Raw genomic sequence first — 110851 nt, forward strand, 5'->3', positions numbered from 1 at the left:
CGCGTAGGGCGGCGGCGCGCTCGAACTCCATCGCGTCCGAGGCCTCTTGCATCTGCGCGGCCAGTTCCTCCTGGATCCGGGTCGAGCGTCCGGACAGGAACCGCTCGGCGTCACGCACGCTTTCGGCATAGTCGGCCTGCGAAATCATGCCCACGCACGGCCCCGAGCAGCGCTTGATCTGGTAGAGCAGGCAGGGCCGGGTGCGACTGTCGAACATCGAATCCGAGCAGTTCCGGAGCAGAAAGGCCTTCTGCAATTGGTTCAGCGTGCGGTTCACCGCGCCCGCGCTGGCGAAGGGGCCGAAATAGGCGCCCTTTTCCTTCTTGGCCCCGCGATGCTTCTTGATCTGCGGAAACGGGTGATCCTTGGCCACCAGAATGTTGGGAAAGCTTTTGTCGTCGCGCAGCAGGACGTTGTACTTGGGCTTGAGCTGCTTGATCAGGTTCTGCTCAAGCAGCAGCGCCTCGGTCTCGGTCCGGGTGGTCAGGAACATCATCGACGCGGTCGAGGCGATCATGCGCTCGATCCGGCCGGAATGTCCCGGGCGGGTGTAGTTCGACACCCGCGCCCGCAGGTTGCGCGCCTTACCGACATACAGAACCCGGCTGTCCGCATCCAGCATCCGGTACACGCCAGGCGAACTGTCCAGCGTCTTCACGTATTTCTGGATGCAGGCATAGCCGGTCGGCTGAGGCTGGGATTGAGGGGCGCTGTCGGCGGTCATGAGAGAGAGATACGATTCTCTGACCGTGGCTGCAATCTTGCGCGCCTCAGATCAAGAGAAAACAAATCCACGATTCTTGTGGATAACTGTGCGGACAACTTTCCCTGCACTGTGATTTTTCCTTGAATCCTTGTGTTTTCACTGCGTTGCACAATAAATAGGCACAATTTCAACACATTGATTATAAAAGATATTTTTATTCTCGTTTTACAAGTGTATGAAAAAAAAGACATTTTTGTAACGAACCTGTAACAGGATCGAGAGCGGTGCAAAACTTGCAGGGGCAATACCTATTCAAGGCCCACTACATCAGGCGTTTGCCAGCCCAGATGCTGGCCGCCATCAACGCACAAAAGCTGGCCCGTGACCGCATGTGCGTCCAGAAAATACCCAAGGGCCGCGTTGATATCCGACGGGTTTGCACCGCGTTCCAGGACCGTGTTTTCGCGTTGCGTCTTGAAGTGCTGGGGGCTTTGCCGATGTCCCTGCAGGGTTGGACCCGGCCCAATGGCATTGACGCGAATGGCCGGCGTCAGTGCCTGGGCCGCCGTCCGGGTCAATGCCCATAGCCCCATCTTGGCGATGGTGTAGGACATGAACTCAGGCGTCAGTTTGCGCACCCGCATGTCGACCATATTCACGATCAAGCCGGTCGCGACGGGTTCGTCATTCTCATCCATCTCGGGTTCCAGACCCTGGCTTGCCATGGCCTGCGTCAGCACGAAGGGCGCGCGCAGGTTGCTGTCCATGTGGCGATCCCAGCTTTGCCGGGTGGCAGTGCGGATGTTGTCGTATTCGAAGATCGACGCATTGTTGACCAGACAGGTGATCGGACCGCCCAGCGCCTCGGCCGCGCGCGGCAAAAGGGTCTGCACCTGATCCTCGTCCAGCAGATCGGCCTGCAGCGCCACGGCATTGCGGCCCATCGACTGGATCTCGGACACGGTCTCGGCAGCGGCAGCGCCCGAGGTTGCGTGATGCACGGCAACGTCCATGCCACGTTTCGCCAGGTACAACGCCATGGCCCGCCCCAGTCGAATGCCGGCGCCGGTCACCAGTGCTCGGGTCATGTAGGGGCTCCTTTCAGTCAGATCAGGCCAACAGGATCACGACGTATGTGACGTAAAGCAGCGTCAAGATGAACCCCCAGACCCGGGTGATGTCTTGCTTGAAGAAGACGAACGGGATCAGCAGCAGGGACGAGCCCAGCATGACCCAAAGATCGAATTGCAGGAATTCGGGGTCCACGGGGATGCGCCCGAACAGCGTGGCGATACCGACAATGCCCAGAAGGTTGAACATGTTCGAACCGATGACGTTGCCCAGAGCAACATCGGCCTGCCGGCGCAACGCGGCCATGACGGTGGTCGCAAGTTCGGGAAGCGAGGTTCCGACCGCGACCAGCGTCAGCCCGATCACCGTTTCACTGACCCCGTAGGTCCGCGCAATGATGGTCGCGTTGTCGACCAGAAGGTGCGCGCCCATCGGCAGGCCAATCAGCCCCAGCACCAGATACAGCGACACCTTCCAGTACGGCATGTCCGGGTCGGCCTCTTCCAGCGTTTCCAGGTCCTGCTCTTCCGAGCAGGAGTTGCGATGCGCGTGCGCTTCTCGGAAGGCGTTGAGCAGGATCAGAGCCAATCCCGCCAGCAGGATTGCCCCGCTGAACAGGTTGAATTCCCCGCAAAAGGCCAAACCGATGAACAGAACCGAGGCCAGCAACATGAAGATGTAGTTTCTGCGCGTGTTGCATTCGCTGCTGTGGATCGTGGCCAGCAAGGCCGGCAAACCCAAGACCAGCAGGATGTTGGCCGTGTTCGAACCGACGACATTGCCCAACGCGATACCGGGCGCATTTTCCTCGATGGCCTTGATGGCAATCAGAAGCTCGGGTGCCGAGGTGCCGAAGGCCACGATCGTCAGGCTGACGATTAGGGCGGGAACACCCAGACGCAGGCTGAGATTCACCGCACCCCGCACCAGCGCGTCACCGGCCAACAGCAGGATCAACAAGCCAAGACCGGAAAGCAGCCAGGCCGTCATCGACGCCCTCCTTGCTCACATTTGCAGGGGCCCTTGCCGATCCGGAATCGACCGCAGCGCGGACATTTCGCGGAGTTCAATCGCTGTTGGCCGGGAAAGCGCAGCTTTCCGAACATCGCCAGGACCCCCATGGCAACCAGAAACAGAATGACGACCTTGACGATCACGTCACATACCAAAGCGCGCGTAGGCCGCGCGCTCCTCGAGCAGGGAAATGGCGTCCTGCGCCATGTCCGTTCCGAAACGCGACCAGATCGGTCGGCGCAACCCGTAGCGCCGGAATTTGACCTTGTCGCCAAACACTTCCTGCATCCTTGGCTTCAGATGCGCGATGCCGTCGATCAGCCCAAGTTCATGCGCACGCCGCGCCAGCCAGATTTCACCGGTAAACAGATCGGCGGCCTCGTCCAAGCGACTGCCGCGCCGAGCTTTCACATAGGCAATGAAATTCTGGTGGATGTCCTCCAAAAGCCCCTTGAGACGCGCGACATCCTCTTCTTTCTCCGGAGAGAACGGGTCCAGCATCGATTTGGATTTCCCGGCGGTGTGCACGCGCCGCTCGATCCCCTGACGGGCCAGAAAAACATGGGCTCCGAACCCCGAGGAGATGACCCCGATCGACCCCAGAACCGAGCTGTCATCCGCCCAGATCTCGTCCGCCGAAGCCGCAAGCCAATAACCACCCGAGGCCGCCACGTCCTCGACAAAGGCATGGACTGGCACCTTGAACTCGTCGGCCAACCGTCGGATCCGCGCACCGATCAGCGAGCTTTGCACCGGCGATCCGCCCGGCGAATTGATCTCGAGCGCGACGGCGGCAGGTTTTCCCTTGCGGAAGGCTTTTTCCAGAACCGGTGCCAAAGAGGCATCGTTCAGCGAGGCTCGGCCAGCCATTCCAATGGCTCCGGACAGGCGAACGACAGCCACGGTTGGCTGCTTGTTGAGAAACGGCAGGCTGAGTTTCATGGGTGCCGATGTAGAGTGCGCCCGCCCCTTAAACAAGGGACCCCACCTGCCATGAACGTGACGTGAACCAAAATCCTGTTCAGCCACGGCAAAAATGCAACGCCCTAGCTGCGGATGCGCCACCCGGTTTTGAAGATCCAACCGATGACCGCCAGGCAGAAGCCGGTAAAGGCCAGGATCGCCAGAAGGCTAAGCAGAATGGGCACGTCCGAAAGCCCGTAAAACGACCAGCGAAAGCCCGAGATCAAATAGACCACCGGGTTGAACAACGAGATCGTCTGCCACACCGGCGGCAGCATCGAAATCGAGTAGAACGTGCCGCCCAGAAAGATCAGAGGCGTCACAACCAGCTGCGGTACCAACGACATCTGTTCGAAATTGCTGGCCCAGATCCCGATGATGAAGCCCAGCAGGGAAAAGCTGAGGCAGGACAGGATCAGAAAGGCGGCCATCGCGAAGGGGTGCTCGATGCGGATGTCCACGAAGAACGTGGCGGTGGTCAGGATCACCAATCCCACGAACAACGCCTTGGTCGCGGCGGCGCCCACATAGCCGATCACGATCTCGATGAAATTCACCGGAGCCGAGAGCAGTTCGTAGATCGTGCCCAGGAACTTGGGGAAATAGATGCCAAAGGACGCGTTCGAGATCGACAGCATCACCACCGACAGCATGATCAGCCCCGGCACGATGAAGGCACCGTAGGAGACGCCCTCGACCTCCTGGATACGGCTGCCTATGGCGGTGCCGAACACCACGAAGTACAGCGAGGTCGACAGAACCGGTGACAGGAAGCTCTGCGCGAGGGTACGGAAGAACCGGGCCATTTCGAACCGGTAGATGGCGGCGATGGCGGACCAGTTCATGCGGCATCTCCGGACACGAGGTTGACGAAAATCTCTTCCAGGCTCGATTGCCGGGTCTGCACGTCGCGCAACACCAGCCCCGCCTCGGCCACGTCATTCAGCAAAGTGGTGATGCCAGTGCGATCGGCATTGGTGTCGTAGGTATAGATCAGCGCATCGCCCTGCCCATTCAGCACCAGATTGTGGTGGGCCAAACTGCCGGGAATGTCCGAGATCTTGCGGGTCAGCATGACCTCGATCTGCTTCTTGCCCATCTGCGCCATCAAGGTGTTTTTGTCCTGCACCAGCATCAGTTCGCCCTTGTCGATCACACCGATCCGGTCGGCGATGGCTTCGGCCTCTTCGATGTAGTGGGTGGTCAGGATGATGGTGACACCGGCAGCCTTCAACTCGTCGACGATGGCCCACATGTCCTTGCGCAGTTCGACATCCACGCCGGCGGTGGGTTCATCCAGAAACAGCACCCGCGGCTCGTGCGCCAGCGCCTTGGCGATCAGAACCCGCCGCTTCATGCCGCCTGACAGTTCCTTGATCGCGTTCTTGCGCTTGTCCCACAGCGACAACTTGCGCAGGATCTCTTCGATCCGGGCACTGTCCTGCCCATAGCCGAACAGACCGCGCGAAAACCGTACGGTGTTCCAGACCTTCTCGAACGGCTCCAGCGCAATTTCCTGCGGCACGAGGCCAATCATGCGCCGGGCTGCACGAAAGTCCGTGAGGATGTCGTGCCCCCCTACGGTGACAGTCCCAGACGTGGGCGTGGTAATCCCGCAAACCGTCGAGATCAGGGTTGTCTTTCCCGCTCCGTTCGGGCCGAGCAGGGCCAGGATCTCGCCCTCTTCAATGTCCAGCGATACGCCTTTCAGCGCTTCGAACCCGCCGGCATAGGTTTTGCGCAGATCCTTGATCGAAAGAATTGTCGTCATGCGTTTTCCCAGTTCTGGCCGGGACAGTATCGCGGCAGAGGATTGCCGAACAGACCAAATCCGCACAGTCCTCTGCGCGCAAACGCAGGTTTCACTCGCGCCCGGTCAGGCGGCCCAGCCAGCCTTTCTTTTCCCCCTCGGGGTTGCCTTCGCTGTCCTCTTCCGGCGCTGCAGGGCCTTCGAAATGCTGCTGAAGGTTCGAGAAGAACTGGTCAGCCATCTTTTTGGCAAAGCCGTCGATCAACCGGCTGCCAAGCTGCGCCAGCTTACCGCCAACCTTGGCATCCACGTCATAGGCCAGAAGCGTTCCACCGCTGTCACTGGAGCTGAACGTGACACTGGCGCTGCCCTTTGCAAAACCCGCGGCCCCGCCTTTGCCCTCACCCGCGATGGTCAGGCTTTGACCCTCAACCATATCGGACATCGTGACGGTGCCTTTGAACGTGGCCTTTACTGGCCCCACCTTCTGCACCACGGTCGCCTCGTAACCGTCCGTCGGATTGCCCGAGACCTCTTGCGCACCGGGTACGCAGGCTTTCAGCACCTCGGGGTCCAGAAGGGCCGCATAGACATCGGACGGCGCCGCCTGAATTTCACGTGTGTCACTCATTTGCATGGGACCACCCCCCTTTTTTGAAATGCCTGATATTCGACCAAAGACCTATCCACGAACTGCCGTTGCGGCAACCGTGTTCCACACATTATCCGCCGCCCCCGGAATCCTGGGCCCGCATGTCGGCAATCCGTTTCTGCACCAGTTCCAGATGCAGACGGGCATCATACTGCCCTTGCCTGTAGGCCGCTGGCAGCCGTAGGTCCGCCAGCTTTTCGTCCAGCACCTGCAACTGTCCCTGCATCCGCACGAGGTCTTCCGCGGAAGGGTTGTCGGCCAGGTCCTGTTCGATCAGACGAATTTCCGGGTAGTGCTGCCAAACACGCCATCGTTGGAAATAGGCGTAGATGCGCGGCAACAACCGGACCAGTGGAAGGACGATGAAAAAGAACGGCAGGAACAGAAGGAAAACCCGATTGACCTGCGCCGCCACCCAATAAGGCAACCAATCATGCCACGTGGATGGCCCTTCAAGTATCAGCTGCCGCGCAGTGTTGTTGAGGGGCAATGCGGTCCCTTCGATCCCCGGAAAGGCCCCGGGGTCATTGATGATGCCCTGAGCCTCGTGCAGGGCGATCGCCGCCATCGTCAGCCGGTTGACCAACGCCGGATGCAGTCCCGGCCGCACGACCAGTCGCGCCTCGAGAGCGATCAGATCTACCGGGCGCGGCGGTAGAACCGGGTTCAGCGACATGCCTCCGGTCGGTACGGTCACCACAGTGGCATAGGACAAACGACGTGAAATCGCCTCGACATGTTCAAGGTTCAGCACCTTCAGTCCCGGCACCTCGTAGGCGGCCAGCAGGTAGGGGGCTTCGATCGGGGCGACAAAGACGGCGATGTCCAACGTTCCGTCCAACAAGGCGTCGGCCGCCTGGTCATAGGGCAGTGCAACATGCACGTTATCCTCTTGGGCCAGCCCGACCGCGCGCTCGAAGTCGCGGAATGCGTCCGCGGTGCCGGACCCGGGCGCACCGCTGTTGATGCTCAACCCACGCCATAACGCGGGATTGGGCGGAATCCACGCATCCTCGCGCGCCATGAAAATCATCGGCTCGAAAAACACGGTCCCGATGGCCTGCGCCCGATCCGGGTCAACTTCGATGCCGCCCTGCAAGAAGGCCACATCCACAGCCCCGTCTTCCAGGAGACGCGCATTTTCGACCGACCCTGCGGTTTCGACGATCTCGAGCCGAATGTCATCCTCGGCAAGGACATCGGAATAGTCCTGCGCCACTTCGATATAGGCGCCACCCGCCGGTCCGGCTGCCATGCGCAGGTCGCCGGGCGGGTGCAGCAGAAGGATGATTGCCACCAGAACCGCCAAGACCATGGCGGCACTGATCGTGATCCAAAGACGCATCCTACCCCTCGCTGATCCACCCCGGACAGCACGCTACGCCGCTGGCCCCAAGCTGACAAGTATTCCGATGTGTTTGTTGGTTTTTCCCGTTCCGGATCAGACCGATGCCAGACGCCGCGTCGCTGCCGGTCGGTCTTGCATTCCGGCTGGGCCCCGGCCAGCATCGCCGCGAGGGAGTGCTGCTCATGCTGAACGGAATCCGTGTTGTCGAAATCGAGGGTCTCGGCCCCGGCCCGTTCGCCGCCATGCTGCTGGCGGATCTGGGGGCCGACGTCGTGACCATCCACCGCAAGGGGGGCGCCGTCACACCCGGCATGCCGGACCGATCCGTGCTGGACCGGGGCAAGCGCTCGATCGCGCTCGACCTCAAGGACCCCGACGACCTCGAAACCGCTCGGCGCCTGATCGCAACCGCCGATGCTTTGATCGAGGGCTTCCGCCCCGGCGTGATGGAGAAGCTGGGTCTGGGGCCCGAAGCCTGCCACGCCCTGAACCCGGCGCTGGTCTATGGCCGGATGACCGGCTGGGGCCAGGACAGCCCGCTTGCCGATACCGCAGGACATGATCTGAACTACATCGCCCTGTCCGGAGCGCTTTGGTACGCCTCACCACCCGGCATCGAGCCGATGACCCCCGCCACGCTGGTCGGCGATATCGGCGGCGGCGCGATGTATCTGGTCACCGGCATTCTGGCCGGGCTGCTGAACGCGCGCGCAACCGGCACGGGCACGGTGGTCGACGCCGCCATCTACGACGGCTCGGCCCACATGATGAACCTGCTGATGAGCCTGCGCCAGACAGGCAACCTGTCCAACACGCGCGGCAAGAGCCTGCTGGACGGCCCGCACTGGAGCCGTACATACGCCTGCGCGGATGGCGGCTTTGTTTCGGTCCAATGCCTCGAACCGAAATTCTATGCCCAATTCCTGGAAATCCTGGGCCTGTCCCAAGACCCGGCGTTCCAGCAACAATACGACAGCACGCTCTGGCCAGATTTGACCCTGCACCTGGCGGAAGTCTTCGCAACCAAGCCGCGCGACCATTGGGCCAAACTGTTCGAAGGATCAGACGCCTGCGTCGCCCCGGTGCTCAGCCCCGACGAGGCCGCAACCCATCCGATGAACACCGCCCGCCAAACCTGGCGAGAAACAGACGGCGCACTGCAGGCCGCGGCCGCCCCGCGCTTCTCCACCCATCAATGGCAGCCGAGACCCAGCCCGACCCGCGGCCAACACACGACCGATATTCTGATCGAACTCCAAGGCTCCAAAAAGACCTGACGCACCCTTCATCTGGCCAACGGCCAAGAGGGGGCTGGCCCCCTCGCACGCCGCCTACCCGCCGCGGACCGTGTCGATCATCAACCGCACATTTTCCGGGTCGGCATCCGGCGTGATCCCGTGACCCAGATTGAAGATATGCGGCCCCTTGGAAAAGGCGCGCAGGATGCGGCGGGTCTCATCCACCAGCGCCTGTCCACCGGTGACCATGTGAGACGAGGCCAGGTTGCCTTGCACGCAGCCATCCACCTGCACATGTTCGGCGGCCCATTCCGGCGCAACCGAGTTGTCCAGCGCCACGCAATCGACACCGGTGGCCTTCGCGAAACCGACATAGCCCTCGCCCGCCTCGCGCGGGAAACCGATGACCGGAATGCCCGGGTGGCGTTCCTTGAGCGCCTGAGTGATGATCCGGCACGGCTCGACCGCGTATTTGTTGAAAGCCTCGCCTTTCAGCGATCCAGCCCAGCTGTCGAAGATCTTGACCACCTCGGCCCCCGCTTCGATCTGAGCCGACAGATATTCGATCGTGGCCGCAGTGATCCGGTCCAGCAACGCCTCGAACAGCGCGGTGTTTTCCTCACGCAGGGCGTGGGCGGGGCCCTGATCAGGGGTGCCACGCCCGGCGATCATATAGGTCGCAACGGTCCACGGGGCGCCGGCAAAGCCAATCAGAGTCGTCTCGGACGGCAACTCGCGCGACAGGATGCGCACGGTTTCATAGACGGGTGACAGTGTCTCGTGAATCGCATCAACTGGTTTCAGTGCATCGAAATCCGATTGCTGCGTGATCGTTGACAGGCGCGGCCCTTCGCCGGTGACGAACCAAAGATCGACGCCCAGCGCCTGCGGCACCAGCAGGATGTCGGCAAAAAGGATCGCGGCATCGAACCCATAGCGGCGGATCGGCTGCAGCGTCACCTCCGCCGCCAGATCGGGGGTGTAGCACAGCGACAGGAAATCGCCCGCCTGTTCCCGCGTCGCGCGGTATTCCGGCAGATAGCGTCCGGCCTGTCGCATCATCCAGATCGGCGGCGTGTCCAGTACCTCGCCCGCCAGCGCCCGCAGCAGTTTTTTGTTCTCGGCCATGTCAGCCCCCACTATTCCGGTTCGCGCAACGGGTCCGCCTTCAGCGGCAAAATGTCAAGCGCGGCCCCCATTGTCAGGGCAATGTGACGCGACTAAAGCTGTGCCCATGACTTTGAACCTGCCCACCCCCGCATCGCCGCTGAAGATCGGCACCCGTGGTTCGCCGCTGGCGCTGGCCCAGGCCCATGAAACCCGTCAGCGGCTGTGTGATGCTTTTGACCTGCCGGAACAGGCGCTCGAGATCGTGGTGATCAAGACCACCGGCGACAACCGAGCCATGATCGACGCGGACCGCCCGTTGAAAGAGATTGGCAACAAGGGCCTGTTCACCAAGGAAATCGAAGAAGCGATGCTGGGTGGGGACATCGACATCGCCGTGCACTCGACGAAGGACATGCCCGTCGAACAGCCGCAGGGGCTGGTGCTGGACACGTTCCTGCCGCGCGAGGACGTGCGCGATGCCTTCATCTCGCCCCGCCTCAACTCGATCCATGACCTGCCCGAAGGCGCGGTCGTCGGCACCTCGTCGCTGCGGCGGCGGGCACAATTGCTGCACCGCCGGCCCGATCTGAACGTGGTCGAGTTCCGGGGCAACGTACAGACCCGACTGAAGAAGCTGGCCGATGGTGTGGCCGAATGCACGTTCCTAGCCATGGCCGGCATCCGCCGCCTGAACATACGGGACGTGCCTGCCACCGCGATCTCGCCCGACGACATGCTGCCGGCCATCGCGCAAGGCACGATCGGCATCGAACGCCGCGCGGACGACCACAGGGCCGCCGAGATGCTGGAGGCCATTCATCACTCTGAAACGGCCTGTCGTTTGGCGGCCGAGCGCACGTTGCTGGCCGCGCTGGATGGGTCTTGCGAAACTCCGATTGCCGGTCTGGCCGAACTTGCCGATGGGCAGTTGCGCCTACGCGGCGAAGTTCTGCGCCCGGACGGATCGGATGCCATCAGTGAGAGCGAGACCGGTTCGACGGAGGACGCAGCGGAAATGGGCCGGACCATGGCGGCAAAACTGCTGCACCGTGCCGGGCCCGGATTCTTCGAGTGGAGAAATATGTAAAAAAGTTTCTGCGAATGTGAACTGCTTCACTGTCGCCCCGGTTGAAATCGGGCATCAATGTGTCATCCCGATTGGGAATGTGGATCAGTCTCGAATGTATCGAAGTTTTAGTTCGTGATTTTGTAGATAGTATTCGAGGGGGCGAGACTGAGAACCCTGTCCGATCGAAACGGGTCGTGCTTTTGAAAAAAGGCGCGGCCCGTTTTGACTCTGCGGCCCGCAATGGGTCCCTGTCATCCGGGAAACCGGTGCACGTTGCCATGATGACTGAACATCGCCTGGCCCGAGCGGATGTCGAACCGGAAATCAGCCGACCGTCCCGGCAAGGCCGCATAGAACGCGCGCAGGCCCGGTTCGACCAAGCCCGCTTGGGCGCTGCAGGCTTCGCTCAACCGCTGTATTTCGTCGTGAGCCCGCCGTGCACGTATCGCAATGATCAGATCCTGATGCATCTCCTGCAGCTTCCGGAAATCCGCGCTATGGGCCAACGCGCTGTCACCGACCAATGCAAAAATCGGCTCCAGTTCGGTCTTGCCTTTCAGATGAACAAGCCCTGCTTCGAGCATCGCGAGATCGGCGCCAGCGGCCTTTGAGACTGAGCTTGAGATCAGGATGTCATATTCGACCTGGCGGCAACTCTGCTCGATTCGAGCGGCGACGTTGACCACATCTCCGATCACCGTGTAGTTGAATCGCCGCCGCGAGCCGATGTTGCCGACACAGGCCATTCCCGTGGCGCATCCTGTCGCCAATGCGATCGGAGGATGCCCGCGCATCGTGTCCGATGCGTTGAATTCGGCCAGAGCTCGCCGCATCTGCAGCGCAGCCTGCGCCGCCAGAAGCGGGTGCCGCTCCACCGGAACCGGCGCGTTCCAGAACGCCATGACCGCATCCCCGATGAATTTGTCGATGGTGCCTTTTTCGTGCAGGATCCGGTCTCCGATGACCGAGAACAGTTCATTGAGCAGCGCAACCAGGTCCGTGGCCGACACCCGCTCGGACAACGGTGTAAACCCGCGAATGTCCGAGAACATGACCGTGATTTCCTGCGTTTCACCACCCAGTTGCAGTTCGTGCCCGGTTGCGTCCATCTCGTCCAGGATCTCTGGCGCGACATAGTGCGAGAAGATCCGCCGGATCACCCGCTTTTCCCGCTCGGTCGATATGAACAGATAACCGGACAACAGCCCGAAATTGGCCATCCCGCCGGCAAGCGGGAAGGTTGCATCGAACAGCACGGACTGGTTCTGAAACGCCAACCAACTGACCCCGACAACCACGGCCGCCGCGATGCCGCCTGCCATGAACGAGGCAACGGCCCCGAAACTGGACATGACGACCGTGACGACGACTCCAAGGATGATGAAAGCCAGAAGTTCGAGGGCGGCGGTGACATCCGACCGGGTCAGCATGTCGCCCAGCAGCGCCTGCTCGATGACTTGGGCGTGGATGGAGACGCCTGGAACGGACTCTCCCAACGCAGTCTGATGCATGTCGAACAGACCTGCCGCCGACGTTCCGATCAATACGATCCGACCTTCGATCTGGCTGCGCAGAACCGGATCATCTGCGGATTGCAGTATGTCATTGGCCGACAGGTAGAGCCCGGGATCATCCGGTCTGTACCTGACCCAGACCTCTCCGTTTTCCGTTGTGGGCAGGACCAGACCCGCCAATTCGACCGAAAGCACGATGCCGGCCTCGCCCTGAGCCCCTTCGATGAAGATCACCGGCTCGCCCGTCGCGACCCTCAGAGCCTCCAGCCCAAGTCCGGGCAGAACACCGCTTGGCCCCTGCCACAACACCGGAACCCGACGCACCACGCCCGTGCCGCCCAAAGGTGAAACATTCACACCGCCGATCCCGGTTGCATCCCGGTCCAGCGGTGGCGCCAGCGGAGTCCAGTGGGGCACGGACACCAGCCCGGCGGCCGGGTTTTCGCCGATCTCCACGATCCCGGCCTTCGGGGCAATGTCCTGATCCCCTCCGGTCAATCGCGCCGCCACACCCATCACGACGGGCCAGTTCGAAACCTCGGCCCCGAACAAGATGTCATTGTCCAGCTGGGCGGCTTCCTTTTTGGCGCTGAGAATGTCAGCTAGGGCCGGATCACTCAGCAGCCGCGACGGTGAGTACCGATCGGGCTCGGCGAACAACATGTCAAAAGCGATTGAAGCGGCGCCATACTCGCCCAAACGCTCGACCATCTGCGTCAACAGGGTCCGGGGCCAGGGCCATTGGCCCCAATTCTCGAGCGACGTTTCGTCGATATCGACGACCCGGACCGGCAAATCGGGATCGAAGGCGCGCGGGGACAACCGCTGCAACACGTCGAAAAAGATCAGCCGGGACATGCGGACCGGATAAGGGTCCAGTACCCGCAGCAGACAACCAAACAGGATCAGACCCAAGCCCACCAGCCGAAAAGCACGGCGCCGTCCAGCTTTCTCGTGCTGCCTGACGCTCACGTCAACCTCTGCTCGCCGGCAACGACATGGACAACGCTCTAGCCATCGCCGCCGGACCCAAAGACACCGCCGCCAGCATCCCGCCGATCATCGACAGTTTCGGGCCGGTCGCCCGGCCTGTCGAACTGCCCAACCGGATCCGGTTGTTCGGGCGGCGCGGCAACCGCTGCCTTGACCTGCCTCTGCGGTGGTGCGGACCGGCGCGGTTCGGGCGCGTCCGATTTTGCGCGCGGCGCAGGTTGGGATTCACCCGAGCAACCTTCGACATCCACCTGCAAAGGCGGTTTGAGGTCTTTCTGCGACTGAATGAAAGGAAAACCGCTGACCACGGCCTTGTCATACATCGCCTGATCGACCGGTCGCCCGACCGCACCGCGCTGGCTGGTTGCATACAAGCTGCAAATCCGGCCAGTCGATCGGCAAGAGCCGCCGAGGCCACACATCTGAACCGTGCCGTGCAGCACGAGCATCGCGCTTTGGTTTCCCGGCGCGATCCACATGTCAAATACCGTGCCCCGCACCGCCATGGTGGCCGTCGGCGTCTTGATGGAGTAGGCGCGTTTCCTGCTTTTGCCTGAGATGAACCGGAAGCTTCCGCCCAGCGCCTCGACCGCAAAGCTCTTGGCCTTGCGGTTGCCGCGCAACATCTTCACGTCCAGAACCATCCGTGCATTGGGACCAACCGCGATCTTCGTGTCATCCACAAAGACAAGCTGAACCACGCCATTCGCATCCGTGACGATCGAGTCGCCGGACAACACCTCCATCCCATTACGCAGGGGCAGCGTTTTGCCGCCACGGGTCACGTCCGCCCCCTGTTTCACGCTGATTACGGTTCCGATATTTGCCCAACTGAGGGCAGGAACGCAAAGAACGAAAAAACCAACCAGAACAATCTTCAACCAAGCCAAAATGCCAGCCCTTCCCCCAAAGGTTACTGTCGAGCGCGGATGCGCTCACTGCCCGGCCAGCCTCTGAAACTGTTTTTTGGATCAATCAAAATGAATTAAATCTTAGCAAATATGCATCCATTGGCATGTAATTGGCAAGTTTTCTGTTCTTATGCCTGTTCGGCGGAGAAGCTGAGCCGCCGAGTTTAGTCAAAATAAACGGCCTTTTCTGCAGGTCAAACCACCTGACACTGGTGATCCAAAAGAGCGCGCTCCAACGCCAAAGGCAGGCAACCTCTCCAATTGGTTCAGCCGTTTGCGACACCCATCATTTTGCAGATGCAGTTCCCCACCGCACCTGGCTCGCCATAATTTTTGTGTCCGATTACGTACTCTGACCGCGCGTGCATTCTCAGGCCAACCGACGTTGGGACAGCGAAACCAAATCGAAGCAGAACGCGAATCCACGCCTAGTTCTTGAAAATCCAACAGCAAGACATGGTGACCACGCCTTAGCCCAAGCGGGTGCAGACCTAAGCGATTCCAAGCGTTTTCAAGGGCTTCGCCCAATCCGGCAAAAATTTCCGGTGGCGCAGGAATTGGCCTTGTATTTCCGTCGCTTGCACGGCTATACCCGTCGGCGGAGACGTGGCCGAGTGGTCGAAGGCGCTCCCCTGCTAAGGGAGTAGGCGGGAAACCGTCTCGAGGGTTCGAATCCCTTCGTCTCCGCCATTACCCATTGATACGGCTAAGATAGTGAAGGGCTTGCTTGCAAGTTCTACACTTTTGCTGCGCGCCTTCGCCGGTGCTCCGCCAGCTTCAAGCACCGTTTGGCTGGTGATCCGGCCATGCAGGCGGCACCGGAAACGTCAAAACCTGTCAAACCGTCGTCTTCGGCCAGCGCGGCGCGCAATCGTCCGATCAGGTCAGGCCCGGGGCGCACGGCTGCACCCTTGGATCGGCAAGATAGGCAAACCGAGATGTGATGTGTTGATTGTCGGTTCATTTCGCCCTCCGCGAAATCGCGGGCCGGACAGGGAACCAGTCATGTCAGCGGCGTAAGCCGAAAATGCCATCTTGGCCTCCTTCCGAGACACCCCGCCCGGGTTGAGTTGCGTTTGATGATGGCAGGTCTCCTGACTCGCGGTGTATGGCTTGCCCCGCCTTCCCAGACCTATCGGCCCAGTGGCATCCGGGGGTCGCACACCGCCTACAGTTGCGGGGGCAGTCACGGAATTGGCGTCAGAACGGCGCCGCACCGTATTCCCTTTTACCCGACCGCCAAAACGATCGGGAACCATCAGCGCCAATCTCATCAATGAATCGGGCTGCACTGTCAACGACGTTCTGAGCGGCTGCGTGATCGAGGAATCCAAGCGCCCGTTCAGCACCAGCTGAGCGATAGGCCGTGCAGCGAACTACGGTGTTTCAACCAAGTGGATTCGGATAGCCCGGAAGGTCCGGAGATGCAGCGGCGCAAGCGGGTAGATTGCAAAACCTTTGTGAGCGACCTCGCCTTTTCCCTTTGAATGCAGTAGCCTGTCGTTGGCAAGCGTACGAAATTTACGCGCGGAAAAATCATTGATTTATCCTGTGATTGATTCAAAAATACGAATTCGACACAACTTTAGCTTTACCTCCGTTGTTGTCGCTGTCGCCCGTTTCGTCGGGCCCTTCCGGCTGCTGGAGTGAGTGCTGGCGGTCGGAAGGCATTTCACGAAGATCAGCGTTGGGAGGACGCGGTGCCCGGACTTAACGTACGATCCCTCCCTCGAAAGTTCGCACCGGCTTTTGCCCATGACGTCATTGCGTCAGCACGCTTTGTTCACGGTCCCGGGGATCAGCAGAAATCCTGTCTGCCAGCCACGTCATTGGCGACAGACTTTTTTGGAACGGGAATTACCAGACCGGGGTATGCTCGAATGACTGCATAGACGTGAGAGCGCGAAAAAGAGGCCACCTATTCCACATGTATCGACAAACCCAAGAGGAGAAGAAAGTGATTAACAAAGTCATGATGATTTCAGGCGCGACGTGTTTCGCACTACTATCGGCCTGTGACGATACGAGCACGTCAAGTGCATCCGCCGAACTGACGCCCGCTCAACAGGCGTGTCTGCGAGACGTGGCCAAAACAACAAACAATTCGCAGGTGGTCGTGCTCTCATCCGCGTTCAGCGAGGCTGGAACACAAGTCACCGTTGGGGTTGGAGAGGATCGGGCTCCGTGGAATTGTATTGCCTACAGTGATGGCGCGACAGCCGGTATTGAGTTCCTGGGCGACGAAGGCGCGTTGTGACCGGTTTGATGCGTAGCCGAAATCGGCTGCGCAGCGCTGGCTTGATACTCTGAGGTCCGGCATGGTCTGCAGAATAACCATCATCGCGTTTGCGACCCTTTACCTGTTGGCGTTGTTTGCGTTCCTGACCGGTACCTTTGGCTGGTTCGGACAGGAACGAGACCCGTTGTCCGGCGTGTTCCTTTTGCCGCTGGGACTGCCCTGGGTACTTGCCGTGGACTTTTTCTCAGAGTCGGCCAAACCGTGGCTCGCGGCAACTGCACCGGTGCTCAACCTGTTGGCACTGGTTTTGATATGCAGATGGGCACGCGGTTTGCGCCAGGAATGAAGGCGGAACTCTTTCCCGCAAAATTGGAGGAAAACATGGGAAAAGTGATCTTGGGGCTTGTGATCGGGCTCATCCTCGGCGTGGTTGGAGCGATGACCTTGGGCGGCGGGGCCGCGATGGGTGTCGGCGTTGCGACAGGCTTGTCCGCCGGTGTGTGCACCACATTGAAGGGAGCCCAGGCCGAGAACCTGATCACCGCCGAGCAAGCAGATCAGATCCTCAATCGCGTGAATTCCGAAATGGCGTCATTGCAAGGAATTGAAACGACTGACGAGATCGTCGGCAGCGCACAGGCATGCGACGAGTTTCTGGCAGAGTTGCGGGAAGCGCAGTGAGGTTTCTGCTCACCGGAAACATAACATTTACGATAGACCGACAGAGGACCTGCTTATGAAACGCAGTTTTTTGAACCTTCTAACTCCCGCCCTTGCGATCAGCGGAACAGCCGCCCTGGCCATGTCAGACGCCGACGACGCGTGTATCGACCATCTGCGGCAGGTCGGTGGACCGGACGGCCAATCCGGCACGATCGAAAGCTCACAGTTCTCGGAAGCCGGCACGCTCGTCATGCTGCGTGACGCGGGCGGAACACTTTGGCGCTGCATTGCGTACAAGGACGGAAGCATTGGCGAGATGTCGGTTGTCGAGGCGATGGACGATGGTGGCGGAGCCATGGACGGCGCTGCCGGGTCGACAGGTAGCCAGCGCGTAAAATTCGATGCCGGGTCCACCGGCGCCGAGCTCGTCGGCCAACTCGCGCCAGGGGAATCGCAGCAATACGTTCTTGGCGCGAAGAACGAACAGTTTCTTTACGTCCGCGTTGCTCCGCGAAATGGCTCTTTGGACTACGTCATTCGCAACCCCGATGGGTCGGAACTGTTGGGATTAATGTCTGCGGACAAGGAGTATCGCGGACAGCTGTGGCAATCCGGCGATCATGTTGTCGAGGTCATCAACCGCGGCAACTCTGCCGTCGACTACAACGTCATTTTTGGAATTGAGTAGGTGATCGACCTGAAACCCTGAACCGCATTTCCAAAACAATCAGGAAGAACAGATGAAATCCAAGATCCTATTGGTGATCGGCGCGGTCAGTGCCTCTGTGCTTGCAGGATGCGACGAAAGTGGCGGATCAGTGGACGCAAGTGCACCGGTTGTGGGCAGCTCCAGCGATCTTTCGTCATTTGAAGGGGCAAGAGCAGGTCAGGCTGAAATGGGCATTCAAAGTCTCGGGTTTGAACTCATCCGAAGCGAAGGGCTGACCTCGTACTGGTTCAACAAGGAGACCGGTGCTTGTGCTCGGATCACGACATCTGAGGGAAGATACTCGGACGTAGCGATGCTGCCGTCAGGTGACTGCTGACACGCATTCATCAATCCCAAATCTGCAAAAAGGAGCTTCAACTTGCATTTCGATCTGGCACATGCGGCAGTTATCGTTGTCGCCTTGATCATCACCAACCTGGCGTTGAAATCGGCCGGCGTGATCAACGAAGAAAACAAACACCAATGGAACTGGAAAGCTTTTCTGGCCTACTTCGTGGTCATATTTATCATCAATCTGGTGTGGCCGATCTAAGGCTTCAGGGCGGCAAGCCAACCGCCGATCTGACCTGGTTACCGTGAACGCGCCTCTCGGCGGGACTGCCGGCAGGAAAAGCGTGAGCATCGCTGGCTGAAAACAGAAAGGAATACGCATGCGGTTTTTGACGTCCCTCATATTCATCGGTGTTCTGGCAACCGCGGCGAATTCTGACGTCACCAGTCGAAACGGTGGCCCAAGCAACAGCCAGATGCTTTCTAAGGGCAGCGACGGAGGCGTCGATGGCATCGCTTTCTTTCGCCCAGTCCTAAGCGGGGTTTTGTATCGCTCTGGCTTCAAGGGCGGCGACAAGGGTCGAACGGGTCTGAGTGACGCTCAGCGCGAAACACTTTGCGATGAAGGGTTTTCAACCGGGTTTTACGCGGATTTCGGCAAGAACACCGAATACGGCCGCACCAGCTGTGGGAACGGAGCCTTTGACTATCAGAGCGCCAGATCGTCCCGACCTAGCACTGTCATGGCCACCATACACGAGGTGATTGAGAATCCTGGAAAGGGTCCTGTCCTGGTGCACTGTATGTGGGGCGTTCATTCCTCAGGCGCGTTGTCGGCAATGGCACTTGTTCAGTTTTGCGGTTGGACGGAAGAAAGGGCCAAGGAGTATTGGAATGATGCCCGAAACGGGGCCCCATGTTCGGGCGGGTGTGACCAGTGGATTGACTCCAAATTCTCCAACTTCAGTGTCGACCCCAGTTTGAAGATCTCCGCCGAACAACAGGCCGCGATTTGCCCCAAATGATATCGGGAGGACTAACTAAATGAGGTTCAATCTTCTGGGGTTACTGGCTTTAATTGCACCCACTGCCTCGTGGGCGAGCGACGATGTTCGCGGAGAGGCCACGACATTTTTTAGCCCCAATGGTGTTACGGAACGCTGCATTCGGATCGAAAAAGTCCCAATGGGCGAGTACAAGAACAGCGATCTTGAGGAAGAAACTGCCTATTGCGAGATCGATTTCTATGCACCCGAAATCGCTATTTGTCCAAAAACCTGGAGCACCAGCCCAGGAATGGCCGTCTACGATATTTCGGAAGGACCCTACGTGCGGAACCGCTCTGAGTTCGAGAGAAACGCTTGCAAAGAGGGCAAGTCGGCAAAAGAACTGGCCAAGGGCAGAGTGGCCAAATTCAAATCCACCATGAACCAGAAGGGTACAAGCGGAACGTTTTCCACCTCGTCGCTGCTCTACTACCATTTCTCAAGGTATTTCGACGCGACGGTGAAAGTTCCGGTGGCGGTCTGGCGCAGCATGGACGCTCAGGCGCATCTTACCGAGGTTGCAGAGCCCGGCCTTGCGATTTCCGGTGGATCTCATGGCGGGCGCATGAACCATGAAGGCTGGCGGGTCTTCGTGGCTGCGGATGCCGACCCGAACTCGTACCAACCGACGGATGATCTGTTCACCGCGGATCGAACGCAGATTTACGGTGTCCTGCTAGATAGCCCCGGTCATCGCTACGGCTCGGAAATCAACGGCACCCGCAAGTCCGGTTGGGGCAAAGGCCAAAATCGCGATTTTCAGGAAACACCCGCTTTCCTGGCCTTGCGGTCTTCAAAACCGTTGCCCGAGGCCATTGCAGAGGGTGTCAGGGAAGGCCGAAAAGACCGGCAGATCAACAAGGACCTCGGACCCGATGTCAGCGACCAGCAGATGGCATTCTGGATGCAGGAGCTTACCGAGATTGTACTGCTCGACTTCATCTTCAGCCAGCAGGACCGTGTTGGAAATATTGATTTCACACCCTACTGGTATTGGGTCGAAGACGGAAAACTGAAGAACAAGAAAACGAAACACCATCAGCCGAATGATGGAGACGTTCCCGCCGATGCGATATTGATCCGACGCAGCAATCTGAACGACAACGATGCCGGTGGGCGAGTCGAATATGCCAACTTCGCGAAATCCACTCAGATGCTGGAGAAAATGCGGCATTTCTCTCCAAACACGTACCGGCGCCTGGTTGCGTTGAACAGCGACCTTCAAACGCAAGGCCCGGTTTACGGCTGGTTGTCACAAAGCTTTGGGCTGTCGGACCGTCAGATTGCGCAGGTCGTCAAAAACACCGCGCTGGCAACATCCATCCTCAAGAGCAATTGTGCCAAAGGCGATCTGGTGTTTGACTTGGACCCTGTCGCTTTCTTTTTGAACAAAATTACCGAGGCGGAGGGCCTGGACTGCAATGATCCGTAAGCGTTCGATCACTGTCGCGGCGTTCGTTTGGACGGTCGTGCTCGCCTGCAAAGCGGCCGCTTTGGACGTGATCGTCATATCGGATCTGAACGGCAGCTATGGCTCGGTCAGATACGATGCGCGCATCGAAAAGGCGATCAAACGGATAATTGAGATTGATCCCGATCTGGTGATTTCGACGGGCGACATGGTCGCCGGGCAACGCATCCCAAACCTTTCAGACAAGCAGGTCAGAGAGATGTGGAAAGCGTTTCACAAGGCGGTATCCGACCCGCTGGAGGCTGCCGGAATTCCATTCGCCGTCACGCCGGGAAACCATGATGCCTCGGCCTATCGCGGGTTTGAGCGCGAGAGAAAAATATACGCCGAGGAATGGGGCCCCAGAAAACCAGACGTCAACTTCCTGATGTCGGATGACTATCCGTTCTTCTACGCGTTTGAAATGCAGGGGATAACCTTTGCGTCCTTGGATGCCACGACCCTTGGACCACTATCCGGGGATCAGCAGGACCAACTTGAGCAACTTGGGGCTGGTGGAGACCCGATTGTCACGTTCAGCCACCTCCCGCTGTGGCCGTTTGCGATCCAGCGCGAACGCGAAATCATCGGTGACCCGGCGCTTGAAAAAATCTATCTGCAAAGCGGCGTCGTTCTGCACCTGTCTGGCCACCATCATGCCTTCTACCCTGGCTGGAAAGACGGCGTGGCCTATGTCTCGCAAGCTTGCTTGGGTGGTGGCCCGCGGCGGCTAATCGGTGATCGCGCCAGGTCACCTCACAGTTTCACGCATGTCACCCTCCAGCCGAACGGAGAGTTTGGGATAGCAGTATATCGAGGGCCGGATTTCGAAAGGTCTGTCGACTTCAAGTCGCTCCCGACAGAGATCAGATCCCCGAATGCGGTGTTGAAACGTTTAGACCTTGTGAAATGACTAGAAGCTGAGTTTCAACTCGACTTTTTCGGGGACCAAATCGTTTATCATCTCTTCGATGCGGGCCTCGGAAAGCCCACCCGAGGTAATGAAAAGCAACGAAATTCGGGATTTTCCGGGAACATGGTGTTTTCTGATCAGCTTCCAGCCGGCATCTGCGGCCATGGCTTCAATGGCGCTGCTGACGTTCAATGAGTGCTCTTCGTCCGAAGCCTTAAGCGATATTTCAACGCCCTTGTTTCGCCCTCCGAGCCAAATGAAACACCAACAGACAACCGCCACCAATGTGGCCATCAGCGGCAGGCCCAACCCGACCGCAAGCCCAAGAACGGTTACGACGATCAATTCGACAGTGTCTATCGGATCATCCAAATTGGAGCGAAATCTGAGCAATGCGCCGATGCCGAAGATAACGAACCCGATCATGGACCCGTGCTGGACGACCAGGAATCCCACCGCCATGCCGATCAGCGCATAGAGGAAGAAGAGCCTGGGCATGACGATGTCGCCGACACTTCTACGGGCTTTACGCCGCACCGGATGATAGACGATCAAGCCGGCCAGAATGATCGTGACCAGCACATCAAGAGAAAAGAAATACAGTTCCTGTTTGCCGCGAAACTGGATCCATCTGCGTTCGATCAGAATTTCCGATTCCGATGCCCCGGCAAGCATCGTTGCCGGGTCGATTTGCGACATCGCCGCAGCGGGCAACAGCAGCATCAACAACACAGTCACAAACGGGAAAATCGTATTCAAATCGTCGTCCTTCCTGCTTGTGCCCAGACAGTACACGTCATCACGCGCAAATCGCGCCCCTTACAAGTCAATCCCAACAAGGAGGATCAGGTAAAGAGTTCAAAGCGCATTCTTCCGACATCGCAGATAAGTTGTGATACGAATGCGATAGAGGGGTGTGTCACACACACGAGAAAATCGAAGGGCAGAAAGCACGTGTTTCCGTCAAAGCCTGAAGTTTCACGGCGCTTCTGCAAATTTGGAAGATCCGCTCTTGCGGCCAGCTTCCTAGCGGCAGCGTTTTTGCCTTGGTCTGGCTCTGCCTATGCAAAAAGTGCTGATCTGGTTCTGGTCGATAGATTCAAGGTGGCGGATAAATCAAAAGGATTTTCCGAACCTTCCGGTTTGTCGCTGTCCAACGCTGAAGGCTTCCTGTGGTCTGTAAGCGACGCTGAGCCCAAACTGCACCTCCTTGGAATCGACGGAGTATTGGGAAACTCCTTCCAGTTGCCGTCTTTGGCCGGATCAGATTTGGAGGGCGTCGCGTCGCGAAGAGATGGGTCGGTTTTGCTCCTTCAGGAAACCGATCGATCGATATTGGTCGTTCAACCAACCGACCCTATCCAACTGACAAGGGTCCCACTTGCCTCCCTCAAGGGGTACCCGGCCGCTGCCGAACTGCTTGTCGGCAACCCACTGAACAAGGGGCCTGAGGGCATCACCGTCGATCCGGACACTGGGCGAGTATTCGTTGTCATTGAAGGACAACCGCGTCTGTTGCTGGTCGTCTCACCGGACCTGACTGAAATTCAGGAAGTCATCCCTTTGGATCGTGGATCTGGTTTTCTCTCGGATCGCGTGAATGACGATGAACTGGATGTAAGCGGTTTGGCTTGGTCCGTGTCAGGTGTGCTGTGGATTCTCAGCGACAAGGGACGCCAGATCTTTTTGTACGATCCAGAGACGAGAAAAGCAGATACGATCGAACTGACGTATATGAAAAACGGAGACCGAAAGGTCGTAAAGCACCCCGAAGGGATCGCCTTGGATGAGGCCAAAGGGCTTCTCTACATCCTCACAGACGATGGCGATAAGTCGCGCCTGTACGTTTTCAATATCCCTGAGTTTTGATCGCTATTGTACGGAACTCACACAGAAGGGATGACTTAGCCAAGCAAGCCCGCATTGGGTCCAACTTCCTTGATCCGCACCACTCAGAACTGCTCGTTCAGGTCCGCTCCCAGGCCACGTTCTTGGCCGTAGGAGCGTCCCGAGTAAAAAACTGCCGTCAGTTTGGCCAGTTCAGTCGTCTTTCGAAGCGACTAGAAATCAAGGTTTTCCACGCTCAGCGCGTTTTTCTGGATGAACTCACGGCGCGGCTCGACCACATCGCCCATCAGCTTGGTGAACAAGTCATCGGCCTCGACCATGTCATCGACACGCACCTGCAGCAGTGTCCGCGCATCCGGATCCAGCGTAGTTTCCCACAACTGATCGGGGTTCATCTCGCCCAAGCCCTTGTAGCGCTGGAGCGACAGGCCTTTTTCGCCCTCTTCCAAGATGGCGCGCAGCAGATCCAGCGGGCCGTGGATGACCTGCGACCGGTCGCGGCGGACCAATGTGGCCGGCAGGTTGTAGACGTCCTGCAGGCTTTGGGTAAAGCTGCCTGTCTTGCGCGCTTCGCCGGAACGCAGCATCGGACCGTCCAGCGTGCGGACTTCCTCGACGCCGCGCAGGATGCGCGCCAGTCGGATACCGTGGTCCTGCGTAATCCGGCCCTGCCAGCCGCGCTCGTATTCCAGCGCAATCAGGTCCAGCCGCGCCGCGACCTTGTCGGCCACACCCTGCAGGTCGGCATCCACCGCCCCGGGCACAAACGCCCCGGCAACGGCGGCCTGTTCAAGGATGTGCCGCGGGTAATGCGTCGGGAAGGCATCCAACACGCGCTTGAGCTGACGCGCCTCGTCCACCACACGGGTCAGATCCTGACCCACGATCTCTTCACCCGAGCCCAACTTGAGCACGGCGCCCTCGACACCCTGGTTGATCAGATAGTCGTCAAGCGCCGCCTGATCCTTCAGGTAAACCTCTGACTTTCCTCGTGAAACCTTGTACAGCGGCGGCTGCGCGATGTAGAGATATCCACCCTCGATCAACTCGGGCATCTGGCGGTAGAAGAACGTCAGCAACAGGGTCCGGATATGTGCACCGTCCACGTCAGCATCGGTCATGATGACGATCTTGTGGTAGCGCAGCTTCGAGATATCGAACTCGTCCCGGCCGATACCGGTGCCAAGCGCCATCACAAGGTTGCCGATTTCCTGGCTGGACAGCATTCGGTCGAACCGCGCACGTTCGACGTTCAGAATCTTGCCGCGCAAAGGCAGAACCGCCTGCGTCAGACGATCGCGACCGGTCTGCGCCGATCCACCGGCCGAGTCCCCCTCGACCAGGAAAACTTCGCTTTTGGCCGGGTCCTTCTCAGAGCAATCCTTGAGCTTGCCGGCCAGATAGTTGACGTCCATCGCCGTCTTGCGTCGGGTCAGTTCGCGGGCTTTCCTCGCCGCTTCGCGCGCCAAGGCGGCCTCGATGATCTTGCCGACGATGGTTTTGGCCTCGTTGGGGTTCTCCTCGAACCACTCGGCCAGTTTCTCGTTCATCAACCCTTCGACAGCCGGTCGCACTTCCGAGCTGACAAGCTTGTCCTTGGTCTGGCTGGAAAACTTCGGGTCAGGTACTTTGACGGACAGCACGCAGGTCAGGCCTTCGCGCGCATCATCGCCGGTGAAGCTGACCTTTTCCTTTTTCGCGATCCCGCTGGACTGTGCGTAGTTGTTGATCGTGCGGGTCAGCGCTCCACGGAAGCCAGCGACATGCGTGCCGCCATCCCGCTGGGGGATGTTGTTGGTAAATGGCAGGACGGTTTCGTGATAGCTGTCGTTCCACCACATCGCGATCTCGACCCCGATATCGTCGCGCTCGCCCTTGATATAGATGGGCTCGGGCATGGCCGGAGTTTTCGACCGATCGAGGTATTTCACGAATTCCTTGACGCCGCCCTCGTAGAACAGTTCGGTCTCAAGCCGCTCGGCCGGCCGCTCGTCAATCAAGATGATCCGAACGCCCGAGTTCAGGAAGGCCAGTTCGCGCAACCGCTTCTCCAGCGTCTCGAACGAATACTCCAGGTTCGAAAACGTATTGGTCGAAGCCAGAAACCGCACCTCGGTCCCGGTCCGGTCGCCGCATTCGCCGACCACTTTCAGATGCTCCGAGGTTTCTCCGCCTTCAAACCGGGCGAAATGCTCTTTGCCGTTGCGCCAGATGCGCAGCTCCAGCCAATCGGACAGAGCGTTCACCACCGAAACGCCCACGCCGTGCAGACCGCCCGACACCTTGTACGAGTTCGAGTCGAATTTCCCGCCGGCGTGCAGTTGGGTCATGATGACCTCGGCCGCTGAGACACCTTCTTCGGGGTGGATGTCCACCGGAATCCCGCGGCCATTGTCGCTGACCGAGACGCTGGAATCTGCGTGAATCTTGACAGTCACATGGTCGGCGTGACCGGCCAGAGCCTCGTCAATGCCGTTGTCCACGACCTCGTACACCATGTGGTGCAGACCGGACCCGTCGTCGGTGTCGCCGATATACATTCCGGGGCGTTTGCGGACAGCCTCCAACCCCTTGAGAACCTTGATGGAATCTGCGCCGTATTCCTGATTTGCCTGTGCGTCTTCGGACATGCCGTCAGTACCTATATTATTTTGGTAAGTTATACGTTCTCTGGTGGGGAATGTCACGTCATCCCCCCAGATTTTGTGCCGGTTCTTTCGGGCGCAGGCCGAGCTGATCGGCCGACCTCAGACGGTCACAATCTATCCAGATCGGCGGCAATATCAGCAGCGATTTGGCGGGCATCGACATCGCCGCGCTCGGCCGACAGGCGCAGGCCCAACAAGTCGGACTGGTAGCGCGCCGCCAGCCGTTCGGGATCATGGTCAGCGCCGATCTGCCCCTGCGCCTGCGCTTGTCGGAACAGATCGGCGAAGCAGGTTTTCATCCGTGACAGATGGGCTGCAGCAAGTTGCGCCAAGTTATGATTCTTTGCGCTCAACTCGGCATAGGTCTTGGCCAGCATGCAGGCCTTTGCGGGCGCGTTCGCGGCCTCGACAACCAAACGCGGCTGGGCCTTCAGCGCACCCAGCGGCCCCAGTTCCCGGGCCAGGGCTTCAAGCCGGGCAACGCCTTCATCCGCATAGCGTTCCAGCGTCAGGGCATACAAGGCGTCCTTTGACCCGAAGGCGGCGTAAAAGCTGCCTGGCTTCAACTTCAGCGCACGCTCGAGATCCTTCAGGGACGTGCCCGCCCAACCCTGACGCCAGAACAGGTCTCGGGCCTGCGCGATCAGCGCGTCACGGTCATAGGCAGGTTTGCGGGGCATGTAATCACCAATTCTTGAACGATTACTCAAATATATACTTGAGCGATCACTCAATAAAGCCTATTTCGGATTTAGCCGCCAGAAAAGGAGACCCGAAATGGCCGATTTTCCCTCGCATGACCTGAACACCGCCCCCGAAGGCTCGAAACCCCTGCTCGAGAAGTCGCAGGCCGCGTTTGGCCGCCTGCCGGGCCTGCACAAGGTCATGGCCGAAAGCCCGCAGCACCTTGAGGCTTACCAGGTCCTGCACCACCTGTTCCTGCAGACCGATTTCGACAATGACGAAAAAACCGTCGTCTGGCAGACCATCAACGTGGAAAACGAATGCCACTATTGCGTTCCGGCCCATACCGGCATCGCCAAGATGATGAAGGTTTCGGATGAGATCACCGAAGCGCTACGCAATGAAACCCCACTGCCCTCGCCCAAGCTCGAAGCACTGCGGACGTTCACGATGCAGGTGATGAACCAGCGCGGCAACGTCACCGACGCGCAGTTGCAGGCGTTTTTCGACGCGGGCTATTCGCACCGCGCCGTTCTGGACGTGATCCTGGGCCTGGCACAGAAAACCATGTCGAACTACGTCAACCACATGGCCCAGACGCCGGTGGACGAGGTGATGCGTCCCTTCCTGTGGGAACGCAAAGCCAGCGAGCCGGCCTGATCCGCTCAGTCGGGGGTGACGGTCGAGCCGTCACCCGCGTCATTGACCACGAAAGACTGCGCCCGGTCGCCCAGTTCGGCGAACAACTCGGGGCCTGTTCCGGTCATCCAAGCCTGCGCCCCCAGCGCGCAGATTTCGTCATACAGCGCTGCCCGCCGGTCCGCGTCCAGATGGGCCGCCACCTCGTCCAGCAACAGGATCGGCGGCGCTCCAACCTGCGCGGCCAGCGCCCGCGCGTTGGACAGAATCAACGACACCAGCAGCGCCTTCTGCTCTCCGGTCGAACATTCACTGGCCGCAACGCCTTTTGCGGCAAAAACCCCGTACAGATCCGACCGGTGCGGCCCCACCAATGTGCGCCCCGCCGACAGGTCGCGGAACCGGCTTTCGGCCAGCGCCTCGAACAGATCCTGCGCGCTTTCGGGCATGTCCCCTTCGGACTGAACAAGTTCCAGTTCCGCCGAGGGAAATGCGGTCTCGGCTTGCTCCTGCGCCGCACGCAACTGCGCCAGAGCACCCAGCCGCGCAGTATGAATGCGATGCCCGGTTTCGGCCATCTGGGCCTCGAGCGCGGCGTACCAAGGCGCATCGCGCACCTGCTCTTTCAACAGGCGGTTCCGTTCGCGCATGGCCTTTTCGTAGGTCAAGGCGGCCTCGGCATGGCTTGGGTCGAAACTCAGCGTCACCCGGTCCAGAAACCGCCGCCGGCCTTCGGCGCCTTCGATCCAAAGCCGGTCCATCGCGGGCATCAGCCAGACGACCCGCGCCAGCTTGCCCAGATCGATCTGGCTGGCTGCCTTTCCGTCGATCCGAACCTGCCGCGCTGCACCGGCTTCCGACCAGGTTTCGATCTCGGATCGGCGGCCCTGAACGTCCAGCAACCCGCTCAGCTTCCATCCCAGCGCCTCGGGCCGACGCGTCATCTCGGCGGCACTGGCCCGGCGCATGCCGCGGCCGGGTGAAAACAGGGATACCGCCTCGAGAATATTGGTCTTGCCGGCCCCATTCGGCCCGTACAAGGCCACCGGCCGCCCGTCCAGCGCCATGCGCGCCAGCTTGTGCGACCGAAAATGCGAGACCGTCAATTCGGTCAGGGCCAAAGCCATGACCCCTCCCTTCATCCTTGCACAAACACGCGCGCCGGACGCATCCCGCGCCCGCGCGATCAGACGCGCATCGGCATCACGACATAGACCGCGCTCTGGTCATTGCCTTCGCGCATCAGGGTCGGATCACCCGCCGAGTTGAACAGGAACACCGCGTTCTCGCGGTCCACCTGGCTTGCGATTTCCAGCAGGTACTTGGCGTTGAACCCGATTTCCAACCGTTCGTCGCCATAGGCCACGGCCAGCTCCTCCTCGGCCGCGCCGCTGTCGGGCGCATTCACCGACAGGACCAGCTTGTCGCCGTCCAACTGCAGCTTTACCGCACGGGACCGCTCGGACGACACGGTTGCCACCCGGTCGACAGCCTGGGCGAACTCGGCCGCGTCCACTTCCATCTTACGGGTGTTGTTCTGTGGAATCACGCGGGTGTAGTCGGGGAAAGTCCCATCGATCACCTTCGAGGTCAGCGTGATGTCGGGTGTGGCAAAGCGCACCTTGGTTTCGCTGACCGATACCGCGATGTCCATGTCGTCATCTTCCAGCAGCTTGCGCAACTCGCCCACCGTTTTGCGCGGAACGATCACGCCAGGCATATCGGCGGCGCCGTCGGGGCAATCCGCGTCGATCCGCGCCAGGCGATGCCCGTCCGTGGCCACGCAGCGCAACACCTTGCCGCCCTCGGGGCCATCCGTCACGTGCATGTAGACGCCGTTCAGGTAATACCGGGTCTCTTCCGTCGAGATGGCGAATTTCGACTTGTCGAACAGCCGCCGCAGCAGAGCCGCCGAAGCGGTGAAGTTCGACTGGTATTCCGAGGACGCCATCACCGGGAAATCCTCTTTCGGCAGGGTCGCCAGCGAGAAGTTCGACCGCCCCGCCTCGACCGTCAGCCGGCCAGCCGCGCTGTCGGCGGTCAGCGTGACCAGCGCGCCATCGGGCAGCTTGCGCACGATCTCGTGCAGGGTCGTTGCCGCAACCGTGGTTGCGCCCGCCTTTTCGACCTGCGCGGGGGCCTTGTCGACCACCTCGATATCCAGATCGGTCGCGCGGAACAGAACCTGATCGCCCTCGGCCTCGATCAGCACATTGGCCAGGATTGGAATCGTGTTGCGGCGTTCCACAACGGATTGGGCCTGCGAAACGGCCTTGAGCAGCGTGCCGCGTTCGATGCTGATCTTCATACCCTCAATTCCTCTGATTTGAGTGCTTACATGGGCGGGACTGGCAAGTTAGCGGTTCAGCCCTGAGGCACAAGGATTTTTTACCGATTTCTGGGTTGGAACGCGCAAACCGTCAAGGTCCCGAGCGGCCCTGTGCCCCAGTTCCGCGGAAATCGTGGAAAAATGCGCACAGAAAAACCGCCCCCGCGCAGGGCCAGGGCGGTTTTCCGAATTGCAGGAGCTCAGGCTTCGAGCGCCCGGCGCAGCATTTCCACATCTTCGGCGATCTGACCGTCGGTCAGCTTCAGCTCTTCGATGCGTTTGACGCCGTGCATGACGGTGGTGTGGTCGCGCCCGCCAAAGCGGCGGCCGATCTCGGGCAGCGACCGGCTGGTCAGCTGCTTGCACAGATACATCGCCACCTGACGCGGGCGGGCATAGGACCGCAGGCGTTTCGGACCGATGATGTCGGACAGGCGGATGTTGTAATAGTCGGAAACCTTGCGCTGGATCTCTTCGACGGTGATCTTGCGCTCGGAGGCGCGCAGCACATCGGCCAGACAGTCCTGCGTCAGCTCCATGTCGATCTCGCGGCCGACCAGCGAGGCAAAGGCGAACAGCCGGGTCAGCGCCCCTTCCAGAACGCGTACGTTGGTCGAGATGCGATGGGCCAGGAATTCCAGTACACCATCGGCGATCTTCAGGTCGGGATAGGTCTTGGCGTATTGCTGCACCTTGTTTTGCAGAATGCCCAGGCGCAGCTCGTAGTCGGTCGGGTGCAGGTCAACCACCAGTCCGCATTGCAGACGCGACTTGACCCGTTCTTCCAGATCCTTGATTTCACCCGGCGCGCGGTCGGCCGAGATGATGATCTGTTTGTTTTGATCCACCAGCGCGTTGAAGGTGTGAAAGAATTCTTCCTGCGTCGAATCCTTGCCGGCGATGAACTGCACGTCATCGACCATCAGCACGTCGACCGAGCGGAACAGGTGTTTGAAATCCATCATCCGGCGTTCACGCAGGGCCTGCACGAAGCGGTACATGAACTGTTCGGCCGACAGGTAGAGCACGTTGAGCTCGGGGCGTTTGGTCTTCAGCTCCCAGGCGATGGCGTGCATCAGGTGCGTTTTACCGAGGCCGACACCACCGTACAGAACCAGCGGGTTGAAAGTGACGGGTCCGCCTTCGGACACACGGCGCGCGGCGGCATGGGCCAGTTCGTTGGGCTTGCCGACGACGAAGGTGTCGAAGGTAAAACGTGCATCCAATGGCGCGGCCTGCAGCGACTCGAGCGCTTCATTGGTTCCGTTGCCTTCCGGCGCCAGCTCGATACTGACCGGCTCGGGCTGGTCTTCGACCGGCTGGACCGCGGCGGCGGGACGCGCCGGTGAGTTGGCGGCCACCCGGAAGGCCAGGCGCTGAACCGACTCTCCGGCCGTGTTCAGCTCGTACAGAATGAGGTCTGCAAAATTTTGACTGACGTAGTTCCCCATGAAGTTGGTCGGAACCGAAAATACGGCCACGCCTCCCTTCAATTCCTGAAATTCCAGTGGTTCAATCCAAGTCGTAAAATTGTTCCGGCCCACGGCCTTCAGCAATTTGTTACGCAGTTGTCCCCATTTTTCTTGTGTCATCCAGCGCCTCACGCATCCCAATATTTTTGACCTAATCGGCCTTATGATTGTGACCGGTATCCCGGTTCTTTTGCGTTCACTCGCGCACAGATATTCTGTCGCCGAAACCCCAAGAATCGGCGGGAATATCAGTGGTCACGACGCTTGCCTGTTTGACGACGACCAAAAAGTACGGCCGCCCAAACCGCGGTTTGCGCCACGCAGTTCCAGTTTTCGACAGGGCCAAGATCATCGGAGCAGCCGAGATCCGCAGCAGATCGTCAAACCGGTTGGCACCGGTTGCCGACATTCGCCCCTGGATCATTCTGATGCCCGTCAGTCCGATCGCAGGAACAGCCTGTCCCCCCAAGCGAGTGAATCGCTGAAACTGTCGTAGCAAGAGGCAGTGGGGCCGGGCAACGAAACTCTGATATTGACTCGGGTCTTTGGGCGAAAGAATCTCTCGGTTTCGTGAAGGCGCGGCATTCTGGCAACAACGCAAAAGGCGCCGCACGGGGCGACGCCTTCGAAACCAGAATGAACCAGCAAATGTTGACGCTAGGTCAACCCAGCGCTTTGACGCGCGCCGACAGGCGCGACATCTTGCGGGCTGCGGTGTTCTTGTGGAACACGCCTTTGGTGACGCCGCGCATCAGCTCGGGCTGGGCCGCGCGCAGAGCGGCGGTTGCCGCGTCCTTGTCGCCGGATGCGATAGCTTCTTCGACCTTGCGCAGGAAGGTGCGGATGCGCGAACGACGTGCTTTGTTGATTGCATAACGCTTCTCGTTCTGACGAGCGCGTTTCTTTGCCTGGGGCGAGTTTGCCATGTGTCTCTGACCTTTGTTCGGTACGTTTGTCTAGGGTTGCACGTCACGGAATTACCCGCACCGGATCAGAAATCACGAGTGTGAATCGGGCCAAGCGGGCCGCACGCGCATGTATGGTGGCGGTCAATAGCCAAGTTTTCAGACTTTGCCAAGCCGATTCTTGGCCTTGTTGCCCGCCATGAAAAAAGGCAGGCAACGCCCGCCTGATCCTGCAGTCTTGTCGGCGCCGGTTATTTGTCGCGGAACTGGGCCGCGCGCTTTTCAAGGAATGCGGCCATGCCTTCCTTCTGGTCTTCGGTCGCGAACATCGAGTGGAACACGCGCCGCTCGAACAGCATGCCCTCGCTCAGCGGAACCTCGTAGCTGCGGTTGACCGCCTCTTTCGCGGCCATTGCGGTCAGCAGCGATTTCTCGGCAATCTTCTGGGCTGCGCCGGTCGCCTCTTCGATCAGCTTCTTGGCCGGCACCACGCGCGACACGAGGCCCGCGCGCTCGGCCTCTTCGGCATCCATGAAACGGCCGGTCAGGTTCATGTCCATCGCCTTGGACTTGCCCACGAACCGCGTCAGGCGCTGGCTGCCGCCCATCCCGGCGATGACGCCCAGATTGATTTCCGGCTGGCCGAATTTGGCGGTGTCTGCGGCGATGATGAAATCGCACATCATGGCCAGTTCGCACCCGCCGCCCAGCGCATATCCCGCCACCGCCGCGATGATCGGCTTGCGGATCGCGGTGATCCGGTCGTTGGCGTCGGCGAACAGGTTGGTGGTGTAGACATCGACAAAGCTCATCTCGGACATCTCCTTGATGTCCGCGCCCGCGGCGAATGCCTTCTCCGATCCGGTGATGACGATGCAGCGCACCTTGTCATTGGTGTCCGCGTCCTCGAGCGCCTCGCACAGCTCACCCAGAAGCTGAGTGTTCAGCGCGTTCAACGCATCGGGTCTGTCGAGCTTGATTAGGGCGACGTGGTCTTCGATTTCGACGATGATCGTCTCAAAAGCCATGAGGTCTGAGCTTTCGGTTGTTCCGTTCAGGTCCAATTCCTTACCACGCGGAAAACTCGGATCAAGCTATCTTTGGCATTGCGCGCAATAGAAGGTTGAGCGTCCCGACTGGGTGATTCTGCGGATCTCGGCCCCGCAGCCCTCGGTCCGGCAGGGCTGGCCCTCGCGCCCGTAGACGTCGAAACTGTGCTGAAAATATCCAAGCTCTCCATCAGCTTGCCGGAAATCACGCAGCGAGGATCCACCGGCCTCGATGGCCTCGGTCAGCACCGTCCGGATCACCGGAACCAGGGCTCCGACACGCCCGGCCGAGATCTGACCCGCCTTGCGACGTGGCGACACTCTGGCGCGGTAGAGCGCCTCGCAGACATAGATGTTGCCCAGCCCGGCAACGATTCTCTGATCCAGCAGCGCCGTCTTGACCGGTGTGGCCCGGCCGCGGAAGGCGTCGATCAGATAGGTCTCGTTGAAATCGTTACCCAACGGCTCCGGCCCCAGAACGGCCAGCAGCTTGTGCTGCTCGGCGGTTGCCGTGGGCAGCAGGTCCATCGCCCCGAACCGGCGCGGGTCATTGAAAGTGATGCGCGCGCCGTTGGCCATGTGGAACACCACGTGGTCATGCTTCTGCGGCATCGGGTGACAATGCACGAACTGGCCCAGCGGATCGCCCGACACAGTCATGCGGCCCGACATGCCCAGATGAATCAACAGGGTCTCGCCGCCGCTCAGATCGGCAAGGATGTATTTCGACCGTCGCCGCAGACGTTCGACCCGCTGACCGGTCAACCGTTCGGCCATCCGCTCGGGAAAGGGCCAGCGCAGATCGGGGCGGTTCACGTCCGCCCTTTCGACCACCACGCCTTCCATCGCCGGGGCAAGGCCGCGTCTTACTGTCTCGACCTCGGGCAATTCGGGCATTAGACGGCTCCTATTCCAAAGGGCCGCATTGTGCCCCGGTTTCCAGGCCCTATAACAGAGACGAAATTCGACGAACGGCAAGGCTTATGTCCGACAACAGCGACAAGACCACTCATTTCGGTTTCGAAACCGTCCCCGAGGCCGAAAAGGCCGGGCGTGTGCAGGGCGTATTCAACTCGGTCGCGTCGAAATACGACGTGATGAACGACGTGATGTCGATGGGCATCCACCGGGTCTGGAAAGACGCGATGATGGACTGGCTGGCGCCACGCCCCGGCCAGCGCCTGCTGGACGTGGCGGGCGGTACGGGCGACATCTCGTTCCGCTTCCTCAAGCGGGCGGGCCACGGCCATGCCACCGTTCTGGATCTGACCGAGCCGATGCTGATCGAGGGCCGCAAGCGCGCCGAGGCCGCGCAGATGGCCGACAGCCTGGACTGGGTGGTGGGCGACGCGATGGCCCTGCCGTTCGAGGACAACACGTTCGACGTCTACACCATCTCCTTCGGCATCCGGAACGTGACCCGCCCGCAAGAGGCCCTGAACGAGGCCTACCGTGTGCTCAAACCCGGCGGGCGGCTGATGGTGCTGGAGTTCAGCCAACTGCCCAATGACGGGCTGCAAAAGCTCTATGACCTCTACAGCTTCAACGTGATACCACGAATGGGCAAGCTGATCGCAAACGACTATGACAGCTATCAATACCTGGTCGAATCGATCCGCAATTTCCCCGATCAGGATACCTTTCTGGGCATGGTGCGCGCCGCCGGGTTCGAGAACGCGAAATACCGCAACCTCAGCATGGGCATCGCCGCCCTGCATTCCGGCTGGAAGATCTGACGCATGCGCGGCCCCCACAACATCATCCGCCTGATCCGCACGGGCGCCACGCTGGAGCGCACCGGCGCCATGAACGTGGTGCTGGACGCGTTCGAGGCCCCGCGCGCGTTGCGGATCCTTGCCCACACCTTAGGCAAACCGTTCCAATGGCTGGGCTACAAGGGCGACCCGTCCATGCCGCCGGCGACCCGGGCGCTGACCGCCCTGGGCCCGGCCTACATCAAGTTCGGTCAGGTCCTGTCCACGCGCCCCGATGTCGTGGGCGAAGAGCTGGCAGAACAGCTCCGGGTCTTGCAGGACAAGCTGCCCCCCTTCCCACGCGACGTGGCCATGGCCGAGGTGGAAAAGGAGCTGGGCCAACCTCTGGATGAGATGTTCTCGGAATTCAGCGAACCGATCGCGGCCGCCTCGATCGCGCAGGTCCACAAGGCGAAATTGGCCAGCACCGGCGAGGATGTGGCCGTCAAGGTCCTGCGCCCCGGCATCGAACGCGCGTTCCGCAAGGATGTGGATGCGTTCTATTTCGCCGCCCGGATCGTCCAGCTTTTCGCCCCCGGTGCGCGCCGACTGCGCCCGATGGAAGTGATCGAGCATTTCGACGGCGTCGTCCGCGGCGAACTGGATCTCAGGCTCGAAAGTTCGGCAGCCTCGGAATTTGCCGCCAACACGCAGAATGACGAAGGCTTCTGGCTGCCGCCCGTGGTCTGGTCCCTGTCCGCGCGCCGGGTCATGACGCTCAGCTGGGCAGACGGCATCCCCTTGGGCGACAACGCCGCGCTGGACGCGGCCAATCACGACCGCCGCGATCTGGCCGAGCGGGTGCTGCGCCTGTTCCTGCTGCACGCCCTGCGCGACGGCTTCTTCCACGCCGACATGCACCAGGGCAACCTCAAGGTCGCCGCGAACGGCGACATCATCGCCTATGACTTCGGCATCATGGGCCATATCGACGAATACACCCGCCGCGTCTATGCCGAGATTCTCTTCGGCTTCATCCGCCGTGACTACAAGCGCGTGGCCGAGGTGCATTTCGAGGCTGGCTACGTCCCGGCTGACCAGGACGTCGATGAATTCGCCCGCGCCCTGCGCGCGGTGGGCGAGCCGATCTTCGGCATGGATGCCACCCATATCTCGATGGGCCGCCTGCTGAACTACCTGTTCGAGGTGACCGAACGCTTCGGCATGGAGACCCGCACCGAACTGATCCTGCTGCAACGCACGATGGTGGTGGTCGAAGGCGTCGCCCGCTCGCTCGACCCGCATATGAACATCTGGGAGGTCGCCCGCCCCGTGGTCGAAGACTATATCAAGCAGTCCATCGGCCCCCGCGCCGCCCTGCGTGATTTTGGAAAAACAGCGCTGGTTCTTGCGCGGTTCGGGCCCCGCCTGCCTGATCTGGTCGAAAATGCCCTGATCGCCCAGACCCGCAAGGATGATCCATCCGGCTCAGATTTCTGGCCCAAGGCCATTCCCGCCGCAATCGGGGCCGCCGCCGGGGCAGTGGCCGTCCTGATCCTTTCGGGCCTGGGCTGAAAGGCGCCCACGCTTCATCTGGCAGAAAATATCCTCGGGGGGAATCGCGCTTTGGCGCGATGGGGGGCGGACAGCCCCCCCTGCCCAGCCCGGGGTCAGAGCCGCTCGATGGCGATGGCAATCCCCTGCCCACCACCGATGCACATGGTGATCAGCCCTTTCGACCCGCCGATGCGCTCCAACTCGTACAGAGTCTTCAGCGTGATGATCGCCCCGGTGGCCCCCACCGGATGACCCAGGGCGATGGCCCCGCCATTCGGGTTCACCTTTGCCGGATCCAGCCCCAGTTCCTTGTTCACCGCCAGCGCCTGGGCGGCAAAAGCCTCGTTGCTTTCGATCACGTCGAAATCGCCCGCCGACAAGCCGGTCCGTTCCAACAGGTTGCGCACGGCCGGAACCGGGCCGATTCCCATTACCTCAGGACGAACACCAGCATGGGCATAACCCAGGATGCGCGCCTTGGGCGTCAGGCCGGCTTTCTCGGCGGCACCCGCCGTGGCCAGAACCATTGCCGCCGCGCCGTCATTGATGCCCGAGGCGTTGCCGGCGGTCACACGCCCATCCTTCTGGAACACCGGCCGCAGCCCGGCCAGGGCCTCGGCCGTGGTGGCCTTGGGATGCTCGTCGACCTTGAAATCGACCATGTCGCGCTTGACCTTGACCTGCACCGGCGCGATCTGGCTGTCGAAATAGCCCGCCTCGATCGCGGCCGCGGCCCGTTGCTGGCTGGTCAGCGCAAACGCGTCCATCTCCTCGCGCGTGATCTGGTGCTCATCGGCCACGTTCTCGGCGGTGACGCCCATGTGCCCGGTACCAAAGGGGCAGTTCAGCGCGCCCAGCATCATGTCCAGAGACTTGATGTCGCCCATCTTGGCACCCCAACGCGCCTGCGGAACGATATAAGGGCTGCGCGACATGTTCTCGGCGCCGCCGGCCACGGCAAACTCGGCATCCCCCAGCATCAGCGACTGCGCCGCTGACACGATGGCCTGCGCACCCGACCCGCACAGCCGGTTGACGTTCATCGCCGGGGTGCCGTTCGGAATGCCCGCCTGCATCGCTGCAACGCGCGACAGGTACATGTCGCGCGGCTCGGTGTTGATAACATGCCCGAACACCACATGCCCGATCTGGTCGCCTGCGACGCCGGATTTCTCAAGCGCGGCCTTAGTCACGACGGTGGCCAGATCGATCGGCGCGGTCGCGGCCAGCGACCCTCCGAACGTACCGATTGCGGTGCGGGCACCATCCAGAATCACGATGTCGGTCATGTCTCTCTCCTCTTGGATTTGCGCGCAGTATGCACTCGCAGCATGGGCCTGTCGCGCGGGACGTTCCGTCATCGGCGGAATTGACAATTCGCGCCCGGACGCGCAAGAAATTCCGCCATGACGGAAAATTCAGACGATATCCTGACACGCCTGCCCGCCCGCCTGAAAGAGGCCCGGCGCGCCAAGGGCCTGTCACTGGAAGCGGTGGCCAATCTCAGCGGCGTCTCCCGGTCGATGGTCAGCCAGATCGAACGCGGCGAAAGCAGCCCCACGATCTCGACCCTGTGGAACCTGACCCGTGCGCTGCAGGTCGATTTCGCCGGTCTTCTGGAGGAGTCGGAGACCACCGACCAGATCGAAGTGCTGCGCAGCGCCGAAGTGCCCAGCATCGACAATATGGGCCAGTCCTGCCGGATCCGCATCCTCTCGCCACCCGAGGAGGCCGGCGGGCACGAGGTCTATGATATCCGGTTCGACGCGGGTGGCGCGCTGAACAGCCAGCCCCACGCCCGCGGCGCGCTCGAACAGCTGACCGTGCTGGAAGGGACCGTCCGCGTCACCTCGGGCGCCGCGACGATGGAACTGTGCCAGGGCGACACGGCCCGGTATGCGGCCGACGTGGCCCACGCCATCGCGGCGCCGGACGGACCCGCCCGCGTGTTCCTGATCGTCAAGAACGCCTGATCCGCGCACATCGGCCGATTTCCGCCTTCACGGATTTTTTTCCGCCATACTGAAAATCTCCTATTTGGGACGCGCGTCCGTTATGTTAGATACGCGACTCAGAAGAAGGAGATCGCCATGGCTGATGCATTCCTGTCCCACGTTTCGGACACCCTCTCGCTGATCAAGGCGGAAGGCCTGTACAAGACGGAACGAATGATCACCTCGCCCCAGGGCGGCGAGATCACGGTGGGCGGACGTCAGGTCATCAACCTGTGCGCCAACAATTACCTGGGTCTGGCCGACCACCCGGCGCTGATCGAGGCCGCGAAGAACGCGATGGAGCCCAAGGGGTTCGGCATGGCCTCGGTCCGGTTCATCTGCGGCACGCAGGACATCCACCGCGAGCTGGAGCAGCGGCTGGCCAAGTTTCTGGGCAAGGACGATTCGATTCTGTTCGCGGCCTGTTTCGACGCCAATGGCGGGCTGTTCGAACCCCTGCTGGGCCCCGAGGATGCCATCATCTCGGACAGTCTGAACCATGCCTCGATCATCGACGGGGTGCGGCTGTGCAAGGCCAAACGCTATCGCTACATGAACAATGACATGAACGACCTCGAAGCCTGGCTGAAACAGGCGCGCGAGGACGGGGCACGGCACATCATGATCGCGACCGACGGCGTGTTCTCGATGGATGGCTACCTGGCCAACCTGCCCAGGATCCGCGAACTGGCCGACAAATACCACGCGGTCGTGATGGTCGATGACTGCCACGCCACCGGCTTCATGGGGCCGCGCGGCGCGGGCACGCCGGATCATTTCGGCGTGGACGTGGACATTCTGACCGGGACATTGGGCAAGGCACTTGGAGGGGCAATCGGCGGTTACATCGCCGGGCCGCAGCCAGTGATCGACCTGCTGCGGCAGCGGGCGCGGCCCTATCTGTTCTCGAATTCGCTGCCGCCCTCCATCGTCGCAGCCGGGCTCGAGGCGATCCGCCTGGTCGAAGACGGCGACATGCTGCGCAAGCAATTGTTCGGCAATGCCAAATACTGGCGCGCCGGGCTGGAAAAGCTGGGGTTCGACCTGCTTCCAGGTGAACATCCGATCATTCCCGTGATGCTGGGCGAGGCGCAGCTGGCGCAGGACATGGCCGCCCGCCTGTTCGACGAAGGCGTCTATGTCTCGGGCTTCTTCTTCCCGGTGGTCCCGCGGGGCCAGGCCCGCATCCGCACCCAGATGAACGCGGCGCTGACCCGCGACGAGCTGGACCGCGCGCTGGCCGCCTTCGGCAAGGTCGGCAAGGCGTTGGGGGTCATCTGATGGTTCTGAACTCGGTCATCGACGCGATCGGCGATACGCCCCTGGTCGAGCTGTCCCGGGTTTGCCAAACACTGGATCTGGACGGCCGTATTCTGGCAAAGCTGGACTATTTGCTGCCGGGCTTCTCGAAAAAGGATCGGGCCGCCCGTTCCATCATCGAACAGGCCCGCGCCGATGGCAGCCTGATCCCGGGGCAGACCGTGGTCGAGCTGACCTCAGGCAACATGGGCACCGGCCTGGCGATTGTCTGCGGCATTCTGGGGCACCCGTTTGTGGCGGTCATGAGCGCAGGGAACTCGGTCGAACGCGCCCGCATGATGCGCGCCTTAGGCGCCGAGGTGGTGATCGTCCCCCAGGCCGAAGGGGGCAAACCGGGCGAAGTCTCGGGCGCCGACCTGGCGTTGGTGGATGACGCCGCCCGCCGCATCACCGCCGAGCGCAACGCTTTCCGCGCCGATCAGTTCGGCCACGCGGGCAACCCCAAGGCTCATGCCGCTGGGACAGGCCCGGAAATCTGGGCCCAATCAGCAGGTGCCGTGACGGCCTTTTGTGATTTTGCCGGCTCTGGCGGCACACTTTCCGGGGTCTCTGACTACCTGTCACCCCTTGGGGTGCGGTGCTATGCGGTCGAACCCGACGGCGCTCGTGCCTTGGCCGGTGAACCCGTCCGTGCGACCGATCATCCCATCCAGGGCGGCGGTTATGCTATGTCGGATCTGACGCATCTGAACGGAGTGCAATTGGCCGGTCATCTGTCCGTCACCGGCGCATCAGCGCGCGACGCCGCCCGCCTATTGGCCCGCACCGAAGGCATCTTTGCGGGCTTTTCCGCCGGGGCGAACCTGGCTGCCGCCATCGACCTGCTGCGTGGCCCCGAACGGGGTGGCTGCATCGCGATCGTGATGTGTGACAGCGGCTTGAAATACCTGTCGACCGATTTGTGGGAGTGATCCGGATGCGACCCAACACCATGAAAGCGCTGGAAAAGTCCAGGCCCGAGGAAGGGCTTTGGATGGTACAGGCCCCGGTCCCCGAAATCGGCCCCGACGAGGTTTTGATCCGCGTGAAGAAGACCGGGATCTGCGGAACCGACATCCATATCTGGAACTGGGATGAATGGGCGTCGCACACGGTGCCCGTCCCCATGATCACCGGTCACGAATTCGCCGGCGAGATCGTCGAGCTGGGCCGCAATGTGACCGGGTTCAAGATCGGCCAGCGGTGCTCGGGCGAGGGTCACCTGATCGGCACCGACAGCCGCCAAAGCCGCGCGGGCAAGTTCCACCTGGACCCGGGCACCCGCGGGATCGGGGTGAACGAACAGGGCGCTTTTGCCCAATATCTCAAGCTGCCGGCCTTCAACGTGGTGCCCCTGCCCGACGACATCCCCGACGAAATCGGCGCGATTCTCGACCCGCTGGGCAATGCCGTGCACACCGCGCTGAGCTTCGACCTGCTGGGCGAGGACGTGTTGATCACCGGCGCCGGCCCGATCGGGATCATGGCCGCCGCGGTGGCCCGCCACGCCGGCGCCCGGCATGTGGTGATCACCGACATCAACCCCGACCGGCTGGCGCTGGCTCAGCATGTCGTGCCTTCGGTCCGGGCGGTGAACGTGGCCGAGGAAGAGCTGCAATCGGTGATTTCCGACCTGGGCATGAGCCAGGGTTTCGACGTGGGGCTGGAAATGTCGGGCTCGCAGGCGGCGCTGGACCAGATGGTCGAGGCGCTGGTGATGGGCGGCAAGATCGCCCTGCTGGGCATTCCGCCCGGAAAATCACCCGTCGACTGGAGCCGCATCGTGTTCAAGGCGATCACCATCAAGGGCGTCTACGGCCGCGAGATGTTCGAGACCTGGTACAAGATGATCGCGATGCTGCAGAACGGGCTGGATGTCAGCCGGGTCATCACCCATCGCTTTGCCGCCGATGACTTTGCGCAGGGCTTTGCCGCCATGAAGTCGGGAAAATCGGGCAAGGTGGTGCTGGACTGGGCCTGACCCTCTGGATAGTTGCAAACGCACCTTCTAGACAGGTGCGCACACATGCCGGGGAGGAAATGAAATGGCCGACAAAGCCAAGGGCGACCGCCCGCTGGAACGGGGAATCGAAGACACGCTGGTAACCGATTTCGCGGACACGCACCGCAAAAGCTATGGCGATTTCCTGCAACTCAAGACCCTGCTGAACTTGCAGAAAACCTTTCAGGACCCGGCCCAACCCGATGAGATGCTGTTCATCATCATCCATCAGGTCAGCGAGCTTTGGCTGAAACTGATGCACCATCAGCTGGTCGAGGTGCGCCGGTTTCTGCAGCAGGATGAGTTCGGCCCCGCGATGAAGAACCTGGACCGGATCAAGGCGATCCAGCGCCAGTTGATCGCCGCGTGGGAAACCCTGCTGACCATGACGCCCGCCGACTATATGACCTTCCGCAAGGCGCTGGGCAATTCATCCGGCTTCCAGAGCTACGGCTATCGCCAGATCGAGTTCATCCTGGGCAACAAGGACACCGCCACGCTGAAGGTGCATGAGCACGACCCCGAAGTGATGGAGATGCTGACCGCCGCTCTGGTCAAACCGTCGCTGTATGACGAGGTATTGCACATGCTGGCGCGGCAGGGGTTCGACGTGCCGCAGGACCTGCTGGACCGGGACTATTCAAAGACCTATTCCGGCGATCCGCGCATCGTGAAGATCTGGGCCGAGATCTACCGGAACACGGGCCGGTACTGGGACCTGTATGCGCTGGGAGAAAAGCTGATGGATGTGGAATCGCTGTTCCAGCGGTGGCGGTTCGACCATGCGACCGCCGTGGAACGTGTGATCGGCATGCAGCCAGGCACTGGCGGCTCCAGCGGCGTGGCTTTTCTGCGCAAGGCGCTGGAGCTGCGATTCTTCCACGACCTTTATGACGTGCGCACCGACCTGATGTACGGCGGACAGGGCTGAGCCATGCTGTATCGCGGATTTACCCAAGCCGAGCTGGAGCGCGAATACGCGCCCAGTTCGATGATCGGCGGCGACCTTGCGCCCTATCTGGCGGCCTATTCAGCGCTCAGCGCGCAGGCGCGGGCGCAACTGACGGTGCAAGAGACCCTCGGCTATGGCGACACTCCCGCACAGGTGCTGGATTTCTTTCCCGCCCGCGCGCCCGGCGCACCGCTGCATGTGTTTATCCACGGCGGCTATTGGCAGGCGCTCAGCCAGCGCGACTCGGCGATGATGGCGCCCGCGCTGGTCCAAGGCGGGCAGGCCTTTGCGACGGTGAACTACACGCTCGCCCCCGACGCGCGGCTGGGCCAGATGGTCGATGAATGCCGGACCGCGCTGATGTGGCTGGCTACCCGGGCCAAGTCGCTGGGGTTCGACGCCTCGCATGTCACCCTGTCCGGGCACAGCGCCGGCGCGCATCTGGCGGCGATGGTCATGGCGACCTCGGCCGACCAATTCGCCCGGATCGGCCTGCGGGTGCGCGAAGTCATCCTGATCAGCGGCGTCTACGACCTGGAACCGATCAGTCTGACCCCGGTCAACGATCCCCTGCAGCTGACCCCGGTCGAGCTGCACGACCTGTCCCCCACCCTGAACCTGCCCGCGCCCGGGCCGCGCTATCGGGTCACGGTGGGCGAGCGGGACACCGGCGAGTTCATCCGCCAGAGCCGCGACTATGCCGAAGCGTTGCGCAAGGCCGGGCATGCCGTCAGCTTTGATCTGCAGCCGGGCACGCACCATTTCGACATCATCCTCAAGGACGGGACGTTTCTGAACGACCACCCCTGAAAACGAAAACGGCGGCCCCAAAGGACCGCCGTTTCTTTCAATTTCGACCGGATCAATCCAGCGTGCGCGTGACTTCCTCGCGCTCGAAGATCTCGATCACGTCGCCGGGGCGGATATCGTCGTAGTTCTCGAACGCCATACCGCATTCCTGACCCGACTGAACCTCGGCCACTTCGTCCTTGAAGCGTTTCAGCGTCTTCAGCGTGCCTTCGTGGATCACCACGTTGTCGCGCAGCAGGCGTACGCCGGCCGAACGGCGGGCAACGCCCTCGGTGACCAGACAGCCGGCAACCTTGCCGACGCCGGTGACCTTGAACACTTCCTTGATCTCGGCATAGCCGATGAACTTTTCGCGGATCTCGGCGCTCAGCAGGCCCGAGGCAGCGGCTTTGACGTCATCCACCAGGTCGTAGATCACCGAGTAGTAGCGGATCTCGACGCCCTTCTGGTTGGCGGTGTTGCGCGCCGATGCGTTGGCCCGCACGTTGAAGCCAAAGACCGGAGCACCCGACGCTTCGGCCAGGCCGATATCGGTTTCGGTGATGGCGCCGACGCCCGAGTGCAGCACGCGCACGCGCACCTCGTCGTTGCCGATCTTCTCCATCGCCTGCACGATCGCCTCGGCCGAGCCCTGCACGTCGGCCTTGACCAGAATGGGCAGCTCGGCCACGTTCTCGTCTTCCTTGGCCTTCTGCATCAGCTGTTCCAGCGTGGTCGCGGCACCGGCGGCGGCGCGCTTGTCCTTGGCGACCTGCGCGCGGTACTCGGCGATCTCGCGGGCCTGCGCCTCGGTCTCGGTCACGTTCAGAACGTCACCGGCCTCGGGCGTACCGTTGAGACCCAAGACCTCGACCGGAACCGAAGGACCGGCCTCCTGAACGCGCTCGCCCTTGTCGTTGATCAGCGCGCGGACCTTGCCGTACTGCTCGCCCACGACGAAGATGTCGCCCTGGCGCAGCGTGCCCTTCTCGACCAGCACGGTCGCGACCGGGCCGCGGCCCACATCCAGCTGCGCCTCGATCACAGCACCTTGCGCGGCGCGGTTCGGGTTGGCCTTCAGCTCCAGAATCTCGGCCTGCAGCGCGATGGCTTCCAGTAGATCGTCCAGACCCTGTCCCGTGATGGCCGAAACTTCGACATCCTGAACCTCGCCCGACATCTTTTCGACGACGATCTCGTGCTGCAGCAGGTCGGTGCGCACCTTGTCCGGGTTCGCATCGGGCTTGTCGATCTTGTTGATCGCCACGATCATCGGAACACCGGCGGCCTTGGCGTGGTTGATTGCCTCGACCGTCTGCGGCATCACCGCGTCATCCGCCGCAACCACCAGCACCACGATATCCGTTACCTGAGCACCGCGCGAGCGCATCGAGGTAAAGGCCGCGTGGCCCGGCGTGTCCAAGAAGGTCAGCGTGGTGCCGTCATTGGTCTGCACCTGATAGGCGCCGATATGCTGGGTAATGCCACCGGCCTCGCCCGCAACGACTTTCGCGTCGCGGATCGCGTCCAACAGCGAGGTCTTCCCGTGGTCGACATGACCCATGATGGTAATGACCGGCGGACGGGGCTGCAGGTCTTCATCCTTGTCTTCGACATCCGAGATTACATCCTCGACATCCGCGTCCGAAACCCGCACGACCTTGTGGCCGAATTCTTCGATGATCAGTTCGGCAGTGTCGGCGTCGATGGTCTGGTTCTGCGTGACCATCATACCCATGTTCATCAGCGACTTGACGACGTCGGCGACGCGTTCGGCCATACGATTGGCCAGTTCCGAAACGACGATCGCCTCGGGCAGCTGAACCTCGCGGATCACCTTTTCACGCTCGACCGAACCGCCCATGGCTTTCTGCCGCGCACGCTCCTGCTTGCGTTTCATCGCGGCCATGGACCGCTGACGGCCACCTTCCCCACCACGCAGAGCCTGGTTCAGCGTCAGCTTGCCCGAGCGACGGCCGTCGTCGCGGCCCTTGCCGCGGGTCTGGCGCTGTTCGCGCTCGCGGTCGGTCTTGCGCGGCGTTTCCGCTGGCGCAGGCTTGCTGGCCGCGGGGGCCTTGGCCTTGGGTGCCTCTTTCGCAGCCGCGGCTTCTGCTGCGGCGCGCTGAGCGGCTTCTTCGGCCTCTTTCTGCTTGCGCTCTTCTTCCTCGGCTTTCTGCCGGGCTTTTTCCTCGGCCTCGCGCTGTTCGCGCTCCTTGGCTTCCTGTTCGGCGCGGCGGCGTTCACGCTCTTCGGCGCGCGCCTTTTCCTCGGCCTCGCGGCGTTCGGCTTCCTCGGCCTCACGGGCCTTGGCCGCCTGCAATGCCTTCAGGCGCCGATTCATCTCGGCATCGGAAATCCCGGCTGGCCGGCGCGAAGGATCACCCGACGGCGCAGCGCCACCGCTGGGCTTGGACGCTCCCGGCTTGGGAACCACCACGCGCTTGCGTTTGGTTTCCACCACGACATTCTTGGTACGTCCGTGGCTGAAACTCTGTTTCACATTCCCGGGGCGTGCCCCGCCACGAAGGCCCAATGTCTTTTTGCCGTCACTATCGCTCATAAAGCTTCTTACCCTTCCGCGCGGCCCTTGCCGCCGTCATCCATATCGCGCAAGCCACGCAGGCGCTGCGCTTCCTCTACAACACGTTTGGCGAGTCCGCCAGAGGCGAGCGCCGCATGAATCACCGTTTGGCGCCCAAATGCCGCCCCAAGCTCGTCTGCGGTCAGCCAGCCGATGAATTTCCCGAAATGCGGCGTGCTCAGCTTGGACTTGCCGCGCCCGGAACCATCGACCGCCTGAATCAGAACCCAGGCCTCTTCGCGATCAAGCCAGGACTTGACCTTTTCATACCCGGCGACCGCATCGCCGGATTTTCGCGCCAGACTGATCAACTCGATCACGCGGCGCGACAATTGACGCTCCACCTCGTCGACAAGGTTCTGCGGTACAGTCACCTGCGCCTTGAACCCGCGTGCAAACAGCTTCTTGCCGATGGCCGTGTCCAGCGCCTTGCGATCCGCCGAGACATAAACGCCCCGACCCGGCAACTTGGACGCGACATCCGGGAAAACCTGCCCATCCGGGCCGGTTACAAAGCGGATCAGCCCGTACCGAGGCTGCACCTCGCCCGTGGCGATGCATTTCCGCTCTGGCCCTTCGGACCGTTCCTTTTGGACGCCACCGCGACCCATGTGTGCCACCCGAGGCCTGGAATCAGGCCTCGGCCTCCTCGTCTGCTGCTTCGTCCTCGACGTCTGCCTCGGGCTGCTCCAGATCGGCGGGGTCGACCCAGCCCAACATGACCCGAGCGGTCATCACCAGATCCTGCGCCTCTTCCAGCGTCACGCCAAAGGGTTCGAGAATACCGTCATCCTTGACCCGCTGGCCATCAACCGTGGTCCAGCCTCCGGCCAGTTCCCAGTCAGCGCAGGTTGCAAAGTCTTCCAGCGTCTTGACGCCGTCCTTGGCAAGTGCCTCAACCATTTGGGGTGTCAGACCCTCAAATTCAATAAGGCTGTCCTCGGCACCCAGGCTGCGGGCGCTGTCCAGCGCCGCCTTGGCCTGCGCCTCGAGGAATTCGCGCGCACGCGCTTGCAGCTCGTTTGCGGTGCCTTCGTCGACGCCATCGATCACCAGCAGTTCGTCCAGCTCGACATAGGCCACTTCTTCCAGGTTGGTGAAGCCTTCCGAGACCAGCAGCTGGGCAAAGAACTCGTCCAGGTCCAGGCTGTCCATGAACAGCTGCGTGCGGGCTTCGAACTCCTTCTGACGGCGTGCCGATTCTTCGGCCTCGGTCATGATGTCGATGTCCAGACCGGTCAGCTGGCTGGCCAAGCGCACGTTCTGACCACGGCGACCGATCGCCAGCGAAAGCTGTTCTTCGGGCACGACGACTTCGATCTTGCCGGCTTCTTCGTCCAGAACCACCTTGGAAACCTCGGCGGGCTGCAACGCGTTCACCAGGAAGGTCGGCTGGTCTTCGTTCCACGGGATGATGTCGATCTTTTCGCCCTGCAGCTCGTTCACGACGGCCTGCACGCGGCTGCCGCGCATACCAACGCAGGCGCCGACGGGATCGATCGAGTTGTCATACGAGATGACCGCGATCTTGGCACGCGAACCGGGATCACGGGCCACGGCTTTGACCTCGATGATGCCATCATAGATTTCCGGCACTTCCATCTTGAACAGCTCGGCCATGAACTCGGGCGCCGTGCGCGACAGGAAGATCTGGTGACCACGCGTTTCGCGGCGCACTTCCTTAATGTAGGCGCGCACCCGGTCATTGGGGCGATAGCTTTCACGGCCGATCTTGTCGTTGCGGCGCAGAACAGCCTCGGCCCCACCCAGATCGACGATCACGTTGCCGAATTCCTCGCGCTTGACGGCGCCGTTGATGATGGTGCCGACACGATCCTTGAAGTCTTCGTACTGGCGGTCACGCTCGGCCTCACGAACCTTCTGCAGGATCACCTGCTTGGCCGACTGAGCCGCGATCCGGCCCATTTCCACCGGCGGGACCTCTTCCACGAAGACGTCACCGATCTCGGGCGATTCCATGTATTGCTTGGCCTGCTCGACGGTCATCTCGGCCTGATAGTTCTCAAGCTCGTCATCCGCGACCACGGTGCGCACGCGGGTAAAGGTCGCCTTGCCGGTCTTGCGGTCAATGGACACGCGGATGTCCATTTCCGCGCCGTAGCGGCTCTTGGCGGCACGGGCGAGCGATTCCTCCATCGCTTCGACAACCAGACCGGGGTCGATCATCTTTTCGCGGGCCACGGCCTCGGCGGTCTGCAGCAGCTCCAGCTGGTTGGCTGAGGTGATTGCCATCAGTTCGTCTCCTCTTCGGACCCTTCGGTCTCAATCTCGTCGAAAGCGTTTTCGTTCAGGGCACCGGCGTCTTTGCGCTGGCGCAGCATTTCCTTGATCAGGTCATCGGTCAGGACCAGCTTGGCATCGCTCAGCCAGTCGAATTGCAGACCGATGGTCACGGTTTCTTCGCCGTTGGGGATGTTGATCAGAACCTCATCCCCTTCGACACCGGCCAGTTCCCCCTTGAAGCGTCGGCGGCCGTCGATCAGTTCGGTGGTTTCCAGCTTGGCCTCGTAGCCCTCGAACATCTCGAAATCCTTCAGCCGCGTCAGCGGGCGGTCGATGCCGGGGCTGGACACCTCGAGCGTGTAGGCGTCGAGGATCGGGTCCTCGACGTCCAGCGTGGCGCTGACCGCGTTCGAGATCTCGGCGCAATCATCCACCTCGATGCCGCCATCGGGCTTGTCGGCCATGATCTGCAGCGTGGTCTGCTTGCCGCTCATCAGGCGGATGCGGACCAGCTCGTACCCCAGATCTTCGATCACCGGAGTGATGATCTCGGCCAGTCGTCGGTCGATCGCCGCCTTGGCTATCAGGTCGTTTGTCATATGGTGCTCTACCCTTCGATCGGGCACAAAAAAACGGGCGCGCGGCCCGTCGAATTTTCCGGTGGAGCCTCGGACCAGAAGTCCGACGCGCCGCTGTTGCAACTGCATATACGCAGGACGCCCCGAGTCTGCAACCCCTGCCGTCAACCAACGGACAATCCGCGTCGGTTTTCAGGCCAGTTTCAGGCCATCCACCAGCGTTCCGCGATGCGCCCATCGTCCAACGGCGCGCCTCTCCCGATCCGGCGTGGCAGACCCACGGAGCCGGAGATCGCCAGCGACATCTCTGATTCGCTGGGGAAGAACCGCACGCCACCCAGACCGCGCAGCCCTTGCGCCGCCGGCAGCACCGACACGTCCACGTATCGATCACGCAGCGCCTCGGCGCGCACGGCCGGGTCGGGGATCACGATGATGTCGACCGCCTCCAACCAGCCAGCATGGCCATCCTTGTAGTGGCCCGCGACCCGGCGGCCGCGGAAATGGCGCCCGTCTTCGGCCCGTTCGACCCGGTAACTCCCGGTGCCGTTCGCCTGCTGCAGCGGCGAAACGCTCTGCCCGTCGCGGGTAATGACGAACCGGGTATCGGCCAGCAGGAAAGGCAGGCCGGGGTTGGCCTCGGCCAGTTCGATCCGGATGCGGTCCGGCGCCAGGGCTTCGGCGCGCCCGACCTCGGACAGGACCGCCAGAACATCTCCGGCCGTCAGCGCCACACCGTCGTGAAACACCGCATCGGCACGCAGGTCGAAGGTCCAGACACGGGCTTCGGAATCGGTCTGCCATGCGGTCGCCAGCTCGCCGCGCAGAGTGCCGTCCGGCGCGATCTCGGTCAGGGTGTCGAACACCGCACCCCGGGCCAGCCGGTCCAGGCTGTCGTCACGCGGTACGGCGATGCGCAGCACGCCGCCCGATTTCGGTGTATCCGCCAGCGAGGCCCCGGTCGCGGCCAGCAGGGCTGCGGCGGCACCCGAGGTGAACAGGGCACGGCGGTCGATGCGGGTCATGCCACCTCCTGCGCGGTTCGGTCCATGATGCGCACCAGTTCGGCGCTGATCCCAGGCTCCGACAGGGCGTGACCGGCCTGCCGCACCATCTTCAGCTCGGCCTCGGGCCATTTCTCGGCCAGGCTCCAAGCCGCCTGCGGGGGGCAGATCATGTCGTACCGGCCTTGCACGATATGGCCGGGGATATGCGCGATCCGGTCCATCCGGTCCAAAATCTGGCCGTCATGTTCCAGAAACGCCTTGTTGATGAAATAGTGATTCTCGAGCCGCGCGAAGGTGCGCGCATATTCGCCGGGGCTTTCACCGACGGCCCCGTTCGTGTGGATCGAGGCCAGCGCGTTTTCCCAGTGCGACCAGGCGCGGGCGTACAGGATCTCAGTCGCGCGATCGCCCGAAAACAGCCGCTTGTGGTAGGCGCCGATTGTGTCGGACAGTTCCGAGTCGCGCAGCAGGGAGGTGAAGCGCGCCCATTGCTCGGGCCAGAACTTGCCGGCCCCGCCGCCATAGAACCAGTCGAGCTCCGCCTGCGTGGCCAGAAACACGCCGCGCAGAACCAGGCGGGTCACCCGGTCGGGGTGGGTTTGGGCATAGATCAGCGCCAGCGTGGCGCCCCAGCTGCCGCCGAACACGATCCAGTCGTCGATCTCGAACAGTTTCCGCAGGCGCTCGATATCGGCCACCAGGTGCCACGTCGTGTTGTTCTCGACCGAGGCCGTGGGCCGCGACCGGCCGCAGCCGCGCTGATCGAACAGAATCACCCGGTAGACCTCGGGGTCGAAATAACGCCGCATGGCCGGGCTGCAGCCGCCGCCGGGGCCGCCATGCAGAACCACCACGGGAATCCCGTCGGGATTGCCGCATTGCTCCACATAGATGCGGTGCCCGTCGCCCATATCCACCACGCGCTGGTCGAACGGATCGACCGGCGGGTAAAGATATTGCACTGCGCGCTTTTGGTCCGGGTACTTGTCCATTATGGCCCTATATAGTCTTACAGCGTAAAAGAGCACACGGAGACAGGAATGCAAGCGCATCCGAACACGGTGGACCCGTCCGAGATCGCAAAATTCGAGGCCATGGCCGCTGAATGGTGGGACCCGCACGGGAAATTCAAACCTCTGCACATGCTCAATCCGTGCCGTCTGGACTATATCACACAGCAGATCGCGGGCGAATTTGACCGGGATCTGACGGCTGCGAAACCGTTCGAGGGCCTGCGCCTGCTGGATATCGGCTGCGGCGGCGGGCTGCTGAGCGAGCCGATGGCGCGGCTGGGGGCCGAGGTCGTTGGCGCCGACGCCGCCGAGCGCAACCTGCCCGTCGCCCGCATCCATGCCGAGCAATCCGGCCTGCAGATCGACTATCGCCACACCACCGCCGAGGCGATGGCCGACGCGGGCGAACAGTTCGAAGTGGTTCTGAACATGGAGGTGGTCGAGCATGTGGCCGATCCGCTGGCCTATCTGACCGCCACGCAACAGCTGTTGAAACCCGGCGGGCTGGAAATCTGCTCGACCATCAACCGCAACCCGAAATCCTATGCGATGGCGATTTTCGGGGCCGAGGTCGTCATGCGCTGGCTGCCGCGCGGCACGCATGAATGGTCCAAATTCATCACCCCGGACGAGCTGTTCGACCTGCTGCGCCAAGCCGGTCTGGACCCGGTGGACCGCAAGGGATTCGTCTTCAACCCGATCACCTGGAGCTGGTCGATCTCGGACCGGGATCTGAGCGTGAACTATGTCACCGCCAGCGTGAAGCCGGGCTGAGGTCTATTCCTCTTCCAGCTTCATGCGCAGGTCGCGCAGAACCGGCAGGGTCGTGCGCACACGCTCAAGGCCCAGCTCGCCCACGACCCGGTTGATCAGAGGCGCGATGGCCGAGATCGCCTGATCCCGCGCCCGGCGGCCGGCCGGGCTGATCGCCACCATCTTGCGGCGGGCATCGTCCCAATCGGGGCGGATGTGGATGTATCCGGCCCATTCCAGCTTGGCCAAGGTGTTGGTCATCGCCCCGCGGGTCACATGGAATGTGCTGGCCAGTTGGGCAGGCGTCCGCTCGCCTCCCACGAACACCAGGTGGTTCAGCACCGAGAAATGCGAGATTTCCATGCCCTTGGGCAGCACCCGGCTCAGCCGGTTCCGCAGCAATTGGTCCGCGGTCAGGATCTCGCTGAACAGCGCGACCGCAAGGGCGTTGGTTTCGTCAGTCATTACCCGGTTCTGGATCAGGGCCCGTCGAACGGGCGAACATGTGTCAAGGACGGCACGCGCCGCCGTGCCTCTGTAACAGACCTATCATCCAGATCAAAAAAGTGAATGCCGGTCTGAGTGCCTGCGTCGATCAGCACCTCGCCCCAGGGCGACACGACCATGCTGTGCCCGTGGGTATGGCGCGTCTTGCCGCGGGTCTTGGGGTGTTCCCCGGTCTGCGCGGGGGCAATGACCCAACAGCCGGTCTCGATGGCGCGGGCGCGCAGAAGCGGCTCCCAATGGGCCGCGCCGGTCACCGGAGAGAACGCAGCCGGAACCGTCAGGATCGTGGCCCCGCCCTGTGCCAGCGCGGCGTGCAGATGCGGGAACCGGATGTCATAGCAGATGGTCATGCCGACCTTGCCGAAGGCGGTCTCGGCAATCACCGCCCGCGACCCGGGGCGATAGCTGGCCGATTCGCGAAAAGTCTCGGTCTCGGTGACCTGCACGTCGAACATGTGGATCTTGTCATAGCGCGCGACGATCCCGCCCTGCGGGTCGATCATGTAAGACCGGTTGGCGAACCGCCCGTCGGCGTCATGAGTCTTCAGCCCCAACGATCCGATCAGCAGCCACACGCCCAATTCCGCCGCCTGTTCGCGCAGGCCCGCCAGGGTAATGTCGTCTTCCTCGTGCTGCAGCACCTCGCGTTGGCGCGTTCCGCTGGTCGAGACGCAGTTGGTGACCTCGGGCGTCAGGATGAACCCCGCGCCCCGGTCCGCGGCCTCGTCCATCATGGCGCGCACCATGTCCAGGTTCGCGGCCGGGTCGTCCGACGAGGTGATCTGCAGCAGGGCGGTTCTCATCAGGCGGCCAACAGCGGGTCCAGCTTGCCGGCCTGTTCGAGTTCGTACAGATCGTCGCAGCCACCGACATGGGTGTCACCAATGAAGATCTGCGGCACCGTGCGCCGTCCGCCCGCCCGCTGGATCATCTCGGGCTTGCGTTTGGGGTTCATCAAAACGTCGATTTCCTCGAAGGCGACGCCTTTCTGATTCAGCAGCCGTTTGGCCGCGTGGCAAAAGCCGCACAGCGGCGAGGTATAAATGACAACCGGTTTCATGGTCCGTTCCCTTGGATTTCGCGCAATCTAGGGGCAATTAGGCATCCTTGGCAACGCGCGCCAGTACCAACACGGAAATATGAGCCGCACCGGCCTCTTGGCAGGCATGGGTGCAGGCCGCCAGGGTCGCACCCGATGTCATCACGTCATCGACCAGCAGCACATGGCGCCCCTTCAGGCGATCCGCCCGGCGCGGATACACGACGATCGCATCGCGCAGCGTATCCGCACGCTCGGCCGCCGTTTTGCCTTCCAGCGGTGGGGTACGCCGCTTGCGTATCAACAGATCCGGACAGACCGGCAGGCCCGCCTCCTTTCCCAGTTGGAGCGACAAAAGAGCGGACTGGTTGTATCGGCGCTTCAGCAGCCGCGACCAATGCAGCGGCACCGGGGCGATCACCGTATCCGGTCGAAACAGGGTGCGACCGGCCTGCGCCATCCAACGCGCCGCAGGTTTTGCCAGTTCGGAACGATCCCCGTGCTTCAGGGCCAGAACCAGTGACCGCGCCCGTCCCTGATACAGCAATGCCGCGCGCCCCTCGGCCCACGGTTGTGAGCGGCGCAAACAATCGTCGCAGTCGATTCGGTGACCATCATCGCTGCCCGGCACGGGCGCACCGCAACTGTGGCAGACCGTCCCGCCGATGAACGGGGTCTCGCGCCAGCACGGCCCGCACAGGCCGAAATCCGAGGCCGCCATCTCGCCGCAGCCGATGCAGCGTGGCGGATACACGACCTCGATCGCGGTTTGAATCCGCTGCCATATGCGATAATTGCGGCTTATGGATTTGCCAGCACCCAATGCACCCTCGCTGTTCGATCGCAAAGCGCTTGCGGCACACCGCGCGCGGATCAGCGACGAAGCCCTTTTTCTGCACCACGCAGCCATGGACGAGGTGCAGGATCGCCTTTCCATGGTTAACAAATTCTTTACTGCGCCAGCGATCGTAGCCCCCTACCCCGAGATTTGGGCGCCGGTCCTGCCGGGCGCCCGGGTCGTGGCCGATGACGACGTGCTGGATCTGAAACCCGCTGCGCATGACCTTGTGGTCCATGCGATGGCCCTGCATTGGGCCAACGATCCGGTGGGACAGCTGATCCAATGTGCCCGCGCGCTGCAGCCCGACGGGTTGTTGTTGGTGGTGTGTCTGGGCGGTGAAACGCTATACGAATTGCGGGCCGCGCTGGGTCAGGCCGAGGTCGAGGTGACCGGCGGTCTCAGCCCCCGTGTCGCGCCGATGGCCGAGTTGCGAGATCTTGGCGCGCTGCTGCAGCGTGCGGGTTTTGCATTGCCTGTTGCGGACAAAGTGCCCCTGACGGCGACGTATCGCGACCTGTGGCACCTGATGCGGGACCTGCGCGCGATGGGTGAAACCAACGCCATGACCCAGCGGTTGAAACACCCGTCGCGCCGCACGGTCTTTTCCCGGGCCCAAGAGATTTACGCCGCGCATTTCACATCTCCCGAAGGCCGGCTGAGTGCCACGTTCGAGCTGATCTGCCTGACGGGCTGGGCGCCGGATGCCAGCCAGCCCAAGCCGTTGCGCCCTGGCTCGGCCCAGATGAGACTGGCCGACGCCCTTGGCACGAAAGAAGGCAAACTGTCCGATTGACCCGCTGACCGAACCGATTATTTCAGCCTCTAAACCAGAATTCAGGAAGCTCACCATGTTCGATGCCACCCGCCCGGAACACGCTCCGGCAGACCACCCAAAAGTGAAGATGGGCCGCGTCGGCGTTCTTCTGGCCAATCTCGGCACCCCGGACGACTACAGCTATTGGCCGATGCGCCGCTATCTGAACGAGTTCCTGTCCGACCGGCGGGTGATCGACTATCCGGCCTGGAAATGGCAGCCGATCCTGCAGGCCATCATCCTGACCAAACGTCCCTTCAGCTCGGGCGCTGCGTACAAGTCGATCTGGAACCACGACAAGGGCGAAAGCCCGCTGATGACCATCACCAAGGACCAGACCGGCAAGATGCGTGCGGCGTTGCAGGACCGGTATGGCGACAAGGTCATGGTGGATTTCTGCATGCGTTACGGAAACCCCTCGACCAAGTCGAAGGTTCGCCAAATGGTGGCCGAGGGCTGCGACCGCATCCTGTTCTTCCCGCTGTATCCGCAATATGCCGGCGCCACGACCGCAACCGCGAACGACCAGTTCTTTCGCGCACTTATGGACGAGGCGTGGCAGCCCGCCAGCCGCACGGTACCGGCCTATTTCGACGAGCCGGCCTATATCGACGCCCTGGCGCAGTCGGTCGAGCGCGCCTATGCGGCCATGGAGACCAAGCCGGACGTTCTGGTCTGTTCCTATCACGGCATGCCGGAACGCTATCTGATGCAGGGTGATCCGTACCACTGCCAGTGCGCCAAGACGTCACGGCTGCTGAAAGAGCGGCTGGGCTGGGCGGATGATCAACTGGTGACCACCTTCCAGTCGCGATTCGGACCCGAGGAATGGCTGAAGCCCTACACTGTCGAACACGTCGCGGAACTGGCCCGGCAGGGCAAAAAGAACATAGCCGTCATTGCCCCGGCATTTTCTTCGGACTGCATTGAAACGCTGGAAGAGATCAACGAAGAGATACGCGAAAGCTTTGAGCACGCCAGCGGTGAAAGCTTTACCTACATTCCCTGCCTCAACGACGAGGACGCGCATATCGCCGCCTTGGGCAAGGTTGTCGAGGACAACCTCAAAGGCTGGCTGGACTGAATCGGCCCGGGATTACGCACGAAAAAAGGCGGTGGAGATCCACCGCCTTTCTTTTTTGTCGTAGTCCGTTGGACTCAGCCTGCGGCAACAGCTGCGGCAACAACGACCAGCAGGATCAGCGGCAGGATGATGCCCTGCGACGAGCCCTGGGTTTCTTCGACGACAACAGGTGCCTCAACAACCGGCTCTTCCAGGTTGCCAGCATATGCGGTCGAAGCAGCAGCGGTCAGTGCAGCAGCGAGTACAAGTTTCTTCATATTAACCTCCAGAGTTTGCGCGATCCCAATTGCGGAACCACACACCTAAGACTTACCTCGTGGTTTTTTCTAATCAGCAAAGCAGAACGAATGCAATTGCAACTTGCAGTGCAAGCGGGTTGGCGCGCGAAAATGTCGTCAAATTAGCAACACTTGCGTCCCGACCTTCGCCATGGCGTACAGCTCTGCGATGTTCTCGTTGAACAACCCGATGCACCCGTTCGACGACCGGCGGCCAATTTTCCGCGTATCGTGGGTTCCGTGGATCCGGTAATACTTCCAGCTGAGATACAAAGCGTGCGTTCCCAGCGGGTTATCGGGCCCCGGAGGGATGTAATCCGGCCATTCCGGGTTTCTTTTCTTCATCGACGGCGTCGGCGACCAGCTGGGCCCCTCGACCTTGCGGATGACACTCGTGCGACCGCGGCGGGTCAGTTCTTCGGTCAGCGGAACCGACGACGGGTACAGCTTGTAGACGGTTTGGTCTTCCGACCAGTAGTGCAAAGCGCGGGAAACGGTGTCGACCAGAATCGCCCCGTTCCGGGTGTTCGAGAAGTAGGGCTGCCATTGCTGCGCCTTGAAGCCCGACACATTGCGGCGAACGGCCGGTTCAGCCTCGGGTGCAGGGCGCAATGGGTCGCCCGGGATGTATTGGGCGATCGCCGGGCTGGCGAGCAAAGACGATGCGCCTGCGAGGAATCCGCGGCGGGACGAAGAGAAAACGCGTTTCTTGACCATGGTGACAGGTCCTCTGCGAAAGATGTGCAAGAATCCGCTCTATGTTATTGCCAGAATGCTTCAGTCGCAAATCAAACCGGCAGAATCATGCGGGTTCGTGCATTTGAGCCTTTGCTCATGGGCCGCTGGCAGGGTATTGCCAATTGGAAACAAGCAAACCGGACTCATCATGACGCGCATTTTTTCCCTGCTCTTGATTTGCCTTGTCGCACTGGCGGCATGTACCGACGTGAGCGGCACTTCAACCCTTGGCGCGGATGGACGCCCGCTGCCCAAAGCCTACAAGATCCGGGGCAATCCCGAAAAACTGCAGTTCCGCATGCTTGATTCCGTAAACGCCCTGCGGCAGGCGTCTGGACTGCAGTCGGTGCAGTTGAACGCGCAGCTGAACGCAGCGGCAGCGACACACGCCAAGGACATGTCGCGGCAGAACCGACCCTGGCATTTCGGCTCGGACGGATCTTCGCCACTCGATCGGGTGGCCCGTGCCGGTTATGCGGGGCGTTTCCTGGGTGAAGCGATTTCCGAGACCTACGAGACCGAAACCGAAACCCTGGCCGCGTGGATGCAGGAACCGGGTCCGCGATCGGTGATCATGGACCCGCAAGCAACCCAGATGGGGTTTGCATGGCATCAGGAAAACGGCGGGAAGATCTGGTGGACGCTCGAGATGGGAACTGGCGGTTAAGCATGGCCCAGACAAAAAAAGCCCCCGAAAACCGGGGGCTTTTTTCTTTCTAACAGGTCTCAGGCAGCTTGCATGGACTGGGCTGTGGTCAGGATCGCATACAGCTTGACCGGATCCGGGTTGGCCCGAAGCTTCGAGCAGACCGCGCTGTCGCGCAGCGTGCGCGATACCAGCGCCAAGGCCTTGAGATGCTCGACACCGGCGTCTTCCGGGGCGAACAGTGCAAAGGCCAGATCCACGGGCTGACGGTCGACCGATCCGAAGTCGATGGGCTTTTCCAGCATGACGAACACGCCGGCAACCGAGTCGATCTCGGACAAACGGGCGTGTGGCAGGGCAACACCATGGCCAACGCCGGTCGGCCCAAGGCTTTCCCGCTCCAGCAGGCAGTCTACGATAGTCTGCGGATCAAGTCCGAGTGCGCCCGCGGCAACGTCACCGATTTCCTGAAACAACCGCTTTTTGCTGGACGCTGCAGATAGCACGCGCACCGCCTCGGGCTTCAGTATGCTCGACAAATCCATGTTTTGCTCCACGGCGACGCCCCCAGAATCCGGGGGCCCCGCCCAATTCTTGCCTGTTACGGATCGATCCAGCCGATATTGCCGTCATCCCGGCGATACACGACGTTCAATCCGTCCTTGTTTTCATTCCTGAACACCAGCACCGGGGCGCCGGCCAATTCCATTTGCATGACAGCTTCGCCGACACTCAACGATGGGATCTTGGTTTCCATCTCAGCCACGATGATGGGCTGCAATGAGTCGGGTTCGTCGGCCACGTCCGATTCGTTCGAGGCGAGGATATAAGATGACGCTCCGAAGAGTTCAACCGGCTGAGCCCGTTCACGATGGTGGTCCTTGAGGCGACGCTTGTAGCGACGCAGCTGTTTCTCCATCTTTTCGCAGCACGCCTCGAATGCTGCATAGATTTCGGTTGCATGTGCCTTGGCCTGGGCTGTCAGGCCCGTGGACATATGTATGGTGGTTTCGCACACATACTCATGCGCTGAACGGGAAAAGACGACGTTGGCATCCGTCGGTCGCTGGGCATATTTGCTCACGACCTCGCCCAATGCGTCCTGCACGTGTGTCTGCAAGGCTGCACCAATGTCGATCTGTTTGCCGCTGATTTGGTAACGCATGTGATCTCCTTCACAATTCACACCCATTATGACGTCACGTCGGGTGACATGCTTGTTTTTATCGGGTGGGGGGTAGAGACATGTTTCGCGGTTGTCCTCGGTAAGGCCCTTCGGAGAAGGGAGATCGAGATCCAGTCTGGAACCGCGAAAATGCCATGTCCCAATTGAGCCAAGAGGCGGCAGAAGAGTCAATCAAAACAGGAGTGTATATACGCGAATTCTGTCATGCGCCTGGCGCAATGACAACTAAGCCTATGAAATCTTGAAATTTTCACCCAGATACACGCGGCGGACATTTTCGTTTTCCACCACCTCGTCGGGCGATCCGGACATCAGCACCTGGCCGTCGTGCAGGATGTACGCGCGGTCCACAATTTCCAGCGTTTCCCGCACGTTGTGGTCGGTGATCAGTACGCCGATTCCACGCTTTTTCAGATCCGCCACCAGATGCCGGATATCGCCCACGCTGATCGGGTCGACGCCGGCAAACGGCTCGTCCAGCAGCAGGTATTTGGGGTCGGCGGCCAGACAGCGGGCTATCTCGACGCGACGGCGTTCACCACCCGACAATGCAAGGGCAGGCGCCCGCCGCAAATGCTCGATCGAAAAGTCCGAGAGCAGCTCTTCCAGACGTTCCTTGCGGCGGTGCACATGCTTCACCGCAATGTCGAGCACGGCCGAGATATTGTCCTCGACACTCAAGCCGCGAAAGATCGACATTTCCTGCGGCAGATACCCGATGCCCATGCGCGCCCGGCGATACATCGGCAGCGTGGTCACATTCTGACCGTCCAACGTGACCGTTCCGGCCTCGGGGAACACCAGCCCGGCAACGGAATAGAACGTGGTCGTCTTGCCCGAGCCGTTCGGCCCTAGCAACGCAACGACCTCGGACCGGTCCAGTGTCATCGACACGTCCCGGATCACGGTCTTTTTGCGATAGGATTTGCGCAGTTTCTGAATCTTCAGACCCTGAGACCCTTCGGCAACGGACAGTTGCGGGCCCGCCATCAATTTCCGCCCTGCTGAAGGATCGTCTTGACCCGCCCCGACATGGTCGCGGTTCCGCTTGTCAGGTTCGCAATCATCTGGTCGCCGCTGATCGTGCTGGGCCCCTGCGTCAGCAGAACGTTGCCCTTCATCACGATCACACCCGAGTCGATGGTGTATTCCGCCCAGTCCCCCTCGGCGGCATCCGGCGGGCTGACAAGCACGACGTTTTCCGACGCCTCCATGCGTTTGATCCCCGACCGATCCTGGTTGTAGATCACCAACACGCGACCGGCGGACAGGCGCATTTCGCCCTGAACGACAATGACGTTGCCAAGAAACTCGGCCGAACCGTCCTCTTGATTGACGTTCAGTGTCTCGGATGTCACTTCGACCGGCAGACTGGGATCGGCCTTCACCGACCCAAAGGCCACCTGCGCTTCCTGCGCGGACGCTGGCACCGAACCCACGGCCAGGGCGAAACAAACGAGGGCGAAACGAAAATCAAACACAGTCTATCTTTCGGCTTTTTTCGGCTCATATAACAGCTTAACGCCATCTGTAAAAAGAATATGGACCGGTCCACCCTCTTTTTCAGCGCCAAATGTCATCCGCCCGGCCGAGAAATTGCCGATTGGCCCCGTTCCCTGCACCTGACCTGGCGTATCGCCCCGGATCTCGTCCAATGAAGTATTCAACAGGTCTGTCGTCACCCGTATACCGTCCGTGGTGGTGATCACCACGTCCCCGGTGAAGGTGGCCGTCGCCTTGTCCGGTCGGATCGACCCCGAGTTGGAATCCAGCGTGATCACCCCACCGTTCAACAGGCCGAACCGGCCACGGAATTCCGTTGCTCTTGGATCGCTGTCGGCAGTTCCCTGGCTGGCCCGCACCGCCTCGACCTGGACATCTTCGCCCTTGCGGGTGGTCCCGCGATAGTTCGGGCGGGTCACAAGCTGCCCCTCAAGCCGTTCGTCGATATCCTCTTGGGAAAACGGACCCGAGACGTTTGTTTCGATGCTGCGCGACAGCAGGAATACCGTGGACAGCAGCAGAATCGCCGCCAGCGGCAACAGAACCTTCAGGAACTGCACCATTCGGGAATAGCGGTCCACCTGCGCCTCCTGTCAGCCCAGCCCGACGCGCAGGCAATCGTGAATATGCAGAAGGCCCTGCGCCAATCCCGGTTGTTCGGGGTCGACGACGAACAACGAGGTGATCTTGCGCGCGTTCATGATCGCCACGGCTTCTTCGGCCAGCGAATCTGGTGCGATCGTGGTCGGATTGCGGGTCATGACCTGAGCGGCCGTATTGTCCAGCAGCCCCTCCATGTGGCGCCGCAGGTCGCCGTCGGTGATGATGCCGGCAAGCTTGCCGTCCGCGTCCGTCACCCCGACCACGCCAAAGCCTTTCTGGCTGATCTCGATCAACGCGTCGCTCATCGGTGTATCGGCAGAAACCAGCGGCACCGCATCGCCACCGTGCATCAGATCGCGTACTGCGCTCAGCTGCGCGCCCAGTTTGCCGCCCGGATGAAAGGCGCGGAAATCCTCTGGTTTGAAGTCGCGATATTTCATCAGCGCAATCGCCAGCGCATCACCCATGGCCAGCGTCAGCGTGGTCGAAATCGACGGCACCATCCCATAGCCGCAGGCCTCGCCCAGAGAGGGGATCAGCAAATGCACGTCCGCCTGTTTCATCAACGAGCTTTCGGGCTTGCTGGACAGGCCGATCAAAGGGATGCCGAACCGCCGGGTAAAGGCCAGAAGATTGGCCAGTTCCGGCGCCTCGCCCGAATTGGAGATCGCCAGAACCACGTCTCCTTTCGACACCATCCCCAGATCGCCGTGGCTGGCCTCGGCCGGATGAACGAAATAGGCCGGCGTACCGGTGCTGGCCAGGGTTGCGGCGATCTTGTGGCCGATGTGTCCAGACTTGCCGATGCCGCTGATGATGATCCGCCCTGTGGCCTGCAGGATCAGCTGAACGGCTTCGGCAAACCGGTCGTCAAGGCTGTCGGCCAAAACATCCAACGCCCGGGCTTCGTCGGTGATTACCTGACGGGCAACCTTCAGAAAGGATTCATTGTCTGTCATGAGTGCGCAAAAATATCCGTTTCAGGCCATCCGGCCAGATCCAGTCTGGCACGCATCGGCAGGAAGTCAAAACAGGCCTGCGCCATCTCGGTGCGCCCTTCACGCGCCAGCCGCGCGTTCAAGGCATCACGCAAACGGTGCAGATACAGGACGTCGGAGGCCGCATACTCCAGTTGGGCCTCGGTCAGGGTCTCCGCACCCCAGTCGCTCATCTGTTGCTGTTTCGAGATATCGACGCCCAGCAACTCCTGACACAGGTTCTTGAGTCCATGACGATCGGTATAGGTGCGCACAAGGCGGCTGGCGATCTTGGTGCAATATACCGGAGCGGCCAACGCCCCGAAGGCATGATACATCGCGGCAATGTCGAACCGCCCGAAATGAAACAGCTTCAGCACATCCGGGTTTTCCAGCATGGCACTCAGGTTTGGCGCCGAGGTTTGGCCCTTTTCGACCTGCACGATATGGCAATCGCCGTCACCCCCGGACATCTGAATCACGCACAGGCGATCCCGGTGCGGGTTGAGACCCATGGTCTCACAATCAATGGCCACGATCGGGCCCAGATCCAGCCCATCGGGCAGGTCGTTCTTGTACAGATGGTTCGCCACACGTGTTTCCTTCGTTCGGTATCGTCCCCGAAATAGGGTGTTTGGCCTGCAAACTCAACGCCATCCGGACCGATGCCGCGATTGATCTCCGGCAGGCTTGATGCATCCCCATGGGGGGGATAGGGTTAATGCATGAACCCTCACAAGCATTCAACACACCCGCAGATCATCGCGCGCCTGAAACGCGCACATGGGCATCTGGCCAAGGTCATCGCAATGCTGGACGACCAGGAGCCCTGTCCGGACATCGCTCAGCAGCTTTTCGCCGTGGAAAAGGCGATCACGAATGCCAAGCGGACACTGATCCATGATCATGTCGACCATTGCCTTGCTTCGGGCGACGCCGACTCGGTCGACGCCTTCAAGGCCATCACCAAGTACCTGTGATGCTGAGCGTTCTGCAAAACCGGGTCTATCGTCACCTGCTTGCTGCGCAAATCGTGGCCTTGACGGGCACCGGTCTTGCCACGGTGGCCCTGGGGCTTCTGGCCTACGATCTGGCTGGTAGCTCTGCGGCCCTGGTTCTGGGTACGGCACTGACGATAAAGATGGTTGCCTATGTTTCGGTCGCGCCGGTGGCGGCGGCCTTTGCGGAACGGCTGAACCGACGAAAACTCCTTGTGACGCTGGACCTCGTCCGCGCCGCAGTGGCCCTGTGCCTGCCGTTCGTGACCGACATCTGGCAGGTCTACGTTCTGATCTTCGTTCTGCAATCTGCCTCAGCCGGGTTCACCCCGGCGTTCCAAGCCACGATACCAGACGTTCTGACCGACCAGCAGGACTATACCAAGGCGCTGTCGCTGTCGCGCCTGGCCTATGATCTGGAAAGTCTGGTGAGCCCGATGCTGGCTGCGTTCCTTCTGATCTTCGTCAGCTTCGACAGCCTGTTTCTGGGAACAAGCCTCGGTTTTGTCGCCTCGGCCTTGTTGGTCATGTCGGTTGCCCTTCCCTCACCCACGCCCGTCCGGTCGCGCGGGATCTTCGACCGCACAACCCGCGGTCTGCGGATCTATCTGGCCACACCGCGCCTTCGGGGGTTGCTGGCTTTGAGTTGGAGCGCCGCAGCGCTCAGCGCGATGGTCCTGGTCAATACCGTCGTCATCGTGCGTGCAAGCCTGGGGTTGTCCGACAGTGCCGTGGCCATCGCGCTGGCCGGATTTGGGAGCGGGTCCATGCTGGCGGCATTTGTCTTGCCGGCGGTTTTGCGGCGGTTCGAGGACCGCAAAGTGATGCTGACGGGTGCGACAATTGCCACCGCGGCCATGGCGTTTGCTGCGATCCTGTCTGCAGCTGTACCCATGAGCCTTGCCGGGCTGTCCGCAATCTGGGCACTGGTCGGCTTCGGATACTCGGCAACCCTGACCCCGTCGGGGCGCCTGCTGACCCGGTCGGCCCACGCCGAAGACCGCCCGGCCGTCTTCGCCGCCCAATTCACCCTGTCGCATGCCTGCTGGTTGGTTCTCTACCCGCTGGCCGGATGGGTCATGACAGCGTTCGGTGCGACAGTGGCCATGGCTTTGTTGACCGTTCTGTCACTGTGCGGTCTGGTCGGAGCTCTGTTGGCATGGCCTCGCGCCGAGCCGGGCGCGGTCATCCACCAGCATCCGGACCTGCCGGTCGACCATCCGCACCTGTCCGGATCGGCAGAGCACGCCCACCCGATCATCATCGACGACCTTCACCCCCGATACCCGCATCAGCCTTGAGCGCAGGCGCCAAACTGGCATACACCCGAACCATCCCTTCGGAACACGGAGCATCGATGGACCAGCTTGATCGCCGCATCATTGCCGCGCTGCAACACAACGCGCGCGCCTCGACCACCCATATCGCGGCAACGCTCGGGGTGGCCCGGACTACGGTGCATGAACGTATCAGCCGGATGGAGAGAAACGGTGTGATCGCCGGATACTCGGTGATCCTGCGCCAGGCCGAGGACACGCCCAAGGTCCAGGTCGTTGTCCTGCTGGAGGTACAGCAGAAAGAAACCGCCCGCATCATCAAGCGGCTCGAAGCCTATCCAGAGGTCAAGCTGTGCCTGTCGATCAATGGAGAATTCGATCTATTGCTGTCCGCCGAAGCGCCGCGGATCGAGGATCTGGACATTCTGGTTGATGAGCTTGCGGCGATCCCGGGGGTGCTGCGGACCAACACCAGCGTTGTGTTCGGCCGCCGCATCGATCGGGGCTGAGGTCCCGATAACCCTCTGTAAACCCAAAACTGGCTAGCTTGGCCCGGACACAAGAATCCCCGGACCGGCAGAATGCCAGAGCTCAAGTTTTTCATCTCGATCGCCGTTTGGCTGGCCGCCGCCGCGCCTGCTGCCTTGGCATGGTCGGATGGCCCCGCGATTGATGTCTGCGACCGGGCCGCGAGACGGGCGGCAATGGCCGAAGGTGTGCCGCAGGATATCCTGTTGGCCGTCACCCGAACCGAGACCGGGCGCACGATGATGGGTCGCCTGACACCCTGGCCCTGGACCGTCAATGTCGAGGGCAAAGGGTACTGGTTCGCCACCGAAACCGAGGCCAAGGCCTTTGTCTTCGACGTGTTCAAAGCGGGTGCCCGCAGTTTTGATATTGGCTGTTTCCAGATCAACTACCGCTGGCATGGCAAAGCCTTCCGGTCCATAGACGCTATGTTTGATCCGGACCAGAACGCCGCCTACGCGGCGCAGTTCCTGAAGACGCTCCATGCCGAACAGGGTTCGTGGGGGCATGCGGTTGGCGCCTATCACTCGCGCACGCCGGGCCTTGCACAGGCTTATACGGACCGGTTTGAAACCATCCTGGCCAATCTCGACGGCGTACCGTCGGCGCAACCGGGACACACGGGGCGCGATCCGTTTTCACGGGCGGCCGCGCCTTTGATCCCGCCCGGTCGTGGCCGAACCGGGCCGGGCCGCTTGGGCTCATTGGTTCCCGCCTCAGCCGCTGCTGCTGCCTTCATCGCGTTCGATCAGGAGTGACGCGTGCCAAAGCTTGACGCCCGATCCCTGTTTTCACCCACCGTTCTACTGGCGTTGGCCTTGATGACGGTGATCGTCATGATGATCCTGCCAATGCCATCCTGGGTACTGGACATTGGCCTTGCGGCCTCGTTCGCACTGGCCATCCTGATTTTCACCCTGACCCTGTTCATCGAGCGACCTTTGGATTTCTCGTCCTTTCCAACGATACTGCTGGCCTCGCTGATGCTGCGCCTGTCGCTCAACGTGTCGTCGACCAAGCTGATCATCGGGCAGGGTCATACCGGGCCGAACGCCGCCGGTGACGTCATCGAGGGCTTTGCCCAATTCGTCATGAGCGGCAGCATCTTCCTGGGCCTCGTGGTATTCGGTGTGCTGCTGATCGTGAACTTCATGGTGATCACCAAAGGTGCGGCGCGTATGGCCGAAGTCGGGGCCCGCTTTGCCCTTGACGGAATGCCGGGCAAGCAGCTTGCCATCGACAGCGACATGTCTGCCGGCGCCATCGACCATCAGCAAGCCAAGGAACGGCGCGAGCTCGAGCAACAGGAAACCACCTTTTTCGGGTCGCTGGACGGGGCATCCAAATTCGTCAAGGGCGATGCAATTGCAGGGCTGCTGATTACCCTGCTCAACCTGGTGATGGGGTTGATCATGGGGGTGATCGTGCACAGTATGCCGGTCGCCTCGGCGTTTGAAACCTATGCGATCCTGACTGTTGGTGACGGGTTGGTCACGCAGATACCGGCTGTCATCATCTCCATCGCATCCGCCCTGTTGCTGGCCCGCGGTGGCACGCAGGGTGCAACCGACACCGCCTTGTTCTCGCAACTGGGGCGGCATCCGGCTGCGCTGGCAACCGTTGCGATCCTGATGGTGCTGTTTGCGCTGGTGCCCGGGTTGCCTTTTCTGCCGTTCATTCTCGGTGGCGTGATCCTGGGCTATGCGGCCTTCGTTGTTCACAGAAAGCAATCAGCTGCCACAGAGGCGGCACAGATGGCGGCTTCGGACGCCGAGCCCAAGGCATCACAAGGCATCGGCGACGTCCTTGACCTCGACGACATTCACCTCGAATTTGCCCCGGATCTGGTCAGTATGGTGTTGAACCCTGGCACCGGATTGGACGCCCGGATCGCCAACATGCGGACCTACGTGGCGTCGAGCTTTGGATTGATCCTTCCGGAGATCCGACTGACAGACCGGGCCGACTTGCCGACGGGCACTTACGTCATTCGTGTTCAGGGCGTCGAACAGGCCCGGGGGGTGCTTCACCCCGACCTGATCCTGGCGCTGGTGCAGGACGGGCTGGACCTGTTGCCGGAAGGCAATGACGTCACCGAACCCGTCTACGGCGCGCGCGCCCGGTGGATCCTGCCCAAGGATCAAGAGTCCGCCGCGCTGAGCGGCGCAACCATCGTCACCCCGCCCGAGATTCTGGCGACCCATCTGCTGGAAATCATCAAGCAGAACTTCCCGCGCCTGCTGACCCTGAAATCCCTGCGTCGGCTCCTGTCCGAGATGACCCGCCTGAGCGACCCGGTCCGGGCCGAGGCAAACCGAAAGCTGCTGGATGAGCTGATCCCCGACAAGGTTCCGATCGACACCTTGCACGCGGTTTTGCGTCTGCTGCTCGAAGAACGGGTTTCGATCCGCAACATCGCGCTGATCCTGGAGAGCGTCGCCGAAGCGCGGATGACCACGACGCAGCCTGAGGCGATCTGTGAGATCGTGCGCCAGCGACTGGGCTTCCAGCTGGTGGCGGACCTGAAGCGTGGCGACGGCTCGATTCCCCTGATCCAGTTGGCGCCGGAATGGGAGGAGACGTTCTCCACCTACCAGATCGACACTCCGAATGCTGGATTGGATGTGGCGCTGCCCCCCAATCTGTTCAACAAACTGGCCGATGGCGTCGTCACGACGATAACACGCAGCGCGGATCAGGGTGTGTTCCCGGCGTTGGTAACCTCGACGCGGCGGCGCAGGTTGCTGCGTACCATCATGCACGCGCGGGGAATCTCGAATCCAGTCCTGTCGTTCGAGGAAATTGGGCTCGAAGCGCGGCCGGCGCTGGTCGGAACGGTGCCGGCGTGATTGGGCTGCCGCCGGATTTGCTGGCTCAGCTGGGGGGCATCCTGTGGTCCTCGTTTGCGGTTTTTCTCAGGGTTTCGGCGGTGGTTTCCCTGCTGCCAGCCTTCGGGGAGCGCAGCATTCCAACCCGCGTAAAGCTGGGGGTCGCAATGGCATTCACGCTGGTCGTCGCGCCGTCGGTTTCCGTTGCCGAGCCCGACAGTGGCCTGATGCCGCTGGTTCAATTGATACTGACCGAAATCCTGATCGGCCTGACCCTGGGGATCGGGCTTCGGCTACTGGTACTCGCCCTTCAAACCGCCGGGTCGATGGCCGCGCAAGCCACGTCGTTATCGCAGATCCTGGGTGGTGCCGCTGCGGACCCGGCCCCGGCGATGGGTCATTTCTTGACCCTGTCCGGGTTGGCCCTTGCCACACTGATGGGCGTTCACATCCGGGCGGCCCAATTCCTGATCGACAGCTATTCACTATTCCCGGTGGGTGCCGCCCCGATGGCGACCGATCTGTCACGTTGGGGGGTGTCGCAGGTATCGCGCAGCTTTGCATTGGCCTTTGGGCTGGCCATGCCGTTTGTCATTGCATCATTGATCTACAACTTGGCTCTGGGTGTCATCAACCGGGCCATGCCTCAACTGATGGTCGCCTTTGTGGGCGCGCCGGCAATCACCTTTGCCGGATCGTTCCTTTTGTTCGCGGGAACGCCGACCATCCTTGCGGTCTGGTCTGACGTCCTGTTCCAGTATTTGCTTGATCCGATCGGAGCACCGGAATGAGCGGCTCGGACGACGACACCGACAAGTCCTTCGAGGCGACACCGCAGAAACTGCAGAAGGCTCGGGAAAAGGGTGAGGTCGTCAAATCAAATGACCTGTCCGCCGTCGCCGCCTATTCCGGCCTGACAATCGCTCTTTTGGCGGTCGGGCAGTTTTCGACCGAGCATTTGGGATCATCCCTGATGGTCCTGATTGATCAGGCCCCGGAACTGTCACTGTTGTTGTCTGGCAGCGCGGCTGCACCGGTCGGCGGGCTGATGACAAAGGTTGCCGTTTCCGCAGGCATTCTGTTGGCGGTTCCAGCGGCGCTTGTCTTGTTGAATTTGCTGGCGCAGCGCGCCCTGGTGTTTGCCCCAAGCAAACTGACGCCGAAGATATCCCGCATTTCAGTCCCATCCAATGCCAAGAACAAGTTCGGTCGTGCCGGACTTTTTGAGTTCCTCAAAAGCTTCATCAAGCTGGTGATCTACAGCATCTGCCTTGCCGTGTTTTTGAAATCCAACCTGGCGGACATCCTGACCGCTGCAGCCAGCCCCGCACGAGCCTCCATCCCGCTGATGATGACCCTTCTGTTTCGGTTCCTGTTCATCGTCGTCGCCGTCACGTTGACCATCGGGGTCATCGACTACCTGTGGCAGTATTCCGAGCACATGCGCAAAAATCGAATGTCGCGCAAAGAACTGCAGGACGAGACGAAGGACTCGGAAGGCGATCCGCATGTCGAACAGCAGAGACGCCAGCGCGCGCAAGAGATTGCGACCAACCAGATGATGGCCGAGGTTCCAAAGGCCGACGTGGTTATCGTCAACCCCACCCATTTTGCGGTGGCATTGAAATGGACCCGCGCCCGTGGAACCGCACCCGTCTGCGTCGCAAAGGGCGTTGACGAAGTTGCCGCGACAATCCGCCGAACGGCAATGGAGTCAGGAGTTCCGATTCATTCGGACCCGCCGACGGCGCGAGCCCTGCATGCGACCGTCGAAATCGGAAAGGAGATAACGGAAGACCTGTATCGTCCGGTCGCTGCCGCCATCCGATTTGCCGAAGCCATGCGAAAACGCGCGAAGGGAACGGTCGGATGACACGCACGAAACTAGGGGATCTAGCGGCGGTCACGGCGGCTTCATTCGAAAGAGAGTTTCAGAAACTGAAACCGATACTTGAGGCCGAAAGCCGCATTCAGGCACAGATCAGCGCACTGAACGCGCAGGTCGCCCAAACGGCGTCGGACGCCGCGCAAACCCCTGGGTACCAGATCGCTGGCGCCGACGTCTTGTGGCACGGGTGGGAGTCCAGAACCCGGCGTGACCTAAACACTGAATTGGCGCGCGTCAGATCCCGGAAACTGGCAATGATGGAGGACCTTCGCCGAGCATTCGGCCGCAAGCAGGCGGTTGAGTCGTTGCAGCGCGATCAAGAAACCGCGCTGCGCATTGCACGCGCCAGGAACCTGATGAACCAGTAAACCGAAAGCTGAAGCCCGCCCTTTGGCGTCAGGTGTCCTGGCGGCTCACGCTCATGATCAAAACACGGGACACGTCATCGCCAAGGTCCTTTCGGGCAACCTCCAACAGAGACCTTCGCAGCACCTCAAGATTGTCCGATTGCGTGAATTCGCCGTCGAACCCACCAATATTCGCGTGATCAAACAGCACTTGAAGAAACCCGTCCCGCAGTTTCGGTTCGATTTCGTAGAACTCCTCCGAGATGCCCGGCCGGGTTTCCAGGCTCAGCGACATGGTCACCAGAGCAGAGATTTCGTTTTCTTCGACGACCGGAACGACGAACTGTTTGGTCAACTTGAGATATTCATAGGGACCGGCCTTGCCGGACGTCTCACTATGGCCGGAAGTTTTGTTCGCCTTGTCTGCCTTGACGGTCTCCTCGGCGTGGGGCTCCGGTGCTTTGGCATCGGCCACGGTATCCTCTGGTTCCGGTGTCAAAAGCAGCCCAGCCGCAGCGCCGGCCCCGAGACCTGCAATCAAAAAGAAAACGGGGAGTAGTTTCTTCATCATTTGAACACCTTAGAACGGTAACAGCGCGTCCAGCACCTGTTGCCCGTATCGTGGCTGCTGAACATCCGTGATCTGGCCGCGGCCGCCATAGGACACCCGTGCAGACGCAATCTTGTCATAGGTAATCTCGTTCTGGCGCGAGATGTCCTGCGGACGCACATAACCAGACACCAGCAGCTCGCGAAGTTCGAAATTCACCCTCAGTTCCTGCGTTCCGGAAATCGACAGGACGCCGTTCGGCAGGACATCGATCACCGTTGCGGCGACGCGCAGTGTCAGCTTTTCCTTGCGTTTCACAGACCCCTTGCCCTTGCTGACTGACGCGGAATCGATCGAAACCGCCTCGTCCAGTGACGCACCATCTGGCAGGTGTTTCGCTGCGCGCTGGGGCAATCCCAAGAGGCCGGGAACCTTGAGATCTTCCGAGCTGCCGCGCGACCGGTTTGTATCGTTCGAGATTTCGGCCTTTTCATCAAGCTCGATCACGACAGTCAGAATATCGCCCTTCTTGATGGCGCGCTGATCACCCAGCAGAGACTGCTGACCCCCACTCCACAGAGACGCGCCGTCCACGGCGCGCTGAGATTGAGTGTGCAACGGCAAACCCGGCCACAACATCGCCACGTGTTCCGGAGTTTCCGTAGTTGGCGACAGGCTGGGCGGTTTGCCCAGATGGTCCAAACGCCCGCAGGCGGAAAGGGACAGGATGGCCAGCAACAGGGATCTGGACAGTTTCATGATCAAAATACCTCGATTTGGCCGTCGGAACGGATTTTTCCGGTTACCGTCGTTCGTGACGACAGGTTCATGACGCGGATGCGATCTCCGGCGGCTCCGCGGCCCAGCGCACGCCCTTCGACCGCGATGGACAGTCCACCTTTCACGAAGACAAGCGTCACCAGATCGTTTCGATCGACCAGAGCGGGAGGGCCGACACTTGCCTTCAGAATTGGCCGACCGGGATACAAAGCGGTTTTGGCTTCCTTCCCGATCAGGTCTGCAGGATCATTTACCGCGCCGGGCGCCTCACCGGATTTCACCTGAAGATCAGCGGATTCAATGATCTCCTTGGCCCGGATCGTTCTGGTCGGCACGACTATGTCAGCGAAGGCGGCAACCGGAAGAAGCCACAGGGATATGAAGCCCACGACCCGCATCAGCGTACCTGTGTCGTCGCGCCCATCATCTGGTCGACGGCCGAAATCACCTTGGCATTCATTTCATAAGCGCGCTGCGCCTCGATCAGATCGGTCACCTCACGTACCGCATCAACCGAGCTGTCTTCCAAATAGCCTTGACGCAGCATTCCGAGCCCGTCCTCGCCTGGGGTACCCACGATCGGTGCGCCTGAAGCCTCGGTTTCCTTGAACAGGTTGCTGCCGATGGCCTCGAGGCCCTTGGCATTGGAAAAGCTGGCCAGCGTGAATTCCCCCAGCAGTTGCCCTTCCGCGGTGTCGTCAAAATAGGCGTAGACCTCGCCGGACGCGTTGATGGAAATCGACCGCGCGTCGTCCGGGATAGTGATTTCGGGGGCGACCGCAAACCCGTCCGACGTGACGATGAGGCCTTCGGCCGATCGCTTCAGACTGCCGTCACGGGTATAGGCCGACTGACCGTTTGGCAGCACCACCTCGAGATACCCGCGCCCTTCGATCGCAATGTCCAGGTCACTGCCCGTCGCGGACAACGCGCCTTGGGCCAACTCGACGGTCACGGCTGCAGGACGAACACCCAGACCAAGCTGTATTCCCGTCGGCAGGACAGTCCCGTCCGCGGCGTTCACCGTGCCGGCGCGAGCCATCTGCTGATAGTGCAGATCCGCAAATTCAGCCCGCCGGGCGTTGTAGCCCGTGGTCGACATGTTCGCCAGGTTGTTCGAGATCGTCTCGACCCGCATTTGTTGCGCCGCCATTCCGGTCGCGGCAATTTTCAGGGCTCGCATTTCGGTTTCTCCTGCAGTTTCAGATCAGCGCATCAAGGTCTTCAAGGCGCCGCGGACCCTTTCATCTTCGGCGTCCAGAAAACTCTGACCCAGCTCGTAGGCACGCTGGATTTCGATCAGCCGGGCCACTTGGCCGATGGCATTGACGTTCGAACCCTCCAGAAACCGGTTGAGAACCACCGGCTGCTCGACCGGCTCGACCTCGCCTTCCGGTTTGAACAGGGTACTGCCTTCCCGCACCAACTCGGTGCCTTCCGCGGGCTGAATCACCCCGATCTGCCCCAAAACCTGCCCATTCACGCTGAGCGTCCCGTCGCCGCCCACATCAATGGTTGCTGCGTCCGGTGGAATGAAGACTGGGGCCCCGTTGCTGTCCAGTACGCGGTGCCCATCCATCGTAACCAGATCGCCATTGGCGTCCGGTGAAAAGCTGCCCGCCCGGGTCAGACGGTTGCCGGACGGAGTTTCAACCAAGAAAAATCCACTGCCTTCGATTGCAAAATCGAATTGCCCACCGGTTTCCGTCAGCACGCCTTGCGTAAAAGACGTGTTGCGTGCCTGAGCACGGCTCATGGACAGAGAGGGGCTGCCGGGAAGGTCCCGCACAAACTCGGAAAACACCAAACCCTGCTGGCGGTAACCCGTCGTGTGCGCATTGGCGATATTGTTCGCGACCAGACGCATTTCGTTCATCAGCCCGGTTTGACGGGACAAGGTGACGTAGGCTGTATCCATCAGCGGCCTCCTGCAATCAGCGGAACCAGTGTCGAGGTGAAGAATGTGACCAGCGTCTGCGTCATGAACCCCATCGAGACCCAGAACACGATGACGATGGCCACCAACTTGGGAACGAAGGTCAGGGTCATCTCTTGGATGGACGTCAAGGCCTGGAACAGGCCCACGGCCAAACCCGTGACCAGCGCAACCGTCAGAATCGGAACTGACGTGATCACGGCAATCCACAGGGCCTGACGCACGACGTCATAGAACAGACCTTCGCTGAGCATCGTTCAGACCGGCATCCGCAGAATTTCCTGGTAGGCCTCAACGACCTTGTTGCGCACGACAACCGCTGTTTCGACAGCAAGTTCGGTCTGGGCCAGTGCCTGCACGAGGGCATGTGGGTCGGCTTGGCCAATCATGGCGGCATTGGCGACCTCTTCGCTGTGTTTCAGGGTTGCCGCAAAGTCCTGAAAGGTTGCGCGCAGCCCTTGTGCAGCGCCACTTGTTCCCGGATCCGCTTGGGTGGCCGGGCGGGCATGCGCATAGCTCTGAGCCGCGGTGATCGATCGGGTATCCATTCTGGCTTTCCTTTATTTTCTCAACAATTCCATGAGGCTGGCCGACATCTTCCGGGTCTGGTCGAACATTTTGAGGTTTGCTTCGTAACTGCGTTGCGCTTCACGCGCGTCGGCGATCTCGACCATCAGATCGACATTGGACCCTAAGTAATACCCGCTGGCATCCGCCATCGGGTGACTGGGATCATAGATCCGGGGCAACGCCCGCCGGTCCAGCCTGACCCGACCGGCCAGAACCAATTCAGTGCCGTCTTTTTGCACCGTCTCGAAAGGAACCGATTTGCGCCGGTAACCCGGAGTGTCCGCATTCGAGATGTTTTCCGAAACATGGCGCAGGCGCGCGGCTTCCGCCCGCAGCGCGCTGGCGGTGACGGCCAGGGATTTGGAGAAATCGCTCATGACGGTCTCCTCACGCCTTGCCCAGACCGGTGCGCAGGATCCCGATCGAGGATTTGTAGATGGCCAGCGCGCGGTCATGCTGTCGCTTGACCTCGACCGCATTCAGCATTTCTTCTTCAAGCGAAACCCCATTGCCATTGGGATCGACTGCGCCGCCGCGCATATGTTCGGCCAAAGTCATGCCGCCCGGCCCGACACCGTTCAAATGCCCTTCGCGGGTCGCGCTCATTGCGCTGGTGGCACTGGATTTCTCAAAGGCTTCCGCGAAAGGCTCAATATCGCGAGCCCGGTAGCCGGGCGTATCCGCGTTGGCCATGTTGCGCGAGATGACGGCCTGCCGTTGTCCGGCGTGGGTTGCCAAGGCGTACGCAACTGTAAAGACGTTCAGGTCCGAGAACATCGGGGCTTCTCCCTCGATCAATTTCAATCAAGGCTTAACCCCGATTCCTTTAGAAACCGTTTTCAGAAACCAATTGGAGCCGACGCCATGTCCGACCTCGATCCCTCGATTCTGAAGTACCAGTTCGATCGACTTTCTCCGGTGCGGCACATGGGTCTGGTCGCGGGTGTTTCCGGTGGGGTGATCGAGGTCGAAGGGCTGGCAGAACAAGCGCGCATCGGCGACCATCTGATTTTGCAGCGACGCCACGACCAACCGTTGGCCGGCGAAGTGTTGCAGGTCGAGGCCGGCGCTGTTCACATGCTGCCTGGCGCAGCCCCTGACGGCGTGCGCCTGGGGGACCGGGTCTATCTTGAGCCGACTCCGGTTTTTGCACCCGGTTTGCATTGGCTTGGTCGCGTGGTCGATCCGTTCGGCAAACCGCTGGACGGCAAACCGCTTCTGCCCGGGGCGCAGGCCCGCAACGTCATGTCCGCGCCACCCCGGGCCGTCGACCGCAAACCGCTGGGAGACCGTATGGCCACCGGGCTGGCGATTCTGAACACCCTGCTTCCGGTCGTCCAGGGGCAGCGTGTCGGTCTCTTTGCGGGGTCGGGTTTGGGAAAATCAAGTTTGCTGGCAACGCTGGCCAGATCCATGCAAGCCGATGCCGTGGTCGTCGCGCTGGTAGGCGAACGCGGGCGCGAGGTGAATGAATTCGTCGAGACCGCGTTGGGCGCCGAAGGTCTGAGGCGCTCGATCGTGGTCGCGGCCACGTCCGACCAATCAGCACTGGCCCGCCGGCGCTGCGCCTGGTCTGCGATGGCAGCGGCCGAGTTTCTGCGGGATCAGGGTCTGAGCGTTCTGTTTCTATGCGACTCGGTCACCCGGTTCGCCGAGGCGCATCGCGAGATCGCCGTCGCCATGGGTGAGGCCCCGTCCCTGCGGGGGTTTCCGCCTTCGGTCACACCGATCATCGCCGGACTTTGTGAACGCGCCGGTCCGGGAACCGCCGATCAGGGCGACATCACCGCCGTGTTCAGTGTTCTGGTCGCGGGTTCGGACATGGATGAACCGGTGGCCGACATCCTGCGCGGCGTTCTTGACGGGCATATCGTGCTAAGTCGCGAGATCGCCGAGCGAGGGCGCTTTCCAGCCATCGCGCTCAGCCGGTCGGTTTCGCGCTCTTTACCGGCCGCGGCGACACCCGAGGAAAACAAGCTGATCGCTGAAGCCCGCAGGCTGGTCGGAAGCTATGAGCAGTCGGAAGTGATGATCAAGGCGGGTCTGTACACGCCGGGCACTGACCCCCTCCTGGATCAGGCGGTTCGCATCCATGACGAGCTTGATGGCTTTTTCGGCAAACTCGATCCAGACGGAATCCAGAACAGTTTCAACCGCCTTTCGGTCATCCTGCGTCGGGCCAGCGCCGCGATGACCCAATGAGCGGGTCGGGAAAGGCTGAACAGTTTTATATATTAAGCCGCCCTTAATCCCCGGACTGCTAATCCAATGGGTGGGTGAAAAAGGGTGGTTTAGATGGGTGCGCAATCAAATGCGGCGCCGATCATCATCAAGAAGAAGCGCGTTTCGGGTGGCGATGGCCATCACGGCGGCGCCTGGAAGGTCGCTTATGCGGACTTCGTGACGGCCATGATGGCGTTCTTCATGTTGATGTGGCTGCTGAACGCAACGACCGAAAAGCAACGCAAGGGTTTGGCGGACTACTTCTCTCCGACAATTCCGATCAATCCCGTTTCCGGCGGGGGCGACGGGGCCTTTGGGGGCGACAATATGTTCTCGGAGAAAACCATGGTGATGGACGGCTCGGGAGCGACGAACAAGAACCCGACCGAGGCCAAGCGCGCGCGGGGTTCGACCGGTGTGGATGCCGATGGCGGCAGGCGCGGCGCGTTCGAAGACTTCTCGTCGCTCGAGGCGCGGCTGCTGGGGCGGTCAGGCGAAAGCATGGTGTCCAAAAAGGCCTTGAAGCATATTGTCACTCGGGTGACGGACGAGGGTCTGATCGTCGAGCTGTTCGATACCGAAGATGAGCCGTTGTTCGAGAGAGGTTCCGATTCTCCAACACAGATGATGCGTGCACTGGTACTGCTGGTTGCACGTTCATCGGACATGGTGACGAATTCCATCTCGGTCGAGGGTCACGTGCATTCCTCTCCGGTGGTTCTGGCCCGAAATCCGTCGTGGGATCTGTCGACTTCGCGCGCGCAGGTGGTACGGCAGATGCTTCAGGACAAGGGGGTCGGCGCCAAACGGCTTGAACGGGTCACGGGTCATGCCGATCGCAAGCTGGCGGTGAAAAACCCGATGGCGGCCCGCAACAACCGGATCGAGATCGTGTTTCTGCGCAATCCCTGAGATCGGAGGATATCTGGCATTTTACTTGTTAGCGCGCTGTTAAGGCCCAGCGCGTTAGCTGTTGCGGGAACGATTGACGCAACAGAAGGGCGTGCAGATGACAATTTCCTCTTCGCTGAATGCCGGTGTGGCCAGCTTGAAGGCCAACGCGAACAGGTTGGCGACCATATCGGACAATATCGCCAACTCTTCGACCTACGGTTACAAGCGGGTTGAGACGGATTTTCATTCGATGGTGACGTCGGGCCAGGGCGGAAGCTATTCGGCGGGCGGTGTCCGGACCACCAGCCAGCGACTGATCGATCAGCGCGGCTCGCTGGTTACCACCAACAACTCAACCGACCTGGCCGTGCGCGGCCGGGGCATGCTGCCGGTTCGCCCAAGTTCCCAGATCGGAACCGACTCTAACGAAATGCTTCTGACCACCACCGGATCCTTCCGAACCAATGCGGAAGGGTATCTGGTTACCGAGTCCGGACTTGTGCTGCTGGGCTGGCCCGCCAACGCCGATGGGTCCATTCCCAACGTTTCGCGCGACACATCCGCAGCATTGCAGCCGGTTCAACTCAGCGTCAATCAACTGTCCGGCTCGCCGACCACCGCAATGAACCTGCGCATGAACCTGCCCGCCACGGCCACCGATGCCGGCGCACCTGGTGACACGCAGCCCTTGTCCGTAGAATATTTCGACAATTTGGGCAAACCCGAGAATGTCGATATCGAACTGATCCCGACTGTGCCGGCCACCGGGTCCAGCAACGAATGGACGATGATCTTGCGCGATTCGGCTTCGGGCGGAACCGTGATCGGTGAATATACGCTGACATTTACGGACAGCAGAACGGCAGGCGGTACCCTTGCCAGTGTGACCACCGTGTCCGGTGGCACCTATGATCCGACCACCGGCAGCTTTGTCGTCAACGTCGCCGGCGGCCCGATGGAGGTCAATATCGGCCTGATCGGTGACAGCGACGGAATCACTCAACTCTCTGACACGTTTGCGCCAGTTTCGATCACCCGGGACGGATCCGCAGTCGGAACCATGTCCAGCGTTCAGGTCGATGAAAACGGATACGTCTACGCGCTGTATGACACGGGTGTCACCCGTCGGATGTATCAGATACCGTTGGCGGACGTCCCCAACCCGAATGGGCTGACCGCACTCGACAGCCAGACATATGCGCCGTCACGCGACAGTGGAACTTATTTCCTGTGGGATGCCGGCGAAGGTCCGACGGGAGAATTGATTTCCTTCGCGCGCGAAGAATCGACGACCGACGTTGCGACTGAACTGACGTCGATGATCCAAACCCAGCGCGCCTATTCGTCAAGCGCAAAGGTGATCCAGACAGTCGACGAGATGTTGCAGGAAACAACCAACATCAAGCGCTGATCTGAACCTGCAAAGCGGAAAGGAGCGGCCTCATGAGCATGTCAACGGCCCTGAATAACGCGCTGGGTGGGCTGGGCGCGGCCAGCCACGGCGCCGCCGTCGTCTCGGGCAACATAGCCAATGCGCTGACGCCCGGCTACGCCAAGCGGACCTTGGAGCTGACCACCAACTCTATTTCCGGCAACGGCGTCAGGGTCGTGGGAATCACCCGCCATCAAGACCCTGTTCTGATGGCGAACCTGCGCGCGGCAACAGCGGATAACGCGGCGGCCTCGGCAATCTCTGAATTTTACTCGCAATTCGAAGCATTGGTCGGTACCCCCGATGACGGCAGATCGATCGCGGTATCTTTGGGCGCATTCGAGAACAGCTTGATCACGGCCGCAAGCAATCCCGGCTCGGTCGAGCGTCTAGATCTGGCGGCGCGCGCAGCTGGGGATCTGGTTGCCGATCTGAATACGGCGTCCGACGGCCTCAGCAAGATGCGTTCTGACGCGGACCGAGCAATCGGGACGTATGTCGAAACACTGAATACGACCCTGAAAGATATCGAAGCATTGAATGCCAAGATCTCGGCTGTTGAGAACGCAGGCGGCGATGTCAATGGGTTGCTGGATCAACGCCAGGTTCTCATTGACCAAGTCAACCAGCTGGTTCCAGTCAATGTCGTGGCGCGCGACAACAACCGCGTCTCACTGTTTTCCGACGGTGGGCTGATACTTCTGGAAGGATCAGCCGCAGAGTTCGCGTTCTCGGTCACCGGTGATACCAAACCGCACATGACCGCGGGAAACGGGCTGCTGTCCGGGCTCGAACTCAATGGACGGCCAGTCCGCACATCCGGTGATTCCGCACAAATCCGCGGCGGCGCTCTGGCAGCCCAGTTTGACATTCGCGACGTGTTGGCCATCGACGCGCATGAGGACCTCGACGCAGTCGCGCGCGATCTGATCGAACGGTTCGAAACTGCCGGCCTGGACCCGACCGCGATGCCGACTGATCTGGGCTTGTTCACCGATGCCGGTGCCCGTTTCGATGCCACGGCGCCGGCGGGGCTCGCGTCCCGTCTTGAGCTCAACCCGATTGTCGATCCTGATGCCGGCGGCGACAGTTGGAAACTGCGCGCGGGGTTGGGGGCCGTTGCACCCAACGACCCCGGCGAGGCAACCCAGCTGCAGGCTTTTGGCGCCGTATTGACCACGCCACGCCCTGCCCCGGCTTTCGGCACTGGGACCCTGCGGGCCAGTGAGGTGTCGGCGGCGCTTTTGTCCAAAGCAGGCACAGCTGCCCATACCGCTCTGTCGCGCCAAAGCTACGCAGCCAACGCGCAACTCCAAATGGAGCAGTTAGTGGCCGAGCAGGGCGTGGACAGTGACACCGAATTGCAGCGCATGATGCAGATTGAACAGGCCTATGCCGCCAATGCGCGGATCATCACTGTTGTCGACGAATTGATGGATTTGCTGCTGAGGATGTAACCATGACCTTGAATTCGATTGGTGATCTGGCCCGCGGTCTGACCTTGCGCGCGCGCAGCACCGAGATCAAAACGCAGATCGAAACCCTGTCCTATGAAATGTCCACGGGAAAAACCGCTGACATTTCTGGACGTCTCAATGGCGATTACTCGCATTTGCTGGACCTGGATCGAAAAATTGCACAGCTGGACGCCTTCTCTACGGCGACCGCCGAGGCAGATCTGTTTGCTGATGCCACTCAGATCAGCCTCGAGACGTTTGAAACCTCGATTGGCGAGGTTTCGGCTTCTCTGCTCGCGTTTGGGACATCCAACCAAGCAACATCGCATGCTCAGGCCTCGGCTCAGGCGCGCAACGAACTGGACACGATGATTTCTTCACTGAACACGCGGGTCGGTGGCCGCAGCTTGTTCGCGGGAACCGCCACGGACGCCTCTCCGCTGCAGTCGACGGACACGCTACTGGCTGCTCTGCGAACCGAATTGGCGGGGCTGACAACCCTGACCGATATTCGCCAGGTGGCTGAAGATTGGTTCAATGATCCTGCCGGGTTTGAGGCGGTCATGTACAACGGTTCCAACACGACCCTCGCACCTATGCAGATTTCGGAAACCGAGCGGGTGAACATGCAGTTCACGTCCAATGATCCGAAACTTCGGGATGGATTGCGCGATGTCGCGCTTGCGGCGCTGGCAACGGAGGGCGCGCTGGGATGGCCACCAGACCTGCAAACTGCCTTGTTCACCGATCTGGGCGTGGCTCTGGCCAACACCAAGGATGACGTCGTGACGATGCGCGCTCAGATCGGAGCGGCGCAAGCCCGCATCGAACAGGCCGAAACACGAAATGCTGCGGCCAGGACCAGTTTTGAATACGCGCGCAACGAACTTGTCGCCGCCGATCCCTACGAAACCGCAGCACACCTGCAGACCGTGCAGTTCCAGCTTGAAAGCCTCTATTCGGTCACCGTCCGCAATTCGACCCTATCATTGGTGAATTTCCTGAGATGAGACTTCTGGCCTTCCTTCTGATCATGCTGCCTTCGGTGGCGGTTTCCGGGGCTGTTCGGCTCAAGGATCTGGTGAATTTTGACGGTGTACGCGGCAATGATCTGGTGGGATATGGCCTTGTCGTTGGACTGAACGGAACCGGTGACGGGTTGCGCAATTCCCCGTTCACCGAAGAAATCATGTCGAACATACTTGAACGGTTGGGCGTAAACGTCACTGGCGAGGACTTTCGCCCCAAGAATGTCGCCGCCGTTCTTGTCACCGCCACCCTTCCGCCCTTTGCGCGGGTTGGTGGGCAGATCGATGTGACCGTTTCGGCGATCGGAGATTCCAAAAGCCTGCTGGGCGGCACCCTCGTCATGACACCCTTGAACGCCGCGGATGGGCAGATCTATGCAGTTGCGCAGGGCACAGTTCTGGCAGGTGGTGCAGTCGCCGAGGGCGACGCTGCATCGGTTGTTCAAGGGGTGCCGACATCCGGTGTCGTCCCCGCCGGAGCCCGGGTCGAGCAGGAGATCGATTTTGAACTGTCAGGTCTTTCCCAATTGCGGTTGGCCCTGCGCGAGCCGGACTTTACGACCGCCGGTCGGATCGAAGCGGCCATCAACCGCGAGTTCAATCGCGCAGTTGCGGTCATGCGCGACTCGGGCACGGTGGAATTGAGCATCCCGGAAACGCGGGCTCCTTCCACCGCGCATGCGATCGGCCGGATCGAAAACATCCTGATTGAACCCGAAACCAAGGCTCGCGTGGTTGTTGATCAGCGCTCCGGCACAATCGTCATGGGGCAGGAGGTCCGAATCTCACGTGTCGCGGTTTCCCAAGGCAACCTGACACTTCGCGTAGAGGAATCTCCGATCGCCGTTCAGCCCAACCCCTTTGCCAGAGGGGAGACCGTTGTTGTTCCACGAACCATCGCAGGGATTGAGGAGGACGCCGGCACCGGGTTGGCAGAAATACCCGAAGCGACGACGCTGTCGCAGGTGGTTGCCGGCCTGAACGCGTTGGGCGTGTCCCCGCGGGATATGATCGACATCCTCAAAACCATCAAAGCGGCCGGGGCCCTCCATGCCGAGTTTGTCGTCAGATAGCTGTGCGTATAGGCGGGTAGCCGATGGTCAGACAGGTTTCCGGTTCTGACCTATTTTGACTTCCAACTGTCCAGCCAGCGCCGGAAGCTGGATCTTCGCTCATCGATTGCATCCCCAGCGGCGTAGAGACCATCCTCGACGCTTTCAAGCATGGGGTCGATGCGGGCTTCGCGGAACCTGCGCCAACGCACCCAAAGCGCCCAGACGATGGCAAAGAACACGGTCAGGAAAATGATGTTGAACCAGGGAATGATGCGGACGTCCGGTCCTTCGACATGTTTGATGAAAATGGCGTTCGGGAAGATCGACAGAAACTCGTTGCGCCAGCCGTAGTGGGTCACGACAACCCAATCCGGATCATCCTTGTCCGAGATCGCGTCGTTGGCTTCGGTATAAAGGTTGGCGGTATCGAACTTGAAATAGGGTGGCCAACCCCAGCTGGTATCCTCGTTCCGATAGACGATCGGCTTGCCGTTCGCCCGCACGGCTTGGATGAACTGCACATCGCGGTTCGAAAGGCTGGTCGACTGATCATCGGGCTCGGACCAGAAAATGCGGGTCCAATCCGTCAGATCCTGCCGCTCTTCGTAGGTGTTCACGATGCGGACAATGTCGTGCTGCGGCAGCGAGTATTGCAGGATCGCACCCAGCGTGATCCAGAAAATCAGGATGAACGCCCATTTGATGTAGACCATTCCCAAAACCTCACATGTAGTTCACGACATAGATCAGCGCGGCGATCGCCACCCAAGGCACGATATAAACACCCAAGATCAGTTTGCGACGGAACGAATTGTCATAGACGTGCAATCCGCGTTCGACGAAGGCTTCCTTGTTGCCGGTCTTGCCCTTCTTTTCCCACCATGTTTCAAGCTTTTGTCGCCGGACACGGCGCGAGTAAAGAGACAAGGCAAAGTAGGCAATCGTCTGAACGACGAGCAGACCGAGAAACAGGCGCATTGCTCCGAACATATCACTCTTTCCTTACCGCGCCCCAAGGGCCGACCCGTGCGATCACCGCCTCGCTGACCCGGTCCTCGCCGCTCATGTCGGGTTCATGCCCGAACAGTGCGGCGCGGGCCCCGGCCTTGTCCACTTGATATTCACGGGCAAGAAACTCGGCCACATAGGCCTTTTTCGGCTCCGACCAGCCACCATAGGTACGGTAGAACAGTTCCTTGTGGCAAATGAACATCTGGCGCGGGTCCAGCGGTGCAAGCTCGGCCAGCAGCATATTCACAAGATCGCGGTTCGGGGTATTGGCGGCGCGCAGCGAATAGAAATAGGCCGGATGATCCGAGGTGATACGCGGCCAAGGCCCACCATCGGTCGCCCAGCGCAACAATTGCGCGAGGCCATGATAGGCTTCGGGCAAGCGATCCGCGTGATTGCGCGCCAAACGCCGCATGTCGCTGCGGTCCAGCCCGGTCAGATCAATGCCCGCATCCGCGGCGGCGTCAACGGTCAGAAAGTCCATCTTCTGTTGCAGGATCGCGGCGGCATCCACGCCGCGGGCCTTGACGATCGGCTCGACCAGATCGTTGTAATTCAGAAATTTGGCGATCTGGTTTCGCTGCGACGGATCAAAGACATATTTGATCGGCAGATCCTCTGGCCTTTCACCCATGCAGATCGCCGCCGGGTGATCCAGATCCGGGAACAGATACATGCCGCCGAAATGCGCCGTCCAGAAGTTGCGCTGTTCAAACACCGTGTGGCGCAGCCGGACAGGGTTGCGGGTGACGTCGCCGGTCTCTTTCGCCGTTTCGATCATCTTCGCGATCAGCACATCGTCGAACCACGCGTCTTCTTCGGTTTTGAACTGTTCGACCATGCCCGCCAGCTGCTCGGCCTTGCGCAGAGTGCCGCCCACGGTGTCGGCCTCGATCTCAATCTTGCGCAGGTTCAGCAGGTCGCGCGGGGTGGTGAGTTTGAAGACCGAGTTCACCAATTCTCCGGCCACCGCATCGGTGGCGGTCAGGGCAAACAGCTGCGCCTCGTTCATCTCGATAAACTCGCGCAGAATATCGCGCGAGGTCGAGAATTTGACGTTCAGCAGCGGCGCGCGTTTCTGCTCGGTCGTCAGCAGAATGAACTGCCGGTTGACTCCGTTGGGGTTGAGGTAGAGCGGGTCGTCCAGTTCAATCCCCACCTCGGGCGAATAACCCGAGATATCGACATGGAAATCCGTCAGCGCCGTGGTTTTGCCCGCCAGATGCTGCAACGCGCGGTTATACCGCTCGACCAGAGCCGGGCTGGAGATGTGGACGAGGTTGCCGAACATCAGGCCTTTTTCGATGAGGCGGATCATAATTCTTCCCCAAAATCTCGGCATACAAACAGCGGGACACGAAAATCGGAAACGTCTCCAACCTTCTCTGACGTAACCCAAAACACGCACTTTTTTAGAAACTTGCCAGGAAGTTCTGGCGCTACCAATTTAGAAAAAACGTGCAAATGGGAATTTCTCACCCAGCTGTTTGCCTTCAAATTCCAACTAAACAGCTCGTCAATTAGTTTGTCTCTCGATGCTGCATTAGAAGGAGAGGCACCGTGTCGGTTTAGCCTGCCAGCAAACATGACCTCTTCGCCGAAAGGATAGAACGAATTTCCAGCTTGCTTGTGTACAAACATGCTAGCAACGCCCTCGTTCTTTACGTGGTCTAGGTTTTTTTTTGCGGCGCCGAACGAGTAATGCCCCGCAGCCTCGTTTCTTACATCTCTCGCGAGTGAATACGATTCATCTAGTTGAAGTTCTTCCTTGAACTTGCGCAAGCAGTATTCGGCAACGCGTCTTACCTCGCTCTCAGCAGAGTCTTTGCCGTTGACCAATTTCTTGATGCACTCATGAAACTCGAAGAGTTTCAATGTCCAAATCCTCAAGATGCAGCTTTGTTGAATGAAAGCAGCAACGTTTATTGGTTCGTCTTTTTCGGAAGTCTGCGAAGTAGATAGAACCATACGCGCGATAACGTTCAACTCTGTAACTGCAAAACTACTCACCGCAAATAAAGCCAAACTGTCTCGGGAAACGTGGCTTAGTTCGCCCACATTCAGAGGCAATTCCTTAAAGTGTAGAGCAGAGTAGTTTTCGCCGCTCACCCCTTCCCCTCCAGATACCGCCGCTTGGCCTCTTCCATCCGTCCCATCTCACGCACAGCGTTCTCGATAGCGACCTCGTCGCTCTTGTCGGCATAGCGGAATTCGCTGTCGGCGTAGCGATTGATCTCCTGGATCACCATCTCGACCGTGATCGGCTGGCGCAGCTCCTCGATCATCGCCTTCTTGGTGTCGTAGTCGCGGAACAGGAACAGGTCGGGGTTTTCCATCCATTCGTCGGGCAGTTCGAAATCCATCGCGCGGACCTTGACCGCGTCGGTGATGTTCTTGATCGCGCGGCCGGTAAAACGCTCATCCGCCTGCTGGATCGCCTTGAGGTAGGTGCCCAGCTTGGCGATCGTATCCATCTGGCCGATCTGGCCAGAAACACGCTCATAGACCCGCAGCAACGCGTCCTCGTGCGGGCGCGAGTGGCTTTCGAAACTGGCGGCGACGGCCTTTTTGATTTCCTGCGCGGCATAGGCTTCGTGTTCACCCAGCGGGATGTCGTGGTTGCGCCCCATCAGCAGGTGCAGGATGTCGATGTAATCCTCGCGTGTTTGCGGCCCGTCCACCAGGAACCGCGCACCCGCCCGCTGGCGCAGGGCGTCGTCCACATTCTCGGGGTAGTTCGAGAACATGCCAAAGGTGCAGTTGCCGCGCACCACGGTGTTGGCCCCAGCAAAGCTCTCCATCAGCACGGCGGTGATTTCCAGCTGGCCCGCGCTGGACTGCCGGTCGCCCCGTTTGCCCGCCAGCTGATCGATATCGTCGATCGTGCCAAAACCGATGACCGAGGGGTCGATGATCGTGTTGATGAACGCCTTGGCATTCTGGCCGGATTTTCCCTGATAGCTGTCGATATTGTCGGTGCTCAGGTTCTGATAGCGGAATGGATAGCCCGCGTTCTGGCAGTAGTCATTAATCAGCCCGGCCATCATCTGGATCAGGGTCGTCTTGCCGGTGCCCGGCTTGCCGTCGCCCATGAAGGTAAAGATGAATCCGCCAAGCTCCGCGAACGGATTCAGGCGGCGGTCAAAATCATAAGCCATCAGCATCTTGGCTAGCTTCATGGCCTGATACTTGGCGATATGATTGCCCACCACCTCGTTCGGTTTCTTGAACGTCATGGTGAGCGTGGTGGATTTGGCCTTCGACGCGGGCTCAAATCCCCGGATCGTCAGATCGTCGGCCTCGATATGCCAGGCGGCGTTCTGGAACGGGGCCAGATGGCCAGCCGTTTGCGCGCGCAGAGCAGCTTTTTCCATCAGTTGCTCTGCATAGGCACTGGTGGCCGCGATCAGATGGGCATCATCGGGCGCGTGCTTGGCCAGAACCTGATCCAGCTCCCACAGGGCACCGTGCAGGGCGAGTTGGCCGTTGTCTGTCAGGACCTCTTCGATTTCACCGATTTCGACCGTGGCCTCCCCCAGATGCGAGGACATCAGATAGGCCAACGCATTGCCGAAGGTGTGCAAGGTGGTCAACGCTTCGGCGGTCAGCAGATCCGAGAATTCGGTCTTGCGCGCGGCGGCAAGATCTCCGGCCAGATTGGCGCGTTTCAGATCGGCCAGCGGGGTCTGGTCGGCATAGGTTTCGGCCACGGTTAAAGCGATGGCAATCGCCCGGCGGATCGCCTGCTGTGTGGTCGCCTGCTGTGGGGACACCAGCGCATCGCCGTCATCCGCGGCCTCGATCCGTTCGACCAGATGCACCCCATCGGCCCGGGCAGTGCGGCGGGTTACCAACCCCGGCGTGGTCGACCGAAACCGCCGCCCCGTCGACACACCGGGGGACCGTTCGACGGCGGCCTCGGCGGGTTTGGCTATACGCGGCGCATGCTCAAACCCGTTCAGCAATGCGGTGGCGGCAGGATAGTGCTTGCGAATATCGTCTTCGCGCAATTCCATCTGGTCTGATGTCAAACTCATTTCAAAATCGCCTTTGTATTATCAATATCGCAACACCTGCCCGGACTTGCTGACCACGAATTTGCGCACATCTGCAAAGCCCGGCGGATTGCGTTCGGCCAGAACCTGGAACGGACGCTGCGGAAGGATTATCGAGCGCTGGGTGCGTGTGGCCCCGGTCTCGGCCCCCTGTCCGCCGAAGGGGTCCAACGCAAAGACCTCGCGCTCGACGGTCGAGAACCATCCGGCGCGTTCTTCGATCACCTCTTCGCTGTGCAGCTCTTCGGTGGTCCAGGCCAGTGCCCAGTCCTGCCCCGCGGGGGCTTGCGCGTCTTCCAGCACCTGCCGCAGAGGGCCGGACTGCTCGGTATAAGCCGAGGAATACATCGGACCCACATGAATGCGGCGTAGGTGTTTGGGGTGCAGGTCGTCGAAATCCTGATCGAAGCCTTTGGCGATGGTCACCAGTTTCAGCCCGGCCAAGGATTGCGCCATCAGATGCGCCTGCACTTCAGGCCAGCGGCGTTGATCCTTGGGCAGGGCAGTTTTGCCGCTGTCCTCCAACTGCATCAGGTAGATGACCGGCAGGTTGATCTGGCTGTCATAGACCGCCCAATGAATCAGGAATTTCCTACGTTCGCCCTCGGTCTCGATCCAATGGCACTCCGGATCATTGCGGGCCCAGAACAACTGACCTTTCAGCAATTCCTCGTAATAGAGTCTTTGCGACAGCGCGAATTGCAGCTTGGTGGGGATTTCCCTGTCGCTGATGATGGTCCGCACCATCTCGGTTTTCAGGTCATCTTCCGAGGGCATATTCGCCAGATGTACCTGCGCCTGCTGCGCGTCATTGGCCATGGTCAGCAACTCGGCCGCCACCGGAAACCCGCTGTCGCGCTTGTCCATGGCGAGGCTGCCAAAGAACCGCCCGGTATCACGCCCGACCAGCAGGTATTTCATGCTCAGCGCGCGGAAGGTGTAGAGCAACCCCGAGAGGTAACGCGAAATAATCCGCACCTCTTGCTTGCTGATCGCGCCCTCCGCCTCCATCGTCGCGGCCACGCGCAGGAGGTGGACGGTGATCACCTCGAATTTGCGGAAATAGCGGCGCGAGGCGAAGGTGTCGGTCAGACCGACATGGTCTTGGGTGGGGTTAGTCATTGGCGGCTCTCAGCAGCATTTCACCTATTGAAATCACTGCGGTTCATCCTTGACGGAAGGCACTCTTCCTAACGCATCGAGTTCAAAGAAACTAAAGACCATATTGGCCTCCGATTGGTGCGCATTGAAAAATTTTGGCTCTCGGCTCCTAATTGTGTGAGCAGTCATGGAAAACAGCGCTCGCGCGAGATTTCCGAAACACCCAAGCAAAATAAACAGAAGTGTTAGAAAGAGTATCGCGACCAGAATTCCGTTTATGCCGTCCTGACTGGTGATAAGAAATGGTGCGTCAGCACCAATTTTCGCCAAGGAAACACCGTCGTCAGAGAACAGTGAAACTAATCCCCCTGCAACCGTGATCAAAATGCCTAAAAGGCCAAATTTACGAAAAACTTTCCAGTTCCACATTAGGGGTTATCCCCCATACAAATTCTTATCATGCTTCTCGACAATCGAGGCAAAACGGCGGGCAAAGCGTTCATCCGCCTTGGCCTTTTTCTCCAGCACGTCGCGGGCAAAGACCATGTGGTCCTCATGCGCCTCAAGCATGTCGGCCATTTTCTGGTTGGTCGCGGTGCCGATGGCGGCCATGGCTGTCTGCGCCTCCTGGTCGGTCTGCACACCGATCTCGTTGATGCGGTGGGCCACGTCCTGCTGCTGCGCGGTTTTTAGCGATTTGGTCAGGGCGTCATACAGCACAACGCGCTGCTGCGTGTCTGTCTGCAGCTTGTTGATCAGCACCATCTGCGTCGCAGCCTGGTTCTGCAGTGAATCGACCCAGGTCTTGCCCTTTTCGATGTACCGTTCCAGCGTTTGAGACTTGGCCAGCTTGACCTGCTCTTCCTGAACCTTGGCGTTGTATTGCTTGTTCAGTTCGGCCAGTTCGGTTTCGAGCTTGGTGCGCGCGGCGGCGTCCTGCTCGACACTGATCTTGTTTTCCAGCGTGATGATCGCCGGGTCCATGCCCTGAATCTCGGCCCGCAGCGCTTCCAGTTCAGCCACGGTCGCCTCGCGGTCGTCCAGCGTGACGGTCAGGTTGTTCTCCACCTTCACGCGCTGCTCTTCCAGCAAGGCCAGTTGTCCTTCCAGCAGCTTCACGATCACGTCTGATTTCGCGATCAGGTCCTGCAGTTTGTCGTCGATATTGGCTGAGCGCATCCGTTCTTGGCGCATGGACTCGGATTTACCCTTCGAGAAGATGCCCACGAACGATTCCCACCCGGTCTTCGAGCGCATTTCGTCGAAATCCTTGGAAAACGCGCTGGTGACGTCGTCCAGCCCCATGATCAGTTCGGCGATGTTCGCGTTCATCACCTCGGTGTGGGCGTGCACGTCTTCAAGCGTGGCATTTTCGATGTCGATATCCGCTTCGGCCGTTCCGATCTTGGCGCGTGCGGCCTCGATCCGCGAGGTCAGCCCTTCGATCTGCGACTGGCTTTCGCGCACCTTGGCCTGAGTTTCCTCGATCAATGCTTCGAATTGCTGGTTCGACATCTGTCCAATCCTTGTTTTTCTTATCTACCCAACAAGATAGGGAATGTTATAACGATTTACATCCCCTTGGGTCTCTCAAATCACCGGAACTTTGGCAAAACCCTATCGAAAAAGATAGGCGTCAAAACCAACAGCTGGCTGGCTTTTGATGCTTTCCGGCCCTTGCATCGCACGTCGATCGATTTTTTGATCAAATCTGGATTGATTGACGCCCCCGGGTGGCCCTAGACATGTTCTGCGCCACCTGATTGGGTACGCGCAAATTCTTTCCCTTCCCGGAGGCCGACCCATGCTGGATACCACGACCGACCTGAAATCGCTTTTGAAGAACCCCGACCTTCTGGTCACCAAGGCCTATATCGGCGGGCAGTGGGTCGATGGTGACAACGGCACCTTTGCCGTCACCAACCCGGCCCGCGGCGACGTGATCGCCGAGGTCGCGGATGTCAGCCGCGCCCAGGTGGCCGGTGCCATCGCGCAGGCCGAGGCGGCACAGAAGGAATGGGCCAAGCTGACCGGCAAGGAGCGCGCCGCGATCCTGCGCCGGTGGTTCGACCTGATGATGGAAAACGCCGAGGATCTGGGCAAGATCCTGACCGCCGAACAGGGCAAACCCCTGGCCGAGGCGGTGGGCGAGATCGCCTATGGCGCGTCCTTCATCGAATTCTTCGGCGAAGAGGCCAAGCGGGTCTATGGCGAGACCATCCCCGGCCATCAGCGCGACAAGCGGATCATGGTGCTGAAACAGCCTATCGGGGTGGCGGCCTCGATCACGCCGTGGAACTTCCCCAACGCGATGATCACGCGCAAGGCAGGCCCGGCACTGGCCGCCGGCTGCGCCTTTGTCGCGCGCCCGGCCACCGAAACGCCCTTGTCGGCGCTGGTGCTGGCGCTGCTGGCCGAACAGGCCGGCGTTCCGGCGGGTGTGTTCAACGTGGTGCCCTCGTCACAGGCCAGCGAGATCGGCAAGGAGTTCTGCGAGAACCCCGGCGTGCGCAAGCTGACCTTTACCGGCTCGACCGAGGTGGGCCGGATCCTGCTGCGCCAGGCCGCGGACCAGGTGATGAAATGCTCGATGGAGCTGGGCGGCAACGCGCCGTTCATCGTGTTCGACGACGCCGATCTGGATGCCGCCGTCGAAGGCGCGATGCTGTGCAAATTCCGCAACAACGGCCAGACCTGCGTCTGCGCCAACCGCATCTATGTGCAGGCTGGCGTCTATGACGCCTTTGCCGCCAAGCTCAAGGCCGCGGTCGAGGCGTTGAAAATCGGCGACGGCCTGTCCGATGGCACAACGACCGGCCCGCTGATCAGCGACGAGGCGGTGGCCAAGGTGCAGGAACATATCGCCGATGCCACGGCCAATGGCGGCGCGATCCTGACCGGAGGCCTGCCGCACGATCTGGGCGGCACCTTCTTCCAGCCCACGATCATCACCGACGTGACCCAGGACATGAAGGTCGCGCAGGAAGAGACCTTTGGTCCGCTGGCGCCCCTGTTCAAATTCGAGGACGAGGACGAGGTCATCGCCATGGCCAATGACACGATCTTCGGCCTCGCCTCGTATTTCTACGCCAAGGATCTGAGCCGCGTGTACAAGGTGGCCGAGGCGCTGGAATACGGCATCGTCGGCATCAACACCGGCATCATCAGCTCGGAACTGGGCCCGTTTGGTGGTGTCAAGCAATCCGGCCTTGGCCGGGAAGGCAGCCACCACGGCATGGAAGACTATCTCGAGATGAAATACATCTGCATGGCGATCTGATCGGACGGACCATGAGACCAGGGCGCCTTTGGGCGCCCTTTTTCTTTGCAACCGTCATGAAAAAACCCCGCGTCCGGAGGAACGCGGGGTTGTGCGACAACCGAGGGAGGAGACGATCATCGCCGCTTGGGCGGTCTCAGCCTCAGTTCACGGGCTTGGCGTCAACCACGTCCTTTTCGATCGCCTTGGTCGAGGTGATCTCGATCCGGCGCGGTTTCAGCGCTTCGGGCACCTCGCGCTTCAGGTCGATGTGCAGCATGCCGTTTTCCAGGCTGGCGCCGGTCACGCGGACGTGGTCGGCCAGAGCAAAACGACGCTCGAAGGCGCGGGTGGCGATGCCGCGATGCAGATAGGTGCGCTTGGTGTCTTCGGTGGCTTTCTTACCGGCCACGACCAGCGCGTTTTCCTTGACTTCGATCGTCAGGTCATCTTCGGCAAAGCCGGCGACTGCGATCGAAATGCGATACGCATCGGCATCGGTTTTTTCGATGTTGTACGGGGGATAGCTGGGTTGTGACACTTCGCTGGTCATGACCCGATCCATGATGTCGGCAATCTGGTCAAAGCCGACGGTTGCACGGTGCAGTGGTGCAAAATCAAAGCTACGCATGTTCGTTATCCTCATGTTCAGAGCGATTTACGAGTTTTGCCCTCCGATTGGACGGGCGTTGGTCATCGTCGGACCCCGGTTTGGCTGCCCGACACACATGAAATGGGAAAGGATCTGGCTGAGTTCAAGACCCGCCGGAGCTGATGAATTTCGCGCCTGAGCTGGACTTGCCCGAGCCGACCTGCAGCCGCCGGATCTTGGCCTTTGGCTGCGGCGCATCCCGCCGCATGATGGCCTTGAGGTCCGAGACGATCCCCTCAAGTTCCATGCCGAACCCGACCTTCCGACGGCCGTCGGTACCAACCGCAGATACCACCGACAGGATCTGCCAACGCGGCCCATTGCGGGCCAGAATTGCCGAACCGGAAGATCCAAACGTGACATCGCAATTGAAGGTAATCAAACCTTGGCGCCGCTCCAGAATCCGGCAGGACCGCTGGCGCGTGATTGCCTCGGATCGGCCGCGCCCGTACGAAGCGATGCTGATCTCATCCCCGGCGACCCGGCCACTGTGCAATGCAAATGGGTTGGCGACGGTATACGGGATCGGTTGATCCAGTCGCATCAGGGCGACATCGACCCGGACCATCTCGGGTGACAGGCCAACCCGGGGGTCATAGTCGGGAAGGACGGCGATCTGCACGACCGTGCCTTCGGCAAGCGCATGTCCATCGCTCAGACCTGCGCGAAAGGTGACTTCGCCGGGTGCGTAGGTCCGGCCGGTGGCCTTGTCCGTCGCACAATGGGCTGCGGTCAGAACAAGATCCTGCGCGATCAGCGTACCCGTGCAGAACGAGCGGTCTCCGATGTCCAGCCGCCCGATGGCCTCCCAACCATACAGGTCGTCCCGATCGGTCAGCCGGCGCTTGCCACTGTCCTGGGCCACCGCCGACGCAGCAATCCCGGCCAAAATCAGGGCCGCTGTCACGATACGGCGGATCATGGCCGGACAAACCTTGCGCCGACGTTCTTTCCCGGCTCGAGCGTCTTGCCGGACGCGCCAAATCCATTCCCTGCGGACAGTTCGGTGCGCAGCACCTCCAGCGACTCTTCCAGCGCTGTTCCCAACGATACCCGCCGGCCTTCCAATTCGGCCTTCGCGGACACGACCGATACGATCCGGGGGTGATCCCCTGAGAACGAGAAGATCGGCGCGCCGGACGCACCCAAATCCACGTCACAGGACATGACCAGCACCCCCGATTGCTGCGCCATGACCGAGCAGACCTGTTGCAGCGAAGGGGCTTCTGCGCGGTTGTGGGCGTACGAGACCACTCCGACATCCTCGCCACGCGTTGGCCTGTAGCCGGTTTCAAACGGGATCACGGTCGTATTTCGGATCGGCTGCCATAACTCGATCAGCGCGACGTCGTGGCGCACGCGGCTGACGGATGCGGCGCGGTCATATTCGTATTCCGGATGAATGACCGCCTGGCGCGCCGTGCGATAGGCCGATGCGCGGCCGTGTCGCCACCCCGCCAGAAACTCGATTTGGCCCGGATCAATTCGTTGGTGGGTCGCTTGGTCGAACAGGCAATGCGCTGCAGTCAGAACAAGCGTGGGTGAGATCAACGCACCAGTGCAGAAGCCGGTGCCGTCGATGTTCAGCCGTCCGACCGCCATCCATTCGCGCCCGGAATCCGAGGTTTCAAGGCTTTGCAGCCCAGTATCCTGCGCCGTGGCTGCCAATGGCAGAACACATAACGCTATCGCCCTGCTCCATGTGCGCACGCGGTTCTCCGGCATGAGGTATCGGCCAATCTACTTACGCCTGGCGTTTGGCGAAAATAGGGCAGAGCCGGACCGCACCTAATCCGCACCAGACTGATGCGTCGGCGCATCAGGCCCGATCACCGCAGGATCGGCACCGTATCCGCAGGCTGTCCGGCCCGATCCAGTGCAGGGGGCCGAGGCCCGCCCGTGGCCCAATCCAACAGCTCGACCGTATGCACGATGGGCAGTTGGGTACCCGACCCGATCTGCATCATGCAGCCGATATTCCCGGCCGCGATCAGATCGGGGTTCTTGGCTTCGAGCGTGCGCACCTTGCGCTGTTTCAGCTTGGCCGAGATCTCGGGCTGCATCAGGTTGTACGTGCCCGCGCTGCCGCAGCACAGGTGGCTGTCGGCGGGTTCGACCACCGTGAACCCCGCCTTTTTCAGCAGATCCTTGGGATAGGTTTTGATCTGCTGCCCGTGTTGCAGCGAGCAGGCCGCGTGATAGGCCACCGTCAGCCCCTTGTCGTCGCCCTGCGGCAAGTCCAGCTGCATCAAGAATTCGCTGACATCCATGGCAATGCCCGACACCCGCGCCGCGTCCTCGGCCAGCGGGTCGTTGCGGAACATGTGCCCATAATCCTTGACGGTGGTGCCGCAGCCCGAGGTGTTGATAACGATCGCATCCAATCCCTTGCCGTCCATCTCGCGCGTCCAGGCACGGATATTGGCGGCGGCGGTGGCATGGCTTTCGTGGGTCTTGCCCATGTGATGGGTCAACGCTCCGCAGCAGCCGGCGCCCTCGGCCACGACGACCTCGCAGCCCAGCCGGGTCAGCAGGCGGATCGTGGCATCGTTGATGTCGGTGTTCAGCGCCTTTTGCGCACAGCCCGTCATCAGAGCCACGCGTTTGATCGCCTGCCCTTCGGGCGCAAAGCTTTGGGGGTCGTCATTGCGGCTGACCGGCGGGATGTGTTTCGGCGCCATGTCCAGCATCGCCTTCAGGCGCGCATCGGGCATCAGAAAGCGGAACGGCCGCCCCAGCCTGGCCCCGATCAGCGCCCAGCGGAACCGCATCGGATAGGGCAGGATCCGCGCCAGAACCCACCGCAGCGCCCGGTCCGAGAAGGGGCGCTTGTAGCGGTTTTCGATATATTCACGCGCGTGATCGACCAGATGCATGTAATGGACGCCCGACGGGCAGGTCGTCATGCAGGCCAGGCAGGACAGGCAGCGGTCGATATGCTTGACGGTCTTTTCATCCGGCACACGCTCGTTTTCCAGCATGTCCTTGATCAGGTAGATGCGCCCGCGGGGGCTGTCCAATTCGTCGCCCAGCACCTGATAGGTTGGGCAGGTGGCGGTGCAGAACCCGCAATGCACGCAGTTGCGCAAAATCTCGTTTGCGCGGCGGGTGCCGGGGTCTTTCAATTGGTCTTCGGTGAATGTGGTCTGCATCGCCCTATCCCATCAGCCCGGGGTTGAACATTCCGCGCGGGTCGAATTTCTGTCGAATCCCCTGTGTCAGAGCCGCAATGCCCTGCGGTTCCGGCTGGAACCGGCCCAGCCGGGCAAGGGTATCGGCCCCGGCCCGCACCAGCGTGGCGTGGCCGGAAAACGCGCCAATGCGCCCGCGCAGGTCGGTGCTTGCGGGCACCAGCGCCCAGATTAACCCGCCGCCCCAGTCGAACAGGGTCCGGTCGGCCTCGGCCCGCGCGGCGATTTCGGACGCGTCGCCGGGTTTGACCGAGATCCGCCAGACGTCGCCAGGCGTGTCTGCGAAATCGGCCGCATCGCGGACCCTCTGCCACAGGGCGTCCGACGGCTCGACCGGATCAACCGCGCCGAACTGGCCCAGCAACTCCTGCAGTCGCCCGGAGCGATACGAGACGGACTCCGCAAACCCCTCAATCCGGATCAAGGCGCGCTGCTGCTGCGGATAATAGGCTGCGCCGGTGACCTCAAAGGGTGATTTCAGTGCCTCGGACAGGACGCGAACCGCAGTCGCTGCGTCCTTGGCGGGTACGGCCAGCGTCGCGTTGGCCTCGGGTTTGGGCAGCACTTTCAGCGACATCTCGGTCAGCACGCCCAGCGTGCCCCAGGACCCGGCCATCAGCTTGACCAGGTCATAGCCGGTGACGTTCTTCATCACCCGGCCGCCATTCTTGATGACCTGCCCCTGCCCGTCGACAAAGCGCACGCCCAGCAGGAAATCGCGGCAGGCACCGGCCTGGATCCGGCGCGGCCCCGAGACGTTGGCGGCCACGACACCGCCGATCGTGGGCGCGCCCGAGGACCCCAGTAGGGCGCGGTGATCCATCGGTTCGAATGCCAGTTGCTGGCCTTCGGCCTCCAACGCGGCCTCGATCTCAGCCAGCGGGGTTCCAGCCTGCGCCACAAGCGTCAACGCCCCGGGCTCGTACAGGGTGATACCGCGCAGCCCCTCGGTGCTCAGCATCCGGTCGGGGCCGGTCACACCACGGGTGCCGCCACCGAAAACGCGTACCGGTTCGTTCAGGCCGGCCACGATTTCGGCCAGTTCAGACTCTGATTCAGGTCTCATTGCGGTGTCCGTTCTGTCTTGGGAGTCATTCCGCCGCCATCGGCACGACGCGCCGGGCCGCACTAGCATCCAGCGGGAACACCTTGGCGGGGTTCAGCAGCCATTTAGGGTCGAACACGTCCTTCACGGCCATCTGCGCCTCAAGGTCCTGAGGCGCGTATTGATGATGCATCAGGTCGCGCTTTTCGATACCCACCCCATGCTCGCCGGTCAGGCAGCCGCCGGCGTCCACGCACAGTTTCAGGATCTCGGCCCCGAAGGCCTCGCATTTTTCCAGATCGCCGGGCTTGTTCGCGTCGAACAGAATCAGCGGGTGCATGTTGCCGTCGCCGGCGTGGAACACGTTGCCCACGGGCAGACCAAACTCATTGCTCAGTTCACCGATGCGGCGCAGCACGTCCGGCAGGGCCGACACCGGGATCGTGCCGTCCAGGCACATATAGTCGTTGATCTGCCCCATCGCGCCAAAGGCCGATTTCCGGCCCAGCCAGATGCGGGCGCTTTCCTCGGCCGACTGGCTTTCGCGCAGTTCGACCGGGTTGTGGCGTTTGGCGATCTCGACGATCTTGGCCAGCTGGCTGTCGATCTCGGCGTCCGAGCCTTCGACCTCGACGATCAGCAGCGCCTCGCAATTCGGATAGCCGGCATGGGCAAAATTCTCGCAGGCCTCGATGCACAGCCGATCCATGAACTCGATCGCCACGGGCAGGATACCCGATTTGATGATGTCCGAGACGCATTCGCCCGCCACCGCATTGTCATCAAAGCCCATCAGGACCGGGCGCGCGCCCTCGGGCTTGCGCAGGATGCGAAGCGTCGCCTCGGTGACGACCCCCAGCTGACCTTCCGAACCGCAGATCACGCCCAGCAGGTCCAGCCCGCCGGAATCCAGATGCGCGCCACCGATCTCGACCACGCGGCCATCCATCAGCACCATGGTCACGCCCAGCAGGTTGTTGGTGGTCACCCCGTATTTCAGGCAATGCGCGCCGCCCGAGTTCATCGCGATATTGCCCGCAATGGCGCAGGCCAGCTGCGACGACGGATCGGGCGCATAGAAGAAATCCTCCTCTTCGACCGCGCCGGTGACGCTCAGATTGGTGCGGCCGGTCTGCACGCGGATGAAGCGGTTGTCATAGTCGACCTCAAGCACCTCGTTCATGCGGGCCACGCCCAGGATCACGCAATCGGCGGTGGGCAGCGCCCCACCGGCCAGCGAGGTCCCGGCCCCGCGCGGCACGACCGGCACGCTTTCGTCGTGGCAGATTCGCAGAATGTCCGAGACCTCCTGCGTCGAAGACGGCAGAACCGCGATCATCGGCGCGCATTTGTAGGCGGTCAGGGCGTCGCACTCATAGGCGCGGGTTTCGGACGGATCGGCAATGATGGCATCTTCGGGAAGAACCTGCCGCAGACGGGCAAGAACGCTGGCCTTGCGGGCCAGAACGTCGGGGTTGAGCTGTGGCATGTCCATGGCGGATCCTCCAGTTTGGTAAAATAATATTACCAATTTCTGCATCTGGCAAGTTGCCTTCGTCGGACGTACTGTCGCGCCATGACACTGACCGAACGCGCCCTGCTGTTTTCACCCCTCGACTACGCCGCCGTCCTGCTATTGCTGATCGCCTGGCAATGGATCGGATGGCGGATCGAGAACCCCGCGCCGGACAAGCGTTCGGTCGCGGTGATGATGGACGAATTCCGCCGCTGCTGGATGCGCGAAATGGTGACCCGTCAGCCCCGCATGTTCGACGCCCAGGTCGTCGGCACGATGCGTCAGGGCAGCACGTTCTTTGCCTCGACCACGATGATCGCCATCGGGGGGGGACTGGCCCTTCTGGGCAATACCGAGCGGCTGTCGGGCGTCGCCAAGGATCTGGCCATCGGCAGCGCACCGGCCATGGTGTGGGAGGTCAAGATCCTGATCATGCTGCTGTTTCTGTCGAATGCGTTTCTGAAATACGTCTGGGCGCATCGGTTGTTCGGCTACTGCGCGGTGCTGATGGCGGCGGTGCCGAACGACCCCGAGGATCCGCAGGCCTATCCGCGCGCAGCACAGGCGGCCGAGATCTGCGTGACCGCCGCGCGCAGCTTCAACCGTGCCCTGCGCGCCACCTATTTCGCGCTGGCCTCGCTGGCGTGGATACTGGGCCCGATCACTTTGATCATCGGCACGCTTCTGACGCTGGGAGTCCTGTACCGGCGCGAGTTTGCCTCGCATTCCCGCGCGATCCTGCTGAGCCTGCCGCCGGACACGCAGTCGTGATCGCGCCCCGCCCGATCAGATCCTAGACTGGCGAAATGCGACACCTGATCCCCTGCCTGTTTCTGGCCGCCCCGGCCCTCGCCGACCCGCCGACGGTCGAAAATGTCACCGCGACGCGCACGGGCGAGACCTGGCGATTCGACGTGGCCATCCGCCATCCCGATACCGGGTGGGACCACTATGCCGATGGCTGGCGTGTTCTGGCGATGGACGGGACCGAGCTGGGGATGCGGGTGCTGCATCACCCGCACGAGACCGAGCAGCCCTTTACCCGATCGCTGGGCGGGGTCGCGATCCCCGAAGGTGCGAGTCAGGTTCAGGTACAGGCCCGGTGCAGTGTCGATGGTTGGAACGCGGACACCACGCTTGTGGCTCTGGACTGATCGTCAGAACACGCCCAGCGACAACCCGGCGCCCAGCGCCGCGCCGATCTCGCGACATTTGTCCAGTTCATCCTCGGGGATGGTCTTTTCCGCCAATATCGCCTCAGGCGTCTGGGCATGGGTGCAGACGATGAGGGGCGGCTGCACCTCTTTCAAACGCCAACCGGTGGCGATGCGTGCCAGTTGCCGCGCCGCGTTCTGACCGTCGGACCCGGCGCAGATCATCTGCGCATAGGGCCGCCCCTCGATCCGGCCCAGAACCGGATAGTAGCATAGGTCGAAGAAGTCCTTCATGACGCCTGACAGCGCCGCGAGGTTCTCGGGCGCGCAAAAGATGTATCCGTCGGCCGCCAACAGATCGTCGGGCCCGGCCTGCTCGGCGGGCTTCAGGCTGATCTCGGCCTCGGCGCTGGCCGCCTGTGCGGCCGCCTCGGCCATCTGCCGGCTGCCGCCGGTGCGGGAATGGTAGACGATCAGCAGACGGGCCACGGCGGTCAGGCCCGATGGTACGGGCCGCCCGACAGGATCGTCGCGGCACGATAGAGTTGTTCCGACAGCATCACCCGGACCAGCATATGCGGCCAGACCATCGCGCCGAAAGAAATCGAAAAATCAGCCTCAGCCCGCAGCGCCGGGTCGATCCCGTCGGCACCACCGATGACAAAGGCCAGATCCTGCCGGCCCATGTCACGCCACCCGGCCAGTTTCTGCGCGAAATCGGGTGACGACATCACCTTTCCCCGCTCGTCCAATGTGCAGATCACCGCCCCAGTGGGCATCGCCTTGCGCAGCAAGCTGGCCTCGGCGCCCATACCGGCGTTCTTCTTGTCTTCGACCTCGATCACGCGCGCAGGCCCCAGGCCCAGGCCGCGGCCGGTCCGGTCGAAACGGGTCAGATAGTCGTCAAGCAGGGTCTTCTCCGGTCCGGCACGCAATCGCCCGACCGCACAAATGCTGATACGCATGTCGCTCTCGCCGCCGGCCCTTCAATACGGGCCGGGATGGCGCCTCAGTTGGCCGAGGCGCTGCCGCCCTGAGGCAACCACATCTTTTCCAGCTGGTAGAATTCGCGCACTTCGGGGCGGAAGATATGGACGATCACGTCGCCCGTATCGATCAGCACCCAGTCGCCGGCATCCTTGCCTTCGACCTTCGAGGTGAAACCGAATTCCTGCTTGATGCGATCCGTCAGCTTTTCCGCCATCGCCGACACCTGACGCGTCGACCGGCCCGAAGCGATGACCATGTAGTCGGCCACCGAAGACTTGCCCTGCAGGTTGATCTGCACAACATCTTCGGCCTTGTCATCGGAAAGTGAGGAAAGGATGCGTTCAAGCAGCTTGTCGCTGATTGACTGAGAGCGGGCCATCACAGCGGCCCCTTCATCGGCGGGCAAACCCGCCTGTGTGTGTAGAGACAGGACATGGTCCTCCTTGCTAAAGCGCCGTGTAACCCCGGCGCCGGGGTACTATTAAGGTAGCAAGGCAATTGCAACATTTCAATGAACGGCAACCGTTGATGGCTCGGGGCTGATCAATCCGTGTCCAGATGTGGCACAGCGGTGTCGGTGGCACCCTGCCCCAGCAGGCGCACTTCGCGCTGCGGGAAGGGAATCGAGATGCCCTCGGCCTGGAATGCATCCCACAGCGCCAGATAGACATTGCCGCGGATGTTGGTCAGGCCGGCCGTCGGGTCCCGGATCCAGAACCGCAGCACGTAATCGACGCTGCTGTCGCCGAACCCGGTGATGTGGCAGACCGGTTCGTGCTTGCCGCCGCTCAGAACGCGTTTGACTGATTTCACCGTTCGCACGGCGGTCTCGCGCACCTTGTGCGGGTCGTCGCCGTAGCTGGTGCCGAAGGTCAGATCGAGGCGGACGAACTCGTCGGAATGGGACCAGTTCACCACCTGCCCGGTAATCAGATCCTCGTTCGGGATCAGGTATTCGCGCCCGTCGCGGGTGACGACCGAGACGTAGCGGGCGCCCAGCGCGTTGATCCAACCGAACGTGTCGCCCAGCGAGATCACGTCGCCCGGCTTGATCGACCGGTCCATCAGGATGATGATCCCCGAGATCAGGTTCGACACGACCTTCTGCAGGCCGAAGCCGATACCGACGCCAACCGCACCGGACAACAGCGCGATCCCGGTCAGGTCGAATCCCAGCGTCCGGATCCCGACCAGAAAGACCAGCCCGTAAAACGCGACCTGGATCCCCTTGGCCAGCAGCACCTGCATTGAGGGCGAGATGTCGTCATTGCTTTTCAGCCCGCGTTCCGCCGCCCGGGTGCCAAGCCGCGCCAGCACCAACAACGTGCCGATCAGCAGAATGGCCTTGAGAATCCCCAATGCCGAGATGTGAAGGCTGCCGATCGAAATCGCCACGCCGTCCAGGAACTCGGCGACGTCATCGGTCAGACTCAGCGCGACCAGCGTGGCGTAGATCCACATCGACCAGCGGAAGATGCGCCGAATCGTCCGGTTGCGGACCAGTCGCGAAATCAGCGCGATCGCCAGCCACGCGGTTGCCAGCGTCGCCAGAACACCGATGATGTAACTCCGCGATGGCCAGGTGACCTGCTGCATCACCAGATAAACGCCCCAGGCCAGCACGACGAAGTAGACCAGCGTCATCCGCTGCATCAGCTGAACCAGAACCCGCAACCGCCATTTGGGCCATCCACTGCGCGCCCGCGCCCAGGCTTCCCACCGGCTTTTTGTCAGCAGAGTCAAAAGGAAGGACAGCGCCACCAGCCCCAGGATGATGGCGATCTGATACTGCCTCCACCCCGGAGTCACGATCAGCTCGACCAGGTTCCCAAGCTGCAACAGAAAGGCCTCGGCCATGTTGTCGAACAGCTCAGAAATCGAACTTGGGATCAAATCATTGTCCATGCGGGTCTCCTGCCGCCAGATTGAACAGCAATGTGGCGGCTTGCAAGGCCCACCGACCTGTCCCGGGACGCGGATTGAGCCTTGATTGACGAGGGGGCGCGATATATCTGGATCGCATGAGATTCCATCAGGCCCCTGCTCCGAACCTGCAAGACCGCGCGCGCCTGCGTGAACGGTTCTTCGGGGCCGCCCGCACGGTTCTGGCCCGCCTATAATCGGCGCCCAGCCACTCGCCAGCATTTCTCAATACAGACGGGAGAGGACCGATGTCCCCCAAAACACTCTATGACAAGATCTGGGATGCCCATGTCGTGCACGAAGCCGACGATGGCACCTGCCTGCTTTATATCGACCGCCACCTGGTGCACGAAGTCACCAGCCCGCAGGCGTTCGAGGGCCTGCGCATGGCGGGCCGCAAGGTGCGCGCGCCGGAAAAGACCATCGCCGTGCCGGACCACAACGTGCCCACCACGCCCGACCGCGTGAACGGGATCGAAAACCCCGAGTCGCGCATTCAGGTCGAAGCGCTGGACAAAAACGCCCGCGAATTCGGCATTCACTACTACCCGGTGAATGATATCCGTCAGGGCATCGTCCACATCGTCGGCCCCGAACAGGGCTGGACCCTGCCGGGCATGACCGTGGTCTGCGGCGACAGCCACACCGCCACCCACGGCGCGTTCGGCGCGCTGGCCCACGGCATCGGCACCTCCGAGGTCGAGCATGTTCTGGCCACCCAGACTCTGATCCAGAAAAAGTCCAAGAACATGAAGGTCGAGATCACCGGCAAACTGCAGCCGGGCGTGACCGCCAAGGACATCACTCTGGCCGTGATCGGCGAAACCGGCACCGCCGGCGGCACCGGCTATGTGATCGAATATTGCGGCGAAGCGATCCGCGACCTGTCGATGGAAGGCCGCATGACCGTCTGCAACATGGCCATCGAGGGCGGCGCCCGCGCCGGCCTGATCGCGCCGGACGAAAAGACGTTCGAATACGTCAAGGGCCGCCCGCACGCTCCCAAGGGCGCGCAGTGGGAGGCCGCCCTGGCCTGGTGGAAGACGCTCTATTCCGATGACGACGCCCATTGGGACAAGGTCGTCACCATCCGCGGCGAGGACATCGCCCCCGTGGTTACCTGGGGCACCAGCCCCGAAGACGTTCTGCCGATCACCGCGACCGTGCCCAACCCCGAGGATTTCGAGGGCGGCAAGGTCGAGGCCGCGCGCCGTTCGATCGAATACATGGGCCTGAAGCCGGGGCAGAAGCTGAGCGACATCGAGATCGACACCGTCTTCATCGGCTCCTGCACCAACGGCCGGATCGAGGATCTGCGCGCCGCTGCCGAGATCCTGAAGGGCAAAAAGATCAAGGACGGCATCCGCGCCATGGTCGTGCCCGGCTCGGGCCTTGTCCGCGCGCAGGCCGAAGAGGAAGGCATCGCCGACATCTTCAAGCAGGCCGGCTTCGAATGGCGCCTTGCGGGCTGTTCGATGTGCCTGGCCATGAACCCCGACCAGCTGACCCCGGGCGAGCGTTGCGCCGCCACCTCGAACCGCAATTTCGAGGGTCGTCAGGGCCGCGGCGGACGCACCCATCTGCTGAGCCCCGCGATGGCTGCCGCTGCGGCAATCACGGGAAAGCTGACAGATGTGCGTGAATTGATGTAAGGTCCCCTCATATCTAGATATTTGAGGGAGAGACTGAAATGAGTGAATGGGTCAAATGGCTCCTGATGGGGCTTCTATCGATCGTGTTCGGCATATTCGTGCTGGGCGCACCGGTTGTGGCATCCGTGGCAGTGACCGTGGTCACCGGCGTCCTTTTGCTGGTGTCCGGCGTTCTGCAGGTTGTCGGCGGTTTCACCGTCGAAGGAACCGGAAACAAGATCCTGGCCTTCATCATGGGTGCGGTCATGCTGTTCCTGGGCTGGTCGTTTCTGGACCATCCGCTGGCGGGCACTCTGACGCTGGCAACAGTCGTGCTTATCCTGTTCATGGCAGGCGGGATCGCACGGATCATTCTCTCGTTTCAGATGCGAGGCACGTCATTTTTCTGGCCAACCCTGATCTCGGGCATCTTGTCGATCATCCTGGCAGGCATCATCTGGTCTTATGCAAGCAGCGAACCTGCCGCTTTGCTGAGCCTTCTGGGTATCCTGCTGGGCATCGAGATGCTGTTCAACGGGTTCGGGTTGGTCTTCATGGCGTTCTTCGTCAAGAACGCGCCCAAAGACGAAACTACAGAAGCTCAACAAGCTTGAAACGCGGGGCATGGGGCCTGACCTCTCCCGCAGGAGTGTGAACATGGAAAAGTTTGAAAAAGTCCACGGTGTGGCAGCCCCCATGCCCCTGATCAATATCGACACCGATATGATCATTCCCAAGGTGCACCTGAAAACGATCAAACGGTCCGGCCTCGGCGTCGTGCTGTTCGACGAGATGCGCTATCACGATGACGGGCGCGAAAACGAAGAGTTCGTCTTGAACAAACCCGCTTATCGCAACGCCGAGATTCTGGTGGCCGGCGACAACTTCGGATGCGGCTCATCTCGGGAACACGCGCCTTGGGCGATCAAGGATTTCGGTATCAAGGTGGTCATCTCGACCAGCTTCGCCGATATCTTTTTCAACAACTGCTTCAAGAACGGCATCCTGCCCATTGTGGTCGAAGAACACCACCACGTCATGCTGATGGAGGATGCCCACAAGGGCGAGAACGCGCGCATGACCGTGCATCTGGAAGATCAGCAGATCGTCACCTCGGACGGCGTCGTGATCGAGTTTGATATCGACCCGCACCGCAAGCATTGCCTGCTGAACGGTCTGGACGATATCGGCCTGACGATGGAAAAAGATCACCACATCGACTCGTTCGAGTCCCATGCCAGCCAGGCGCGCCCCTGGGTGTGATTCTGGGGAAGAACCTGTGGATACTCAACCTGACGGGGTCGCCAAGGCGGCCCCGTTCGCATTCTTGGGGTTAAAGTCAAAGCAACCACAACATGTAGAGAACCATTTCCATTACACGTCGAATTTGCGACGTGAATGATGCAAAGCCGCACCAGTTTCGCCATCTTTTTGCCCGAAATCACGTGTTTTCTGCACCTCGGCTTGAGCGAAATGCCGCTTATCGCCAATGATGGCGCTAAAGGGGCATCCGCCAAATATCGAGATTGGCGGGCATCAAGTTGGAACCAAGTCGGCAAAGAATCGACTGGTCCGGTTTGGAAAGGGTTCGGATAGTGATTGCTCGCACAACAGGGGCTGCGATACGGGGATTGTTGGTGGCACTTCTGGTGCTGACACCCGCATTGTATCTGCCCGCATCTACGTCCAACGGGACCGAGATCGTTGTCTTTCTGGCAATCCTAGCATTCATCCTGACATTCGCCGAATACAACTCGGCCTTTCCCAGCTTTATCGAATTCCGCGATGCGCCGCCCGTGAACAGACTGCGCTTTGTCGGCCTGATGTCGATGATCTCGTTTCTGACCTTGATCTGCAAGAACGCCTATGCGCCGACGGAACTGACCAGCACCGTGTATTCGGTCGGTCTGGCCGTCGCGAATGTCGTCGACTTCCCCTATTCGCCTGTCCGCCTGGTGGTGTTGATGCTGCCTGCTGACGCGAGCCAACCCCTGGTCGAGTTGGTGCGCATAACGGCAAGTGTCGCCTATGTCGCCGCTTTGGTCACGATCGCCAGCTTCGCCTACGCGGTCAAACTGCGTGGATGGCCCACTGGCAATGGGGCGTTCAATGTCTGGACCAACCTGCCCCTGTTCGACCCCACCAAGGGTGGAGACGTGGTGACTCGCCTGCAGCGCGACGGTCGACTGAACATCTCGGTCGGCGTTCTGCTGCCGTTCCTGATTCCGGCCCTGATCAAGCTGCTCACGGATTTCATTGATCCGCTGTCGTTGTCCAATCCGCAGACGCTGATCTGGACCATGAGCGCGTGGGCCTTCCTGCCGGCCAGCATGATCATGCGCGGGATGGCAACCCTGCGCATTGCCGGGCTGATCGTGGAAAAACGCCGCGCCTACTCGACCGCCGAGACGACCCAAACCGCATGATCCGTATTCTTGTTCTGCTGTTGCTGCCGTTTGCGGCGCAGGCAGAGCCAGTGCGCGTTGCCAGCTTCAATGCTGAGCTAGGCCGGAAAGGTCCGGGCCTGCTGCTGCGGGATATTCGGCGTGATGATCCCCAGGTGCAGGCCGTGATTGACGTTCTGACCGCCACTGCCCCCGATGTTCTGGCCCTGCAAGGCATCGACTGGGACCATGACAACCTGGCCCTGTCCGCTCTGGCTGATCGGTTGCGCGCGGCAGGGCTGGATTACCCGCATCTCTTCGCTGGCCAGCCCAACTCGGGGCTGATGACGTCGCTTGATCTGGACGGGGACGGAGAACGGGGCGGACCCGGGGACGCCCAGGGATGGGGCCGTTTCACCGGGAATGGCGGGCTGGCCGTGCTGTCCCGTTATCCAATCGCAAAGGATGAGGTTCGTGACCTCTCGGCGCTGCTGTGGAAGGACCTGCCCGGCGCGACGCTACCCACCCGTGGCGGTTTGCCCTTCCCGTCTGAACAGGCCCGCGCGGTTCAACGCCTGTCGTCGACCGCCCATTGGATCGTGCCAGTGGAGACACCTCAAGGCCGCCTGAACCTGATGACCTTTCACGCCACCCCTCCTGTCTTTGACGGGCCTGAGGATCGCAACGGATTGCGCAATCGCGATGAGATCCGGCTGTGGTCGGTGTTGCTTGACGGCGGGCTGGGTCCAACCCCGAAAAGTCGTTTCATCATTGCCGGGGACGCCAATCTTGACCCGAACCTGGGCGAGGGGCGCAATGAAGCCATACGCGATCTGTTACAGCACCCCAGCCTGCAGGATCCGCAACCCGTGGATGGCGCAGGCTCGGCTGTAACGGTGGTTTGGAAAGCGGTGGGCGAACGGCGTGTTGACTATCTGCTGCCATCGGCCGACTGGGTGGTTGAAGACGCCGGCATCCACTGGACCGACGCCAACGGTGCGCCCCTTGCCGCGGCCCGCAAGGCCAGCCGACATCGTCTGATTTGGGTTGACCTGTCACACCCGGACATGCGGCCGGGCCTATGACAGGCCCTGAACTCGATCCACGTCTGTGGTTCGCGGGCTATCATGCGACACGGACTGCACAGCGGATTTCAAAGCCTCGTGCGGCGGCGTGGATGCGAAATCGCTGATCAACGAGTCGAAGAACGAGCCATCCAAGCGGTGCGGCGTGTCCCACAGATAGCGCATCTCAAGCAGATGCGGGGCCAGTTTCCAGAACGGCTGGGCCAGAACAACTGGCCACCAGTTCATCTGCCTTAGGCGCACCGGAGCTCCGGTCACTTCCGTCAATGCTTGTGCCAGTTGGCGGCCGGTCAGCGTGTATCCGGCAAAAGGAATGTCGCAATAACGCGGCAAGTCATCCCGCATCTCGGCCAACAGAACCGCAGCGCGGGCCAGATCCGGCAGGTAGGCCCAGGCATGGGCAATGTCAGGGTCACCGGGATAGACGAAACGCCCCTTGGCCAGCGGCTTGATCATGATCTGGTCGAACCAATTCCCAGAGGCTTGCGTGTCGAGGAAATCCCCGGCGCGCAGTATCACAGTGCGCACGCCCGACGACCGATAGGCCTCCTCCATCCGGATCCGAATCTGGCCAAGAGGGTTGGTTGCAAGATGCGGAGTATCTGCCGCCCACGGCCCGGGCGTATCGGCCCCGAAAACATAGACGTTCCCGGGCACGATCACGGTCGCCCCGGTTGCCTGTGCCGCACCGATGACCTGAGCATGCAACTCCGGCACCTGCCGCGCCCACTCGGTGTATGGCGGGTTCCAGCCATTCACGATGACATCCGTGCCTCTGGCGGCGGTGGACAGATCATCCCTCGCGCGGTCAAATCCCCGCACCGTCCATCCGGCCGCTTGAAACGCGTCTGCGGCATTGCGGCCAAAACGCCCCGAAGATCCCAGGATCAGCACCCTTCCCGTCATCTCGACCTCCTGTCAGCCCTGGCGGTTGAACAAAAGATATCCATTCACGCACCTTTGGGAATTGCCGAAAAACGCAGAGCATGTATTCATCTGCGCATGGATAAAACCTTGGCTCTTTCTGATTGGTCTTTGGTGCAGAGCTTTCTGGCAGTTGCGGAAACGGGATCGTTGTCGGCGGCCGCGCGGGAACTGGGGCGCAGTCAACCGACGCTTGGTCGCCAGGTGCAGGCGCTCGAGACGGATTTGGGCGTGTCGCTGTTCGATCGCCATGCGCGAGGCCTGAAGCTCAGCGCCGCCGGCCAGCAATTGCTACCGATGGCGCAACAGATGCACGCGGCCATGCGTCAGCTGAACTTGGCCGCCGCCGGACAGTCGCAACAGCTGGGCGGGACGGTTCGCATCACGGCATCGGTCTTCGCATCACACCATATCCTGCCGTCCATTCTGGCGGACATCCGCAGGCAAGAACCTTCGATCCAGCTGGAACTGGTCGCCACCGACATCAGCGAGAACCTGCTGTTCCGCGAAGCTGATATCGCAGTTCGCATGTATCGCCCCGAGCAGGTCGATATCGTGACCCGGCATCTGGGCGACGTACCGTTGTGTTTCTGCGCAGCCCGGTCGTATCTGGACCGTGCCGGTCGTCCAACCACCCCCGAAGAGTTGTTTCAGCATGACCTGGTGGGATTCGACTCCAACGACCTGATCATCTCGAAGATGCAGGCCAAGGGTTGGCCTGCCAGCAAAGAAAACTTTGCCACCCGTTGCGATCTTCAAAGCGCCTATTGGGAGTTGATCCGTGCGGGTTGCGGCATCGGTTTCAGCCAGGTTCAAGTGGCCGAGGCTGATCCTGCGGTCGAAATTCTGCCGTTGGGTGTGGACATCCCGGTCCTGCCGGTCTGGCTGGCTGCGCCGCAGGCCATGCGGCAGACGCCGCGCATTCGCCGGGTCTGGGACCTGCTGGCAGAAGGACTGAAAGCCAGCTTGTAACCCAGATCGGGTGCCAGGCGCATGTTCAGCGGCGTTTTTCGCGCCGTACGGCCCAGAATCCGCGCATTTTGACCAGATCGCCTCATTGACCAGATGCACCGCAAACGCTAGGCCCGATGCTGAAAAACGCAAGGAGACCGTTCATGTCCAACCCCTCGCTCCTCATCCTGCCCGGAGACGGAATTGGCCCCGAAGTCATGGCCGAAGTGCGCAAGATCATCGGCTGGTTCGGCGCCAAGCGCGGCCTTGAATTCGACGTGAGCGAGGATCTGGTCGGCGGTGCCGCCTATGACGTGCACGGCAAGCCTCTGTCGGACGAGACGATGGCCAAGGCGCAAGAGGTCGACGCGGTTCTGCTGGGCGCCGTGGGCGGCCCGAAATACGACGATCTGGATTTCAGCGTGAAGCCCGAGCGCGGCCTGCTGCGCCTGCGCAAGGAAATGGACCTGTATTCCAACCTGCGCCCGGCACAGTGCTTTGACGCGCTGGCCGATTTCTCGTCGCTGAAAAAGGACGTGGTTGCCGGCCTCGATATCATGATCGTGCGCGAACTTACCTCGGGCGTCTATTTCGGCGAGCCGCGCGGCATCTTCGAGGAAGGCAACGAGCGCGTGGGCATCAACACCCAGCGCTACACCGAATCCGAGATCGAACGCGCCGCGCGCTCGGCCTTTGAACTGGCGATGCGCCGCAACAAGAAGCTGTGCTCGATGGAGAAGGCCAACGTGATGGAATCGGGCATCCTGTGGCGCGAGGTGGTGACCCGCGTCGGCAAGGATTACCCCGAGGTCGAGCTGAGCCATATGTATGCCGACAACGGCGCCATGCAGCTGGTGCGCGCACCCAAGCAGTTCGACGTAATCCTGACCGACAACCTGTTCGGCGACATCCTGTCTGATTGCGCTGCAATGCTGACCGGATCGCTGGGCATGCTGCCCTCGGCTTCGCTGGGCGCACCGATGGCCAATGGCCGGCCCAAGGCGCTGTACGAGCCCGTCCACGGCTCGGCCCCCGACATCGCCGGCCAGGGCAAGGCCAACCCGATCGCCTGTATCCTCAGCTTTGCAATGGCGCTGCGCTACAGCTTTGACCAAGGCGCCGAGGCCGATCGTCTGGAAGCGGCGGTCGAAAAGGTTCTGGCCGATGGTGTCCGCACGGCTGATCTGCTGGCCGAAGAAGGCGTTCAGCCGGTTTCGACCAGCGAAATGGGCGATGCGATCGTCGCCGCGCTGGACGAAAGCCTGTAACGACCGATCCGGGCGGCGCCCAGCGCCGCCCGTCTGATCATCTGCGGTCTAATTGCCGCCAAAGAGATCCTTCAAAAGACTGTCGACGGCCTTGGCAAAGCCACCCTGCTGCCTGCGGCGTGGCTGGGATTGCTGAGTCGTCTGGACCGGAGCGGCCGGAGCCAGCATCGGCAGAGGGGTCGGAGTCATACCTTCGGTGACCCGCACCATGGTTTCCTTCCAAATCTCGGCTGGCAGCCCACCGCCGGTCACGCCCGACAACGGTGTGTTGTCGTCATAGCCCATCCAGACACCGGCCACATAGTCCGCGGTAAAGCCGATGAACCACGCATCCCGGGCGGCCTGGGTCGTGCCTGTTTTGCCTGCAACCTGCCATCCCGGCAACTTGGCGCGTTGTCCAGTTCCCTCGGATACCACGCGTTCCATCATCCAGGTCAGTTGCTTGGCAGCTTCGTCTCGGATCACTCGCTCGCCAATCCCGGTCGTTGTCACCATCATCGGGGCATCATCACCCAGCAGTTTCAACTCGGTCAGGCCGTACGGCTCCACGGACGAGCCACCATTCAGGATACCGGCATAGGCGCCAGTCATTTCGATCAGCGTGCTTTCCGAGGCGCCCAGCGCCAGCGCAGGGCCCGCCGCCAGATCGCTTTCGATCCCGAACCCGCTAGCCACCGTGCGCACATTGTCCAGCCCGGCAACCTCGGCCACCTTGACGGCTGGGATGTTCAGCGAGTTCTTGAGCGCATCCGCCAAGGTCACGCGGCCGTAGAACTTATTGGTGTAATTCTTTGGGCACCACTGGCCGGACCCCGGGATGTCGATGCAATAGGGTTCGTCCACCACCGTGGCCAATGGCGAATAGCCCAGTTCCAGAGCGGTGGCATAGACGAAGGGCTTGAACGAAGACCCGGTCTGGCGCAGCGCCTGCGTCGCGCGGTTGAACGCGCCCGACACCTTGGTCTTGCGTCCGCCCACCATGGCCCGGACCGCACCATCGGCCGACATCACCACGAT

At 61.1% G+C, this 110851-nt stretch carries 118 protein-coding genes, 1 tRNA gene and 1 riboswitch (2 of these 120 cut by a window edge); of the genes, 50 read left to right on the forward strand and 69 right to left on the reverse strand.

Translation table 11 applies throughout. The annotated features are described in order from the left end of the window. From uvrC to ACR3EL_RS16185, 8 genes are all read right to left on the reverse strand, one after another. Window positions 1–724, reverse strand: partial view of an excinuclease ABC subunit UvrC gene (gene uvrC / locus ACR3EL_RS16150; protein ID WP_170342346.1) — the 5' portion only. Its footprint begins 1151 nt before the window's first position; 724 of the gene's 1875 nt are visible here — the first part of the coding sequence; it begins with the start codon at window positions 722–724; its stop codon lies beyond the left edge, outside the window. Between the two features lie 290 nt (window positions 725–1014). Beyond that, window positions 1015–1794 (reverse strand): SDR family oxidoreductase, encoded by a 780-nt coding sequence (locus ACR3EL_RS16155; RefSeq protein ID WP_170342348.1) that lies wholly within the window; start codon window positions 1792–1794, stop codon window positions 1015–1017. Window positions 1795–1816: 22 nt separating this feature from the next. Beyond that, complete coding sequence (locus tag ACR3EL_RS16160) at window positions 1817–2767, reverse strand: calcium/sodium antiporter (RefSeq protein WP_170342350.1); 951 nt, start codon at window positions 2765–2767, stop codon at window positions 1817–1819. Between the two features lie 168 nt (window positions 2768–2935). Next, window positions 2936–3733 carry a S49 family peptidase gene (locus ACR3EL_RS16165; protein ID WP_170342352.1) on the reverse strand — a complete coding sequence of 266 codons (798 nt, stop codon included), beginning with the start codon at window positions 3731–3733 and terminating at the stop codon, window positions 2936–2938. Between the two features lie 104 nt (window positions 3734–3837). After that, entirely contained in the window at window positions 3838–4599 is a 762-nt protein-coding gene (locus tag ACR3EL_RS16170; RefSeq protein WP_093963579.1) for an ABC transporter permease, read from the reverse strand. After that, window positions 4596–5525: an ABC transporter ATP-binding protein gene (locus ACR3EL_RS16175; protein ID WP_480722305.1), complete on the reverse strand. Its 930-nt coding sequence runs from the start codon at window positions 5523–5525 to the stop codon at window positions 4596–4598. The genes ACR3EL_RS16170 and ACR3EL_RS16175 overlap by 4 nt, the downstream gene beginning before the upstream one ends. Window positions 5526–5616: 91 nt before the next feature. Continuing rightward, a complete protein-coding gene (locus ACR3EL_RS16180) occupies window positions 5617–6141 on the reverse strand; it encodes an SRPBCC family protein (RefSeq protein WP_170342356.1) in 525 nt (174 codons plus the stop codon). A gap of 85 nt (window positions 6142–6226) precedes the next feature. Next, window positions 6227–7501, reverse strand: coding sequence for a TAXI family TRAP transporter solute-binding subunit (locus tag ACR3EL_RS16185; RefSeq protein ID WP_480722308.1), 1275 nt, complete (start codon window positions 7499–7501; stop codon window positions 6227–6229). 185 nt (window positions 7502–7686) lie between these two features. Here ACR3EL_RS16185 and ACR3EL_RS16190 point away from each other — a divergent pair, with 185 nt between their 5' ends. Then, window positions 7687–8781, forward strand: coding sequence for a CaiB/BaiF CoA transferase family protein (locus ACR3EL_RS16190; protein ID WP_480722464.1), 1095 nt, complete (start codon window positions 7687–7689; stop codon window positions 8779–8781). 54 nt (window positions 8782–8835) lie between these two features. On the opposite strand, the gene hemE is transcribed toward ACR3EL_RS16190, so the two are convergent. Then, a complete protein-coding gene (hemE, locus tag ACR3EL_RS16195) occupies window positions 8836–9870 on the reverse strand; it encodes a uroporphyrinogen decarboxylase (RefSeq protein WP_170342359.1) in 1035 nt (344 codons plus the stop codon). Between the two features lie 106 nt (window positions 9871–9976). Here hemE and hemC point away from each other — a divergent pair, with 106 nt between their 5' ends. After that, the gene (gene hemC / locus ACR3EL_RS16200; RefSeq protein WP_170342361.1) at window positions 9977–10939 is read left to right on the forward strand and encodes a hydroxymethylbilane synthase; all 963 of its coding nucleotides are present in this window, start codon (window positions 9977–9979) and stop codon (window positions 10937–10939) included. Between the two features lie 233 nt (window positions 10940–11172). Here hemC and ACR3EL_RS16205 read toward each other — a convergent pair whose 3' ends face one another. Both ACR3EL_RS16205 and ACR3EL_RS16210 read right to left on the reverse strand, forming a co-directional pair. Then, entirely contained in the window at window positions 11173–13407 is a 2235-nt protein-coding gene (locus tag ACR3EL_RS16205) for a CHASE2 domain-containing protein (RefSeq protein ID WP_367646666.1), read from the reverse strand. Between the two features lie 38 nt (window positions 13408–13445). Next, window positions 13446–14231 carry a FecR family protein gene (locus tag ACR3EL_RS16210; RefSeq protein WP_342355393.1) on the reverse strand — a complete coding sequence of 262 codons (786 nt, stop codon included), beginning with the start codon at window positions 14229–14231 and terminating at the stop codon, window positions 13446–13448. 708 nt (window positions 14232–14939) lie between these two features. Here ACR3EL_RS16210 and ACR3EL_RS16215 point away from each other — a divergent pair. The 10 genes from ACR3EL_RS16215 to ACR3EL_RS16260 all read left to right on the forward strand — a co-directional run bounded on the left by ACR3EL_RS16215 (window position 14940) and on the right by ACR3EL_RS16260 (window position 21650). Beyond that, a tRNA-Ser gene (locus ACR3EL_RS16215) sits at window positions 14940–15029 on the forward strand. A gap of 377 nt (window positions 15030–15406) precedes the next feature. Next, a riboswitch (cobalamin riboswitch) is annotated at window positions 15407–15614 on the reverse strand. Between the two features lie 682 nt (window positions 15615–16296). Further along, window positions 16297–16596, forward strand: coding sequence for a hypothetical protein (locus tag ACR3EL_RS16220; RefSeq protein ID WP_170342363.1), 300 nt, complete (start codon window positions 16297–16299; stop codon window positions 16594–16596). 61 nt (window positions 16597–16657) lie between these two features. Continuing rightward, window positions 16658–16924, forward strand: coding sequence for a hypothetical protein (locus ACR3EL_RS16225; RefSeq protein ID WP_170342366.1), 267 nt, complete (start codon window positions 16658–16660; stop codon window positions 16922–16924). After that, window positions 16897–17259 carry a hypothetical protein gene (locus ACR3EL_RS16230; protein WP_170342368.1) on the forward strand — a complete coding sequence of 121 codons (363 nt, stop codon included), beginning with the start codon at window positions 16897–16899 and terminating at the stop codon, window positions 17257–17259. The genes ACR3EL_RS16225 and ACR3EL_RS16230 overlap by 28 nt, the downstream gene beginning before the upstream one ends. Window positions 17260–17314: 55 nt before the next feature. Then, window positions 17315–17929 carry a hypothetical protein gene (locus tag ACR3EL_RS16235; protein WP_170342370.1) on the forward strand — a complete coding sequence of 205 codons (615 nt, stop codon included), beginning with the start codon at window positions 17315–17317 and terminating at the stop codon, window positions 17927–17929. Between the two features lie 52 nt (window positions 17930–17981). Further along, entirely contained in the window at window positions 17982–18287 is a 306-nt protein-coding gene (locus ACR3EL_RS16240; RefSeq protein ID WP_170342371.1) for a hypothetical protein, read from the forward strand. A 42-nt stretch (window positions 18288–18329) separates the two neighbouring features. After that, window positions 18330–18503 (forward strand): hypothetical protein, encoded by a 174-nt coding sequence (locus ACR3EL_RS16245; protein WP_170342373.1) that lies wholly within the window; start codon window positions 18330–18332, stop codon window positions 18501–18503. 118 nt (window positions 18504–18621) lie between these two features. Continuing rightward, window positions 18622–19266: a protein-tyrosine phosphatase family protein gene (locus ACR3EL_RS16250; RefSeq protein ID WP_170342375.1), complete on the forward strand. Its 645-nt coding sequence runs from the start codon at window positions 18622–18624 to the stop codon at window positions 19264–19266. 19 nt (window positions 19267–19285) lie between these two features. After that, window positions 19286–20719 (forward strand): hypothetical protein, encoded by a 1434-nt coding sequence (locus ACR3EL_RS16255; RefSeq protein WP_170342377.1) that lies wholly within the window; start codon window positions 19286–19288, stop codon window positions 20717–20719. A gap of 67 nt (window positions 20720–20786) precedes the next feature. Further along, window positions 20787–21650, forward strand: a complete 864-nt coding sequence (locus tag ACR3EL_RS16260; RefSeq protein ID WP_367646667.1) for a metallophosphoesterase family protein — start codon at window positions 20787–20789, stop codon at window positions 21648–21650. On the opposite strand, the gene ACR3EL_RS16265 is transcribed toward ACR3EL_RS16260, so the two are convergent. Continuing rightward, entirely contained in the window at window positions 21651–22445 is a 795-nt protein-coding gene (locus tag ACR3EL_RS16265) for a DUF4956 domain-containing protein (RefSeq protein ID WP_480722318.1), read from the reverse strand. A 159-nt stretch (window positions 22446–22604) separates the two neighbouring features. Here ACR3EL_RS16265 and ACR3EL_RS16270 point away from each other — a divergent pair, with 159 nt between their 5' ends. Continuing rightward, a complete protein-coding gene (locus ACR3EL_RS16270; RefSeq protein WP_480722320.1) occupies window positions 22605–23519 on the forward strand; it encodes an SdiA-regulated domain-containing protein in 915 nt (304 codons plus the stop codon). A gap of 191 nt (window positions 23520–23710) precedes the next feature. Here the strand turns inward: ACR3EL_RS16270 and gyrB are convergent, their stop codons facing one another. Together gyrB and ACR3EL_RS16280 are read right to left on the reverse strand one after the other, a co-directional pair. Continuing rightward, entirely contained in the window at window positions 23711–26128 is a 2418-nt protein-coding gene (gyrB, locus tag ACR3EL_RS16275) for a DNA topoisomerase (ATP-hydrolyzing) subunit B (RefSeq protein WP_170342384.1), read from the reverse strand. 125 nt (window positions 26129–26253) lie between these two features. Further along, a complete protein-coding gene (locus tag ACR3EL_RS16280; protein WP_170342386.1) occupies window positions 26254–26826 on the reverse strand; it encodes a TetR/AcrR family transcriptional regulator in 573 nt (190 codons plus the stop codon). Window positions 26827–26923: 97 nt separating this feature from the next. Between ACR3EL_RS16280 and ACR3EL_RS16285 the strand changes: the two genes are divergently transcribed. Continuing rightward, window positions 26924–27490: a carboxymuconolactone decarboxylase family protein gene (locus ACR3EL_RS16285; protein ID WP_170342388.1), complete on the forward strand. Its 567-nt coding sequence runs from the start codon at window positions 26924–26926 to the stop codon at window positions 27488–27490. 5 nt (window positions 27491–27495) lie between these two features. Here ACR3EL_RS16285 and recF read toward each other — a convergent pair whose 3' ends face one another. The 6 genes from recF to mutM all read right to left on the reverse strand — a co-directional run bounded on the left by recF (window position 27496) and on the right by mutM (window position 34121). Beyond that, the gene (gene recF, locus ACR3EL_RS16290) at window positions 27496–28596 is read right to left on the reverse strand and encodes a DNA replication/repair protein RecF (RefSeq protein WP_170342390.1); all 1101 of its coding nucleotides are present in this window, start codon (window positions 28594–28596) and stop codon (window positions 27496–27498) included. Window positions 28597–28655: 59 nt separating this feature from the next. Continuing rightward, window positions 28656–29777: a DNA polymerase III subunit beta gene (dnaN, locus tag ACR3EL_RS16295; protein ID WP_170342392.1), complete on the reverse strand. Its 1122-nt coding sequence runs from the start codon at window positions 29775–29777 to the stop codon at window positions 28656–28658. Between the two features lie 221 nt (window positions 29778–29998). Beyond that, window positions 29999–31390, reverse strand: coding sequence for a chromosomal replication initiator protein DnaA (gene dnaA / locus ACR3EL_RS16300; RefSeq protein WP_480722325.1), 1392 nt, complete (start codon window positions 31388–31390; stop codon window positions 29999–30001). Between the two features lie 542 nt (window positions 31391–31932). Then, on the reverse strand, window positions 31933–32196 hold the full coding sequence (gene rpsT, locus ACR3EL_RS16305; protein ID WP_093963612.1) for a 30S ribosomal protein S20: 264 nt from the start codon (window positions 32194–32196) through the stop codon (window positions 31933–31935). 230 nt (window positions 32197–32426) lie between these two features. Then, a complete protein-coding gene (locus tag ACR3EL_RS16310) occupies window positions 32427–33203 on the reverse strand; it encodes an enoyl-CoA hydratase (RefSeq protein WP_480722328.1) in 777 nt (258 codons plus the stop codon). A gap of 66 nt (window positions 33204–33269) precedes the next feature. Beyond that, a complete protein-coding gene (gene mutM / locus ACR3EL_RS16315) occupies window positions 33270–34121 on the reverse strand; it encodes a bifunctional DNA-formamidopyrimidine glycosylase/DNA-(apurinic or apyrimidinic site) lyase (RefSeq protein ID WP_480722330.1) in 852 nt (283 codons plus the stop codon). Between the two features lie 86 nt (window positions 34122–34207). On the opposite strand from mutM, the gene ubiE reads away from it, so the two are divergent. Continuing rightward, window positions 34208–34960 (forward strand): bifunctional demethylmenaquinone methyltransferase/2-methoxy-6-polyprenyl-1,4-benzoquinol methylase UbiE, encoded by a 753-nt coding sequence (gene ubiE / locus ACR3EL_RS16320; RefSeq protein ID WP_093963615.1) that lies wholly within the window; start codon window positions 34208–34210, stop codon window positions 34958–34960. 3 nt (window positions 34961–34963) lie between these two features. After that, window positions 34964–36493, forward strand: a complete 1530-nt coding sequence (gene ubiB, locus ACR3EL_RS16325) for a 2-polyprenylphenol 6-hydroxylase (protein ID WP_170342406.1) — start codon at window positions 34964–34966, stop codon at window positions 36491–36493. A 95-nt stretch (window positions 36494–36588) separates the two neighbouring features. Here the strand turns inward: ubiB and ACR3EL_RS16330 are convergent, their stop codons facing one another. Continuing rightward, window positions 36589–37764 carry an acetyl-CoA C-acyltransferase family protein gene (locus ACR3EL_RS16330; RefSeq protein ID WP_480722334.1) on the reverse strand — a complete coding sequence of 392 codons (1176 nt, stop codon included), beginning with the start codon at window positions 37762–37764 and terminating at the stop codon, window positions 36589–36591. A 117-nt stretch (window positions 37765–37881) separates the two neighbouring features. Here ACR3EL_RS16330 and ACR3EL_RS16335 point away from each other — a divergent pair, with 117 nt between their 5' ends. The 6 genes from ACR3EL_RS16335 (at window position 37882) to ACR3EL_RS16360 (ending at window position 43532) form a co-directional block, all read left to right on the forward strand. After that, on the forward strand, window positions 37882–38448 hold the full coding sequence (locus ACR3EL_RS16335) for a helix-turn-helix domain-containing protein (protein WP_170342409.1): 567 nt from the start codon (window positions 37882–37884) through the stop codon (window positions 38446–38448). Between the two features lie 117 nt (window positions 38449–38565). Next, entirely contained in the window at window positions 38566–39750 is a 1185-nt protein-coding gene (locus tag ACR3EL_RS16340) for a glycine C-acetyltransferase (protein ID WP_170342411.1), read from the forward strand. Beyond that, window positions 39750–40700, forward strand: coding sequence for a PLP-dependent cysteine synthase family protein (locus tag ACR3EL_RS16345; RefSeq protein WP_170342413.1), 951 nt, complete (start codon window positions 39750–39752; stop codon window positions 40698–40700). The genes ACR3EL_RS16340 and ACR3EL_RS16345 overlap by 1 nt, the downstream gene beginning before the upstream one ends. A gap of 20 nt (window positions 40701–40720) precedes the next feature. After that, window positions 40721–41749 (forward strand): L-threonine 3-dehydrogenase, encoded by a 1029-nt coding sequence (gene tdh / locus ACR3EL_RS16350; RefSeq protein WP_480722465.1) that lies wholly within the window; start codon window positions 40721–40723, stop codon window positions 41747–41749. A 64-nt stretch (window positions 41750–41813) separates the two neighbouring features. Further along, window positions 41814–42701: a tryptophan 2,3-dioxygenase gene (locus tag ACR3EL_RS16355; protein WP_170359924.1), complete on the forward strand. Its 888-nt coding sequence runs from the start codon at window positions 41814–41816 to the stop codon at window positions 42699–42701. Window positions 42702–42704: 3 nt separating this feature from the next. Further along, a complete protein-coding gene (locus ACR3EL_RS16360; protein WP_480722340.1) occupies window positions 42705–43532 on the forward strand; it encodes an alpha/beta hydrolase in 828 nt (275 codons plus the stop codon). Between the two features lie 52 nt (window positions 43533–43584). Here ACR3EL_RS16360 and infB read toward each other — a convergent pair whose 3' ends face one another. From infB to pip, 6 genes are all read right to left on the reverse strand, one after another. Next, entirely contained in the window at window positions 43585–46071 is a 2487-nt protein-coding gene (gene infB, locus ACR3EL_RS16365) for a translation initiation factor IF-2 (RefSeq protein ID WP_170342418.1), read from the reverse strand. 8 nt (window positions 46072–46079) lie between these two features. Then, complete coding sequence (locus tag ACR3EL_RS16370) at window positions 46080–46703, reverse strand: RNA-binding protein (RefSeq protein WP_170342420.1); 624 nt, start codon at window positions 46701–46703, stop codon at window positions 46080–46082. A gap of 22 nt (window positions 46704–46725) precedes the next feature. Next, a complete protein-coding gene (nusA, locus tag ACR3EL_RS16375) occupies window positions 46726–48345 on the reverse strand; it encodes a transcription termination factor NusA (protein WP_093963624.1) in 1620 nt (539 codons plus the stop codon). Then, entirely contained in the window at window positions 48345–48935 is a 591-nt protein-coding gene (rimP, locus tag ACR3EL_RS16380) for a ribosome maturation factor RimP (protein ID WP_170342422.1), read from the reverse strand. The genes nusA and rimP overlap by 1 nt, the downstream gene beginning before the upstream one ends. Before the next feature lie 182 nt (window positions 48936–49117). Beyond that, window positions 49118–49939: an ABC transporter substrate-binding protein gene (locus ACR3EL_RS16385; RefSeq protein WP_170342423.1), complete on the reverse strand. Its 822-nt coding sequence runs from the start codon at window positions 49937–49939 to the stop codon at window positions 49118–49120. Further along, a complete protein-coding gene (gene pip, locus ACR3EL_RS16390) occupies window positions 49936–50913 on the reverse strand; it encodes a prolyl aminopeptidase (protein ID WP_480722342.1) in 978 nt (325 codons plus the stop codon). The genes ACR3EL_RS16385 and pip overlap by 4 nt, the downstream gene beginning before the upstream one ends. Window positions 50914–50961: 48 nt before the next feature. Between pip and ubiG the strand changes: the two genes are divergently transcribed. After that, window positions 50962–51708: a bifunctional 2-polyprenyl-6-hydroxyphenol methylase/3-demethylubiquinol 3-O-methyltransferase UbiG gene (ubiG, locus tag ACR3EL_RS16395; protein ID WP_170342426.1), complete on the forward strand. Its 747-nt coding sequence runs from the start codon at window positions 50962–50964 to the stop codon at window positions 51706–51708. A 3-nt stretch (window positions 51709–51711) separates the two neighbouring features. On the opposite strand, the gene ACR3EL_RS16400 is transcribed toward ubiG, so the two are convergent. From ACR3EL_RS16400 to ACR3EL_RS16415, 4 genes are read right to left on the reverse strand one after another with little or no spacing between them, the layout of a single operon-like run. Continuing rightward, a complete protein-coding gene (locus ACR3EL_RS16400) occupies window positions 51712–52152 on the reverse strand; it encodes a MarR family winged helix-turn-helix transcriptional regulator (RefSeq protein ID WP_170343133.1) in 441 nt (146 codons plus the stop codon). Window positions 52153–52166: 14 nt separating this feature from the next. Beyond that, the gene (locus tag ACR3EL_RS16405) at window positions 52167–52997 is read right to left on the reverse strand and encodes a carbon-nitrogen hydrolase family protein (RefSeq protein WP_480722347.1); all 831 of its coding nucleotides are present in this window, start codon (window positions 52995–52997) and stop codon (window positions 52167–52169) included. Next, on the reverse strand, window positions 52997–53254 hold the full coding sequence (grxC, locus tag ACR3EL_RS16410; RefSeq protein WP_170342430.1) for a glutaredoxin 3: 258 nt from the start codon (window positions 53252–53254) through the stop codon (window positions 52997–52999). Before grxC ends, ACR3EL_RS16405 begins: the two co-directional genes overlap by 1 nt. A 37-nt stretch (window positions 53255–53291) precedes the next feature. Further along, window positions 53292–53996 carry a double zinc ribbon domain-containing protein gene (locus ACR3EL_RS16415; RefSeq protein WP_480722466.1) on the reverse strand — a complete coding sequence of 235 codons (705 nt, stop codon included), beginning with the start codon at window positions 53994–53996 and terminating at the stop codon, window positions 53292–53294. A gap of 40 nt (window positions 53997–54036) precedes the next feature. Between ACR3EL_RS16415 and ACR3EL_RS16420 the strand changes: the two genes are divergently transcribed. Together ACR3EL_RS16420 and hemH are read left to right on the forward strand one after the other, a co-directional pair. Continuing rightward, window positions 54037–54867, forward strand: a complete 831-nt coding sequence (locus tag ACR3EL_RS16420) for a methyltransferase domain-containing protein (RefSeq protein WP_480722349.1) — start codon at window positions 54037–54039, stop codon at window positions 54865–54867. Between the two features lie 55 nt (window positions 54868–54922). Then, window positions 54923–55972, forward strand: coding sequence for a ferrochelatase (gene hemH / locus ACR3EL_RS16425; RefSeq protein ID WP_480722352.1), 1050 nt, complete (start codon window positions 54923–54925; stop codon window positions 55970–55972). A gap of 74 nt (window positions 55973–56046) precedes the next feature. On the opposite strand, the gene ACR3EL_RS16430 is transcribed toward hemH, so the two are convergent. Together ACR3EL_RS16430 and ACR3EL_RS16435 are read right to left on the reverse strand one after the other, a co-directional pair. After that, window positions 56047–56229, reverse strand: coding sequence for a hypothetical protein (locus ACR3EL_RS16430; protein WP_005979327.1), 183 nt, complete (start codon window positions 56227–56229; stop codon window positions 56047–56049). 138 nt (window positions 56230–56367) lie between these two features. After that, complete coding sequence (locus ACR3EL_RS16435; protein WP_093963635.1) at window positions 56368–56967, reverse strand: L,D-transpeptidase; 600 nt, start codon at window positions 56965–56967, stop codon at window positions 56368–56370. 169 nt (window positions 56968–57136) lie between these two features. On the opposite strand from ACR3EL_RS16435, the gene dalA reads away from it, so the two are divergent. Then, on the forward strand, window positions 57137–57655 hold the full coding sequence (dalA, locus tag ACR3EL_RS16440) for a divisome-associated lipoprotein DalA (protein ID WP_093963636.1): 519 nt from the start codon (window positions 57137–57139) through the stop codon (window positions 57653–57655). 59 nt (window positions 57656–57714) lie between these two features. On the opposite strand, the gene ptsN is transcribed toward dalA, so the two are convergent. The 7 genes from ptsN to ACR3EL_RS16475 form a co-directional block, all read right to left on the reverse strand. Further along, entirely contained in the window at window positions 57715–58179 is a 465-nt protein-coding gene (ptsN, locus tag ACR3EL_RS16445) for a PTS IIA-like nitrogen regulatory protein PtsN (RefSeq protein WP_093963782.1), read from the reverse strand. A 56-nt stretch (window positions 58180–58235) separates the two neighbouring features. Continuing rightward, a complete protein-coding gene (gene hpf / locus ACR3EL_RS16450; RefSeq protein ID WP_170342438.1) occupies window positions 58236–58799 on the reverse strand; it encodes a ribosome hibernation-promoting factor, HPF/YfiA family in 564 nt (187 codons plus the stop codon). Window positions 58800–59051: 252 nt separating this feature from the next. Next, on the reverse strand, window positions 59052–59810 hold the full coding sequence (lptB, locus tag ACR3EL_RS16455) for an LPS export ABC transporter ATP-binding protein (protein WP_093963638.1): 759 nt from the start codon (window positions 59808–59810) through the stop codon (window positions 59052–59054). Next, window positions 59810–60301, reverse strand: a complete 492-nt coding sequence (locus ACR3EL_RS16460) for an LptA/OstA family protein (protein ID WP_480722356.1) — start codon at window positions 60299–60301, stop codon at window positions 59810–59812. Before ACR3EL_RS16460 ends, lptB begins: the two co-directional genes overlap by 1 nt. A gap of 3 nt (window positions 60302–60304) precedes the next feature. Beyond that, window positions 60305–60904 (reverse strand): LPS export ABC transporter periplasmic protein LptC, encoded by a 600-nt coding sequence (gene lptC, locus ACR3EL_RS16465; RefSeq protein ID WP_480633943.1) that lies wholly within the window; start codon window positions 60902–60904, stop codon window positions 60305–60307. A gap of 12 nt (window positions 60905–60916) precedes the next feature. Continuing rightward, complete coding sequence (locus ACR3EL_RS16470; protein WP_170436252.1) at window positions 60917–61885, reverse strand: KpsF/GutQ family sugar-phosphate isomerase; 969 nt, start codon at window positions 61883–61885, stop codon at window positions 60917–60919. Continuing rightward, window positions 61882–62496 carry a ribonuclease D gene (locus ACR3EL_RS16475; protein WP_480722359.1) on the reverse strand — a complete coding sequence of 205 codons (615 nt, stop codon included), beginning with the start codon at window positions 62494–62496 and terminating at the stop codon, window positions 61882–61884. The genes ACR3EL_RS16470 and ACR3EL_RS16475 overlap by 4 nt, the downstream gene beginning before the upstream one ends. Window positions 62497–62628: 132 nt before the next feature. Between ACR3EL_RS16475 and ACR3EL_RS16480 the strand changes: the two genes are divergently transcribed. The 8 genes from ACR3EL_RS16480 (at window position 62629) to ACR3EL_RS16515 (ending at window position 69790) form a co-directional block, all read left to right on the forward strand. Further along, a complete protein-coding gene (locus ACR3EL_RS16480) occupies window positions 62629–62883 on the forward strand; it encodes a metal-sensing transcriptional repressor (protein WP_170343144.1) in 255 nt (84 codons plus the stop codon). Beyond that, window positions 62883–64202, forward strand: coding sequence for an MFS transporter (locus ACR3EL_RS16485; protein ID WP_170343145.1), 1320 nt, complete (start codon window positions 62883–62885; stop codon window positions 64200–64202). Before ACR3EL_RS16480 ends, ACR3EL_RS16485 begins: the two co-directional genes overlap by 1 nt. Before the next feature lie 56 nt (window positions 64203–64258). Beyond that, a complete protein-coding gene (locus ACR3EL_RS16490) occupies window positions 64259–64687 on the forward strand; it encodes an Lrp/AsnC family transcriptional regulator (protein WP_093963783.1) in 429 nt (142 codons plus the stop codon). Window positions 64688–64759: 72 nt separating this feature from the next. Further along, window positions 64760–65464, forward strand: a complete 705-nt coding sequence (locus ACR3EL_RS16495; RefSeq protein ID WP_170342446.1) for a transglycosylase SLT domain-containing protein — start codon at window positions 64760–64762, stop codon at window positions 65462–65464. A gap of 63 nt (window positions 65465–65527) precedes the next feature. After that, a complete protein-coding gene (gene flhA, locus ACR3EL_RS16500) occupies window positions 65528–67555 on the forward strand; it encodes a flagellar biosynthesis protein FlhA (RefSeq protein ID WP_480722467.1) in 2028 nt (675 codons plus the stop codon). Next, the gene (locus ACR3EL_RS16505; RefSeq protein WP_170369921.1) at window positions 67552–68325 is read left to right on the forward strand and encodes a flagellar biosynthetic protein FliR; all 774 of its coding nucleotides are present in this window, start codon (window positions 67552–67554) and stop codon (window positions 68323–68325) included. The genes flhA and ACR3EL_RS16505 overlap by 4 nt, the downstream gene beginning before the upstream one ends. Further along, a complete protein-coding gene (gene flhB / locus ACR3EL_RS16510) occupies window positions 68322–69407 on the forward strand; it encodes a flagellar type III secretion system protein FlhB (protein WP_480722367.1) in 1086 nt (361 codons plus the stop codon). The genes ACR3EL_RS16505 and flhB overlap by 4 nt, the downstream gene beginning before the upstream one ends. Further along, window positions 69404–69790, forward strand: a complete 387-nt coding sequence (locus ACR3EL_RS16515; protein ID WP_480722369.1) for a hypothetical protein — start codon at window positions 69404–69406, stop codon at window positions 69788–69790. The genes flhB and ACR3EL_RS16515 overlap by 4 nt, the downstream gene beginning before the upstream one ends. A gap of 28 nt (window positions 69791–69818) precedes the next feature. Here ACR3EL_RS16515 and ACR3EL_RS16520 read toward each other — a convergent pair whose 3' ends face one another. From ACR3EL_RS16520 to ACR3EL_RS16560, 9 genes are read right to left on the reverse strand one after another with little or no spacing between them, the layout of a single operon-like run. Continuing rightward, on the reverse strand, window positions 69819–70337 hold the full coding sequence (locus tag ACR3EL_RS16520) for a flagellar basal body-associated FliL family protein (RefSeq protein WP_480722372.1): 519 nt from the start codon (window positions 70335–70337) through the stop codon (window positions 69819–69821). 12 nt (window positions 70338–70349) lie between these two features. Continuing rightward, the gene (gene flgH, locus ACR3EL_RS16525; protein ID WP_170367527.1) at window positions 70350–71078 is read right to left on the reverse strand and encodes a flagellar basal body L-ring protein FlgH; all 729 of its coding nucleotides are present in this window, start codon (window positions 71076–71078) and stop codon (window positions 70350–70352) included. A gap of 2 nt (window positions 71079–71080) precedes the next feature. After that, complete coding sequence (gene flgA / locus ACR3EL_RS16530) at window positions 71081–71497, reverse strand: flagellar basal body P-ring formation chaperone FlgA (protein WP_480722375.1); 417 nt, start codon at window positions 71495–71497, stop codon at window positions 71081–71083. Continuing rightward, the gene (gene flgG, locus ACR3EL_RS16535) at window positions 71497–72282 is read right to left on the reverse strand and encodes a flagellar basal-body rod protein FlgG (RefSeq protein WP_093963652.1); all 786 of its coding nucleotides are present in this window, start codon (window positions 72280–72282) and stop codon (window positions 71497–71499) included. Before flgG ends, flgA begins: the two co-directional genes overlap by 1 nt. A 24-nt stretch (window positions 72283–72306) precedes the next feature. After that, window positions 72307–73017 carry a flagellar hook-basal body complex protein gene (locus tag ACR3EL_RS16540; protein WP_170342461.1) on the reverse strand — a complete coding sequence of 237 codons (711 nt, stop codon included), beginning with the start codon at window positions 73015–73017 and terminating at the stop codon, window positions 72307–72309. After that, entirely contained in the window at window positions 73017–73289 is a 273-nt protein-coding gene (locus tag ACR3EL_RS16545; protein WP_093963653.1) for a flagellar biosynthetic protein FliQ, read from the reverse strand. The genes ACR3EL_RS16540 and ACR3EL_RS16545 overlap by 1 nt, the downstream gene beginning before the upstream one ends. Before the next feature lie 3 nt (window positions 73290–73292). Beyond that, entirely contained in the window at window positions 73293–73583 is a 291-nt protein-coding gene (gene fliE / locus ACR3EL_RS16550; protein ID WP_170342463.1) for a flagellar hook-basal body complex protein FliE, read from the reverse strand. Between the two features lie 12 nt (window positions 73584–73595). Further along, window positions 73596–73982, reverse strand: coding sequence for a flagellar basal body rod protein FlgC (gene flgC, locus ACR3EL_RS16555; RefSeq protein WP_170342465.1), 387 nt, complete (start codon window positions 73980–73982; stop codon window positions 73596–73598). A gap of 10 nt (window positions 73983–73992) precedes the next feature. Beyond that, a complete protein-coding gene (locus tag ACR3EL_RS16560; protein WP_170342467.1) occupies window positions 73993–74382 on the reverse strand; it encodes a FlgB family protein in 390 nt (129 codons plus the stop codon). Window positions 74383–74469: 87 nt separating this feature from the next. On the opposite strand from ACR3EL_RS16560, the gene ACR3EL_RS16565 reads away from it, so the two are divergent. From ACR3EL_RS16565 to ACR3EL_RS16590, 6 genes are all read left to right on the forward strand, one after another. After that, window positions 74470–75807, forward strand: a complete 1338-nt coding sequence (locus tag ACR3EL_RS16565) for a FliI/YscN family ATPase (protein ID WP_170342469.1) — start codon at window positions 74470–74472, stop codon at window positions 75805–75807. A 93-nt stretch (window positions 75808–75900) separates the two neighbouring features. After that, window positions 75901–76740 carry a flagellar motor protein MotB gene (locus ACR3EL_RS16570; RefSeq protein ID WP_480722382.1) on the forward strand — a complete coding sequence of 280 codons (840 nt, stop codon included), beginning with the start codon at window positions 75901–75903 and terminating at the stop codon, window positions 76738–76740. A gap of 97 nt (window positions 76741–76837) precedes the next feature. Next, window positions 76838–78133, forward strand: a complete 1296-nt coding sequence (locus tag ACR3EL_RS16575; RefSeq protein ID WP_480722384.1) for a flagellar hook protein FlgE — start codon at window positions 76838–76840, stop codon at window positions 78131–78133. A gap of 32 nt (window positions 78134–78165) precedes the next feature. Then, a complete protein-coding gene (gene flgK, locus ACR3EL_RS16580; protein WP_170369936.1) occupies window positions 78166–79611 on the forward strand; it encodes a flagellar hook-associated protein FlgK in 1446 nt (481 codons plus the stop codon). A gap of 2 nt (window positions 79612–79613) precedes the next feature. Next, window positions 79614–80621, forward strand: a complete 1008-nt coding sequence (locus tag ACR3EL_RS16585; RefSeq protein WP_170342476.1) for a flagellin — start codon at window positions 79614–79616, stop codon at window positions 80619–80621. Continuing rightward, window positions 80618–81712, forward strand: a complete 1095-nt coding sequence (locus ACR3EL_RS16590) for a flagellar basal body P-ring protein FlgI (RefSeq protein WP_170342478.1) — start codon at window positions 80618–80620, stop codon at window positions 81710–81712. Before ACR3EL_RS16585 ends, ACR3EL_RS16590 begins: the two co-directional genes overlap by 4 nt. Window positions 81713–81762: 50 nt before the next feature. Here ACR3EL_RS16590 and ACR3EL_RS16595 read toward each other — a convergent pair whose 3' ends face one another. From ACR3EL_RS16595 to ACR3EL_RS16630, 8 genes are read right to left on the reverse strand one after another with little or no spacing between them, the layout of a single operon-like run. After that, window positions 81763–82407, reverse strand: coding sequence for a DUF1523 family protein (locus ACR3EL_RS16595; protein WP_093963661.1), 645 nt, complete (start codon window positions 82405–82407; stop codon window positions 81763–81765). A 10-nt stretch (window positions 82408–82417) separates the two neighbouring features. Continuing rightward, entirely contained in the window at window positions 82418–82684 is a 267-nt protein-coding gene (locus ACR3EL_RS16600) for a hypothetical protein (protein ID WP_170589266.1), read from the reverse strand. A 1-nt stretch (window position 82685) separates the two neighbouring features. After that, window positions 82686–84023, reverse strand: a complete 1338-nt coding sequence (locus tag ACR3EL_RS16605; RefSeq protein ID WP_170589264.1) for a DUF6638 family protein — start codon at window positions 84021–84023, stop codon at window positions 82686–82688. Continuing rightward, entirely contained in the window at window positions 84020–84814 is a 795-nt protein-coding gene (locus ACR3EL_RS16610; RefSeq protein ID WP_141138496.1) for a hypothetical protein, read from the reverse strand. Before ACR3EL_RS16610 ends, ACR3EL_RS16605 begins: the two co-directional genes overlap by 4 nt. Continuing rightward, window positions 84811–86742, reverse strand: a complete 1932-nt coding sequence (locus ACR3EL_RS16615) for an AAA family ATPase (RefSeq protein WP_480722391.1) — start codon at window positions 86740–86742, stop codon at window positions 84811–84813. Before ACR3EL_RS16615 ends, ACR3EL_RS16610 begins: the two co-directional genes overlap by 4 nt. A 21-nt stretch (window positions 86743–86763) precedes the next feature. Continuing rightward, entirely contained in the window at window positions 86764–87882 is a 1119-nt protein-coding gene (locus ACR3EL_RS16620) for a hypothetical protein (protein ID WP_170342485.1), read from the reverse strand. A gap of 33 nt (window positions 87883–87915) precedes the next feature. Continuing rightward, window positions 87916–88290: a hypothetical protein gene (locus ACR3EL_RS16625; RefSeq protein WP_170369944.1), complete on the reverse strand. Its 375-nt coding sequence runs from the start codon at window positions 88288–88290 to the stop codon at window positions 87916–87918. A 6-nt stretch (window positions 88291–88296) separates the two neighbouring features. Then, on the reverse strand, window positions 88297–89376 hold the full coding sequence (locus tag ACR3EL_RS16630; protein WP_170342489.1) for a coiled-coil domain-containing protein: 1080 nt from the start codon (window positions 89374–89376) through the stop codon (window positions 88297–88299). 289 nt (window positions 89377–89665) lie between these two features. Between ACR3EL_RS16630 and ACR3EL_RS16635 the strand changes: the two genes are divergently transcribed. Continuing rightward, window positions 89666–91141 carry an NAD-dependent succinate-semialdehyde dehydrogenase gene (locus ACR3EL_RS16635; protein WP_170369948.1) on the forward strand — a complete coding sequence of 492 codons (1476 nt, stop codon included), beginning with the start codon at window positions 89666–89668 and terminating at the stop codon, window positions 91139–91141. 142 nt (window positions 91142–91283) lie between these two features. On the opposite strand, the gene ACR3EL_RS16640 is transcribed toward ACR3EL_RS16635, so the two are convergent. The 6 genes from ACR3EL_RS16640 to ACR3EL_RS16665 all read right to left on the reverse strand — a co-directional run bounded on the left by ACR3EL_RS16640 (window position 91284) and on the right by ACR3EL_RS16665 (window position 97503). Next, the gene (locus tag ACR3EL_RS16640; RefSeq protein ID WP_170342492.1) at window positions 91284–91751 is read right to left on the reverse strand and encodes an Hsp20 family protein; all 468 of its coding nucleotides are present in this window, start codon (window positions 91749–91751) and stop codon (window positions 91284–91286) included. A 124-nt stretch (window positions 91752–91875) separates the two neighbouring features. Then, a complete protein-coding gene (locus ACR3EL_RS16645) occupies window positions 91876–92694 on the reverse strand; it encodes a trypsin-like serine peptidase (protein WP_170342494.1) in 819 nt (272 codons plus the stop codon). Next, window positions 92691–93482 carry a trypsin-like serine peptidase gene (locus ACR3EL_RS16650; RefSeq protein WP_367646371.1) on the reverse strand — a complete coding sequence of 264 codons (792 nt, stop codon included), beginning with the start codon at window positions 93480–93482 and terminating at the stop codon, window positions 92691–92693. Before ACR3EL_RS16650 ends, ACR3EL_RS16645 begins: the two co-directional genes overlap by 4 nt. A 119-nt stretch (window positions 93483–93601) precedes the next feature. Beyond that, complete coding sequence (glcF, locus tag ACR3EL_RS16655) at window positions 93602–94924, reverse strand: glycolate oxidase subunit GlcF (RefSeq protein WP_170342498.1); 1323 nt, start codon at window positions 94922–94924, stop codon at window positions 93602–93604. Between the two features lie 4 nt (window positions 94925–94928). Then, window positions 94929–96029, reverse strand: coding sequence for an FAD-binding protein (locus tag ACR3EL_RS16660; RefSeq protein WP_170342500.1), 1101 nt, complete (start codon window positions 96027–96029; stop codon window positions 94929–94931). 25 nt (window positions 96030–96054) lie between these two features. Continuing rightward, on the reverse strand, window positions 96055–97503 hold the full coding sequence (locus tag ACR3EL_RS16665; protein WP_480722395.1) for an FAD-linked oxidase C-terminal domain-containing protein: 1449 nt from the start codon (window positions 97501–97503) through the stop codon (window positions 96055–96057). An 81-nt stretch (window positions 97504–97584) separates the two neighbouring features. Here ACR3EL_RS16665 and ACR3EL_RS16670 point away from each other — a divergent pair, with 81 nt between their 5' ends. Both ACR3EL_RS16670 and ACR3EL_RS16675 read left to right on the forward strand, forming a co-directional pair. Continuing rightward, on the forward strand, window positions 97585–98295 hold the full coding sequence (locus tag ACR3EL_RS16670; protein WP_170342504.1) for a DUF599 domain-containing protein: 711 nt from the start codon (window positions 97585–97587) through the stop codon (window positions 98293–98295). 35 nt (window positions 98296–98330) lie between these two features. Beyond that, window positions 98331–98678 (forward strand): hypothetical protein, encoded by a 348-nt coding sequence (locus ACR3EL_RS16675; protein ID WP_170342506.1) that lies wholly within the window; start codon window positions 98331–98333, stop codon window positions 98676–98678. A gap of 3 nt (window positions 98679–98681) precedes the next feature. On the opposite strand, the gene ACR3EL_RS16680 is transcribed toward ACR3EL_RS16675, so the two are convergent. The 4 genes from ACR3EL_RS16680 to ACR3EL_RS16695 form a co-directional block, all read right to left on the reverse strand. Further along, window positions 98682–99167 (reverse strand): flavodoxin family protein, encoded by a 486-nt coding sequence (locus ACR3EL_RS16680; protein ID WP_170342508.1) that lies wholly within the window; start codon window positions 99165–99167, stop codon window positions 98682–98684. A gap of 5 nt (window positions 99168–99172) precedes the next feature. After that, window positions 99173–99643, reverse strand: coding sequence for a 23S rRNA (pseudouridine(1915)-N(3))-methyltransferase RlmH (rlmH, locus tag ACR3EL_RS16685; RefSeq protein WP_170342510.1), 471 nt, complete (start codon window positions 99641–99643; stop codon window positions 99173–99175). A 44-nt stretch (window positions 99644–99687) separates the two neighbouring features. Next, a complete protein-coding gene (gene rsfS, locus ACR3EL_RS16690; RefSeq protein WP_093963679.1) occupies window positions 99688–100047 on the reverse strand; it encodes a ribosome silencing factor in 360 nt (119 codons plus the stop codon). A 164-nt stretch (window positions 100048–100211) separates the two neighbouring features. Then, window positions 100212–101573 carry a mechanosensitive ion channel family protein gene (locus ACR3EL_RS16695; RefSeq protein WP_480722399.1) on the reverse strand — a complete coding sequence of 454 codons (1362 nt, stop codon included), beginning with the start codon at window positions 101571–101573 and terminating at the stop codon, window positions 100212–100214. A 266-nt stretch (window positions 101574–101839) separates the two neighbouring features. Between ACR3EL_RS16695 and leuC the strand changes: the two genes are divergently transcribed. The 5 genes from leuC (at window position 101840) to ACR3EL_RS16720 (ending at window position 106691) form a co-directional block, all read left to right on the forward strand. Continuing rightward, a complete protein-coding gene (gene leuC, locus ACR3EL_RS16700) occupies window positions 101840–103243 on the forward strand; it encodes a 3-isopropylmalate dehydratase large subunit (RefSeq protein ID WP_170359845.1) in 1404 nt (467 codons plus the stop codon). Window positions 103244–103281: 38 nt separating this feature from the next. Continuing rightward, window positions 103282–103836 carry an HdeD family acid-resistance protein gene (locus ACR3EL_RS16705; protein WP_093963682.1) on the forward strand — a complete coding sequence of 185 codons (555 nt, stop codon included), beginning with the start codon at window positions 103282–103284 and terminating at the stop codon, window positions 103834–103836. Between the two features lie 43 nt (window positions 103837–103879). Beyond that, window positions 103880–104485: a 3-isopropylmalate dehydratase small subunit gene (leuD, locus tag ACR3EL_RS16710; RefSeq protein ID WP_170342515.1), complete on the forward strand. Its 606-nt coding sequence runs from the start codon at window positions 103880–103882 to the stop codon at window positions 104483–104485. Between the two features lie 332 nt (window positions 104486–104817). Further along, the gene (locus tag ACR3EL_RS16715) at window positions 104818–105648 is read left to right on the forward strand and encodes a hypothetical protein (protein ID WP_093963685.1); all 831 of its coding nucleotides are present in this window, start codon (window positions 104818–104820) and stop codon (window positions 105646–105648) included. Then, window positions 105645–106691 (forward strand): endonuclease/exonuclease/phosphatase family protein, encoded by a 1047-nt coding sequence (locus ACR3EL_RS16720; protein WP_170342517.1) that lies wholly within the window; start codon window positions 105645–105647, stop codon window positions 106689–106691. The genes ACR3EL_RS16715 and ACR3EL_RS16720 overlap by 4 nt, the downstream gene beginning before the upstream one ends. On the opposite strand, the gene ACR3EL_RS16725 is transcribed toward ACR3EL_RS16720, so the two are convergent. Beyond that, window positions 106686–107597: a Rossmann-fold NAD(P)-binding domain-containing protein gene (locus ACR3EL_RS16725; RefSeq protein ID WP_170342519.1), complete on the reverse strand. Its 912-nt coding sequence runs from the start codon at window positions 107595–107597 to the stop codon at window positions 106686–106688. The two genes, ACR3EL_RS16720 and ACR3EL_RS16725, sit on opposite strands and share 6 nt — an antisense overlap. Before the next feature lie 96 nt (window positions 107598–107693). Here ACR3EL_RS16725 and ACR3EL_RS16730 point away from each other — a divergent pair, with 96 nt between their 5' ends. After that, window positions 107694–108587, forward strand: coding sequence for a LysR family transcriptional regulator (locus ACR3EL_RS16730; RefSeq protein WP_170342521.1), 894 nt, complete (start codon window positions 107694–107696; stop codon window positions 108585–108587). A 143-nt stretch (window positions 108588–108730) separates the two neighbouring features. Next, complete coding sequence (gene leuB / locus ACR3EL_RS16735; protein ID WP_170342523.1) at window positions 108731–109834, forward strand: 3-isopropylmalate dehydrogenase; 1104 nt, start codon at window positions 108731–108733, stop codon at window positions 109832–109834. Window positions 109835–109882: 48 nt separating this feature from the next. Here leuB and ACR3EL_RS16740 read toward each other — a convergent pair whose 3' ends face one another. Next, window positions 109883–110851: the end of a transglycosylase domain-containing protein gene (locus ACR3EL_RS16740; protein ID WP_170342525.1), read on the reverse strand. Its footprint extends 1218 nt past the window's final position; only the last 969 of its 2187 coding nucleotides appear in the window; its start codon lies beyond the right edge, outside the window; the stop codon is at window positions 109883–109885.

The sequence above is a fragment of the Ruegeria sp. BJ3 genome, from assembly GCF_056535665.1.

Bases quoted from the DNA above. Each gene is read 5' to 3' on its own strand.
- ACR3EL_RS16155 (WP_170342348.1), bottom strand. From the start codon at position 1,794: ATGACCCGAGCACTGGTGACCGGCGCCGGCATTCGACTGGGGCGGGCC.
- ACR3EL_RS16160 (WP_170342350.1), bottom strand. From the start codon at position 2,767: ATGACGGCCTGGCTGCTTTCCGGTCTTGGCTTGTTGATCCTGCTGTTG.
- ACR3EL_RS16165 (WP_170342352.1), bottom strand. From the start codon at position 3,733: ATGAAACTCAGCCTGCCGTTTCTCAACAAGCAGCCAACCGTGGCTGTC.
- ACR3EL_RS16170 (WP_093963579.1), bottom strand. From the start codon at position 4,599: ATGAACTGGTCCGCCATCGCCGCCATCTACCGGTTCGAAATGGCCCGG.
- ACR3EL_RS16175 (WP_480722305.1), bottom strand. From the start codon at position 5,525: ATGACGACAATTCTTTCGATCAAGGATCTGCGCAAAACCTATGCCGGC.
- ACR3EL_RS16180 (WP_170342356.1), bottom strand. From the start codon at position 6,141: ATGCAAATGAGTGACACACGTGAAATTCAGGCGGCGCCGTCCGATGTC.
- ACR3EL_RS16185 (WP_480722308.1), bottom strand. From the start codon at position 7,501: ATGCGTCTTTGGATCACGATCAGTGCCGCCATGGTCTTGGCGGTTCTG.
- ACR3EL_RS16190 (WP_480722464.1), top strand. From the start codon at position 7,687: ATGCTGAACGGAATCCGTGTTGTCGAAATCGAGGGTCTCGGCCCCGGC.
- hemE (WP_170342359.1), bottom strand. From the start codon at position 9,870: ATGGCCGAGAACAAAAAACTGCTGCGGGCGCTGGCGGGCGAGGTACTG.
- hemC (WP_170342361.1), top strand. From the start codon at position 9,977: ATGACTTTGAACCTGCCCACCCCCGCATCGCCGCTGAAGATCGGCACC.
- ACR3EL_RS16225 (WP_170342366.1), top strand. From the start codon at position 16,658: ATGGTCTGCAGAATAACCATCATCGCGTTTGCGACCCTTTACCTGTTG.
- ACR3EL_RS16230 (WP_170342368.1), top strand. From the start codon at position 16,897: ATGGGCACGCGGTTTGCGCCAGGAATGAAGGCGGAACTCTTTCCCGCA.
- ACR3EL_RS16235 (WP_170342370.1), top strand. From the start codon at position 17,315: ATGAAACGCAGTTTTTTGAACCTTCTAACTCCCGCCCTTGCGATCAGC.
- ACR3EL_RS16240 (WP_170342371.1), top strand. From the start codon at position 17,982: ATGAAATCCAAGATCCTATTGGTGATCGGCGCGGTCAGTGCCTCTGTG.
- ACR3EL_RS16250 (WP_170342375.1), top strand. From the start codon at position 18,622: ATGCGGTTTTTGACGTCCCTCATATTCATCGGTGTTCTGGCAACCGCG.
- ACR3EL_RS16255 (WP_170342377.1), top strand. From the start codon at position 19,286: ATGAGGTTCAATCTTCTGGGGTTACTGGCTTTAATTGCACCCACTGCC.
- gyrB (WP_170342384.1), bottom strand. From the start codon at position 26,128: ATGTCCGAAGACGCACAGGCAAATCAGGAATACGGCGCAGATTCCATC.
- ACR3EL_RS16280 (WP_170342386.1), bottom strand. From the start codon at position 26,826: ATGCCCCGCAAACCTGCCTATGACCGTGACGCGCTGATCGCGCAGGCC.
- ACR3EL_RS16285 (WP_170342388.1), top strand. From the start codon at position 26,924: ATGGCCGATTTTCCCTCGCATGACCTGAACACCGCCCCCGAAGGCTCG.
- recF (WP_170342390.1), bottom strand. From the start codon at position 28,596: ATGGCTTTGGCCCTGACCGAATTGACGGTCTCGCATTTTCGGTCGCAC.
- dnaN (WP_170342392.1), bottom strand. From the start codon at position 29,777: ATGAAGATCAGCATCGAACGCGGCACGCTGCTCAAGGCCGTTTCGCAG.
- dnaA (WP_480722325.1), bottom strand. From the start codon at position 31,390: ATGACACAAGAAAAATGGGGACAACTGCGTAACAAATTGCTGAAGGCC.
- rpsT (WP_093963612.1), bottom strand. From the start codon at position 32,196: ATGGCAAACTCGCCCCAGGCAAAGAAACGCGCTCGTCAGAACGAGAAG.
- ACR3EL_RS16310 (WP_480722328.1), bottom strand. From the start codon at position 33,203: ATGGCTTTTGAGACGATCATCGTCGAAATCGAAGACCACGTCGCCCTA.
- mutM (WP_480722330.1), bottom strand. From the start codon at position 34,121: ATGCCCGAATTGCCCGAGGTCGAGACAGTAAGACGCGGCCTTGCCCCG.
- ubiE (WP_093963615.1), top strand. From the start codon at position 34,208: ATGTCCGACAACAGCGACAAGACCACTCATTTCGGTTTCGAAACCGTC.
- ubiB (WP_170342406.1), top strand. From the start codon at position 34,964: ATGCGCGGCCCCCACAACATCATCCGCCTGATCCGCACGGGCGCCACG.
- ACR3EL_RS16330 (WP_480722334.1), bottom strand. From the start codon at position 37,764: ATGACCGACATCGTGATTCTGGATGGTGCCCGCACCGCAATCGGTACG.
- ACR3EL_RS16335 (WP_170342409.1), top strand. From the start codon at position 37,882: ATGACGGAAAATTCAGACGATATCCTGACACGCCTGCCCGCCCGCCTG.
- ACR3EL_RS16340 (WP_170342411.1), top strand. From the start codon at position 38,566: ATGGCTGATGCATTCCTGTCCCACGTTTCGGACACCCTCTCGCTGATC.
- ACR3EL_RS16345 (WP_170342413.1), top strand. From the start codon at position 39,750: ATGGTTCTGAACTCGGTCATCGACGCGATCGGCGATACGCCCCTGGTC.
- tdh (WP_480722465.1), top strand. From the start codon at position 40,721: ATGAAAGCGCTGGAAAAGTCCAGGCCCGAGGAAGGGCTTTGGATGGTA.
- ACR3EL_RS16355 (WP_170359924.1), top strand. From the start codon at position 41,814: ATGGCCGACAAAGCCAAGGGCGACCGCCCGCTGGAACGGGGAATCGAA.
- ACR3EL_RS16360 (WP_480722340.1), top strand. From the start codon at position 42,705: ATGCTGTATCGCGGATTTACCCAAGCCGAGCTGGAGCGCGAATACGCG.
- infB (WP_170342418.1), bottom strand. From the start codon at position 46,071: ATGAGCGATAGTGACGGCAAAAAGACATTGGGCCTTCGTGGCGGGGCA.
- ACR3EL_RS16370 (WP_170342420.1), bottom strand. From the start codon at position 46,703: ATGGGTCGCGGTGGCGTCCAAAAGGAACGGTCCGAAGGGCCAGAGCGG.
- nusA (WP_093963624.1), bottom strand. From the start codon at position 48,345: ATGGCAATCACCTCAGCCAACCAGCTGGAGCTGCTGCAGACCGCCGAG.
- rimP (WP_170342422.1), bottom strand. From the start codon at position 48,935: ATGACAAACGACCTGATAGCCAAGGCGGCGATCGACCGACGACTGGCC.
- ACR3EL_RS16385 (WP_170342423.1), bottom strand. From the start codon at position 49,939: ATGACCCGCATCGACCGCCGTGCCCTGTTCACCTCGGGTGCCGCCGCA.
- pip (WP_480722342.1), bottom strand. From the start codon at position 50,913: ATGGACAAGTACCCGGACCAAAAGCGCGCAGTGCAATATCTTTACCCG.
- ubiG (WP_170342426.1), top strand. From the start codon at position 50,962: ATGCAAGCGCATCCGAACACGGTGGACCCGTCCGAGATCGCAAAATTC.
- ACR3EL_RS16400 (WP_170343133.1), bottom strand. From the start codon at position 52,152: ATGACTGACGAAACCAACGCCCTTGCGGTCGCGCTGTTCAGCGAGATC.
- ACR3EL_RS16405 (WP_480722347.1), bottom strand. From the start codon at position 52,997: ATGAGAACCGCCCTGCTGCAGATCACCTCGTCGGACGACCCGGCCGCG.
- grxC (WP_170342430.1), bottom strand. From the start codon at position 53,254: ATGAAACCGGTTGTCATTTATACCTCGCCGCTGTGCGGCTTTTGCCAC.
- ACR3EL_RS16420 (WP_480722349.1), top strand. From the start codon at position 54,037: ATGGATTTGCCAGCACCCAATGCACCCTCGCTGTTCGATCGCAAAGCG.
- hemH (WP_480722352.1), top strand. From the start codon at position 54,923: ATGTTCGATGCCACCCGCCCGGAACACGCTCCGGCAGACCACCCAAAA.
- ACR3EL_RS16430 (WP_005979327.1), bottom strand. From the start codon at position 56,229: ATGAAGAAACTTGTACTCGCTGCTGCACTGACCGCTGCTGCTTCGACC.
- ACR3EL_RS16435 (WP_093963635.1), bottom strand. From the start codon at position 56,967: ATGGTCAAGAAACGCGTTTTCTCTTCGTCCCGCCGCGGATTCCTCGCA.
- dalA (WP_093963636.1), top strand. From the start codon at position 57,137: ATGACGCGCATTTTTTCCCTGCTCTTGATTTGCCTTGTCGCACTGGCG.
- ptsN (WP_093963782.1), bottom strand. From the start codon at position 58,179: ATGGATTTGTCGAGCATACTGAAGCCCGAGGCGGTGCGCGTGCTATCT.
- hpf (WP_170342438.1), bottom strand. From the start codon at position 58,799: ATGCGTTACCAAATCAGCGGCAAACAGATCGACATTGGTGCAGCCTTG.
- lptB (WP_093963638.1), bottom strand. From the start codon at position 59,810: ATGGCGGGCCCGCAACTGTCCGTTGCCGAAGGGTCTCAGGGTCTGAAG.
- ACR3EL_RS16470 (WP_170436252.1), bottom strand. From the start codon at position 61,885: ATGACAGACAATGAATCCTTTCTGAAGGTTGCCCGTCAGGTAATCACC.
- ACR3EL_RS16480 (WP_170343144.1), top strand. From the start codon at position 62,629: ATGAACCCTCACAAGCATTCAACACACCCGCAGATCATCGCGCGCCTG.
- ACR3EL_RS16485 (WP_170343145.1), top strand. From the start codon at position 62,883: ATGCTGAGCGTTCTGCAAAACCGGGTCTATCGTCACCTGCTTGCTGCG.
- ACR3EL_RS16490 (WP_093963783.1), top strand. From the start codon at position 64,259: ATGGACCAGCTTGATCGCCGCATCATTGCCGCGCTGCAACACAACGCG.
- ACR3EL_RS16495 (WP_170342446.1), top strand. From the start codon at position 64,760: ATGCCAGAGCTCAAGTTTTTCATCTCGATCGCCGTTTGGCTGGCCGCC.
- flhA (WP_480722467.1), top strand. From the start codon at position 65,528: ATGACGGTGATCGTCATGATGATCCTGCCAATGCCATCCTGGGTACTG.
- flhB (WP_480722367.1), top strand. From the start codon at position 68,322: ATGAGCGGCTCGGACGACGACACCGACAAGTCCTTCGAGGCGACACCG.
- ACR3EL_RS16515 (WP_480722369.1), top strand. From the start codon at position 69,404: ATGACACGCACGAAACTAGGGGATCTAGCGGCGGTCACGGCGGCTTCA.
- ACR3EL_RS16520 (WP_480722372.1), bottom strand. From the start codon at position 70,337: ATGAAGAAACTACTCCCCGTTTTCTTTTTGATTGCAGGTCTCGGGGCC.
- flgH (WP_170367527.1), bottom strand. From the start codon at position 71,078: ATGAAACTGTCCAGATCCCTGTTGCTGGCCATCCTGTCCCTTTCCGCC.
- flgA (WP_480722375.1), bottom strand. From the start codon at position 71,497: ATGCGGGTCGTGGGCTTCATATCCCTGTGGCTTCTTCCGGTTGCCGCC.
- flgG (WP_093963652.1), bottom strand. From the start codon at position 72,282: ATGCGAGCCCTGAAAATTGCCGCGACCGGAATGGCGGCGCAACAAATG.
- ACR3EL_RS16540 (WP_170342461.1), bottom strand. From the start codon at position 73,017: ATGGATACAGCCTACGTCACCTTGTCCCGTCAAACCGGGCTGATGAAC.
- ACR3EL_RS16545 (WP_093963653.1), bottom strand. From the start codon at position 73,289: ATGCTCAGCGAAGGTCTGTTCTATGACGTCGTGCGTCAGGCCCTGTGG.
- fliE (WP_170342463.1), bottom strand. From the start codon at position 73,583: ATGGATACCCGATCGATCACCGCGGCTCAGAGCTATGCGCATGCCCGC.
- flgC (WP_170342465.1), bottom strand. From the start codon at position 73,982: ATGAGCGATTTCTCCAAATCCCTGGCCGTCACCGCCAGCGCGCTGCGG.
- ACR3EL_RS16560 (WP_170342467.1), bottom strand. From the start codon at position 74,382: ATGTTCTCGGACCTGAACGTCTTTACAGTTGCGTACGCCTTGGCAACC.
- ACR3EL_RS16565 (WP_170342469.1), top strand. From the start codon at position 74,470: ATGTCCGACCTCGATCCCTCGATTCTGAAGTACCAGTTCGATCGACTT.
- ACR3EL_RS16570 (WP_480722382.1), top strand. From the start codon at position 75,901: ATGGGTGCGCAATCAAATGCGGCGCCGATCATCATCAAGAAGAAGCGC.
- ACR3EL_RS16575 (WP_480722384.1), top strand. From the start codon at position 76,838: ATGACAATTTCCTCTTCGCTGAATGCCGGTGTGGCCAGCTTGAAGGCC.
- flgK (WP_170369936.1), top strand. From the start codon at position 78,166: ATGAGCATGTCAACGGCCCTGAATAACGCGCTGGGTGGGCTGGGCGCG.
- ACR3EL_RS16585 (WP_170342476.1), top strand. From the start codon at position 79,614: ATGACCTTGAATTCGATTGGTGATCTGGCCCGCGGTCTGACCTTGCGC.
- ACR3EL_RS16590 (WP_170342478.1), top strand. From the start codon at position 80,618: ATGAGACTTCTGGCCTTCCTTCTGATCATGCTGCCTTCGGTGGCGGTT.
- ACR3EL_RS16595 (WP_093963661.1), bottom strand. From the start codon at position 82,407: ATGGTCTACATCAAATGGGCGTTCATCCTGATTTTCTGGATCACGCTG.
- ACR3EL_RS16600 (WP_170589266.1), bottom strand. From the start codon at position 82,684: ATGTTCGGAGCAATGCGCCTGTTTCTCGGTCTGCTCGTCGTTCAGACG.
- ACR3EL_RS16605 (WP_170589264.1), bottom strand. From the start codon at position 84,023: ATGATCCGCCTCATCGAAAAAGGCCTGATGTTCGGCAACCTCGTCCAC.
- ACR3EL_RS16615 (WP_480722391.1), bottom strand. From the start codon at position 86,742: ATGAGTTTGACATCAGACCAGATGGAATTGCGCGAAGACGATATTCGC.
- ACR3EL_RS16620 (WP_170342485.1), bottom strand. From the start codon at position 87,882: ATGACTAACCCCACCCAAGACCATGTCGGTCTGACCGACACCTTCGCC.
- ACR3EL_RS16625 (WP_170369944.1), bottom strand. From the start codon at position 88,290: ATGTGGAACTGGAAAGTTTTTCGTAAATTTGGCCTTTTAGGCATTTTG.
- ACR3EL_RS16630 (WP_170342489.1), bottom strand. From the start codon at position 89,376: ATGTCGAACCAGCAATTCGAAGCATTGATCGAGGAAACTCAGGCCAAG.
- ACR3EL_RS16635 (WP_170369948.1), top strand. From the start codon at position 89,666: ATGCTGGATACCACGACCGACCTGAAATCGCTTTTGAAGAACCCCGAC.
- ACR3EL_RS16640 (WP_170342492.1), bottom strand. From the start codon at position 91,751: ATGCGTAGCTTTGATTTTGCACCACTGCACCGTGCAACCGTCGGCTTT.
- ACR3EL_RS16645 (WP_170342494.1), bottom strand. From the start codon at position 92,694: ATGATCCGCCGTATCGTGACAGCGGCCCTGATTTTGGCCGGGATTGCT.
- glcF (WP_170342498.1), bottom strand. From the start codon at position 94,924: ATGCAGACCACATTCACCGAAGACCAATTGAAAGACCCCGGCACCCGC.
- ACR3EL_RS16660 (WP_170342500.1), bottom strand. From the start codon at position 96,029: ATGAGACCTGAATCAGAGTCTGAACTGGCCGAAATCGTGGCCGGCCTG.
- ACR3EL_RS16665 (WP_480722395.1), bottom strand. From the start codon at position 97,503: ATGGACATGCCACAGCTCAACCCCGACGTTCTGGCCCGCAAGGCCAGC.
- ACR3EL_RS16670 (WP_170342504.1), top strand. From the start codon at position 97,585: ATGACACTGACCGAACGCGCCCTGCTGTTTTCACCCCTCGACTACGCC.
- ACR3EL_RS16675 (WP_170342506.1), top strand. From the start codon at position 98,331: ATGCGACACCTGATCCCCTGCCTGTTTCTGGCCGCCCCGGCCCTCGCC.
- rlmH (WP_170342510.1), bottom strand. From the start codon at position 99,643: ATGCGTATCAGCATTTGTGCGGTCGGGCGATTGCGTGCCGGACCGGAG.
- rsfS (WP_093963679.1), bottom strand. From the start codon at position 100,047: ATGGCCCGCTCTCAGTCAATCAGCGACAAGCTGCTTGAACGCATCCTT.
- ACR3EL_RS16695 (WP_480722399.1), bottom strand. From the start codon at position 101,573: ATGGACAATGATTTGATCCCAAGTTCGATTTCTGAGCTGTTCGACAAC.
- leuC (WP_170359845.1), top strand. From the start codon at position 101,840: ATGTCCCCCAAAACACTCTATGACAAGATCTGGGATGCCCATGTCGTG.
- ACR3EL_RS16705 (WP_093963682.1), top strand. From the start codon at position 103,282: ATGAGTGAATGGGTCAAATGGCTCCTGATGGGGCTTCTATCGATCGTG.
- leuD (WP_170342515.1), top strand. From the start codon at position 103,880: ATGGAAAAGTTTGAAAAAGTCCACGGTGTGGCAGCCCCCATGCCCCTG.
- ACR3EL_RS16720 (WP_170342517.1), top strand. From the start codon at position 105,645: ATGATCCGTATTCTTGTTCTGCTGTTGCTGCCGTTTGCGGCGCAGGCA.
- ACR3EL_RS16725 (WP_170342519.1), bottom strand. From the start codon at position 107,597: ATGACGGGAAGGGTGCTGATCCTGGGATCTTCGGGGCGTTTTGGCCGC.
- ACR3EL_RS16730 (WP_170342521.1), top strand. From the start codon at position 107,694: ATGGATAAAACCTTGGCTCTTTCTGATTGGTCTTTGGTGCAGAGCTTT.
- leuB (WP_170342523.1), top strand. From the start codon at position 108,731: ATGTCCAACCCCTCGCTCCTCATCCTGCCCGGAGACGGAATTGGCCCC.